Raw genomic sequence first — 115,343 nt, 5'->3', positions numbered from 1 at the left:
AACATTAACGATCTCGCAAAAATCAAATCGAACGGATCTAGTGACAAATGTCGACCGAAACATCCAGAATTTTCTAATCGAAAAAATCCATTCCTTTGATCCAGAGGCAAAAATATTGGCAGAAGAAGAAGGGTGTAATCAACTATCGGATCTCGATGGAAGAGTCTTTATCATCGATCCTATTGATGGCACATTGAATTTCGTGATTGAAGGGGAAAATTTTTGTATCATGCTTGCTGTTTATGAATCCGGCGTTGGAAAACTTGGTTTCATTTATGACGTCATGAAAAATGAGCTTTTTTGGGGTGGAAAAGGAATAGGTGTCTATAAAAATGACAAACCAATGCCTAGACCAACAAATAAATCTTTAGCAGAAGGCTTACTTGGTGTGAATAGCTATCTTTTCGGTCATAATAAATATGGAATCCGAGAGATTGCGGAAAGCAGCATGGGAACACGTATGTACGGGTGTGCAGGGCTTGAACTAGCCGCAATCTTGAAAGGAAACCATATTGCTTACATTTCGAACCTCAGCCCTTGGGATTATGCAGCGGGAAATGTTTTATTGGAAGAGTTTGGTATGGTGACAAGCGGTCTTTTTGGCACTCCTTTGACATTTGACAAAAGGGAATACTATTTAGCAGGGACTCCTTGTGCATATGCAGAAATCGCAGACCTTTTGAAAAAAGAAGGCTGAAAAAAGGTAGAAATCATTCACAAAAATGATAAAAACGGGCAAAAGATTAATTTTCTCGAAAAAATGAAAACATTTTACTATATTTCATGAAAAAAGTCTGCTATAATTAGCAGTCGAGTAAAATTTGCCCTGTCATAAAGAACCAATAAAAAAGGAGTTAGTTACATTGAATTATAGAAACGATATCCGTAACGTCGCAATTATTGCCCACGTTGACCACGGAAAAACAACATTAGTTGATGAACTATTAAAACAATCAGATACATTAGACGCACATACGCAATTGCAAGAACGTGCGATGGACTCAAATGCGCTAGAAAAAGAACGTGGTATCACGATTTTAGCCAAAAACACAGCTGTAGACTATAAAGGAATCCGCGTAAACATCATGGATACTCCAGGACACGCGGACTTCGGTGGCGAAGTAGAACGGATCATGAAAATGGTTGACGGCGTTGTGTTGGTCGTAGATGCGTATGAAGGAACAATGCCTCAAACACGTTTTGTATTGAAAAAAGCATTGGAACAACATATCACACCAATCGTTGTCGTAAACAAGATTGACAAACCTTCTGCTCGTCCTGAGCATGTCGTAGATGAAGTTCTTGAACTATTCATCGAATTGGGAGCAGATGATGATCAGTTAGACTTTCCTGTGATTTATGCGTCTGCACTGAATGGTACGTCAAGCTTATCAGATGACCCAGCAGATCAAGAACCAACAATGGCACCTATTTTTGACACGATCATTGAAAAAATTCCTGCTCCTGTCGATAATAGCGACGAACCATTACAATTCCAAGTTTCATTACTTGACTACAACGATTATGTAGGTCGTATCGGAATCGGACGTGTATTTAGAGGAACAATCAAAGTAGGCGACCAAGTAGCGTTAATTAAATTAGACGGAACAGTTAAGAAATTCCGTGTAACGAAATTATTTGGTTTCTTTGGACTAAAACGTCTAGAGATTCAAGAAGCAAAAGCTGGAGACTTGATTGCTGTCTCAGGTATGGAAGACATCTTTGTCGGTGAAACAGTTACTCCTGTGGATCATCAAGATGCGTTACCTATCCTTCACATTGACGAACCAACATTGCAAATGACTTTCTTAGTTAATAATTCACCATTTGCCGGTCGAGAAGGTAAATTCGTAACTGCTCGTAAAATTGAAGAACGTTTGATGGCAGAACTTCAAACAGATGTATCTTTACGAGTTGAACCAACAAACTCTCCAGATGCATGGACAGTTTCTGGTCGTGGAGAATTGCATTTGTCTATCTTGATTGAAAACATGCGCCGTGAGGGATATGAATTGCAAGTATCTCGTCCAGAAGTTATTGAAAAAGAAATCGACGGTGTAAAATGCGAACCGTTTGAACGCGTGCAAATCGATACACCAGAAGAATACATGGGTAGTGTCATCGAATCCTTGAGCTTACGTAAAGGTGAAATGCAAGATATGGTCCATACAGGAAACGGACAAATCCGTTTGACATTCTTGACACCTGCTCGCGGTTTGATCGGTTATTCAACTGAATTCCTTTCAATGACACGCGGTTACGGAATCATGAACCATACTTTTGATCAATATTTGCCAATGCTTCCTGGTCAAATCGGTGGACGTCACCAAGGTGCGCTGGTTTCGATCGATACAGGAAAAGCAACGACCTATTCTATCATGAGTATCGAAGAACGCGGTACAGTCTTCGTAGAACCAGGTACGGAAGTATATGAAGGAATGATTATCGGAGAAAACAGCCGTGATAATGATTTGACTGTCAACATCACAAAAGCAAAACAAATGACAAACGTACGGTCTGCTACTAAAGACCAAACATCTGTCATCAAAAAACCAAAACAATTGACGTTGGAAGAATCTTTGGAATTCTTGAATGATGATGAATATTGCGAAGTAACACCAGAAAGCATTCGCTTGAGAAAACAAATTTTAGAGAAAAATGCTCGTGAAAAAGCATCTAAAAAGAAAAAATAATCTGTAAAAGGATGAAGAGAGAAACCAGCTTGTTATAAAAAATAGCTGGTTTCTTTTTTTGTCCAACTCATTTCTGTGGAGAAGTCATCTTTGTCAATGGACATAAATTCAGAAAATACGCCAAAAGACATTTAAAAGACTTTTAAAGAACTTAATTATAGTCTGAATTTGTTTCATATTGTACGTATGTTTCACGAGAGGGCCAACTTGTTCTTCGGTGAAAACCGAAGTAAAATGGCAAGGGAAAGGAGCGGGAAGATGAACGACTTATTAAAACAATACTTTGGTTATGATGAGTTTAGACCTGGTCAAAAAGAAATTATCCAGAAAGTCATTGATCAGGAAAATGTATTAGGGATCATGCCTACCGGAAGTGGGAAATCAATCTGTTACCAGCTTCCATCTTTACTATTAGATGGGCTTACTGTGGTTGTATCCCCTTTGATCTCTCTGATGAAGGATCAGGTGGATGCAGCGAATCAATTAGGTATACCCGCCACTTTTATCAATAGCTCGTTAGATGGTTACGAAACAGCTAGGCGCTTCCAAGAAATCGATAGACAGCAGTATCGTTTACTTTATATTGCTCCAGAACGTTTTATCATGCCGGATTTCATTCAAGCGATGAATCGATGGAATGTCTGTATGATTGCCATTGACGAGGCGCATTGTATCTCTCAGTGGGGGCATGATTTCCGTCCAAGTTATTTACAAATGGCGAACCAGCTAGATCAACTGGCAAATCGACCTGTCATTGTTGCTCTGACGGCTACAGCAACTATACAAGTAGCCGCTGACATAAAAAGACTTTTAAAAATCCCTGACGGCAATCACATCCAGACTGGTTTTGAACGGGAAAATCTCCGCTTTCAAGTAGTGAAAGACCAAAAAAAAGAACAGTATCTAGTCGAGTATTTGAAAATCAACAAAAATCAATCTGGCATTATTTATGCAGCGACGAGAAAAGAAGTAGACCGAATCTATCATTTGCTTAAAAAATTTGGATTTTCTATAGGCAGATATCATGGTGGTCTAAATGAGAATGAACGAACGGCAATGCAAGAGGCCTTTTTATACGATCGCTTACAGCTAATCGTAGCGACCAATGCATTCGGCATGGGCATAAATAAAAGCAATGTCCGTTTTGTTATCCATTATCAAATTCCTGGCTCTCTAGAAGCATACTATCAGGAAGCTGGTCGTGCGGGAAGAGATGGTCTTTCCAGTGAAGCCATCCTGCTTTTCTCTCCTCAAGATATTCAGGTCCAAAAGTTTTTTATCCAGCAGTCTCAAAGAGAAGAGGGGCAAAAGCAAAAAGAATATGAAAAATTAAAAGCGATGACAGAATACGCGTATATAGAATCCTGTCTTCAGCAATACATCCTAAACTATTTTGGCGAGACAAGCAGTCCGTGCAATCGTTGTGGTAACTGTTTAGATGACAGAGAAATAGTAGAAGTAACGACACAAGCACAGATGGTCCTTTCTTGTTTGAAACGTATGGGGGAGAATTATGGCAAGCAGATGCTAATGAAAGTCTTAGCAGGATCGAAAGAACAAAAGCTGCGAGCCTTAGGGTTTGAACGTTTATCTACCTATGGACTGATGAAAAAACAATCGCAAAAAGAAACGATGCAATTGATTGAATATTTGATATCGAATGGCTATCTTCTGACCGTTAATGGAGAATATCCCATCTTGAAAGTAACAGAAAGAGGGATCCAAGTATTAAAAGGACAAGAAGCTGTTTATCGAAAGGAACCCAAGAAAGTCCAGCAGCTGTCGGATGAAGAGACCGATACACTATTTGAAGTGTTGCGGGAACTTCGAACGGATCTAGCATCAGAAGCAGGCGTTCCCCCGTATGTTGTATTTTCAGATTCCACCTTGAAAGAAATGAGCCGAATACGTCCATCAAGCAGACTGGAGATGCTTCAGATAAAGGGAGTTGGTCAAAGCAAGCTTGATAAATACGGAGAAGCCTTTTTATCTCGGATAAAAAATATGGATCCTAACGTTCTGGATAAGTAAGAAGGACCATTACGTAAAAACGAATAAAAACAACTGGTTAAATCTGTTTTTTTGCTCCCTATGAAAATCAAATATGTTATAATTAAGGAATTAGAACGGGAGGTAAGCACAGATGGATTCTTTGTCGAAAAAACTTGCGATCCAAGTATTAAATGATGAAGCAGAACGGATCAAACGATTAATCCGAAACCAAAATAACAGTCTCTGTATCTCGCAATGCAAAGCCTTCGAAGAAGTGGTAGATACACAGATGTACGGTTTCTCCCAGCAAGTCGGGTTTGCTGTTCGTATAGGAGTAATCGAAAAAAACGAGGGACAGCTGATGTTAAGTGAGCTGGAACGAGAATTGAATCAGTTATACAGTGAGGTTTACCAAGAAAATTATGATAAAAAAGAAGTTGGCAAGGAGGAATAGACTTGCCTAAGAAAGTAAAAAAAAGGCATCTATTAGACTATAGTATCTTGATTCCCTATTTGATTTTATGTGTTTTGGGGTTGATCATGGTATATAGTTCTACGTCGTATCTATTATTAGAAAACGGACAAAATCCGTCCGCATCAGTCATTAACCAAAGTATTTTTTGGGTGCTCAGCTTGATTGCTATCGCACTACTCTACAAAATGAAAACAGATGTTTTGAAAAACCAGCGTTTGATTATGGCAGCCATCGCAGTTTTGACGATTTTGCTGCTAGTCGTTGTGTTTTTCGGTAAGGAGATCAATGGAGCAAAAGGATGGCTTCAAATTGCAGGATTTTCGATCCAACCTGCCGAATACCTAAAAATCATTTCTATCTGGTATCTGTCTCTGACTTTATCTAAAAGACAAAACAGTGTACAAAAAGATTTCCTAGGGACTGTAAAACGTCCACTTGCAATGGTTATCGGACTGACTGCTTTGGTCGCTATCCTTCCCGATTTTGGGAATGCGGCAGTTATCTTTTTGATTATTTTGGTTCTGCTTTTAGCCAGCGGAGTCAATTATGTGTATACTTTGATTGTAGGAGTAGGTGGTTTTTGTTTAAGTACTTTTACGATTTGGCTAATCAATATTACAAACGGAAAAATCTTGCCTGGGCGTTTACAGTATATCTATAATCGCTTTGCTATTTACCAAAATCCTTTCTCGGATGAATTAAATAAAGGCCATCAATTAGTTAATGGCTACTATGCCATGTTCAATGGCGGGTTATTTGGCAGAGGATTAGGTAACAGTATTCAGAAAAAGGGATTTTTACAAGAAGCACAAACCGATTTTATCTATGCAATCGTAGTGGAAGAGCTCGGAGTGATTATGGGGATTTTGATATTAGCGTTGCTATTCTTTATGATCGTGCGCATTATTCTTGTAGGGATTCGTTCAAGAGATCCGTTCAATTCGCTTTTGTGCATTGGGATCGGCGCAATGTTTTTGATCCAAGTGTTTGTCAATCTGGGAGGAATCACTGGTGTCATTCCTTTGACAGGGATCACGTTCCCATTCTTAAGTCAAGGAGGATCCAGTTTGCTGATGCTTTCGATCTGTGTCGGCTTTGTCCTCAATATTAGTGCGGATGAAAAACGCAAGAGCTTAGGTTTATAATAAAAAAAGATGTAGGAGTGGTTCGATGAAAAAAGTTTTAGTTGCTAACAGGGGTGAAATCGCTGTACGTGTATTTCGTGCTTGTACAGAATTAGGAATTAAAACTGTTGGAATCTATGCAGAAGAAGATGAATATTCCGTACACCGTTTTAAAGCGGATGAAGCATATTTAGTAGGACAAGGGAAAAAACCGATTGATGCGTATCTAGATATTGAAGGGATCATTTCTATCGCGAAAGAATGCGGAGCTGATGCCATTCATCCTGGTTATGGTCTTTTATCGGAAAACTTGAATTTTGCGCAACGGTGCGAGGAAGAGGGCATCACTTTTGTTGGACCCAAACTGCATCATTTAGATATTTTTGGAGATAAAATCAAAGCAAAAGCTGCAGCCATCGAAGCAGGAATTGCTTCGATTCCAGGCACAGATGGTCCCATCGCTTCTGTAGACGATGCATTGGAATTTGCTGAACGATTCGGTTATCCGATTATGATCAAGGCAGCTCTAGGCGGCGGAGGTCGCGGAATGCGTGTGGCTCATGATGAAAAGAGTGCAAGAGAAGGTTACGAACGTGCAAAAAGCGAAGCAAAAGCTGCCTTTGGTAGCGATGAAGTGTATGTTGAAAAATACATCGCCAATCCTAAGCATATCGAAGTACAGATTCTTGGTGACACACATGGAAACGTCATCCATCTTTTCGAAAGAGACTGTTCTGTTCAGCGTCGCCACCAAAAAGTAGTAGAAGTAGCGCCTTGTGTCTCTATGAACGAACAGCAACGTCAAAAAATTTGTCAGGCAGCTGTCCAATTGATGAAACATGTTGGGTATGTCAATGCGGGTACGGTAGAATTTCTTGTTGAAGGAGATGATTTTTACTTTATCGAAGTCAATCCTCGCGTCCAAGTGGAACATACGATCACAGAAATGATTACAGATATTGATATCGTGACAACGCAACTATTGATTGCCCAAGGGTTAGATTTGCATAAAGAAATCGGATTGCCTCAGCAAGAAGGAATCAAATTGAATGGGTCAGCTATTCAATGCCGAATCACTACGGAAGACCCGTTGAATAACTTTTTACCAGACACAGGAAAAATCGATACGTATCGTTCACCTGGCGGTTTTGGCGTACGTCTGGATGTAGGGAATGCTTACGCTGGCTATGTGGTGACGCCGTATTTTGATTCATTGTTAGTAAAAGTATGTACGCATGGTGCTACTTTTGAAACAGCCATTCAGAAAATGGAACGTTGCTTGAAAGAATTCAGGATCCGTGGAGTAAAAACAAATATTCCATTTATGCTAAATGTCATCACACATCCTGAATTCCAATCAGGAAATGCAAAAACAACTTTTATCGATAGTACAGCAACATTATTTGAATTTCCTCGACTACGAGACCGCGGAAATAAAACGATGAAATATATCGGTGAAATTACTGTGAATGGTTTTCCAGGTATCGAAAGTGGCGAAAAACCATTTTATGAAGAACCACGTATGCCTAAAGATCTAATCACAAGAACTGATTACGTAACGGCTAAGAACGTATTAGATGCGAAGGGTGCCGATGCTTTGGTCGAATGGATCAAAGGACAGGAAAATTTATTGTTGACGGATACGACATTTAGAGACGCTCATCAAAGTTTGCTAGCAACTCGTGTTCGGACAAAGGATTTCAAGCAGATTGCACGCTTAACGGGAGAAGGTCTTCCTGAACTCTTTTCAAGTGAGATGTGGGGGGGAGCGACATTTGATGTGGCTTACCGCTTTTTGAATGAAGATCCTTGGCAACGATTGAGAAAAATCCGTTCTTTAATGCCTAATACCTTGCTGCAAATGCTTTTCAGAGGTTCAAATGCCGTTGGGTATTCTAATTATCCTGACAATGTATTGGTGGAATTTGTCAAAGAAGCAGCAGCACAAGGGATTGATGTTTTCCGAATTTTTGATAGTTTGAACTGGACTCCTCAAATGGAAAAAAGTATCCAAGCTGTACGGGATACTGGTAAAATCGCAGAGGCAGCTATCTGCTATACTGGCGATATCAACGATCCAAGCCGAGCAAAATACAATGTTCAGTATTATAAAGACATGGCAAAAGAACTAGAGCAACTGGGTGCGCATATCATTGCAATCAAGGATATGGCTGGATTACTTAAACCGCAAGCAGCTTATCGTTTGATTAGTGAATTGAAAGAAACGACGGATCTGCCAATCCATCTGCATACTCATGATACTAGTGGAAACGGGATTATCACTTATTCCGCTGCTTCAAAAGCAGGAGTAGACATCGTTGACGTAGCAATGAGTGCAATGAGTGGGAACACGAGTCAGCCTAGCATGAGCAGCTTGTATTATGCGCTGGTCAATGGCCCACGGCTGCCAGAAATCACAATTGAAAATGCACAGAAATTGAACCATTATTGGGAAGATGTGCGTATGTATTACAAACCATTTGAAAATGGCTTGAATGCTCCTGAAACAGAAGTATATATGCATGAGATGCCGGGAGGACAGTATTCAAATCTGCAACAGCAGGCAAAAGCTGTCGGACTAGGCCATCGCTGGGATGAAATCAAACAAATGTACCATACTGTCAATTTGATGTTTGGCGATATCGTGAAAGTAACTCCATCATCTAAAGTCGTAGGAGATATGGCGCTATTCATGGTCCAAAATGATCTCACAGAAGAAGACATCTATGAAAAAGGCGAAACATTAAGTTTCCCTGAATCTGTAGTAACTTTCTTCCAAGGAGAACTAGGACAACCAGTCGGCGGATTTCCTGAAAAACTGCAAAAGATCATTCTTAAGGGCAGACCCGCGTTGAGTGAACGTCCAGGTCTGTTGGCGAAATCAGTCGATTTCAACGAAGTGAAAAAAGAATTGGCAGAAAAAATCGGCTATGAACCAAAACAAGACGAAGTATTAAGTTATTTGATGTATCCGCAAGTCTTTTTGGACTATCAAAAAGCGTATAATCAATTTGGCGATGTTACATTACTGGATACACCAACATTCTTCCAAGGGATACGTTTAGGTGAAACGATCAATGTACAAATCGAACGTGGAAAAACGCTGATCATCCGTTTAGATGAAATCGGAGAACCCGATATCGAAGGAAATCGCGTACTGTTCTTCAATTTGAATGGGCAAAGACGTGAAATCACTATCAAAGATAATTCAATCATCAGTGCGGTCCAAACTCGATTGAAAGCTGAACCAACAAACCGAGAACAAATCGGAGCAACGATGTCTGGTTCTGTGCTTGATGTATTAGTGAAAAAAGGGGATAACGTCAAAAAAGGCGATACGTTGATGATTACTGAAGCAATGAAAATGGAAACAGCCATCGAAGCACGTTTTGACGGAGAAGTCGCACATGTATATGTATCTTCAGGCGACACGATTTCATCTGGCGACCTTTTGATTGAAGTGACTGAAAAATAATAAGTGAAAGGTGGGGAAACATGAAAAGACTGGGTTTGTTTTGGCTGATTCTGCTATTAGTTATTGCGGCATTCTATATGGAACCAGTCTTGTTCCCGCCAAAACTTGAAGTGAAGGAAAACTCTGATCAACAAATCTCAAATCAAATGACAACGTGGAAATACCAGGAGCTTAAAGCAACTGGTTTTTCTACTTATATTGGAAAACCGATCGAACAGCTAGAAAAAGATTTTGGACAATCCTATGATCGATTAACTAGTGGGTTTGGTTTTGAAACAAGATATTATGAAAACAAAGCCAGTCATCTCACGTTTGAAGTGAATGTCCAAGATAGCATGGTCGCAACTGTTAAAGTACTGCAAACAGGACCTGCTGATATCACGCCGTTTTATTTAGGGATGACGATGCAGGACCTAACAAAGCTCACGACTATCTATACTAATTTCACTTTTGAGTATCATGACACAGAAGTTGGAATCGAACTGATGGAAGAGGATATGAATTATCGTCCACTGATTGCTTTTGATAATGACACTTTTGCTATTTTGTTTTTTGATCAAACAACTAACGGTCTGTTTTCAGTTGTATATTTAGATAAAGATAGTCTTTTGAAACTTTTACCGTATCAAGTGTTTGGTGAAGGTCTCCCACATTATGAAGCAGATAAATCGGCTGACTGGGAATCGATCAATCGCGGCAAAGAACGAAAAAGTACGACTTTACTAAACATGCTTAGAAGAGAAGACGAACTTCCTATATACAACCAAACACTTGCCTTTCAAAACCACAGTCGGCTGCTGCTACATGATTTCTTGACAAAGCCTGAAGAAATCTTGTCAGACGAACGCATGGCTGATTGGCAAAAATCGCTAGGCAGTGGACAAACGACAACGAAATTCTCCTTGACGAATGATGAATTGGAGAAGTTAATCAGTAAACAGAAATTAGAAAATACTAGTGGACTGTTTATTCATCCAGCAATCGACGCTACTTTTTCGTTTTTATATTGGTACAGCGATCCATATAATCATGACCGCTTTATGGATCCGGGAACGGATTCATTAGGCATTGCTTTTTCTAAAGAAAATATGTTAGTCTTATTGCAAGAAGAAAACGGAGAAAGTAGTGATAGCAGTGATCGTTAACGAAGAGCTGTTTCAACTGGAGGATCAATGCCTCCGAGTCGCTGAAATGATAAAAAAGAGTAAAACGATGGCTTCTTATTTCAAACATAAACAATCAATGAAAGAATCTGCAGAAGTCTGCCAATTAAAAGAAGCGTTCCTGTCGCAGAAAAAGGCGTTTGAAAATGTAGCGGCATACGGTGAATATGCACCTGATTACCGTGAAAAAAAACGTGCTCTTCGAAAAGCAAAAAGACAGCTTGATCTGAATGAGCATGTCGCAGCTTTTAGGTATAGTGAAACACAGTTACAAAGTCTGTTGGATCAAATTGTCCAAGCGCTTGCCGAAGAAGTTTCTAATGAAATCAAGGTAGATGCAGGTAGTCCGTTCTTTGAAACGAAAAAACACTTTGGATGCGGAGGGAATTGTCATGCAAGTTGACAATAGTGAATTTGAAATAATAAAACGACGCGGGCTGATCGTATGGGTCTACAGCTTAAAACAATTAAAGAATCTAAAAAAGTTCGGCTTGTTGCATTATGTCTCAAGAAGAATGAAATATGTCGTTCTTTACTTGAATGAAGAGACATTTGAAGAGACAGAAGAACGAATCCGTAAATTACATTTTGTTCGAAACGTAGAACGTTCTTACCGACCAGATATCGAAATGAATTTTGCTGATAAGATAGGTAATAAAACGGTATTAAAAGAAGAAGGTTTCGAAATCGAAGAGCTGAATACAGAAATCCGATTAGCTGAACATCTTTAAAAATCTCTTATGAGCAGTTTTTTAATAGAAAAATAACTTGGACAACTATCAAAAATTGATCATTGTCCAAGTATTTTTTTGTCTTTTTTTTGGTATACTAGTACCAGTACCATTTCTAAGGAGTGAGTAGATGCGGATAATATCAGGAAATTATGGCGGACGCCGCTTAAAAAGTTTAGCAGGGGCGAACACCAGACCAACTACAGATAAAGTAAAAGAATCCATATTCAATATGATTGGACCATATTTTGATGGAGAGACAGTATTGGATCTGTTTGCAGGAAGCGGCGGTCTAGCTATCGAAGCCGTATCCAGAGGCTGTAGTCATGCAGTATGCGTAGACAAAAATTACCAAGCGCTAAAAATCATCAAAGAAAACATCGAGATTACGAAAGAACCAGAGAAGTTTACCACAATAAAACTTGATGCGGACAAAGCAATCGAACGGCTAGCAGCAGAGAAACAACAATTCGATTACTTGTTTCTTGATCCGCCGTATGCAAAACAAAAAATCATTGATCAAATCCATAAAATGGAAGAACTGGGACTTTTTTCTAAAACCGCAGTTATCGTATGCGAAACGGATAAAACAGTCGAATTGCCAGAATCTGTGGCTGGATTTCATCAAATAAGAAAACAAATTTATGGCATAACAGCTGTGACTATCTATAGAAAAGAGGGAAAACGATGAAACGTGCATTATTCCCAGGAAGTTTTGATCCTTTTACAAAAGGACACTTAGATACAGTGGAGCGTGCGGCTAAATTATTCGATGAGGTGGTAATTGGTGTTTTTATCAATACTTCAAAGAAAAGTTTGTTTCCTCCAGAAGAAAGAATGACATTGATCGCAAAAGCTGTGGCACATCTTCCTAATGTAAAAGTCATACATCAGGAAAATCAATTGACAGTGGAAACGGCAAAAGAAATCGGCGCGGATGCCTTGGTCAGAGGAATACGGAGTATCAAAGACTTCGAATATGAACGAGAAATCGCTCAGATGAACCATCATCTAAACGAGGAATTGGAAACGGTGTTCTTATTGGCAAAACCAGAATATAGCCATGTCAGTTCCAGTATTTTAAAAGAAGTACTGCACTTTGGTGGAGACGTGAGCAGTTATTTACCGCCAGTTATCAACGAAGCTTTAGCTGGAAAGCGTGAATCAAATGAAAGCTAAACAATGGTTGAAAACAGTACTGATTATCATATTTGGAATGTTGATCATCGGATTTGTAGTAGTTCCTCTGCCATATTATGTGGAATCACCAGGAGCAACGATTGATCTGAAAGAATTAATTACAGTCAATGACAAAGAAGACAAAGGTTCTGGCTCTTTCTCCCTTACATCCGTCGGTATCAGGCAAGCTACCGGATTTTTGGCGCTAAAGGCTAAAGTAGCTCCTTTTGAAGAATTGATCAGTAAAGAAGAATTGACTGGTGGGGCAACAAATGAAGAATATAATCAAATGCAACAATATTATATGGATTCTTCCCAAAACGCAGCAATCGAACAAGCGTTGAAACTTGCAGGCAAGCCTTATAAAATGGAATTCAAAGGCGTATATGTCATGAGCGTAGAGAAAACATCGAACTTCTTTGGCAAGCTTTCAGTAGGAGATACAGTAACAAAAGTAGACGGCAAAAGCTTTCAAAGTACAGAAGCATTTATGGATTATGTAAAAAGTCAAAAAGTTGGACAAACAATTGAAATCAGTTATTTGCATAATGGTGAAGAAAAAACAGCATCTGGTGATCTGATCGAGTTGCCAACAGATAAAAAGGCAGGAATAGGCATCACACTTACTGATCATACAGAGATCGAATCAGATACAGACGTTCGCATTAATTCTGGCTCTATTGGTGGGCCGTCAGCGGGATTGATGTTCACTTTAGAGATCTATGAACAAGTCACTGGTAAAAATTTGCGACATGGTAAGCAAATTGCCGGAACTGGAACGATCAACAGCGAAGGAGAAGTCGGCCGAATCGGAGGAATCGATAAAAAAGTAGCAAGCGCGGATAAAGCCGGTGTAGATATTTTCTTTGCACCAGATGATACGATCTCAGACGATGTTAAGAAAGAATATCCTGAAATAAAAACCAACTATGAAGAAGCAAAAGCCGCTGCCAAAAAATTGAATTCCTCCATGAAAATCGTACCAGTAAAAACAGTACAAGATGCGCTTGACTATCTAGAGAAAATGAAATGAACCAACTAAAAAAATTGTGAAAAAGCTGCTCTGTATCAAGTAATAAGAATAGCTACGCAAAAACAGCTTCTCCTCTTTTGTTTGGATTTATTTACCGCAGATGCAAGCTTTTGAGCTAATTGAATACTATTTATTTTGAATAAGGGATTGTGACATATTTTCTGTCACAATCCTTTTTTTCGTCAAAATATCTTTCTGCTAAAAAAAAAAGAAAAAATTGACGTAATTAGATGTTGAAGGGACGATTTTGCCAGAGCACACTGTTTCTTCGATTTCAAATGAAAGGAGTAATGAATGATTTTTACTGATCATTCTCTGTAAAAAGGAATAATGATAGAAAAAATCAGCAAGAAAATACTCACCTCCCCTAGGTTGATTATTTGTATGTCTACGGTAGTTCTTATCTTTTGTATAGCCAGTGGTTTTTTATTGTCAAATCTGTTATTTCATAGAGAACCAGAAGAAATCGCTGCAAAAGAAATGCTTTCTCCATTTAGTTCCAGTGAAGAAAATCAATTGCCTGAAGGAAACACTGTAGAAGAGGACGTTCGTCCAAAGGTTATGTACACCGATATCAAAGGAAGTGTGAAGGAGCCTGGTATCTATTCGTTTTCTTCAGAAGAACGGGTCTATGATGTACTAAAGCGCGCAGGAGGATTATTAGAAGAAGCGGATAGCGATCGAATCAACTTTTCTGCGAAGATAGAAGATCAGCAAGTCCTATATATCCCTGCTGTAGGTGAAGAGCTGCCAGAACATCTTGATCAGTTGGTATCCCCCGAAGGAAAACAATCTACAGCAGATTCCGAGCCTTCAAAAATAAATATCAATACAGCCAGTCCCTCAGAACTCCAGCAGATTCCTGGGATCGGATCAGTCAAGGCGCAAGAAATCATTCGATTTAGAGAAGAAAACGGATCATTCCAGAAAGTGGAAGACTTGCAGGAGATCTCTGGTATCGGTGAAAAGACAGTTGAAAAACTAAAAAACTTCGTTACAATTAAATAGAATGATTCAGAATCAACTGAAAAGAGCAATAAAATGGAGGCTAATGGATGACGGACTTCATTTCGGCAGTGAAGGATATGTTCTTTTGTCAGACATGATGATTCGGTATATTTAAAGAATAGTTTGTTTAAGCAATGGAGTGCTTTTTTGACCAACTTGAAAAAACGGAGGAATGTAAACCATGTTAGAAAAATCTTCAAAACCATGCGATACGAACAAAGAAAAAATTACTGATAAGACTCAAAACAAACGCATTCCCTGGGACCAGTACTTTATGGCTCAGGCAGTATTGTTATCTTTACGCAGTACGTGTACACGTTTAGAAGTAGGAGCGACACTCGTGAGGGAAAAACGAATCATTGCTGGTGGCTATAATGGAGCAGTCAGTGGAGATGTCCACTGCATAGATGAAGGCTGCTATGTTGTAGATGGACACTGTTTGCGAACGATCCATGCAGAGATGAACGCGCTGCTACAGTGCGCGAAACTCGGTATCCCGACGGAAGGTTCGGAAATCTATGTCACACATTTTCCATGTTTAGCTTGTACAAAAGCTTTGCTGCAAGCTGGTGTTAAAGGGATCAATTATCTCCATGACTATCGAAATGATCCGTATGCTCAAGCGTTGATTGAACAATTAGGCGTATCTGTACACCAAGTTGCTTTAGACTCGCAGCATTTTTCAAAACTTCAAAATGAATTAACAGGAAAACATGTCTAGCGTTTTAGAAAGGCATGTTCGAAATCGGTTGATTTTTCCGGCAGTTACGTCGATGATTATTTGTTTGTTGTATGATACGGACAATTGGATTTATCGTTTGTTTCTTGCCGGAATTTTTTTGTGGTTTTCGCTAAAAGAAGGACGTTTTATCGCGTACTTCTGTATTGTGGGTAGCATAATGGTATCCGTTTCTTATAAGCTACAAGAATATTCATTTTTAGAGGAAAAAGAAACATCTGCGCAAGTGACTTTATCTACAGATACGATTCGTGCAAATGGCAGTTTTTTGACAATGGAAGGAAGGTTGTCAGAGAGTAAACAGAAGATACAGCTTTCTTATCAAGTAAACACCGAAGCAGAGTTGAAAACTTGGCTTGGGTTCCGAGGGAAGGGGATAGAATTGACAGCTGAAGGCGAGTTTATTTCTCCCGAAAAAAAGCGAAATCCTTATACTTTTGACCAAGAAGCTTACTTCAGGAACCATAGAATCTCTGGTCGATTCCAAATTCAAAGGGTCGAAAAAATTACCATACAAAATCATTGGCGAAATTGGCTCCAGAGAAAAAGAGGCGCTCTTATTTCTTTTGTCCAATCTGAATTTCCGCAAAAAACAAGTATATATATCAATTCTTTATTATGGGGTTATAAAGATTCAGGATTCAGAGAATCAGAAGAAATTTTTAGGGCGAGTGGTTTGCTACATCTATTCAGCCTATCGGGATTACACATCCAATTTTATTTAGGGTGGCTGTATTATTTGTTTCGACGTATCGGATGGCCACTGCACGTCAGCATCATTCCGTTGAGTCTACTAACTATCTGTTATGTTTCTCTTGCAGGCAGTTCTATTTCTGTCTTGCGTGCTAGTCTGTTGTTTTTATTGCGGTTGCTAGTCAAATTATTGAATAAACGTTACTCCTCTATGGACTTATTTGCAGTTGTCTTTTGGCTTCTTTTGCTATTTGATCCTCGATTTCTTTTTCATGCGGGCGGGCAACTTAGTTTTTTCATGAGTTTTTTGTTTATCCTGATTTCTTTTGATGGAGATTGGATGAAAAAAACGGCTTCTCATGTCCTATTTACCATGATCACGATGCCATTGATTGTATGGCATTTTTATGAGTGGCCTCTTTTAGGCAGTCTTTTTACATTACTGATTGCACCGATATTCAAGTTTCTTTTTCTTCCTAGTGCGTTCTTTCTCACGCTTTTCAATCGCTGGTTGCCGAGAACCTTGCTTTTGCTGATAGAAGAGGGACTGATCTTGTTTGAACGAATAATCGATTTGTTTTCAGGATCGCCTCTTGTTATAGGGCGTCTACCTCTTGTGCTATCAGGGGTATATATTTTCGGATTGCTGATTTGTATGGATAGATTGAACGAGCAGCCGATGAAACTCTTGTTTTATGTTGGTCTGTTTTCTTTGATGCTATTGACTTTGACATTTTTACGTTTTTCTTCAACGATCGCTTTTATCGATGTTGGCCAAGGAGACAGTATCTTTTTGCAAAGTCCTTTTCGAAAGGAAACGATTTTGATTGATACGGGTGGTAAGTTGCGCTTTGAAAGGGAAAAGTGGGCGCAAGGTATCGTACGACCTCCTGCTGAAAGGAATATCGTTCCATATCTAAAAGGACAGGGAATAAGTGTGATCGATAAACTCATCTTGACACACGACGATACGGATCATGTGGGAGAATTGTCCACATTATCTCAGCATTTCACCATCAAAAAAATTTATATTGGCTGGGGTGCTGGACGAAATGAGCCGTTGCGAAGGCATTTAACAGAAGCTCAAAAAAATGGCACTAAAATCATTGAAGTCAAACATGGCGACAGGATCAAAGGCTATTATGATCTTTATGTATTGACCCCTTTTGAAAAGGGAGAAGGAAGAAATGAAGATTCGGTTGGTTTATGGCTGGACTATAATAATCAGCGTTTTTTGTTTTTAGGCGATTTGAATCAAGCGATGGAAGAACAGCTGCTTTCTATTTATCCTAATTTGAAAGCCGACGTAGTCAAATTAGGTCACCATGGTAGCCGCACATCAAGTAATACGGATTTTCTTTCCCGTATTGAAGCGAAACATGGAATTATATCCTGCGGAGTAAATAATCGTTATGGTCACCCTCACAGCGAAGTATTGGAGGCACTAGAAGAAAATCAGATAAGAACATGGCGAACCGATCAGCAAGGAATGATCACCTATCGCTGGCATCCAGTTTTTCATCCTCATGGTCTAGTGGAAATAATGATAGACTAGTAATTCTCATCTTCTCATGGTAGGATAATTTTGAAAGTGGTGAGTAATTTGAGTATACAAGCAGAGTTACAAAAAATACGTAAAGAAAAACTTGCATCTTGTTACTTGATCTTAGGAACAGAAAAGTTTCTCCAAGATCAAGTTCGGGCAGAAATAGTTAAAAAAATCAAATTAGAGGGCGAAGATGATTTAAATTTTTTAAGTTTTGACATGGAAAATGCAAGTTTAGAGGAGGTAGTGGCTGAAGCAGAGACATTGCCGTTTTTCGGAGATCAACGATTAGTATTTGTGGAGAACCCATATTTTTTAACAGGTGAGAAAGTAAACAATGGGATCGAACAAAATACTGATTTACTGACAGCTTATTTGAAAGAACCACTAGAATCGACTGTATTAGTATTTTTTGCACCATATGAAAAGTTGGATGAACGGAAAAAAGTAACGAAACAATTGAAAAAAACAGCAACCATCATCAACGTCCAACAGTTGAATGAAAAAGAAGTACGTCAATATCTGATGAATACCTTAGAGAACTCTTCCATCAAAATGGAACGAAACGCCATTGATTTATTCTTGCGGTTGACCGACTTAGATTTATCCAAAATGATGAGAGAGTTACAGAAATTAATTCTTTATGGACAAAATCAACAGCAGATCACTGTTCGAGAAGTAGAACAATTAGTTCCTAAAACATTGGAACATAATATTTTTGACATGACCCAATATATTTTAAAAGGGAAGACAGAACAAGCCTTGCGTTTATATGAAGATTTAGTCATGCAAGGGGAGGAAACAATTAAAATCAATGCGATTTTACTTTCTCAATTACGTTTGTTTTTACAGACAAAATTTCTTGTAAAGATTGGCTATCAGCAGGCCAATATTGCAGAAACATTAAAAATCCATCCCTACCGTGTAAAACTTGCCATGCAAGAAGTAAGGAAATTCGATGAACAGTTGCTGGTACAGTTATTTGATCAATTAGTCGAAATGGATTATCAAATCAAAACGGGACAAATCGAAAAAGAATTAAGTTTTCAACTTTTCGTTTTGCGCACAGGGCAGTTGTTGAGAAATAGATAGGAAGAAAGAAGAAGACAAAAGCATGCGGGAATACCGATTGCTTTTGTCTTTTTTTGACAAATAAAAAAACCGGCCGAAGCCGATTCTTTTACTTAGCGATTTTTTTGCTTAAACGAGATTTGTCGCGGTTAGCTTTGTTTTTGTGGATTAGACCTTTTGATTCAGCCATATCAATAGCTTTAACAGCTTCTTTATATAACGCATCTACGTTGTCAGCACCTGAAGCTACAGCATCTTCAAATTTTTTGATTGCAGTACGCATAGCGCTTGTTTGAGATGAATTTTTCACATTAGCGTTTTCGCTTGTACGAACACGTTTGATTGCAGATTCAATGTTTGGCATTAGTTTCACCTCCGATAACTTAAGTTCTTACGCGTGTGACCGCATAATTCAACATTCATTATTATACCTAAAGGCAGCGCGCTTTGCAATATGAACATGACAAGTTTTTTTCCTTAACAGTCTTTTATTTAAACTTTTTTATCAGTAAAAACAGATAAATCAAGCTGAAAAAATCAAAAAGACGCTATTGTGGGAGGCAATAGCGTCAAACCAAACTAGATTTTTATTTATCTATTTAAACAAAGATTGAATGGGAATGTTTGGTACTAAGTCATTATATAACAAAGAGAACCGTTTGCAAAGTTTTTTTTGAAAAGGGATACGATTCCCTGTTGTTCTTTGTTTTTCTATTAAGAAACTGCAGTTATTTTATAACCAGTCACCTTTGATCGGTAAAGGTTATTCTGGTGTACCGATTATTTTAATGTATTCATCAATATTTTTTATCAACATTTTTTTAATGACTAACTGATTCCGACGGTTCCATTTGCCACTTACTTCCAGTACATATTTATTTAGTGGCAAACGTAAGATGTACTTTGCCAAATAGCGATCTTTAAGCAGGCCATTGATCACACGGTCCTCAAGCTGCAAGTTGATTCCAGTCAGCATCATTGGCTGTTCTTGTAAAACATACGTATCAATTAAAAGACCTTCAAAAGTTTCCACAAGCGTCTTCCTTTCTTTCCAAAGTAACCTGAGAACAGGTACTATTTCTTCCATTTTGATATTCGTTAAAGTGGATGCAATCATTCCTTCTTTTGTCCACTGTAATCTAGTATAACAAAAAAGAGGAGAAGAGCCAAAAAGAAAAAAGAGCATCGATTTCAATAGGAAATCTCATTCGCTCGGTCATTGTTTAAAAAAGCTCCTGCATCGCAGGAGCTTCCCCTATATCATTCTAATAGGTCAATCAAAAAGCAGTATCTAACACATTTTGTATCAAATCAGGAAATAAAAGATAAGCTAAGCCCAGAATCAAAAGTACCGCTAAAAGAAACCAGCCAATTGTTCCTATGAAATACTTCAATTTTTCGAACATTGTATCACCTCGTTGTCAGTATATCACGGATCAGTAAATTGGGGGTGTTAAGAATCTCCTAAAAATAGGCAAAATTTGATCTATTTCCCTAAAGCAAATACTTGTAAGATACAGTAAGTAATGCCAGAAGCAATGACTGGTCCGGCGGCGATTCCTCTTAAGAAAACAACACCTAAAATCGTGCCAAACACAAGCGCAACAGTGATTTGCGGATCAGAAGCAATCAATCCTACGCCCTTGGAAGATAAGACAGCCACTAGCCCACCGCAAAAAACAGCTACCCAGCCGATAGGGGATTTAAAGGCTTCTAATAAATCACGTAGACCGATTTCTCCTGTTGCGATAGGGATCAGAATAGCTGCAGTGATGATCGTCACACCAATATTGATTCCTTTGCCTTGAAGCCAAGGGAAAAAGGAACGGGAGGCTGGTACGAGCTTCATAATCAGCACAAAAGCTGCCGCTATCATTAGACTTTGATTCTTAGCTAAAATTGCTACAAGTAAAATAATTCCTAAAAAAAGCCAACTTTCCATAAAATATATTCCTCACTTTCTTCGAAACAATCATAACATCTTTTTGGAAAGTTGCAAAAGCAGGAATTTATCCTTCGAAATCTATTCATACGCTGATTTTTTCATAAAATAAACAAAATCATAAAAAACTTCACTTATTTGGCAGAAGACAGCCGTGCTTGGTATAGTGGACAAGACTTACATTTTTTTGAAGAATCAGAAAGAGCAGGTAAAGGTCTTAGTAAGCGCAAGCCATTCAGAATAACCAATATCGTGCTTCCTTCGTGTCCTACTACTCCAAGAGGTAGATTTAAAAATTGCAAGAAGTTAGAAGCAATCAACAAGAGAATAACAAGAATCGAAAAAATGATATTTTGTTTGATGATCCGCCGCATTTTTAAAGATAGCCGATGACTGTAGACGAATTTATCTAAGTCATTTTTCATTAAGACGATGTCTGCGATATCCATTGCGGCGTCTGTTCCTTGTCCCATAGCGATACCTAATGAAGCAGCTGCTAAAGCGGGCGCATCATTGACTCCATCACCAACCATCGCATTTACTTGGTAAAGTTTATTTTCTTTTTTGACTAGTTGTGTTTTTTCTTCCGGAGTACAGCTTGCATAGTAATGTTCGATCCCTACTTGTTCAGCAATAGCCTTTGCTGTGCCAGAATGGTCGCCAGTTATCATACTTGTATGGATGTTTTGGGATTTAAAGTAGGAAATCACCTGTTGGGCATTTGCTTTTGGAATATCCAACAGACCTAAAACAGCGATTAACTGCTGATCTTTAGAAAGATAGATTACAGTTTTTCCTTGATTTTCTAAACGTTCGATCATTTCCTCAATCTCTTTGCTGATTATCATCGTCTCAGGATCATATGCGTGTTTGCCAACTTTCCATTGCGCCCCTAAATAGGTAGTTTGTAATCCAAAACCAGTAATTTCTTCTATTGATAGGCATTGGATTGCTTCGGGTATTGTGCAATCGAAATATTGTAAAATCGCATGAGCAAGAGGGTGTGTCGTTTTTTGTTCCATAGCAACAAGAAGTTGTTGTGCCAAATCCTTCTCAGCAAAGAAAAAGCTGTCAGTCACAACTGGTTTTCCTTTAGTGAGTGTTCCAGTTTTATCAAAGGCAATCGCTTTTAATTCAGATAGCTTCTCTAAATGGATCCCGCCTTTGATTAGAATCCCATTTTTTGCAGAATTTGAAAGAGCAGCTAGAGAAGCAGGAGTAGCAGATGCGACAAGCGCACAAGGAGAAGCCACGACTAATAGTACCATTCCTCGATAAAAGCTTTCATCCCAACTCCAACCTAAGAAAAAGTGGGGGAGAAGGATCATTAGAGGCACAGCAAGCAAAATCAATTTTACATAATTGTTTTCGATCCGTTCGATAAATGAAGCTGTTTGAGTTGGCGTATTCTGCGCTTCTTCCACTAACTGGATAATCTTAGCAAAGACAGTTTCGGCACTCGTTTTTGTTACTCGAATCGTAATGGGATTTCCTTGATTCAGCGTTCCTGCAAACATCTCATCTCCTAAATATTTTTCTACAGGTACAGATTCACCGCTTAATGCAGACTCATCGATCGTTGCCTGTGTGCTTTCTAAACAACCATCGATCGGAACAGCCGCTCCTTTAGCGACGAACACCAAGTCATCCACCTTTAATTGCGAAACATCTACTTCTTGCATTTGTCCGTTTTCTTTTAGTAACTGAGCTTTTTGTGGCTGAAGATTCATCAAAGCGGTAATTTCTTTTTGACTTTTATTGGTTGTGTATTCCTCTAATGCACCGCTTAAACAAAAGATGAATGTCAACATTGCTCCCTCAAAGTAATTACCAATCAAACAGGCACCGATAGCGGCTAAAGCCATCAATAAATCCACATTCAGTGTTCGGTCATTCCACAATTCTTTCAAGCCTTCCGATGTTTGTTTGTATCCACCGATGATAATAGCGCTGATATAAAAAAGCGGGGTGATGGTGAGAGAGAATCGGTCGAAAATAAAACCGGCAATCATAAATAAAAGACAGCCAATTGTTGCTGCAAAAGCTTTTTTCTGATTAGTCATCGTTATCAGTCCTCCTTGTCAAAACAAGGATAGCATAATAAAAATGTAATTGATAATAAAAACAGCTAAATGAGAACGATAATGGTTATCATTTGACTATGGAGCTCAATACGGTTTTTATTATTTATAATAATTATCATTAAATAGAATAAAAAACCAGAACATTTCTCATACAAGAGAAGTGTTCTGGTTTTTCTTACATTGCGATAAACCAATAACCAATTAAAATGATACCAAGGATAATACGATACCAGCCAAAAGCGGTAAAGTCGTTTTTCTTCAAATAACTTAATAAGAATTTAATAGCTAAGACAGAAACCACAAAAGAGACGAATGTTCCTACAAGAAGAACAACAGTTTCTTCCATTTTGAATGAATTCCCTTCAGCTAAATATTTGACGATCTTCAAGCCGCTTGCGCCAAACATGACAGGAATCCCTAAGAAAAATGAGAATTCTGTAGCGACAAAACGCGAAGCACCAATCAAGATAGCTCCTAGGATCGTTGCACCAGAACGGGATGTTCCGGGAACAAGTGCCAAGACTTGGAATAACCCAACAAGAAGAGCTGCTTGGTACGTAAAGTCATTCAGCGAAGTCCAACGAGGTGTTTTGTTTTTGTTGCGTTTTTCGACAATAATAAAGGCAATACCGTAAACGATCAAAACAATGGCAACGGGTAAGAACTTGTGGAAATTTGCTTCTAACCAATCATCCAAAGGCAAACCAATGATGATGGCTGGTATACAAGCAACGATCACTTTAAACCAAAGTGTCCAAGTATCTTTTTTTTCTATCGTTGATTTACTTGGAGAAAAGGGGTTTAATTTGTGAAAATAAAGAACGACGACAGCTAAGATCGCCCCTAATTGGATAACGACATTGAACATCGACATAAATTGTGAACTGGCATCCAGTTTGATGAATTCATCTGCTAGGATCAGATGACCAGTACTACTGATGGGCAGCCATTCCGTTATTCCTTCAATAATACCGAGAATCACTGCTTTAATAATATTTGCAAAAAACATAAATTCCTTCCTTCCCAATTAAGATACATCTTATAGTATACCGTTATTTTTTGATAAACCCAATCTGTTTTTTAATATTAAGAAAAACTTGAGAAATGAAGCAGATAAGAATACGAAGAGAAAAAAAGAAGACAAAGCCCTCGTTCAGACTTTGCCTTTTATGATTCTCTGTTAAAAATTAAAATATCCCATCATAAAAACGAGTCTCGACTATGTGCTTTCCCGTTTTCGATATAAGACGTATCGTTGATACCATGGATAGAAAATCGACCGTTTGCATAAGTAACCTTTGTTACGCTGCCATTTAAAAGACCAGCACGAACAGGCTGTTTAGGATCGATCAGATTAAGCAAGAAGGCAATCGTCAAACCATGTGATACGACTAAAACATTTCCGCCGCCGTTTTTTTCGCAGTGATGGGCGATATCTTCAAATCCTGTCCACACACGATCTCGCAATGTTTCATAAGTTTCTGCCCATCCAGCCGTATCCAAGTTGTATACAGCATTGGCAATTTGTTCAAAAGAAACTTCTGTGGTAAACATTTCATCATATGTTTTAAAATTCAATACGCGAGGGATCACACCCCACATTTCCATGTCATAGCCGCCTTCAAGAGACCCGAAGCACCATTCTCTGATCCGTTTCTCGATAAAATAAGGAATTTCTTTTCCCTTAGAATGTTCTCCTAGAATAATACGGGCAGTTTCGATCGCCCGACCACTGTCACTAGAATAAGCAAAAGAAAAGTCGACATCTTTTAACCCGCGCCCTAAATAATGGATGCCTTCTTGTCCTTGTTTTGTGAGTGGCGTATCACACCAGCCTTGTACGCGTTCGATTGTATTGAACATCGTTTTTCCATGCCGTACGATATAAAGTGTAGTTTCTGTCATTTTATTCTCCTCCTAAATCGTTTTTAACGATTGAAAAAAGGATTTGTCCTTTTTTCCTGTTCGATCGTTGTTGCATCACCATGTCCTGGATAGACTGCAAATTCATCAGGTAAAACAAACAGCTGGGTCCGAATACTGTGAAGTAATTGTTCTAAATTCCCTGAATACAAATCGGTTCTACCGATACTTCCTCTAAATAGGGCGTCGCCAGAAACGACAAAATCATCAAAAATAAAGCTAACGCTTCCGATGGAGTGCCCTGGAGTAGGGACTACACGAAAAGACATGTTCCCTAAAGTATAAGTTTTCATTTCAAATTCATATTCTGCAGGTGAGACAATAATATCAGCGATATCATCATGTCGTCCGAGTCCAGAAAGGTTCAAAATCGGATCACCTAGCCATTTTTGCTCTAGTGGGCTGACATACACTGGGATTTGATAATATGCGCGTAAGGGTTCTACTGCACCAATATGATCATAGTGGGTATGGGTAAGTAAAATCGCTACCGGTTGTTGGTTTGTTTTTTTGATTTCTTGTTTGATTTGTTCCGCATCTTCTCCAGGGTCAATGATCAAAAGTGCTTCTTCGTTGTGGACCAAATAACAGTTTTCTTCAATCATTCCTGTTTTTAATCTTTCGATATGCATGTGCATTCCTCCTTGATAGCCAAAACTTCTTTCATCCATTAGTATAACGCATTCATTGCTAGGAAACAAAAACAGGTACTTATTTCTCTTTACTTATCTGAATTATCAGACTATATGAAAAGTATTTGGATATTCTAAAGAGAAGGAAAGTAAGTTTTCATAGCATTTTAATATGTCCTTGTTACATTAGACTCATCCAAAAATCCAAATTCTATATCCTATATCCCTGCCTAATCAGCAGGGTGTTTTTTTATGCTTGAAAAGAGAGCTCTTTTTGCTAAACTAGGCTTTTTCAGGTAATCTTAGAGAGAAAGAGGTGGTGGAAATGATCAAACAGTCAAAAATATCTGTGCGGCACTTAGTAGAATTTATTTTGCGACGTGGAAGTATCGACAATCGTAAAAAAAGTAGCCATACTGCATTAGAAGGAGCAAGAATCCACCGCAAGCTCCAAAAAGATGCGGGAGAAGACTATGAAAAAGAAGTCTTTTTAAAAACAACAGTTCCATTAGATGAATATCACCTGATCGTTGAAGGCCGTGCAGATGGTATTTTCAAAAGAGACGGTATTTATTATATAGATGAAATCAAAACCTCCGAACCACGATTTGAAGATTTAGAACCAGAACAAGTGGAACTTTTCTTTCATCAAGCAAGGGTATATGCTTATATCTATAGTCAAGAACATGATTTACAAGAAATAAATCTACAATTGACTTACTTTCAGACGGCAGAAGAAGTGATTACGAGAAAGGTCGAACATCAGACAAGAGAGCAGTTAGAAACTTTTTTTAAAAAACTGACTGAAGATTATAAAGAATGGCTTGTTTTTCAAGAAAACTGGCGCACTGTACGCAATGCCTCTTTGATGGCTTTGAAATTCCCCCATGATGAGTATAGGAAAGGTCAGCGTGAACTAGCGGTAGCTGCTTATAAAACGATCCGTACGAAACAGAAATTGTTTGTAGAAGCACCTACCGGAACAGGAAAAACAATCTCTACGTTATTCCCCGCTTTGAAAGCTGTAGGGGAAGAAGAGGGAGAAAAGATCTTTTATCTAACGGCCAAAACAATAACTAGACAAGTAGCTGAAGATGCCATGACAGCTTTAAAAGATACTGGAGCTGAAGTAAAAAGTGTCACTTTGACGGCTAAAGATAAGATCTGCTTTTTAGATGAGACGACCTGTAATCCAGATCAGTGTCCGTATGCCAATGGTTATTACAATCGTATCAATGAAGGGTTATGGGATCTGTTGAATCATGAGAATCAGATTACTCGAGAAGTCATCGAAACTTATGCAAGAAAGCATACACTTTGTCCTTTCGAACTATCATTAGATGTCAGTATCTGGTGCGACGTGATCATTGGGGATTACAATTATCTGTTTGATCCCACTGTTTATTTAAGACGTTTTTTTGAAGATGAAAAAAACGAGGATTATCTGTTTTTGATTGATGAGGCACATAATTTGGTGAATCGTTCCCGAGAGATGTATTCGGCAGAACTATCTTATGAAAAAACGAAACGAAGTAAGGAAGCTATACCAAAGGAATTTAAAAAACTCCATCGTCGTTTCAACAAACTATTGAAAGAATTTGATTCGATCCGAGAAATTGCAAAAGAAGATCATTGGGATTATCATCATCAAAAAGCACCAGCTGAATCTTTAGTAAAGGCAGGTTATCAATTAAGCGAAAAAATCAAAGAATGGCTAGCAGAATTTCCTGAGCATCCATCACAAGAACAATTGCTTCCTTATTATTTTGATTTGCTTCATTTTTTGAAGGTCAGTGAATTTTATGATGATCACTATGAAACAACGGTCGAAAAAACGTATCGCGATCTGATAGTAAAAGAGTTTTGTATTGATCCAAGCTTGTTTCTTGAGCAGTCGTTGGATAAAGGAAGAAGCAGTATCCTTTTTTCTGCGAGTTTTTCACCCCTATCTTATTATCAGGAAACACTGGGCGGACAAAAAAGTCTAGCTTACAAACTGCCGAGTCCTTTCCCAGAAGGAAACCAGCAAGTTTTTATCGCAAATTACCTAGAGACGACTTATCGAAAAAGGGAACAAAGTCTGGCAGAATTAGTAGAGACGATCCATGCTTTTGCTGATGGAAAGGTCGGAAATTATTTCGTTTTCTTTCCTTCTTATCAATATTTAGACCTTGCGGCGGAAGCATTCAAACAGCAATATCCTGACAGCAATGTGCTGATCCAAGAAACGGACATGAATGAGGAAGAACGCGAACGATTTTTAGCAAAATTCCAAGCAGATCCCGATGAAACATTGATAGGATTTTGTGTACTTGGTGGGATTTTTTCAGAAGGAATCGATTTGAGAGGGAACCGATTGATCGGCAGTATGATCGTAGGTGTAGGCTTGCCGCAGATGAATCATGAGCAGGAACTGATCAAATCATATTATGATGAGAAGGAACACCTTGGATTTGCTTACGCTTATCAGCTTCCTGGAATGAACAAAGTCTTGCAAGCTGGTGGTCGAGTGATTCGTGGCATGGCGGATCAAGGAATCGTGGTATTGGCAGATCAACGATTTGCTCGTTTTTCTTATCGACGTTTATTCCCACAACATTGGCAAACAGCAAGAGAAGTACGAAGTGTTGGAGAATTGGAAGAAGGAATACAGCGTTTTTGGTCATCCAAAGAAGCAGTAAATCAAAAAAACGAGGGATGACAGATGTCAGCCTCGTTTTTTTCATTAACGATAGTTAGTGAATTGCAACTCGATTGGTAAGTCAAGTTTACGTAATAAAGCAATCACAGCTTGTAGATCATCACGGTTTTTACCTGTCACTCTAATCTGATCTTCTTGGATTTGTGCTTTTACTTTCAGTTTTTCATTTTTGATAGCTGTAGTGATTTTTTTCGCGTTTTCGCGATCGATTCCGTTTACCAGTTCGGCAGTTTGACGAGCTTTGCCACCTAGCGCGTGTTCCGATTCGGAAAAATGGATATTTTTGATTGGCACATTTCTTTTGATCAACTTACCAAATAATACATCTTTAATCTGTTCGATTTTGAAATCATCATTGCTCAAGACAACTAGATTGCTGTTCTCTAATTTGATTTCTACCGTAGAATCCTTGAAGTCAAATCGATTAGTCAATTCTTTTGTTGTTTGCTGAATCGCATTTTTTACTTCTTCTGTATTGACTTCTGATACAATGTCGAAGCTAGCATCTTTTGCCATAAGAAACCTCCTGATATACGTTATACATCTATCTTATCATAGGAATGGGGCAGATTCTTACTTGTTTGCTAAAATTCTTCTCATTTGAGTTCGAAGTATTTTATTTTAATAGATAAACTGTTATTCTTACATTTGGAATAACAAAGTAGAGGAGAGGTGCTTGTGAGCAAAATTATGACTGCGTATCATAAAAATGAAAGATTAAAGAAAATAGTGGTTATTTTGATAACCGGATTGACCGCTGCGGTCGCTTTAAATTATTTTTTGATTCCAGCCAATGTCTTTTCTGCAGGGATGAATGGGATCGCTCAAATCATATCCTCGCTTTTATATGAATGGTTTCATATCAAGGTAGACACAGGAACATTTATTTTTATTTTAAATATCCCTGTGTTTGTATTAGGGTTTCTCAAAGTAGGAAAACGAGCAACGATCCTTAGTTTTGTGAACGTTGTATGCGTATCAGTGATGACGATGCTACTTCCAGTCGGACAGATTACGGATAATATTTTGATGAATGCCTTAGTAGGCGGTGTCTTATTAGGTCTTGGCGTAGGCTTATCTTTAAAAATGGGCTTTACAACTGGTGGGATGGACATCATCTCTCTTGTGCTTTCACAAACAACTGGAAAAACAGTCGGAAATTACATGCTGATTCTAAATGGGATCATTGTAGTCATCGCAGGCTTCTTCTTTAACTGGGAAAGTGCCTTGTATACGATTATTTCCATTTATGCAATGACTCAAGTGATTGATGCCATCCATACGAGTCATCAAAAAGTAACAGCGATGATCGTGACCGTCAAACCTGAAGAGGTAACAGAAGAACTAGCGAAACGGATGGTACGTGGAATGACGTTGCTTCCGTCTGTCGGTGGCTATTCAAAAAAACAAGGAAATATGATCATGATGGTCATCACCCGCTATGAAATGTATGATCTTGATCAGATCGTTCATGAAATCGACGACGATGCATTTATCAATATTTTACCAACTCATTCAGTATTTGGCCGATTTGCAAATGAAAACGAACAAAAAATGTATCGAACAACAGGTGTATTGCCAGAAATAAAAAATCGTTCACAAAAAAAATGAGGAATCAGATTTATTTTAGAATGAATTTAATGTATTCCATCTAACAAGGACATTTTATAAATTTAAACGAGAATCTTCCTTCTAAATTCTCATTTACAAGTAGTTAAAAAAAGAGTATGATAAATAAAAATCGTGTTAAGGAGTGTCGTACGATGAGCGAAGCAAACCAAGAACGGTCTGCGCAAGAAATAGAACTGATCAAAGAACGTATTCTTGCTGCCTTGGAAATGGTGATCGATCCTGAATTAGGAATCGATATTGTCAACTTAGGCTTGATTTATGATATAGAATTCAATCCTGAAAACGGAGAAACAGTCATCAAAATGACGCTAACAACTATGGGCTGTCCACTAGCGGATATTTTAACAGAATCTATCCATGACGCATTGAAAGAAGTACCAGAAGTAACGAAAGCAGAAGTAAAACTTGTCTGGTATCCAGCATGGACGACCGATAAGATGAGCCGTTATGCACGGATTGCGTTGGGGATTCGATAGGAATCTTGACTGACTAGCTATGAGAAGCAAATAGGAAAAACAAAAGACCTTTTATCCTTTCTAGAAGAAAAGAGATAAGAGGTTTTTTTGTTTATAAAATTTTGTCTGCTATATTAGAAGTTAATCAAACAAATGTGTTCTATTGATAAAGGACATTCAAATCCCTTTTCTTTTGCCATCCCTCTTTTTTACATCAATTTGATTTTCGTATAGTATTCTTTTTCATCTTCACGATAAATCGTGGCCCCATTTTTTTGCTGTGCCTTAAGACTGCCAAGATTTTTTTTATTTACAGACAAAAGTGCTTCATCAATGCCGAATTTTTTTGCCTCTTGCAGTACTAATGCTAATCCTTGTGTTGCATATCCTTTTTTACGATAGTCAGGGGAGATGCCGTAACCGATATGTCCAGCGCCGTTTCTTAATGATTCGTTCAGTTTATGGCGCAGATTAAAAATTCCTACATACTCATGTCCATCATTTTCCAAAATAAAGACGGTTGCGGGTACGTAATTCTCAGGAAGATCAATCCCTAAAGAAGTGTTTTCGCATTTTTTTGCATAATCTAAAAATTCAGCAAGTGTATAGCCATAAGCATTGTTGATAAATCCATTCTCGTTTGGTCCAAAGCTAGTTTGCAGCCGATAAGCTTTCTCTAAATCTGCTTCCCATAATTTGATCAATTTCATCGAATCCGCCTCTTCCTAAGTAAACATATTTTTTTCTACTATAGCACTATTTTGGTGAATAGCCATTCTTATTTTTATTTTTTTGTGATGTATCGTATTAAGAATAATTTAACAAAATAAACGATTGCAGATTTTTGTTATTTATTGTATTGTTTTTATAATAGGTGAATGCTCGTTATCTGTTTTAAAAAATGATCTTATTGATTGGTATTGAAAGTTCAAGATAAATTGAATTTTTAATAAATGTGTTATTTAAAGCTTTTTCGTCCGTTGCTTATGATCACTAGAAAGGAGATCTCGTGAACTACTTTAGCGGTTATAAAAGAATTCCAGAAGGATGGCAACAAGCAGAAATAAAAAATGATCAGTATCAAAATGAAAGAAGACAGTTGTTGGAGAAAATGCAGCAAAAACAGCTGAATCGAGAGAAAAAGAAGAACAAAGAAACGAAGAAAAAGCAGCAAAATAAAATAGCTACCGATCCCCGAGTCGCTCGTTTAAACAATGAAATGAATCAATTGAAGCAAGAATTGAGTAAAGTAAAAAAACAAGTAGCTACTGTGAACAAGAAAAGAAGAGAGGACAAGAAACACATCAAAGAGCTGTCACAGCAACTCGAACAACAGCAACAGCAAGCAAAAGTAGAAAAAGAAGAGATGAGACAAAAAGTCATTGAACAGCAGAGAAAAACAGAACAATTGTATCAAAAATTAGAAGAAGTGGGCTGGAATCCAGATAACCACGCACTTCAGGAACTCCAAAAACGTAACCAGATCATCATTTATTTGCTGCAAAAAAATAGCCAAATCCAACATTATCTAGAAAGAATACATAGAGCGTCAGGTTTATTAAAGAAAAGAAATGATCGACTGAAACAGAAATTAGAAAAGCTTTCAAATAGAAATGCTACGTATCTGAAAATCATGGAGAAGAAAAAACAAGAACTGCAACAGGTGTATAAAGTCAACCAGCGACAATCAGAACAATTAGCAAAGAAAAAACAAAATTTCGTACAAGCAGCTCCTCAAGATCTGATCCATGCATTGATTCAGCAGTTAGACACCCAGTCATTTTATAAGTTCAATCAGCTGAACAAGCTGTTCAATAGGTATCAATGGATCTTTGAACAACAAGCGAATGATTTGCAGTATCAAGAAACAAATATTTTTTATGGTTTTGTAGAAATAGAAGAGAACAGCATTTATTTCCACGAGGTCAATACGGAGCAAAGAAGACCACTGATAGTAGAAGAGAGCTTTAAACGCAAAGATCTTTTAACAGATGGCATAGCGGTACGAGTACATCAAAAAACAGTAGACGGTCCAGTATATTTAAGGTACTGCTATCCTATCGTTGAACAGAATAAGTCAAAAAGAAGAAGCGACAAATATCTAAAGAGAACAAGTCAAAAATCTAAACAGCCAAGTAAAAAGCAATTGAGCATAGATGCTGAAAAGTGGGCATCATCACTCAAAATTGCTGTGATCGGGAACAAACAAATAAAAGAATTCGTAAAAGGATTGCAGAAATATGTAAAAACTGTCGAAAGAATCGACGCATATGAGTACGGGGAGAAAGCACTATTTGAAAGAATCCGTGCTGTTGACTATGTCTATGTTTGCATCGATAGCGTCCCGCATCATGTGACCAATTTTCTGAAAAGTGAAATTGAGCTTATGGAAAAAACAGAATTTTTTTATCGCCCTTCAATAGATGATGGAGTTACTCGGATGAACTATTTGTATTGGTTGCAAGAGGGGAAACGCGTAGAGATAAAAAAGAACAAAAAATATGTTCTTGACAAAAAACAAATGTAATCCTAAACTAGAACATGTGATGCGGCTATGGCGGAATTGGCAGACGCGCTAGCTTCAGGCGCTAGTGAGGGCGACCTCGTGGAAGTTCGAATCTTCTTAGCCGCATAATTTTTTATATACTGAGAGAAGATATCGATGGAGAGATCCCGTCGGTATTTTTTTATAAAATCTGAATTTACTACTAAGATATAGAGGCAAACGAAATGAGTGAACCGATTATAGAATAGGAGAATACGAGATGAGGATCTTGTTCATCATGGATATCACAAAAGAAGTTGGTTGGTACGCTAGAATTTACTATGAGCTAGCAGATTTAAAAAAAGAAGTTGAAGAATATTTTTCGAGAAGTTACAATGTATCCACGGATCCAACTAAAGTAGCGTTAGCGGATTTAGTGGTGCTTCCAGAAATCGTCGAACCTTTTTTCCAAGAAAAAAAGAACAAACATGTATTAGTTGTCCCGACCACTTTCTTCTTAACAAAAGACTTTGACCAAATAAAAAAACTGATTGACTTACAAACGAATGATATATCCTAAATAGCTATTATAAAAGATAAACAGTTATAAAATAGATAGATTTCGGTAAGAAAGTCATAGAAGTAGCAGATAAGCAAAAAACTCGCCCTACTGTTACAAAACAACTCAAAAAGAGGCCATGCGGTGTATTCTTTCGCATGGCCTCTTACTATTTTGAATGTGTTTAAACGTTCAAATAATGAATCTTAGTACCAACCGTTTGCTTCCCAGAATGCTTTCGCAGCTTCCCAAGAACCATAACGTGAAGCAACATATTGTTCTGCCACTTTTTCTTGGTTCGCAGCAGAGTAGTCACCATTTAAGTAAGAAGAATCTAGTTGGTAACGTCCGATGTAGCGTCCGTTCGTTGCTGTGTAAGAACCGCTTGATTCTTTTTGTGCGATCCATTCTTTTGCAGAACTTGTGCTTACTGGAGCCGCAGCTGTTTCTGTTGCAGCAGGAGCAGGTTGTGTTTCAGCAACAGGTGCTGCTTGTGTTTCCGTTTGAACCGTTTCTTGTACAACAGGTTGTTCAGCTTGAACAGGTTCAGCTTGGACTGGTGCTTCTTGAACGGCTGCTTGAGGTTCAGCAGCTGCTTGTGCAGAGCCTTCTGTTGGAATCGTTAATTGTTGTCCTGAGTAGATCAGGTTAATGTCAGAAATTGAATTTGATTCTGCAATGGCATTGACCAAGGAGTTGTCACCAACGTATTTTTGAGAAATCGTTGATAGAGTATCACCTGATTGAACGGTATAAGCTTCGTCCGCATGAGCAGTCGTTCCCATGAAGAATGCAGCACCGGCAGCCAAAGTTGTTCCAAAAAGTAAAGTTTTAAGTGATGTCATGAAAAATCTCCTTTATTCGTTAAAAAGTTTTATTTGTTGTGTTCAACGAGGAATACTTTAACACGTGAAAATATTTCATAGGTAAAAGAAGCATGACAATTTATGACAAATCCACGTTTTTTGTAACAGAATGATGTTCATCCCATGTGAAAAATGATGAGGAAATTCACATAATGCAGAAATAATGGGATTAGAACAGGTGTTCTGATGAGAATAGAAATGTATAAATAACTTGAAAAAAATTGCTTTTAATCATCATTTTATTTACATATTGCGTATATTTTTTGTATTTTTGCTTGAGATGTTACAATAAAAGAAAAAGGAGGCGGTTCCAATGAGTAAGAGATACCAGAACATCATGGTAGCAGTTGACGGATCAAGACAATCGATCAAAGCGTTCGCTGAAGCCCTTGACTTAGCAAAGGACAATGAAGCCCACTTATTTATCGTGTCAATCATCAACAAAGTTGAGCTGACCCATAGTGCCTATGCCTTTTCAAAAATCTATGCAGATGAAAAACAAAGAACAGAAGTAGCCATGCTGAAAAAAATCAATGATGCCAAAGAGTTCGGCATTGCTGAGATCCATGCAATAGTTGAAACTGGAGATCCAAGAAATTTGATTGCCAATGTCATCCCTGGACAAGAAAATATTGATTTAATCGTTATGGGAGCGACAGGAAAAGGAGCTATACAACAAGCACTAGTCGGATCGACCGCTTCTTATGTCGTTTCACATGCCCCTTGCAGTGTATTGGTCGTGAAGTAATTAGATAAGGGAGGAATAGAAAATGGTTCGTCCTCAAGAAGTTCGTGCACCAAAAGAAAAAATAGAAATTTTAGCAATTATTGAAGACGGCACACAAACCAAAAAAGGATACTCGATTGCTTTAATAAAGTGGAAAGGAAAAAAAGGCGTTGCTATAAGGTGGGATGGAGATAATCAACAAGATAAAGGATTCCCAATCACTGCGAACGGCTACCATCCAGCGTGGTTTGTTCTGCCTGATAAATTTACAGAATTATACAGCTATGATTATGCGAAAACTGTCACATCCCTCAAAGCATTAGACAAATTAGCAGAAGAGCAGAATAAAATGGATGAAAAATAAAAAAGACGAACCAATCAGTCTTTAGAAAACTGACTGGTTCGAGGAGTAAAAAATGAAAAAAGGTTATTTGGAATGAATATAGAATAATGCGTATAGCTTAAATCAAACTTAAAGCAATAAAAAAGGCAAGAGGGTGAGGTAAATGGAAGCAGGAAAAGTTTTACAGGAAGTAAAAGTATTATGTGCAGATAAAAAATATGAAGAAGCAAAAAGTCTGATTGAAAAGAACAAAGAAAATTTGGAAGAAAAATATCCGATTGCACAAGAATTTGTAGAATTAAAACAAGGAACACTTCTTCACCGATTCAAACATTTTTTTGGTATCACAGAATAGAAAAAAGCGATTAAAGATCAGCAGAGATTTGCTGTATCTTTAATCGTTTTCTTTTGAAACTGCTAGGATTCAATTCTGATTTTTATATAAAAAATAGATCCAAATGATTAGAAAAACTACTGCAAGCGTCAATTCGATGATGTGTATCACTAATACAGATGTTGTTTCCCAATGTCTAAAAGAAAAAATCTGATAAGTAAAATATACGGCAGGTAAAGAGGCCAGTAAAACTGAAAACTTCTTTTTCGTCCATTTTATGTAATAGAAAAGAATGCTTAGCATAATAAAAAAAGGAATATAAAAAACAAACTGACCGATCGCGATCATACTATTGCCTCCAATAAATAAAGTCCAAGATACAAAATAACACTTTGTGCGGGAAGGCGCAAGCAGTTCTATGGATTTATCCAGTAAAATATGTATTGATTTTGAATTTATAGGGAAAACTTGCTATAATCAAAGTGAAAGAAGGAGTGGAATTTTCATGGATCATGTAGTGTTAGAAATCGATTTGCATTTAATCAATAATATTCGGGTGATTTACTATGTTGTAAGCAATAGTGTCGAACAACGTGTACTGACGAATAAAATCAATGGTATTTTAGCAAAGAAAGACGTTCACCGATTCAATAACGGTGAAGGTAGTTATTATAGTATCCCAGTAGAAAAAATTATTTATACGACAGTCAAAGTCAGAGAAGATCTGGATACTAAAAAGGCATATGAACCTATTTTTACAACTTATTGATTAACAGCAAGTGGAGGAAAAAATGAATCCATATGAACAACTTATCCAAGATTTGATTGATGGAAAAATCGAAAAAATCGATGTAAAGAGAGAAGAATTGATGGCTTTTCGAGAAGCATGGCTGAAATTGGAGAATCGTAAATATGTGGTAGGAAAAGCATCGCTGAACGGCAATGTGACTTATCACTATGATCCAACACGCTTATTTTAACAAGAATGATTCAGAAAAAAGAAGGGACTGTGACACGATTTTTGTCACAGTCCCTTCTTCTGGACAAACGGTGTTCAAGAGACAGCCTATCGGCAATAAGGCTGAACGTCTCTTTCACAACTTCTGATTCACGGTGTTCCAGAAATGAAAAATCCTACTTATTAAATAGATTTTTGAATTTGTCTTTCACACTGTCGATATTTACGTCTTTTAGAAGATTTTGTGCTTTCTCTTTGTAAGGACCTAGTTGTTCTTTATGTTCTTCGATAAATCGTTTTGCGCCGTCGAAGTTGCCGCCTTTTATCATTTCCTTGACTTTTTGAAATAATTCTTCTTGATTCATTTTGAACACATCCTTTGCCATCAACTTGATTTTTTCCATGGATAAAGCGAGAAAATCTAAATTATCCACATCACCATAATATCAAATAACGATCATTTTTACTAAAAAAACACTTGTTTCTCGCTTCTAAAGTAGGAGAAAAATCTCCAACTTAGGTCGGATGGAATTTTTCTAATTGCCCCATATACTGAATATATAACAAGGAGGTAGAAAGATGAAAGTGATTAAATATTTGATAGGATTGGCGGCGATTAGTGGTATTTTGCTATTTGGACTGAAATACTATACTGAAGGAAGTTACGGGGAAATCCCTGGTATACTTGATCAACTAAATCCATTAGTTGAAAAAGGTGAGGTCTATGTAAAAACACAAAAACCAGAGGAAGTAAATGAATATGGAACGGCAAGGTATGTTCAAAAAGCTGCTAATGCCGATGGGGAAGAGCGTACAATTGAATTTAATGGACTTTCTGTGTTAAAAGAAAATCATTATTTGAAAATCAGCAATAAAGGAGCACACATAGAAACGTATGAAGAAGTTCCTAGAGAAAAAGTTCCGGAAAAAGCATTAGCAATTATTGGCTAAATCTACTGTATGAGTGCTACAGATTTAATTGTTAATTATAATAAAATTATGTAAACTGTACAATGAATAATAAAAATATTCCAAAAACCCCTGAAAAAAGAATGATCTTTTTTCAGGGGTTCATTTCTTATCAACAAGCTCATCAAATTGGGATGGCAGGGTTCGAACCTACAATTGCTTGATTCAGAGTCAAGTGCCTTACCAATTTGGCTACATCCCATTTATTCAACAAAATAATCATAGCACTTTTCTAAAAAAACGCAAGTTATTTTTCTTGATCAGATAGTTGTTGTTTTACTCGTAAAAGGCGGCGCACCAGCTTCTTTTCCAATCCAGCAGGAAGGGCAATCCGCTCTGCTATTGACAAGACGGAGTCAAGCAACTGATATTCTTTGACAGGTTCATTCAGGATATGGTAAATGTTTGCTAAACGCTCGATATATTCAAAATGGGTGTACTCCGTTCGAGCGATCAGAAATTTTAATAAATCGATTGCTTTTCCATACTCTTGGTCTCCATAATAGACAAGAGCTTGACGATACAGTTTGATTTCTAGTTCATTAAGGGTAGCAGGTCTGCGACGCTCGTTCCACTCATTAATAGAAACTTTACCTTGAACATTTCCTTTGCGGTCACGGACAAAAATAATCGGAATTTCATTTGGATCCATTTTTTTATGAGTGAATTTTTCCATTGTCTATGCTCCTTTCAAAGGTTCGGTATCTAGAGTATAAGGGATTTTTACTTTAATTACTAGCTTTTCTCCAAAGTTAGCATTTGTCCGCCCATTGCAGTGAAAATGGCCGAAAAATCATTGATCGGTACTGCTCGATTTTTTACGCCATAGGGGTCGTTGACGTAAATATTTTCTTTGTCGTATCCAGTGACTACACACGCATGAACAAGTGGAGTGACTCTTACTTCTCCGTTGTTTGTTGTCCAAGTCATGAAATCAGTTTCATCAGGAACTTCAAAATTGATAGTCACGGAAGTCCATACAGGATTCCCTTTAGATAGAGCTTTTTTGATATCATCTAGTTGAGCATCTGTTTTTGGTAAAGTATGATAATCCGTTTGGACGATCTGCTGAGCAAGAGAGGCAACAGGAGGGACATAAACGCCCATAGCCCAGTCTCCGCCACTGATATCTCCAACAAATCCTTCATTAGGATCGCCATGAGTCCCATCTGCATTGAAAACAGGGACGTAATCCAATTGTTCAGCTAACTGGTTTTTAGTCGTTTCATAACCATAAAAAGATAAAAGCATGGAAAGTGAAGTGACCTCGCAACCATTTTCTAGAGAAGGAGAGTCAAACTGGCTCTCTAATGGAACATCTAGCAAAACTTCTGCTTTCTCTTTTGTCTTTTTCGTTTTTTGTGTTGAACTTTTTTGTGTAGTATTCATTGTATGTTCTGGAGAATGGATATGTAGGTAATAACTTGTACCGCTTAATAAAAGAGTAGCTGTACCTCCTAGAAACAATAGTTTTTTAAATGTTTTTTTCTTCATTGGAAATCTCCCTTTTCAGCTGTTTATCTTTCCTATTATAAGTGTATTTTTATTGGGAAGGGAAGTATTTTATTTAAATATGTAAGAAATAATCAGTTTTTGAGGAATATTATTTATTATTCTAGAAAAAATTCTTCTAGATACAACGGCTGTTTTAATTGTGAAAACGAAAACAGTACGCTATAATGCCTGTAAGGTTGATTTTTGACTGTAAACAAAAAATCAAATAGTTAAATCTCCAAAAAATAGCAATTGTAATATGGAGAAAAGTTCCAGCAGTTTAGGAGGATTTTGATGACGGAAGAAATGATTAATTTAGGAGAACAATATGCATGCAAACCAATTGGCTTTACAAAAACGGTCGTTGGTGAAGTTGTATCAAAAATGACAAACTGTGCCGTGGTCAAAGTTGCCCAATGTGCTGCAGAGGATCAAGAGTTATTAGATGAAAAAGCAAGCATGGTTGTTGCAAAATATGATACATTTGAATAAAGAAAATAATTGGACGTGCGGCGTGCTGCAAGTCCAATTTCTTTGAGAAGGTAAATCAGTATTCTTTTCCTGTTTTCAGGAGAAGAAAAAGCGAGGCGAGTTGTCATGGTAACATTTTTTACGGTTCTATTGTTTTTATTCGTTGTTGTTATGTTCTTATTTCTTTGGCTGGTTCGAAAAGAAATTATTTATCGGACTGTTCGGAATCGATGGGTTTACTTGGTCATACCATTCTTAGTAGTACTAGTCATTTGGTACACACTCATCAGTCAGCCTACAGCAGATGAATTGGCAAAAGGGATTTTGTCAGCGATGATTTTTATTAGTTTTTTGTTGGATAGTCGAGGAATTACAGAAGAAGGGCTTGTCTTGAATAGCTTTGATAAAAAAGGTGTTCCTTTTTCTGAAATCAATAAAATCGTGTTGTACCAACCAAAAGGTTCTAAAATTGTAAAAATGAATTTTTTCCGAAACGGATGGCGGGGACCGATGCTGAAATTTTCTGCATCATTAGAAGAATTAGTTCCATTTTTGTCCCAACGCTTGAACGATGAGGCGGAGATTGATATTATGATCGATCCAGAATAAAAAACAGAGGTTGCGACAAGATGTTTGTCACAACCTCTGTTTTTTTCAAGTAAAATTATCCGAATACACGGAAGCGATCTGCATCGTTCATGTATTCTTTTTCCCCAGCTGGTGTTTCTGGTGAACCGAATACTAATTGTGAACGTAGTTTCCAGTTTGAAGGGATATTCCATTCTTTTGCAACTGCTTCGTCAATAACTGGGTTGTAATGTTGCAAGTTTGCGCCCAATCCTTTATCAACTAATGCTACCCAAGTGTTCGCTGTTGCGATTCCGTTTGATTGTTCTGACCAATCTGGGAAGTTGTCTGCATATAATTCAAATTGTTCTTGTAGACCTTTTACCACGTCAGTATCTTTGAAGAATAATACTGTACCATAACCATTTTTGAAACCAGCTAATTTGTTTTGTGTATTTGGGAAAGCTTCTGCTGGAGTCAATGGGCGAAGTGCTTCTTCAGTGATTTCCCAAAGTTTTTCATGTGCATCTCCGAAAAGAATAACTGCGCGTGTTGATTGAGCATTGAAAGCAGTTGGGCTTTCTTTAATTGCTTCTTTGATCAAAGCTGTCAATTCTTCATTAGAAAGTGAAACATTACGTCCTAGATGATAGATTGAACGGCGGTTTTTTAAAGTGTCAGTAAAAGTTGTCATAATAAAATTTCTCCTTTGATTTGCGTTTTGCATTTTTTTAATTGATTACGAAATGAAGTATAGCATCTTACAAAAAGTAAGTAAACAGATATGCTCACAAAAATAAGCGAAGTTCAAAAAACAATTTTAATAAGGGAAATCGTCAGAAAAGGATTTTCTTGGTTATCGCTTTCATTGCTGTGTTTTAGGAATTTTTGCTTATTTGAAAAAAACAGCTGATATATAATTATTAAATCTCTATCTTCTTTTTTTTATGATATTGCCATTAAAAATTACTTGTTTTTATAGAAAATTAGTTTATATTTCTTAAATAAGTTTTTTAGTTAAATTTTTCGGTAAAGATGTATAATATTTTCTGAAAATTTAAAGAATTGGGGTATAGATTATGGAAAAACAGCAAGACAAGGGCTTCTTCGGGCAGCCGAAGGGATTGTCAACTTTGTTCTTCACTGAGATGTGGGAACGATTTAGTTATTATGGTATGCGTGCATTACTTATCTATTATATGTACGATACAGTTGCCAACGGGGGACTTGGATTACCACGAGCAACAGCATTAGCTATCATGTCGATATACGGATCTCTGATCTACATGTCTAGTATCGTCGGCGGATGGGTATCTGACCGAGTGTTAGGAGCAAAACGCACTGTATTCTTTGGTGGAGTCTTCATTATGCTTGGACACATCGTCTTGGCTTTACCATTTGGTGTAAGTACATTATTTGTTTCAATGGCATTGATTATTATAGGAACCGCCTTTTTGAAACCAAACGTTTCTGGCATGGTCGGACATCTTTATTCAAAGACTGATTTGCGAAGAGATGCAGGATTTTCGATTTTTTACATGGGTGTCAACTTAGGGGCATTATTAGCACCACTAATCGTTGGGACAATCGGTCAAGAATATAACTACCATTTAGGGTTCTCTTTAGCTGCTATTGGGATGTTCTTTGGATTATTACAATACATCATCCAAGGACGCAAGACATTAGACGGAGTGGGTACAACACCACCGAATCCTTTGACAACTGAAGAACGTAAAGGATTCATCCGTAACTTGATCATCGCACTTGTTGTTATTGCTGCAGTATTCGGTGGGGCACAATTAACTGGTCATCTGACAATCGACTTTTTTGTCAATACAATCAGTGTATTGGGGATTATCTTACCGTTGTATTACTTTATCAAAATGTTGACTTCAAAAGATGTAACTGCTGAAGAAAAACCAAGAGTATGGGCGTATATCCCATTATTCCTTGCAGCAATCATTTTCTGGTCATTACAAGAACAAGGTTCATCTATCTTAGCTTTATTTGCTAGTGAACGTACACAATCTACACTATTTGGTGTGACGATCCAAGCAAGCTGGTATCAATCATTGAATCCGATTTTCATCTTTATTTTGACGCCGGTATTCGTAACGATGTGGACAAAACTTGGCAAACGCCAACCATCTACAGTAGTGAAATTCTCTCTTGGTCTTTTGTTTGCAGGATTATCATACTTACTATTGATGTTGCCAGGTATGCTTTATGGAACAAGTGGAAAAGTAAGTCCATTGTGGTTGTTAGGAAGTTTCTTCATCGTGGTTATTGCTGAATTGTGTCTTTCACCAGTTGGTTTGTCTGTGACAACAAAATTAGCACCACGAGCATTTGAGTCACAAACAATCGCTATTTGGTTCTTAGCCGATGCTTCTTCACAAGCAATCAATGCACAAATTGCACGCTTCTACACACCGGGAACAGAATCTGCCTACTTCGGTATTATCGGTGCAGTAGCAATCGTTGGTGGTATCTTGCTATTTACTGTGAAAGAACCAATCAAAAAACTAATGGGATCTATCCATTAATCAACTCACGAAAAGACAGGAATTGCTTATTTGTAGCGATTCCTGTCTTTTTGCGTATACTCAAAAAAGATAGAAATATCAGAACAATAAAAGTATATAATTTGAAGAATATAGAACAAATGTTCAGTATTTTTTGATATAATAAAGAAGCACCGTATCATGTGTTGAAGGAGGAAAAGCATGTCTTTACAATTTATTCTTGGAAACGGGAAAAAAGATCACCGTCAAGTCTTGATCGACGAAGCGTCAGCTTGGCTCGACCAAGATGCAAGCAACCAAGTATTTTTCCTTGTTCCCAATTACAGCAAATTCGAACAGGAACAAGAAATTTTAGCGGAGATGCGAAGAAGAAGCGGGAAAAAAGCTTTCAGCACAACAAATGTTCAAGTATTCAGTTTTTACCGTCTGGCTTGGTATTTGCTGCAACAGACAACCCTTCTTACAGGAAATGAATTATCAGAATCCGGATCTGCGATGATCTTGCGACAGATTTTAGAAAAACATGAGGAAGAATTAACGATCTTTCGCGGAGAAATCAATAAAAGAGGATTTATTCGCCAATTGCAAGAACTCTATAGTGAATTGCGCACAGGGAATATTCAACCAGAAGATTTGATGCTTTTATTTGGTGATTCACCGAATGCAGAAGACCAGCAACTTAAAATGAAAGACTTGAAGCTGATTTTTTCAGCTTATGACAGCGAATTGACCGAACGTACACTATCAAATGAAGATGCACTGGCTATACTAGCAAATTATATGCAGACACAAGATTTCACCAACGTCAAATTTATCGTCAGCGGTTTTTCCCGAATCAATGGGCAAGAGTATCAATTACTGCAGGCAATGATGGAAAAGGGGCAATTAGTTGTCGATTTATTGTTGGATCGTCCTTATACAGCGGATCTTCCAGAAGTACTTACGCTCTTTCATGAGACTGGAAAGCTTTATTTCCGTCTTTTTCAAAGTGCGAGAGAACGGAAAGTTCCTATATTAGTAGATCGTTTTGCGCCAGAGCAGAATCGTCCGACAGAGCTTCAGTTGCTGCAAACGATGTGGGAAGAGACTTCCAGCCAAAAGAAAGCAACCGTCCACAAATTAGGGGAACAAGAGGCTCTCCATTTGTGGGAAGCTGAAAATCCAACTGAGGAAGTCCGACAGTTAGCTGTTGAAATCAGACGGCTAGTCAGTGAAGAAAACTACCGTTATCGTGATATCCAAGTACTGACAAAAAATATGTCCTTATATGGAAATATTCTTCGACCAATCTTTCAAGAAATGGCGATTCCATTTTATATTGATGAAGAACAAATGATGGAAAATCATCCGCTGATTGAATGGATCAACAGTCTGTTCGCTCTTGACCGTTATTCTTATCGACTAAGTGATATTATGCGTTTTTTCAAGACGGAATTGTTCCTATCGATGGAAACAGAAACCGAACTGGATGAATGGAAACAAGAACGAGATGAATTCAGGAAAAAATTGGACATTACAGAAAATGTTGCACTTGCTTATAATTATCAAGGCACTTACTGGACGCGTGAAAAAGACTGGCAGTTTGTAGCGTATGATTTTGAAGCAGAACAGATTGAAGACGTACAGTATCTGGAAGAACAGTCAAATACGATTAGACGATTATTTCAGAAATCTGTACCTGCATTTTTTAAAAAAATAAAGAAAAGCAAAACAGGACAAGCGGCCGCAAATGTTTTTTATCAATTTTTGATTCAAAGTGGTGTACAGCAACAATTATTGTTTTGGCGTAATCAGGAAGTAGACAGAGGAAACTTAGAAGCGGCAAGAAACCATGAGCAGACATGGGGAGCGCTGATTGATCTGCTGGATGAATATGTAGTCATTTATGGTGAATCGGCTTTTGACTGGTCACTGTTCCAAGAAATCATTACGAGTGGTCTAGAAAATCTAAGTTATGGTAAAATCCCTACCGCAATCGACCAAGTGCGAATCAACCGTTTGGAATTAGTTCGACCGAATCAAGCTGCCGTCACTTTTGCATTAGGTTTGAATGATCAAGTGTTTCCAGACCGTAAAGAAACAAAAGGATTGTTGTCCAGTGAAGAACGAGAAGTATTAAATCAAGCTTTGCCAGATGGACAGTTTTTATTCGACCCATCAAAAGAAAGTATCTCTTTTGAGCCTTTCCAAGCCTACCTTGTTTTTCTTTCCGGAACGGATCGATTATATCTTAGCTATGCACAAAGCTATGACACAGATGGTTCACTGAAGATGTCTCCTTATTTGCGCAGAATCACAGAATATTTATCAGTTCCCGTCGAGAGAAAAGAGCATTTGACGATCGAAAGCGATCCTGATTGTTATGTAGGAACTTATAGAAGCGGAATCAATACAGTCAATAGGATTTATCGATTAGCTTTAGATGAAAAAAAACCTGTACCAAAACATTGGCAAAAGCTCAAAGAATTAGTACTGAATTCCTCATGGCGCAATTTTGCTTTACAAATCTTTGAAAGCCAGGAACATTTGAATGTGCCTGTTTCGATGCCAGAAAAAATGGCGGAAGAGCTTTATGGAAAAGAAATTTATACTTCGATTTCACGTATGGAGAATTTTTATAATTGTGAATACAAATACTTCATGCAATTTGGTTTGAAATTGAAAGAACGAACTGTTTATGGTCTGACTCCAGCAGCAACAGGTGATTTTTATCATGAATCATTGGATCGTTTCTTCAAGCTACTGTTTTCAAACCAATTATCCTTAGTGAATATGACCGATGCGCAGCGTAAAGACTTTACTGAAAAAGTGCTGCAAGAAGTGTTCGGAGAACTTCGGTTTGAGATATTGGATAGTTCCGCAAGAATGAACTATATCCGCTATCAGTTAGGACAGACGATCCAAAAAGTAGCATGGGCTTTGCAAAAACAGAGCAAAAATACGGGCATGCATCCTCTTCAGACGGAGATCTTATTTGGCCAGATTGCTGGAGCAAAAGGTATCACAGGTCTGGAATTACCATTGAGTAATGGTGGTAAACTCCACGTTCGAGGAAAAATCGATCGGATCGATGTAGCTTCTGAACAAGAAGATACTTGGTTAAGCGTCGTTGATTACAAATCTAGTGGACGTTCATTCGATGTCACAGAAGCTTATTATGGCATGGCTATGCAATTATTGACGTATCTGGACGTAGCATTGATGGATGCGGTACGTTTGACTGGAAAGGCGGCTGTTAAACCAGCAGGATCATATTATTTACATGTTCATAATCCTGTATTGACGGAGACAGATGATGTAGAGAAGAATACATTGAAAAAATTTAGTTATGATGGCGTTTTTGTCGATGATCCCGCTCTTTTAGAAGTACTAGATCATTCACTGGAAGCAAAAGAACAATCACTGATCTATCCAGTGAAAAAAAATGCGAAAGATGAATACCAAAAAGGTAGTTTCAGCAAAGACAAATTTTTCACGGAAGAAGAACTGCAACTGTTCATGTCGCATAATCGGGAAAATATGCGGTTAGCTGGAGATGCAATCACTTCCGGAGAAATCAAACTGAACCCAGCTTATAAAGATAAACAGCGAATTGCCTGCGAATTTTGTCCATTCAGAAGCATCTGTACGTTTGATGTGATGCTGAAAGAAAATAATTACCACCGTCTGGAGAAAATGGATAAGGAAGAAGCACTGCGCAGAATATTGAAAAGGAGTGAAGAAGAGTGAATCAAATTCCTTTAAAACCGCAAAACGAACGATTTACAGATGATCAGTGGCAGGCGATTTTCGATCAAGGAGATAATTTGTTAGTCTCTGCGTCTGCCGGATCAGGTAAAACTACAGTGCTTGTTCGAAGAGTGATTGAAAAATTAAAAATGGGTTTTGATATCGATGAATTACTGATTGTGACATTTACTGAAGCAGCCGCAAGAGAAATGAAAGAAAGAATTCAAGAGGCATTACAAGAAGCGGTCAACAGCGAAAGCGACCCTGTACGAAGACAGCATTTTACTAAGCAGTTAGTTTTATTGCCCACAGCGAATATCTCAACCTTACATGCTTTTTGTCTAACAGTTATTCGACGTTATTATTACTTAATTGATATCGATCCGGTCTTTCGCATGTTAACAGATGAAACAGAAACGATCTTGATGAAGGAGGATGTATGGGACGAGCTGAGAGAAGCACTTTATGCAGAAAATGATGAACGATTTTTCCAATTAACAATGAATTTTTCTAATGATCGTTCAGATGACGGCTTGACGAATCTGGTGTTTTCTCTTTATGAGTTTGCCCGTGCCAACCCTGACCCCCAAAAATGGCTAGAACAGTTAAGCGCTAATTATCGTTTGAATGAGGGGCTAGCGAAATCTCGATTATATCAAGAACAAATCCGTCCTTTAGTTTTGGCAGATATATACCAATGTGTACAATTATATGAACAGATGACTCAGTTAGCACAAGGTGAAGGGTTAGAAAAAATGCATGAGCAAGTGGCTGGAGAACAACAGCAGATCAAAAATGTCTATGAAGCTTTCTCGCAAGATCGGTTAGAAGAAGCTTATGCTAGTTTGGAACAACTGACTTTTTCAACTTTTAAGAGCAGTCGTAAAGCAGAATTGAAAGAAATCTCCAATGAAGTCAAGGGCATGAGGGATAAAGCAAAAAAACTGATTCAGCAGATAAGTAAAAGTTACTTTCCTGTTTCACCAAGCCAAATGGAAGAATTAACGGAAAAAGCACTACCGTTAGTCGAAGAAATGACAAAAGTCACGCAAAGCTTTATGGACGGTTTCAGTATGCGTAAACGGGAAAAAGGTGTGTTGGATTTCAATGATCTGGAACATCTAGCGTTGCAGATTCTCACAGAAAAAACGAAAGATGCATGGCTGCCAAGTGAAGCTTCAAAACATTATCGAAAAAAATTCAAAGAAGTAATGGTAGATGAATATCAAGACGTGAACCAATTACAAGAAGCCATTTTATACTGGCTAAGAGAACCTGATGATACAAAGGGAAATATGTTTATGGTTGGGGATGTCAAACAATCCATTTATTCTTTCCGTTTAGCAGATCCTAGTTTATTTATCGGGAAATACGAGAATTTTTCAAAGAAAGAAGGCGGACGTCGGATCGTTTTGGCTGAGAACTTCCGCTCTAGAAAAGAAGTCCTTTCTTTTACGAACCTTATCTTTGAACAACTAATGGATCCAGCAGTGGGTCAAATCAATTATGACGAAGCAGCCAAACTGATACAGGGATTTTCAGACTTTCCAGAGAATGAACAGTTTGAGCCAGAAATCATGATCTATGAAAAAGAACAGGAAGAATCAGAGATCGAGATTCCCACTGACGATATACTGGAAGACAAAACAGAAGGCGAGCTTTTTATGACAGGACTGAAGATTCGTCAATTGATTGATTCTTCCTTTATGATTTATGATAAAAAATCAAAGAAAAGTCGTCCGATAGAGTACAGAGACATTGTTCTCTTGACACCTACAAAGAAGAACAACTTAACGATTTTAGAGATTTTCAAAACATTGGATATTCCATTGGAGATGAATGATGCTCAAAATTATTTTCAAGCGACAGAAATTCGCACGATGATCTCGCTGCTACAATTAATTGACAATCCCTATCAAGATATTCCGCTTGCGGCTGTATTGCGTTCGCCAGTCGTGGGCTTGATTGAACCAGAATTAGCCAGCATCCGATTAGCCGACCGTGCACATACTTACTATGATGCTATGCTTGCTTATCAAGCATCAAACGAAGATGAATTAGCGGTTAAGCTGGAACATTTTGGCAAACAACTAGATCATTGGCGAGAACTTGCTCGCCGTTCTTCGATCACTGACTTGTTGTGGGATATCTATTATGAGACGGGATATCTAGAGTATGTGGTCGGTCTGCCAGCAGGGGCACAGAGACAAGCCAATCTTTATGCATTGGTCGATCGTGCCAAAGCTTACGAGCAAAGTTCTTTCAGAGGATTATATCAGTTCGTGCGTTTCATTGAAAAAATGCAAGAAAAAGATAAAGACTTAGCAGAACCAGTCATTTCAATAGAAGATAATGCTGTTCGCGTAATGACGATCCATGCAAGTAAAGGCTTGGAATTTTCAGTTGTATTTTTGTTAGATATGACGAAAGAATTCAACTTACAAGACTTGCGCAATCGGTATGCTTTTGAAGAAAAACTTGGAGCAGGTATTCGCTATATGGATCCTGAAACACGGGTATTGTATGATACGTTACCGTTTCAAGCCATCAAATTGGCAAAGCAAAACAAATTGTTATCGGAAGAAATGCGTAAATTGTATGTAGGATTGACTCGGGCAGAACAAAAGCTTTTCATTGTCGGTTCCTATAAAAATAAAGAGCAAATGATCCAAACGTGGTCTGAAGCAGCTGATCATGAGGAGTTGGTTTTTGATCCTGCGCTACGTTTGAAGGGCAGAAGCAGCTTAATGAATTGGATTGGTTACGGATTGATCCGTCATCCTGAAATGCAGAAATACTTAGAGGAAGAAGTTTCGACTTCTCTCTTTCAAGATTCAAATGCACAGTTTTCCATTTCATGGATGAATCAGCAATCAATCATTGAACAAAGACAGGTGCTTGCTGAAAAAGAACTGGTTGACTTAGATGAGCAGATGAAAGAAGAGGAAACTGTATTAGCAGATTTGTTACAAAAACGTCTAGCCTATGAATATCCTTATCAGGCTTCTTCGCAAACCACAAGTTATCAATCTGTATCTGAGATCAAACGATTATTCGAAGATCCAGATGATACACAAGAATCACGTTTGACTCTGGAAAGTAGTCAGACAAAGGCAGCATCTCGTCAATTCCGTTATACGCAAGAACAACTAGCAGAACCAAAATTTTTACAAAAAGATCGGCAAGTGTCGGCAGCTGCTGTTGGAACAGCTACCCATGCTTTACTGCAATTGCTGCCATTAGAGATGCCAACTACAGAGAGCATCAATCAAAAGTTGCAGGAATTAGTAAAGAAACGGTTAATAGACGAAAAGGTCGCAAAAAAAGTAGATGTTTCTTCTATTATATGGTTCTTTCAAACAGAACTTGGGCAACAATTGATTGCCAACAAAGAAAACGTAAAACGGGAACAACCTTTTTCCATGCTGCTTTCTGCTGATGAAGTATTTCAAGACTATCCAAATCAGGAAGATGAGCTATTGATCCACGGAATCGTCGATGGATACTTAGAAGAAAAAGATCATCTCCATATCTATGATTTTAAAACAGATTTCATTTTACATCCGGATGATCCAGCAGAAATAGACGCGATCGTCCAAAAATATCAAGGACAGCTAAGACTTTACCAACAAGCAATGACAGAAGCACTGAATAAACCTGTAGAAAATGTTTTCCTAATTTTACTTCGAGTGAAACGAATCATAAACATTAATAAATAATTATAATTGAGCAAACTTGACTTATGTTTTGTAAGGATTATGCTATACTCTGGGAAGAGGTGAGTATGATGGAGCTAACACAGACAGAATTCGTTTTGTGTCCTAAATTTGAAAAAACGTTCTCTATTTTAGGAAAAAAATGGAACGGATTGATTATCGATGTACTACTCGAAAATGGTCCGCAACGCTTTGTCGAGCTTGCGGCAAAAATCCCGATGGTTAGTGATCGGGTATTGGTCGAACGCTTGAAGGAATTAGAAAAAGAAGGAATAGTCACTCGAAACATTGCCTGTAGTGAAAAAAGCCGTTCAGAATATCTCTTGACTGAAAAAGGAGCAGACTTGCAAAAAGCAATGCGTCAAATACAAGTTTGGAGTGAAAAATGGGTCACAGAGGAAGAATGCGGTTGATTTTGTAAAAAAAATCTTGTAAACTATAGTCCATACGAATAAGTAAAAGAACGATGACGAAAAAGAGTAGTTTGGCTAAACCAGTTCAGGGAGATCTGTCACAGACTGAAAACAGGTCCTGTGTTTGAAAAATGAAGTTCACTTTCCGAGTTCGTCTGATCATTATCAGACCGGCATCTGTCGTTAACGAAGTAAGAGTGCGGTGTAAGTTTATTTATCCGCAAATTAGGATGGTAACGCGAAGACCTCGTTCCTTAACAGGAATGAGGTCTTTTTGTTTTGTATTTGGAATTATAAAGGAGGAACAAGCACATGTCTTTACAAGCACAATTAGAGAGCTTGAAAGAAGAAACAATCGTCAAAATCACGGCGGCACAAGATTTAAAAGAATTAAATCAAATACGTGTTGAAACGTTAGGAAAAAAAGGACCGATCACAGAAGTATTGCGTGGGATGAAAGATCTAAGTCCAGAAGAACGTCCAAAAGTCGGAAGTTTCGCAAATGAGATCCGAGACCTTTTGACAGAAGAAATAGAGCGAAAAAAACAAATATTAGAAGAAGAGGCGTTAAATGCAGCTTTGGCAAAAGAAACAGTAGACGTGACATTGCCTGGTAGAAAAGTAAAGCATGGTACACGTCATATCGTGACACAAATCATGGAAGAAATTGAAGATATTTTTGTAGGCATGGGGTATCAGATCGTAGAAGGTTACGAAGTGGAGTCTGACCATTACAATTTCGAACGGATGAACCTGCCAAAAGACCATCCGGCAAGGGACATGCAAGATACTTTCTATATTTCAGACGAGATATTGATTCGGACACATACTTCACCAGTCCAAGCACGGACAATGGAAAAGCATGATTTCTCTAAGGGTGCTCTACGAATGATCTCGCCAGGAAAAGTTTTCCGCAGAGATACAGATGATGCGACCCACAGCCATCAGTTCCATCAAATTGAAGGGCTAGTTGTTGATAAAAACATCACGATGGGCGACCTTAAAGGAACATTAGAAGTCGTAATGAAAAAAATGTTTGGGGAAGAACGTGAAATCCGTTTGCGTCCAAGTTATTTCCCATTTACGGAGCCATCAGTAGAAGTAGATGTCAGCTGTTTCAAATGTGGTGGTGCCGGTTGTAACGTATGTAAATACACTGGATGGATCGAGATTTTAGGAGCTGGCATGGTGCATCCGAATGTATTGAAGATGTCAGGAATCAATCCAGAAGAATATTCAGGCTTTGCTTTCGGCCTTGGACCAGACCGCGTAGCTATGTTGCGGTATGGAGTGAATGATATCCGTAATTTCTATCAAAATGACTTACGTTTCTTAAGTCAGTTCAAGGGGGAGTAAGAAGATGTTAGTTTCATATAAATGGCTTAATCGTTATGTGGATTTATCGAATGTAACACCAAAAGAATTAGCGGATAAAATGTCTGTAACAGGAATCGAAGTCGAGGGAATCACGGTTCCAGAAGAAGGCTTGAAAAAAATCGTTGTCGGTGAAGTCAAGGAATGTGTACCACATCCAGATTCTGATCACCTTTCTATTTGTCAAGTCGATATTGGTGAAGACGAATTGTCTCAAATCGTTTGTGGAGCGCCTAATGTGAAGGTCGGAATCAAAGTGATCGTTGCGCTTCCTAACTCACGGATTGCTGGAAATGTGAAGATCAAAAAAGGGAAAATGCGTGGTCAAGTATCAAATGGCATGATTTGCTCGTTACAAGAAATTGGCTATTCAGACAGTGTTATACCGAAAGAATACGCTGAAGGTATCTATTATATGCCAAAAGAAGCTGTAAATGGCGATCCAGTTTTTCCTTATTTAGATATGGATGATTCGATCATTGAATTGTCTATCACACCAAATCGTGCAGATGCATTGTCAATGCGTGGCGTAGCTTATGAAGTTGGGGCAATCTATCGTCAGACGCCTACATTTGATGACGAGAAATTAGTAGAATCATCACAACTTGCTAGCGATAAGATCCAAGTGACAGTTGAAGATAAAGAAGTCGTTCCTGCCTATCAAATCCGCATTATTGAAGGAGTAAACATCCAACCAAGTCCTCAATGGCTGCAAAATCTTTTGATGAATGAAGGCATCCGCCCAATCAACAATGTAGTAGATGTGACGAACTATATTTTGCTTTTATTCGGACAACCACTACATGCATTTGACTACGACAAATTGAAATCAAACGAGATCCTTGTCCGTCATGCAAAAGAAAATGAGACATTAGTAACGTTAGATGGAGAATCTCGGGAATTGACAACTGACAATCTTGTCATCACTAATGGCAAAGAACCAGTTGCTTTAGCTGGTGTCATGGGTGGATTAGATTCAGAAATTACGAATGAAACAACAACAGTGGCACTGGAATCTGCTTTGTTTGATCCGATTTCGATCCGTCGTACAGCAAAACAATTTAATTTGCGTAGCGAATCTTCTGCACGCTTTGAAAAAGGGATCAACCATGCAACTGTTGGAGAAGCCAGTGAGGTTGCTGCAGCAATGATCGTTTCTCTTGCGGGTGGGGAAGTTCTACAAGGCGCGGTCAAAGGTTCAGAGATCAAAGCAGAAGACGTATCAGTGAAGATTTCACTTGAACGCATCAATCAATATTTAGGAACATCTCTTGTCGTTAAAGAAGTAAATGAGATTTTTGAAGCACTTGGATTTAGCTATGAAGAAAAGGATCATGTTTATTCTGTAGTCGTACCACCAAGACGTTGGGATATCCAAATCGAAGCAGACATTATCGAAGAAGTTGCTCGTATTTATGGATACGACCAGTTGCCATCTACACTTCCAAGTGGAGAAACGGTTGCTGGAAGCTTGTCAAAAGAACAAGAAACTACTCGTAAAATTCGTACAATCTTTGAAGGAAGCGGATTGAGCGAAGCAATCAGTTATGCATTGACAACAGAAGAAAAATCAAGACAGTTTGTTATAAAAGAAAGTAATATTACACGTTTGGACTGGCCAATGAGCGAAGAACGTTCTGTATTACGAATGAATTTGATCAGCGGACTATTAGATGATATCAGTTATAACACTGCTCGAAAAAATACAGAGATTGCTTTATATGAAATTGGTCGGGTATTCTTCCAAGAAAATGATCCGCGCACACATCTGCCGCAAGAAGTAAAACATGCAGCAATCGCTATTTCTGGTGTTTGGGAAGAAAAAGATTGGCAGACGAAAACACAAAACGTAGACTTTTTCACCATCAAGGGTCTTTTAGAAAACTTATTTGAACAACTAGGTATCACTGAAGATATCCATTATCAAACAGTGACAGAAATAAAAGAAATGCATCCTGGTAGGACAGCTGCAATTTATCTTGGCGAACAATTTATCGGTTTTGTCGGTCAAGTGCATCCGACAACTGCCAAAAGTTATGATATTCCAGAAACATATGTAGCTGAGTTTGATTTATCTGCTGTAGTGGAAGCTGCCCAAAAAGGAATCGTTTTTGAAGCAGTGACAAAATTCCCAGCAGTCAGCCGGGATATCGCTTTGCTTGTAAAAGAAACTGTGACAAATCAGGAATTAACAGAAGTGATCCATTCTGCTGCTGGAAGATTTTTAACAGATATCCAATTATTTGATGTCTATCAAGGAGAAAACATCGAAAAAGGACATAAATCCATGGCTTATAGTCTGACATTCGTCAATCCTGAAGCAACATTGACAGATGAAGAAATCAATAAAGCAATGGAAAAAGTCGAAAAAGCGTTGATAGAAAACCTAGAGGCAAGTATTCGCTAAGAGGGAAAATATAGTAAGTAACGATCAAGTAGCTTTTGAAGACTATTCATTTGAAAAAGAGATGTGACACAAGTTTGTCACATCTCTTTTTTTGATTTTAAAAAAGGAATAGCACAGAGACGAGATAAAAAAACAGGCCTTTTCAGCCTGTTTTTTAGAGTAAATGAATTAATGGAAGTAATTGATCCCCATTGCTGATTTTACTTCAGAAAGTGTTTGTGCAGCTACTTTAGCAGCTTCTTCACTACCTTTACGTAAGATTTCCATAACAGCTGAAGGATCTTTTTCCAATTCTTCTCGGCGCGCGCGGATCGGTGCAAATTCAGCTTCCAATACATCAATGAGGTATCGTTTGATCTTTACATCGCCAAGTCCGCCGCGGCGGTAATGAGCTTTCATTTCTTCAATTGCTTCTTTATCTGTTCCGAATACATCCAAGTAGGTGAAGACCATATTCCCTTCTACTTGTCCAGGATCTTGTACATGGATGTGGTTTGGATCAGTATACATACTCATGACTTTTTTCTGTAAGACATCGGCAGGATCGGAGATATAAATACCGTTTCCTAACGATTTGCTCATTTTGCCATTTCCATCGATTCCAGGTAACCTACCCATTCCTTTTGGTGGGAATACGCCTTTTGGTTCCACCAAGACTTCACCATATGTATGATTGAAGCTTTGTACGATTTCCTGTGTCTGCTCTAACATTGGTTTTTGATCCTCGCCAACAGGTACGAGATTCGCTTTGAATGCAGTGATATCTGCTGCTTGAGAAACAGGATAGATAAAGAATCCTGTAGGCACGCTTTCACCGAATTTCTTTTGTTCGATTTCTGTTTTGACAGTCGGATTGCGTCGAACGCGTCCTACGCTGACTAAGTTCAAATAATACATGGTTAACTCAGCTAATTCCGGAATTTGTGATTGGATAAATAAAGTAGATTTTGCAGGATCTAATCCCACGGCTAAATAGTCTAAAGCAACTTGCAAGACATTTGATGAAACCTTCTCAGGATTTTTAGCATTATCGGTCAGGGCTTGCATGTCAGCAATCATGACAAACAGTTGGTTGTCTTCATCTGCTTGCATAGCCACTCGGGTTTTTAGAGAACCGACGTAATGCCCTAAATGCAGCTTCCCAGTTGGTCGATCTCCCGTTAAAATAATATTTTTCAAAAAAGACACCTCTTTACGATTTGTAAGTCTGAGCACTTAATATCTTACCGTTTTTCCTGACAAGAAACAACAGTTCCTAAGGAAAAAACAAGGAAAGAGGATAAAATAACTAATAGATTAGAAATGGAAGAAATATTTATGGGAGAATAAACGTTCTAAGAAACTTTACAAATTACTAAACTATCAGATATAATGTATTTTATTATACATCTTTAAAAGAAATCTTACTAAATAATAATGGGAGTGTAATTCTATGGCAATGATTAAATTTGATCACGTGGATAAATATTATGGCAAGTTCCACGCATTAAAAAATATCAATCTCGAATTCGAGAAAGGAGAAGTTGTCGTTGTCATTGGTCCTTCTGGTTCAGGAAAGAGCACGATGCTTCGCTGTATCAATGGATTAGAGACGATTTCTTCAGGCAAGCTACTAATTAATGATACTGACTTGCATGATAAAAAGACAAAATTGACAGAAGTCCGAAAGAATATCGGCATGGTTTTCCAGCATTTCAATTTGTATCCTAATAAAACCGTTCTGGAAAATATTACATTAGCACCAATCAAAGTGTTAAAGCAAGACCAGGCAACTGCAATCAAAAACGCGGAGAAATTTCTGAAAACTGTCAATATGTTAGATAAGAAAGATTCTTATCCTTCCATGTTATCCGGTGGACAACAGCAACGGGTGGCAATCGCCAGAGGTTTAGCGATGAATCCTGAGATGCTGCTGTTTGATGAACCTACTTCTGCTTTGGATCCGGAAATGATTGGTGATGTATTGGACGTCATGAAAAAATTGGCGCATGACGGCATGTCAATGATTGTCGTGACGCATGAAATGGGCTTTGCCAAAGAAGTTGCGGATCGTGTCATCTTCATGGCTGACGGAGAAGTATTGGAAGATAGCAGAAATGTGAGAGACTTTTTCGAAAATCCAAATGAAGTCCGAGCACAGCAATTTATCAGTAAAGTTATCAATCATTGATAGGAGGAAAAAGATGCGCAGGTTTAAAAAAATACGCCTGATTTTCCTTTTAGGCATTGCTTTTCTTGCACTAGCCGGATGTAAAGGAAATGGGTTGGCAAATGAAGATATTTTAGAGCGAAGCAAATCTACCAATGAAATCATCTGGGGTGTCAAATATGATACTCGATTATTTGGAATGATGGATATTGAGAGCAGAACCGTACAAGGATTTGATGTAGATATTGCAAAAGCGATCACTGAAAAGATCCTTGGTGAGAATGGAAAAGCGGAATTTGTTGAAGTCACTTCTAAAACACGGATCCCGTTATTGAAAAACGGAAACATCGATGCGATTATTGCGACGATGACGATCACAGATGAACGAAAAAAACAAGTCGATTTTTCAGATGTCTATTTCGATGCTGGCCAAGCTTTGTTGATAAAGAAGGGAAGCCAAATCAAAAGTGTAGATGATTTGAATGCTACTACAACAGTTCTAGCAGTCAAAGGTTCTACGTCGGCTGCGAATATCCGACAGCATGCACCAGATGCAAACATTCTGGAATTGGAAAATTATGCAGAAGCATTTACTGCCTTACAATCTGGCCAGGGAGACGCAATGACTACGGATAATGCGATCTTGTTAGGGATTGCAGATGAAAATCCAGAGTACGAATTAGTCGGCGGAACGTTTACTAATGAACCTTATGGAATTGCGATCAACAAAGGACAAGAAAACTTCTTGAAAGCTGTTAACCAAGCGCTAGAGGAAATGCATGCAGATGGCACATACGATAAAATCTATCAAAAATGGTTTCCAAACGAAACTGAAGGAAAAGTAGAGTAAGGGGGAGAGGCAATGAGCGAATTGATACAGACTTATGGACCAATCTTTGTCGACGGGTTCAAGATCACATTGTTTTCGAGTGTCTTAGCACTTGTGTTTAGTTTGATTATCGGAACGTTGATGGCAATCTTCCAATTATCAAAGAATAAAGTAGTAAGTGCCTTAGCAAAGGCATATGTAGAATTTTTTAGAAACATTCCATTATTGATTATCGTGATGTTTTTTTATGTTGTCGTACCGATTTATTGGTTTAATCTAGACGGATTCCAAGCAGGGACGATTGGCTTGACTATCTATACATCCGCTTTTATTGCTGAAACAGTACGTTCAGGGATTCAAACCGTACCAAAAGGCCAAACAGAAGCAGGATTGTCTTCTGGATTTACCTATTCAGAAATTATGCGTTATATTGTTTTGCCCCAAGCATTCAAAATCGTTATTCCGCCATTAGGCAACCAATTTATCAATCTTGTAAAAAACTCGTCTATTTTAGCAATCGTAGCTGGTTTGGATTTGATGTATCAAGGAGACTTGATTGCCAGTGAAACATTCAATACCTTCGATACGTATATCATCGTTGGGTTATTTTACTTAGTTATCACGCTGCCGTTATCTTACTTAATGGTTTATCTTGAGAAAAAATGGGCGGTTCGTTCATAGAAGGAGGGGAAATACATGGATTTTAGCGGTGCTTTTTCATGGATGAATGTCCGTTTTTTATTGGAAGGATTAAAGGTTACTGTTGAAGTTTCATTGTTTTCGATCATTTTCAGTTTCTTGATTGGTGGTCTGACAGGTGTGATTCGTTTTGCGAATATCCCTTTCTTGTCCAAAATCCTTGGTATTATGATCGATATCATACGAAATCTTCCATTATTATTGATCATTTTCTTCACTTATTTTGCTTTGCCTCAGATTGGCATCCAGATGAACATCTTCTGGTCTGCTGTTGCAGCATTGACGATCTTTGAATCAGCTATGCTGTCGGAAATTTTCCGAGCTGGACTTAATGCTGTTCCGAAAGGGCAGATGGAGGCAGGATTGTCAACAGGACTGACTTATGTAGAAACAATGCGGACGATCGTCTTGCCGCAAGCATTCAAATCAATGATCCCGGCAATTGTGAGCCAATTGATTTCACTGATCAAAGATACTTCATTAGCAGTAATCATTTCTTTACCTGAACTTTCTCATCAGGCACGTATTATTTATGGACAGAATACCAATTATGTGCTTCCGATGTTCATCATCATGACACTTATGTACTTCGTGGTGTGTTACGCGCTTTCGCTGCTTTCCGGTTACTTGGAAAAGAGACGGTACAGTTATTAATAGATGATTCTTTTAGCGGTTGTGGCAAACTAAAGTCACAACCGCTTTTCCTCTTTCCATTCGAAAAAAAGAGATTTTGATTGTTTTAAGCAAGTGAGAGCACTTGAAAATTCACGCTAAAAAGTACACAATAGGGAAGATAGAATTTATTGAAAAAAAGGATGATACGATTGACAGATAATCGCCCTATCGGATTTATTGATTCAGGTGTCGGCGGCTTGACTGTAGTGAAAGAAGCCCTGAAACAATTACCGAATGAAAATATTTTATTTGTAGGAGACACAGCACGCTGCCCGTATGGTCCTAGACCTGCGGAACAGGTAATCCAGTATACTTGGGAAATGACGGATTATCTGGTGGAGCAAGGAATCAAGATGCTAGTGATTGCCTGCAATACCGCAACTGCGGTTGCTTTAGAAGAAATCAAAGCTGCTCTTTCTATTCCAGTCATCGGTGTGATCCTTCCCGGTACAAGAGCGGCAGTAAAAAAAACACAAAATAAACAAGTTGGCATTATCGGTACGATTGGTACGGTAAAAAGTCAAGCTTATGAAAAAGCATTGAAAGAGAAAGTGCCAGAATTGACTGTGACAAGTCTTGCTTGTCCAAAATTTGTTTCAGTTGTCGAAAGTAATGAATACCATTCATCTGTGGCAAAAAAAATCGTGGCAGAAACATTAGCTCCGTTAACGACTAAAAAAATCGATACATTGATTTTGGGATGCACCCATTATCCGTTATTACGCCCCATCATTCAAAATGTAGTGGGGGAAAATGTTCAACTGATCGATTCTGGAGCAGAAACAGTAGGTGAAGTATCTATGCTACTCGATTATTTCAATTTGAGCAATTCACCGCAAAATGGACGGACATTATGTCAGTTTTATACAACAGGATCTGCTAAACTTTTCCAAGAAATAGCTGAAGACTGGCTTGGAATCGGACACCTAAATGTAGATCATATTGAATTGGGAGGAAAATAAGGATGCGTCATGACGGGAGAAAAGCCCAAGAGCTTCGTAAACTGGAGCTTCAAACAAATGTTTTCAAATATCCAGAGGGATCGGTTGTGATCCGTTTTGGTGATACAACAGTTATTTGTTCTGCAACAGTAGAGGATTCTGTACCTCCCTTTTTGAGAGAAACAGGAACAGGGTGGGTAACAGCTGAATACAGTATGCTACCTCGAGCAACGAGTACGAGAAATCGTAGAGAAAGCAGCAAAGGAAAACTTTCTGGTAGAACAATGGAAATCCAGCGTCTTATTGGTCGCTCCTTGCGTGCAGTAATAGACTTGGAAAAGCTGGGAGAGCGTAGTATCATCATAGACTGCGACGTGATCCAAGCAGATGGCGGAACTAGAACAGCTAGCATCACTGGGGCATTCGTCGCGTTGAAACTAGCAATTGAAAAGCTTTTAAGAGAAAAGGAATTGTCAGAAGATCCAATCAAAGAGCATCTTGCTGCAGTTAGCGTAGGGATCTTACCGGATGGGACTTGCGTGACAGATTTGGACTACCAAGAAGATTCCGCAGCACTTGTAGATATGAATCTCGTGATGACAGAATCAGGAAAGTTCGTGGAGATTCAAGGAACTGGAGAAGAAGCAACGTTTGATGGAGAACAGTTGAATGAAATGCTCTTTTTTGGAAAAAACGCGATTGAAGATTTGATCAAAGAGCAAAAACATGCTTTGCTAACAGAATTTGCTCAAAATGATGAGCGGATAGAAGAAACAAAAACAATCATCATTGCGACAAGAAATCCAGGAAAAGCAGAAGAGTTTCGAAATATGTTCAAAGAAGCGGGATATCATGTAAAAACATTACTTGACTATCCTGAATTGCCAGATGTGGAAGAAACTGGCAGCACATTTGAAGAAAATGCCCGATTAAAAGCAGAAACGATTGCACAATTGCTTGATCAACCAGTCTTAGCAGATGATTCAGGTTTGAAAGTGGATGCGTTAGGCGGTATGCCAGGAATCTATTCTGCACGTTTTGCAGGGGAACAAAAAAGTGATGCGGGGAATAACGCCAAATTATTATATGAATTGACAGATGTACCGGATGAAAAAAGAACAGCACAATTCCATTGTACATTAGTATTCGCGGCACCCAAAAAAGACAGCCTTGTAGTAGAAGCGGAATGGCCCGGTCGAGTAGCCCGTATACCATCTGGCGAAAATGGCTTTGGGTATGATCCTTTATTTATCCCAGAAGGTAAGAAACAAACAGCAGCAGAATTATCGAGCGAAGAAAAAAACAAGATCAGTCATCGGGCTCAAGCAATGAAAAAATTGAGTGCTGAATGGAAACAATGGCTGGAAGGAGAGAGATAGATGCGGTATTTAGTAGTAAGTGATAATCATGGAGACAGAGATATCCTCGTTGACTTAGTAAATCGCTATCGTTCTGAAGTGGATATCTCTTTCCATTGTGGCGATTCGGAATTAGAAGCTTCTGACCCATTATGGGATACATTCCAAGTGGTTCAAGGTAATTGTGATTATGGACCAGGATTCGAACAGAAAAAAGTAATCCAAACTGGTCAGGATACAGTATTCATGACTCATGGTCATTTATCGAATGTCCGATTTGGTTTGACACAGTTAGCAATCGAAGCTCGAGCTGCAAATGCCGATATGGTGTTTTTTGGTCATACCCATCAAATAGGCTGTGAGATGGATCAGAAAATCCTGTTTTTAAATCCTGGTAGCATTTCTCAGCCTAGAGGCCCGATCCAAATCCCATCATATGCTCTTATTGAAAGTTTAGATGACCAAATTTCTGTTCAATACTATAACCGTGCCCATCAGGCAGTTGAAGAGTTGGCCTTTTCTTTTTCAAGAGAGTGCTGAATAAAAAAACTCTAATTTTTAATAAAAATAAGCTTTATTTTATGAATTTTGCATCCGGTTTCGGTAAAATAGTAGTGTTGAATGAAATAGAAATGGAGGCCATCAGATGATTGGACCTATAGTAAGAGAAATGCTGCTGGAAAATCAGGAAACGTTTTTGATTCCTGCAGAAAATGTGGCAAATGTTATGTATCATCATCCATTATCCCATGGTTTACTTGTCTTATCGAAGGTCGGTTATTCCAAAATTCCTGTATTAGGAAAAGATGATCACTTTGTAGGATTAGTAAGTTTATCAGATGTGGTCAATAAAATGATTGACTTGCAAACAATCAGCATGGATCCGTTAGAAGGACTAACAGTTGCTGATGTAACAGAAACGGATGTTCCGACGATTGATGAAAATTGGGAACTAGAAGAAGTACTCCATTTGTTAGTTGATTCGCCTTTTTTACCGGTTGTCACAGAAGAACGGGTTTTCAAAGGAATCATCACAAGGAAAGAGCTGCTTAAAGCCGTAAACTTCATGGTGCATGAATTAGAACGTCGCAATATATTGTCTCCGAAAATCGAAGAATTAAAAGAACAAATCGATATCGTGAGCTAAAGAACGAGAAACTGAAAGATAATCAAAAAATAAGTAGAAACAAAAGCGTACCAGTTTTGACTTTATCTTGAAAAAGAGGCTGGGACAGAAGCGTTTAACTCCAAGAAATAAGAAGGAATTCACGAAAATTGCTTTTCAAATTTTTGTGAATTTCAGCTTATTTCCGAAGGAGTTGCTTCTGCTTCCGTCGTTTATACGTGTTTAGAGCGTGGGACAAAAGTGTTCTTTACTTTTGTCCCACGCTCTTTTTAGTGAGATTCGTTGCATCGTTTGACCAAATTATTTTCCGACAGCAATTGGACTGTTCGGAATCGTGAACCCAGAAGCTGTCAATTCTTTGACATAAGAGCTCAAGAACTCTTCTTTTAAGGCATATTGTTTTCCGTTCAATGCGTAGCAGACCGTACGAATAGCAAAATTACTATTACCAAGATCCACTAAACCAAAGATGGAAGGTTCAGTTTGAAGCTCTTCTTGGTATTTTTCAGCTAATGTATGATTTACTCGATCAATGATCTCATAGATTTTGTCATATCCTTCTTCAGGAACGATCCGGATATCTAAAAGTACTTGCATATTTGCACGAGAGAGATTGCTGATCGTGGTGATGTTTCGATTCGGGATGAAATGGACAGTACCATCCGTTGCTTTCAGCTGAAGGGTACGGATACCAACAGATACGACGGTTCCTTCAATCGTTAAGTTTGCTAGCTTGATGTAGTCCCCAACATCCATCTGTTGTTCCATGATAATAAAAAATCCGGTAATAACATCACTCATGAACCCTTGGGCACCAAGACCGATTGCCACACCTGCAATTCCGGCACCAGCCAAAAGTGATCCGATCGGCACACCGATAGCAGATAAAATTGCATAGATAAAGAAGAAACCAAGGGTATAATGAAAAATAGTATTTAAAAGACTATGTAAAGTCTTTAAGCGGCTCTCGTTTAGAATGGCTTTTTTAGAATACTGATTAAAAGACTTATCAATCAGATATTTTCCCACACGGTGAAGAATCCAAAAAAGGATGATCAAAAAAACCAGATATAAACTTTTTTGGATAAAGGCAGCCAAAATGGCGTCCCAATCAATCCCGTCCCAAAACCGCTGAAACGCATTTACTTTGCTGACAGCTTGATCTGTCAATGTCTCTCCAGAAGAGTCTGTCGTACCGGCAGTTGCTAATAATGAAAACATAAAATCCTCTTTTCTAAAATTTGATTCTTTCTGTATTGTACCAAGAAGTTTTCAAAAAAGGAAATAGCAAAAATAACTATAATGAAAGAAAAAAGCTGAAAATAAAATGACAAATAATATGGATAATGATAAAATGTGGGGAAAATAACGAAGGTGGTAAGTATATGCAAATCGATTGGAATAATTTAGGATTTTCTTATATCAAAACTCCTTGGCGTTTCATTGCCAAATGGAAAGACGGACAATGGGAAGAAGGGGAATTGACAGAAGATAATTACCTGACGATTCATGAAGGATCTCCAGCGCTTCATTATGGTCAGCAATGTTTTGAAGGTCTAAAAGCTTATCGTCGAAAAGACGGCAAGGTCAATCTCTTTCGACCTGATCAAAATAGTCGACGGATGAATCAAAGTGCTAGACGCTTGCTGATGCCGATGGTCCCTGAAAAAATGTTCGTGGATGCTGTTAAGCAAGTGGTAAAAGCAAATGAAGCTTTCGTGCCTCCGTATGGAACAGGCGCTACATTATACTTGCGTCCTTTACTGATTGGGGTCGGTGAAAACATTGGTGTCCATCCTGCTCCAGAATACTTATTTGTCGTCTTCTGTACGCCAGTAGGAGCGTATTTCAAAGGTGGGCTAAAACCAACGAACTTTATTGTATCTGATTACGATCGTGCTGCTCCTAAGGGAACAGGCGCAGCAAAAGTCGGCGGAAATTACGCAGCGAGTTTACTTCCAGGAACAGAAGCAAAAGAACTGGATTACTCAGATTGTGTTTATCTTGATCCAGCCACACACACGAAAATCGAAGAAGTAGGGGCAGCAAATTTCTTTGGGATTACGAAAGACGGAAAATTCATCACTCCACAATCGCCATCTATCTTACCAAGTATCACGAAATACTCTTTGCTGCAATTAGCCGAAGAGCGACTAGGACTTCAAGCAATAGAAGGAGATATTTTCATTGATGATCTAGATCAATTTGCAGAAGCTGGTGCATGTGGTACAGCGGCTGTTATTTCTCCGATCGGTGGGATCTACCATAATAACAATCTGCATGTATTTTATAGCGAAACGGAAGTAGGACCAGTAACAAAGCGGTTGTATGATGAATTGACAGGTATTCAATTCGGGGACATAGAAGCACCAGAAGGCTGGATTGAAGTCGTGGAGTAATTTCAAAGTAATAAGTTGAGAAAAACGTAAAAAAAGAAAAAATCAGGAAGAGACTTTAAAAAGTTTTTTCCTGATTTTTATATGTTTTACTCTAAAGAATGCGACAAAAGGATTATGAAAGATGGACACCTTTGTCAACGTAGATAATATCACCGATGATTCCGCTGGAAAGAGGACTGATCAAGAAAGCACAAGCATTACCGACTTCTTCGATCGTTACACCTTGCTGATCAGGCGTACGAGATTCAGATAACTGAATCAGTTTTTGATAGTCCTTAACCCCTGTGACAGCTAATGTTTTGATTGCTCCAGCTGAAATACCATTGACTCGGATGCCTTTAGGTGAAAACTCAGCTGCCAAATAACGGATAGCTGCTTCAAGAGAAGCTTTCGCGATACCCATCATGTTATAATTCGGGATTGCGCGCTCTGAACCTAGATAAGTCATGCTAACGATTCCGCTATTTGGTGCAAGAAACGGTTGTGCGTATTTTGATACAGCAATCAAAGAGTAGCTACTGATATCTTGAGCTAATTGATAGCCGTCTCTGGAAATATCAGACACATTTCCGGACAATTCTTCTTTGTTGGCGTAAGCAACTGCATGGACAAGGCCGTGGATCTCTCCAGCATATTCACCGATGGCATTCATTGCTTTTTCGATGCTTTCGTCGCTAGAAACATCACATTCTACAGTGAATGCTTCTTCGCCGACCAATTTGACTAATGATTTTTTCATTCGTTCATTTTGGTAAGTATAGATAATCTCTGCCCCTTGTTTCAACATTGCTTCAGCGCACCCCCAAGCAATGCTTTTTTTGTTAGCGACGCCCATGATGACGATTTTTTTTCCTTCTAGAAATGACATAATGACTCTCCTTTGTTTCTGATAAAAATTTGATAGTCGTAAAAAATAGAGAATAATAGCTAAAATAACTTCTTGATTTCTTAATTATTAGTCAAAATGTTTTGATTGTCAAACTATTTTTTCTTAAATTAAAAAAAGATTGCTAAATATTTAGGAATATGATACTTTGATAGTCAAAGTAATGAAAATGGCAATTGCCTGAAAGAAGGAGTTTAATTATGTCTTATGTATTATCTGCTACTGAAGTAATGGACTTGATCCCTAATCGTTATCCTATTTGTTATATTGATTATGTAGATACATTAGAACCAGGAAAAAAGATCGTTGCGACAAAAAATGTAACGATCAATGAAGATTTTTTTCAAGGTCACTTTCCTGACAATCCAGTGATGCCGGGTGCGTTGATTCTAGAAACACTGGCACAAGCAGGTTCGATCCTTATCCTAAAATCAGAAGAGTTCCTAGGAAAACGAGCTTATATCGGTGGGATCAATAAGGCCAAATTCCGTCAAAAAGTTGTTCCAGGAGATGTACTGAAATGTCATTTTGAAATCACCAAAATGAAGGGGTCAGTCGGTACAGCGTTATCTGCAGCATATGTAGATGATAAAAAAGTCTGTGAGTGTGAGTTCACGTTCATCGTCAACCAAAATGCTTGATCATAAAAAAGTTGTTATAGAAAAATAGAAGGATGCTTACTTGCTTTTTTATGTAAAAAGAAGACGTCTGAATCTAGCACATTTTGTCATATTTGCTAGATTCAGACGTTATTTTTATGTTCTGTTTATTTTGCTTCTTGCAGTATATTGATTTTATCAATTTTTACTTCTTCTTTTGGTTTGTCTGAACTATCTGTTTCGACATTTGCAATAGCATCCACGACATCCATTCCTTCAATCACTTGACCGAAGACAGTGTACTGACCATCAAGGGAAGGATAACCGCCGTTTTTATAAGCATCGATAATCGCTTGAGGGTAATCATCTTTTAAAAGACCATCATGCATGTCATCTGAATTTTGAACGATAAAGAACTGGCTGCCGTTACTGTTAGGATCTTGTGAGCGAGCCATAGATAACGCACCTCTTATATTGTAAAGGTGGTTGTTGATCTCTGTCTCAAATCCTTCTCCCCAAATGCTTTCGCCTCCAGTGCCATCGCCTTTAGGATCACCGCCTTGGATCATGAAATCTTTGATGACGCGGTGAAAAGTCAGACCATTATAGTAACCATCTTTTGCGTGTGTCATAAAGTTTTCAACTGCTTTAGGTGCATATTCAGGGAATAATTTGATTTTGATTGTGCCTTTATTTGTCACCATTTCGACCAAATCTTCATTTTCAGCTACATCTTTCGTCAATTGTGGCAATTCCAATGCATTCAAATCGACACTACTGGCAGTTGTACTTTCCGCAGTGGATGTACTCTTTGAACTTTCAGCGGATGAACTAGGAGAAGTCGTACTGTTTGCGGAACAACCAGCAGCAAACAATAATGCTGCAGCTAAACTAATACTTAAAATAACTTTATTTTTCTTCATAACTATTCCTTTCCAATTTACTATTTTGTTATCTTTAATGATAACAAAATAGAGGAGAAATACCTACTTAAATTATTGGAATTTATCATTTATTTTAAAAGAAAAAGAAAAGGTGTAGACCATTTATCTTGTCTTTGCTATAATGTAAGTGGATACAAAAACGAAAAGATGCAGGAGGAAATGGCAATATGGGAAAATTAGGAATCTCGATTTATCCAGAACGATCAACATTTGAAAAGGACAAAGCGTACTTGGATTTAGCTCATAAGTATGGGTATAAACGGGTTTTTACCAGTTTACTGCAAATCAACGACGACAAAGAAAAAGTTCTTTCAGAATTTAAAGAAGTAGTTGATTATGCGAATAGCCTAGGCATGGAAGTAATGGTAGATATCAATCCAGCGTTATTTGAACAGTTGGAGATTTCTTACGATGACTTATCCTTTTTCCATAAGATGGGTGCCTATGGAGTTCGCTTGGATATCGGGTTCACCGGAGCAGAAGAAGCAAAAATGACGCGTAATCCTTTCGGTATCAAAATCGAGATCAATATGAGTTCGGGCACGAATTATGTTGACAACATTATGAGTTATTCGCCAAACACGGATAATTTATTAGGTTCTCATAATTTTTATCCTCATCGATATTCTGGTTTAGGCTACGACCATTTTGTTTTTTGTTCAGAAAAATTTAGAAAATATAATTTGAATACGATGGCGTTCGTCAATTCGCAATCCGCTGAGTTTGGCCCTTGGCCTACACAAGATGGCTTGTGCACATTAGAAGACCACCGAGACCTTGAGATTGCTACACAAGTGAAGCATTTGATCCTTACAGGGCTGATTGATGATATTTCTATTGGAAATGCGTATGCAAGCGAAGAAGAATTGAAAGAAATGGCAGAAGCTTTTAATGCAGATTATCCAACATTGAAAGTAGATACGGAAGAAGGGATTACAGAAAACGAACGAATCTGCTTGTTTGACAACCTCCACAGTTATCGAGGAGATCGCTCAGAGTATATCCTTCGTTCGACGATGACTCGTGTATATTATAAAGAGAAAGATTTTCCACCTCACAATACGCGAGATATGCATCATGGTGATGTGCTGATTGATAATGAAGGGTATGGTCAATATAAAGGAGAAACACAAATCGCCTTGAAGGATATGAAAAATGACGGACGGGTCAATGTTGTAGGAAGAATTTCTGATGACGAATTGTTCCTCCTTGACTTTTTGAAACCTTGGTCAAGCTTTAAATTAACTGAAAATAAAAAATAGATAATGAGTTGCTGCAGAAATAATCCGCTAGAAATAGCCAGTTATTTCTGCTTTTTTATTTTGTTTTTTTATAGGTTATAAAAATGAACATTGCATAGTAGAGATTCTTTGATTATACTAATTCAAGGTTAGATGAAAAAAGAGAAATGAGATGGATAATTTATGAAACTTTGGATGAAAATCCTTTTAGGCATTGCCCTAGTTCTAATCGTTGCGCTATTGTTTGCAGGGAATTATTTTTATAATTATGCTGTCGTACCGTCTGAGAAAGACTTTTTAGATGAAGATACGCCAGGTACAACACAGACATCCAAAGAAACGGATGCACATAAGTGGTTTAGTTCAAAAGAGAACCGAAGCAATTGGACGATTACTTCAAAAGACGGTCTGAAATTATCAGCGATTTATCTTCCTGCTGAAACGAAAAGTGACAAAACAGCTCTGGTTGCTCATGGCTACATGGGAGATGCTGAAACGATGACCAATTATGCAAAGATGTTCCATGATATGGGCTACAATGTCCTTGTTCCAGATGCAAGAGGGCATGGAAAAAGCGAAGGGGATTATATTGGATTTGGATGGCCAGAGCGCAAAGACTATGTGCAGTGGATCAACAAAGTGTTAGAAGAAAATGGAAACTCGCAAGAAATCGTTCTATATGGTGTCAGCATGGGGGCAGCAACTGTCATGATGACTAGCGGAGAAAAATTACCAAATAACGTAAAAGCAATTATTGAAGATTGCGGTTATTCTTCTGTCCATGATGAGCTTGCGTATCAGCTAGACGATATGTTTAGTCTTCCAGCATTTCCGCTTATGCAAGTAACGAGTCTAGTGACAAAAGTCCGTGCCGGCTACTTTTTCGGTGAGGCAAGTGCAGTGGATCAATTGAAGAAAAACCAGCGTCCAATGCTATTTATACATGGAGACGCAGACACATTTGTACCATTTGAAATGTTGGATAAGGTTTATCGTGCAACGAAGGGGCCAAAAGAAAAGTATGTTGTAAAAGGAGCCGAGCATGCGGAAGCATACAAGACAGATCCTGAAAAGTATCAGCAAGTAGTCCGACAATTTTTAAGCCAATATGTTCATTGAACTAGTTTAAATGCAAGAGGATAAAAAGAAACAAGCCTTTGACTGGACCCAGTCAAAGGCTTGTTTTATTGTTTGATTTATTAAATTACAAGTTAGCGAATTTTTCTAGTAAGCGAATCATTTGGCAAGTGAATCCGTACTCATTGTCATACCATGCAACAGTTTTGACAAGTTGGAAATCGCCAGCAGTTGTTACTTCTGTTTGGGTTGGATCAAAGATCGAACCTTGAGTTGTGCCAATGACATCGCTAGAAACGATTTGACGGTCATCATACCCAAATGAAGGATTGTCAACTGTGTGTTTTTTGATTGCTTCATTTACTTGATCAGCAGTTACTTTGGTTTTCAATACTGAAACTAATTCAGTTAATGAACCATCAACGACTGGAACACGTTGCGCATGTCCTTGTAATTTTCCTTGTAACTCAGGGATAACTAAGCCGATTGCTTTTGCAGCACCAGTAGAATGTGGAATAGTGTTGTCAGCAGCTGAACGAGCAGCGCGTAAATTACCGCCTCTTACTGGTCCGTCTAACAGCATTTGGGTTGAAGTGTAGGCATGGACTGTTGTCATTGTACCAACTTCGATCCCAAATTCATTATTCAAGAAATAAGCCATAGGTGCTAAACAGTTTGTTGTACATGAACCTGCTGAGATGATTCGGTCGTTTTCATCTAATGTATCATCATTGACGTTATAGACGATGGTTTTCATTGCACCAGCTGGGGCAGAAATAACTACTCGTTTGACACCAGCATCTAAATGCGCTTTCGCTTTTTCTTCAGATGTATAAAAACCAGTACATTCTAGTACGATATCTACACCGTTTTCTTTTACCCAAGGGATTTTGCTTGCGTCGGGTTCTGCATAAACACGCGTTGCTTCGCCATCCACTACGATTGAGTCTTCTGTTGCAGTAACTGTGCCAGGATAAGTACCGTGAGTAGAGTCAAATTGCAATAATTGTGCCAACATAGTTGGACTTGTTAAGTCGTTGATTGCTACTACTTCAATATCATCTGATACTTCTTTGATGCGGCGGAAAGCCAGACGGCCGATACGCCCAAATCCGTTAATACCTACTTTTACTGTCATATCAAAAGTTCCTCCTTTATTAGGGGTGCTATGAAACGGCATCCTCAATTAATACAATTAATACACTGTTATTCTGCTACGCAAAGCATATTTTGTCAAAAAATTATACTCGATAGCAGAAAAATGGTTGGAAACCTTACCAAATAATAAAAAAAGAAGAAGGCAATCAATCTTTTTGCTGAAATGATAGACAAAAACAGATTTCACCGATAAAATAAGGAAGACTTTTGTTTATTGTGGAAATTCAGGCAGTCAAATAAATAAATTGAATAATAGGAGGACTTAATTATGTCCATGTTTTTAGATCAAGTAACGATCGATGTGAAAGCTGGCAAGGGCGGAGACGGAATGGTTGCATTTCGTCGCGAAAAATACGTTCCTGACGGCGGACCGGCTGGTGGAGACGGTGGTCGTGGCGGTGATGTCATCTTGGTCGTCGATGAAGGTTTGCGTACATTGATGGACTTTCGTTTTAATCGCCATTTCAAAGCGCAGCCAGGTGAAAATGGAATGAGTAAAGGGATGCACGGCCGTGGTTCAGAAGATACCTATGTGAAAGTACCGCAAGGAACCACTGTCCGAGATGCAGAGACTGGTGCTCTTTTAGGAGACTTGATTGAAAATGGTCAAACACTAGTTGTGGCGAAAGGGGGACGTGGCGGACGAGGAAATATCCGGTTTGCCTCTCCTCGGAACCCTGCACCGGAAATTGCTGAAAACGGGGAACCAGGACAAGAACGAAAAATCGAACTAGAATTGAAAGTATTGGCAGACGTTGGGCTTGTAGGCTTTCCATCTGTTGGGAAATCGACTTTGCTATCTGTGATTTCATCTGCTCGTCCAAAGATCGGCGCTTATCATTTCACGACACTCGTCCCTAACTTGGGAATGGTTACTACAAGTGATGGCAGAAGTTTTGCCGCAGCAGACTTGCCAGGGTTGATTGAAGGAGCTTCGCAAGGTGTTGGACTAGGTACACAATTCCTTCGTCATATCGAAAGAACGCGAGTTATTTTACATGTGATCGATATGAGTGGGATGGAAGGACGAGATCCTTATGAAGACTATCTTGCCATCAACAAAGAATTATCTACTTACAACTTACGCTTGTTAGAGCGTCCGCAAATCATCGTGGCAAACAAAATGGATATGCCGGATGCACAGGAAAACTTAGTGAAATTCAAAGAACAGCTGAACAAGGAAAAAGAAGACGAATTCGCTGATGATATCCCGGTATTTCCAATTTCTGGAGTGACTCGACAAGGATTGGATGCGTTATTGAATGCTACAGCAGACCTGTTAGAAGTAACGCCAGAATTCCCATTGTACGAGGAAGAACTGGAAGAAGAAACTGTACACTATGGATTCAATCCAGAAGGTCCTGAGTTCCAAATCGATCGTGATTCAGATGCAACGTGGATCTTATCCGGTGAGAAGATCGAAAAATTATTCCAAATGACGAATTTCGATCATGATGAAACGGTAATGCGTTTTGCTCGTCAATTACGTGGTATGGGTGTGGATGAGGCACTTCGGGCACGTGGGGCGAAAGATGGCGACCTCGTCCGTATCGGTGAATTTGAATTTGAATTTGTCGAATAGGCAAACAAATAAAAACAAATACCAAAAAATATAGTTTCAAATCTAAGGGGAGTATGGCTGAGGCCATTCTCCTTTTTTATTAGGTAGAAAAGAGTGCTTTTCTTTTCTTATTTTACAATTAAAGGTAAAATAAATAACAAGAAGGTATGAAAGGGGCGTTTTCAATGAGCAAGCGAGTAATCATTTTAAATTTTCAAGTAGAAAGCCAAGCATATCAGGCATTTTCAGAAATCAAAAAACTCCATGCTGTTCGTTCGATCAAAGGAGAACAGATGGCCGTTGTCAGCCATGATCCCAATGGAACCCATCAATTCAAAATAGAAGATTTTATCGACTTTACTGGTAATAACAAATCTTCTACTGGTGGGTTGATTGGTATGTTGGTTGGCGTATTAGGTGGGCCGCTAGGGATTCTATTAGGATGGTTTGCCGGAGGGATGATTGGTGCGACACAAGATGCAAAAGAAATAAAAGATGCTCAGACTGTGTTCGACTTTGTAGGAAATAAAATCGGTGAAGGAGCTACAGGACTGATTTTGATTGCGGATGAAGAAGACAATCGTCCATTGAATCAATTAGTGATGATGGAATTAGGCGGAGAAATTACCCGTTTGGATTATGAAGATGTCGAAAAAGATGTGCACGATGCGAAAGAAGCCGAAAAGCAGGCGAAAGAAGCTGCCCAAAAGACTTGGGAGGACAAACATCTGCAATCTTCCGATGACAATGAGAGTTCCGAATCTTCAAATTAATAAAAACAGCAGAGAATCTCAAAAGGGTTCGCTGCTGTTTTTACAATGGAGTTTAAAGAAAACGTTATCACAGAAGAACATCGTTTTTATTTGAAGCCTTTATCGACTTACGGTTGATTATCCTATCTTTTTCCCCTAAAATTAAAGAGGAACTTAAAGAAAGTCAGGTAGATTATGGAATTACAATTTTTAGGAACAGGCGCAGGTGTTCCTGCAAAACATAGAAATGTGACAAGTATAGCATTGAAACTTTTAGACGAACGTAATGAAGTTTGGTTATTCGACTGTGGTGAAGGCACGCAAATGCAGATTTTGCGAACGACTATCCGTCCGAGAAAAATCGGTAAAATTTTCATTACACATTTACACGGCGATCATATTTTCGGGCTTCCTGGACTCATCAGCAGCCGTTCATTTCAAGGTGGGGATACGCCATTAGAGATTTACGGGCCAAAAGGGATAGAGGAATACATAAAAGTCTCTTTAGGCATTTCGCAAACACGGTTAAGTTATCCGCTGAAATTCATCGAGTTAAATGAAACAGACCCGATTTTTACTGATCAGCAATTTTCTGTTTATGCAAAAAAACTAAATCATGGAATCGACAGTTTCGGTTATCGTGTGGTTGAACATGATCATAAAGGAGAATTGCAGGTGGATCGTCTGAAAGAATTAGGCATTCCGGCTGGACCACTGTACGGCAAGCTGAAGCAAGGGGAAACGATCCAACTAGAAGATGGTCGGACGATCAATGGAAAAGATTTCGTAGGCCCAAATAAAAAAGGGCGGATCGTGACTATTTTAGGCGACACGAGAAAAACACATAATTCTGTTGTGCTTGCGGAAAACAGTGATATTCTGGTACATGAAAGCACATTTAATAAAGATGAAGCAAGAATGGCGCATAACTATTTCCATTCCACGACTCATCAAGCTGCTGAAGTTGCAAAAGAAGCGCAGGCAAAACGGCTGTTGCTTACTCATATCAGTGCAAGATATTTAGGAAAAGCAGCTCTAGAGCTTGAAAAAGAAGCAAAAGAAGTGTTTGAAAACACGACGATCATGAAAGATTTTGATAGCATTGAGATACCATTTCGTGAGGAGGATGAGGCATGAATTTAGAAGATAAAGTTGTTTTAGTAACAGGTAGTTCAGGTGGTCTAGGCGCTCAAATCTGTTATGAAGCAGCAAAGCAAGGAGCAATCGTTATAAGTTGCGCACGAAGAATGGCATTTGTAGAAGGTGTCAGAGACGAGTGCAGACGCTTGAGCGGCAAAGAGGCTTATGCTTTCAAAGTAGATGTCAGCGATCCTTATAGTGTGGATGAACTATATGAAAAAGTAATGGAAGAAGTTGGACGTGTCGATATTCTGGTAAACAATGCTGGTTTTGGTATTTTTGAGGACTTCCTTACATTCGATCTTGGAAAAGCATACGATATGTTTGAAGTCAATATCTTAGGAATGATGGTTTTGACACAAAAATTTGCGATCGATATGGCAGAAAGAAGACAGGGACATATTATTAATATCGCCTCAATGGCTGGGAAAATGGCAACTGCAAAATCAACGGTTTATTCTGCCACGAAATTTGCGGTCCTTGGCTTCTCCAACGCTTTGCGATTAGAATTGAAACCACTTGGTGTAGCTGTTACGACAGTAAATCCAGGTCCAATCGAGACAGATTTCTTTGACAAGGCTGATCCAAGCGGAAGCTATTTGGAAAAAGTCGGGCAAATCGTTTTAGAACCTACTAAGTTGGCAAAAATGATCGTCCGCAATATGAGACATCCAAAACGAGAAATCAATCAACCGTTTATTTTAGAAGTTGCATCAAAATTTTATACGCTGTTTCCAACGATTGGTGATTATTTAGCCAGCGGAATTTTTAACAAAAAGTAGGTGGAGGAATTGAAAAAGCAAAGCAATGTGATTCTTGGATTTATCTTAGTTTTGATTATTGTTCTTTTTGCTGTATTGAACAATAAAAATGTCCCTGTAAGTTTTGGCTTCACTTCCTTTTCTGCACCGTTGATCTTAGTGATTATCGGTTCTGCGCTGATTGGTGCACTGATTGTATTCTTGACTGCTTCGGCAACACTGTGGCAGCAAAAAAAGCAAATCAAGCAGCTGACTCAGGAAATATCAGAATACCAAACAGATCTGCAAAAGAAAATTGAAGAAGCAAAAGAAGAACAGCAACGCGAGTTTAGAAACGAACGCGCGGAGTTAGAAGCTGCTTATCAGGCGGAATTACAAGCGAAAACAGCACAAATCAGTCAATTGAAAGCACCGGAAGAACAAAAAACGCAAGCGCCAAAACAAAGCTTCAATTATTTTGACTAATAGGGATATTTCATAAATGGTCGTATAAAAGATCGGGTCCTGCTGAACATCAGTCTAGCGGATCTGATCTATTTTTATTCTTTCTTTCTGCTTTTTTTTGCTGATTTCCTTTGCTATAATAACTAAGTTAGGAGTGAGAAAGTGAGACAAGCAAATTTTGATTGGAAGTTAAGCGAGACAGAGCCTTCTGAATCCTTTCTCCAAATGATCCGTGAACTGAAATTATCTCCATTTGTCGGTAAGTTACTGTGGCAAAGAGGTTACCATGAGGAAGAGGATATCAACCGATTTTTACATCCAAAGGAACAAGAACTACATGATCCGTATCTGATGCACGATATGGATAAAGCAATCAGTCGAATACAAGAAGCTGTAATCAGTGGAGAAAAAATCCTTGTTTACGGTGATTATGATGCAGACGGAATCACCAGTGCAACGGTAATGAAAGAAACACTGGAATTACTTGGTGCAGAAGTAGAAGTATTTTTGCCAAATCGATTTGAACACGGGTATGGACCAAATCGATCGGTATACCAAGAAAAGATCGAAAAAGGCGTCCAGTTGATCATCACTGTTGATAACGGGGTAGCAGGACATGAGGCAGTAGCATATGCTCAGCAAGCTGGTGTAGACGTGATCATTACAGACCATCACGAACTACCTGAGAAATTACCAGATGCCTATGCGATTGTTCATCCTCGTCATCCAGCGGGGCAATATCCATTTCCAGATCTGGCAGGAGTCGGAGTAGCATTCAAAGTAGCTTCTGCACTGTTGGAAGAACCACCTGCAGAATTTTTGGATTTAGTAGCAATAGGAACGATCGCCGATTTAGTTTCATTGACTGATGAGAATCGAATCCTTGTTTCATTAGGAATCGATGCCATCCATCATTCAGAACGGATAGGACTTCAGGCGCTGTTTGAAGAAAGTGGCGTAAAAATGAGGGATGCAGACGAAACAACGATCGGCTTTTCGATTGCGCCCAGACTAAATGCCATTGGTCGGATGGGTGACCCGCGACCTGCCGTTTCATTGCTTGCAACGTTTGACGAAGAAGAGGCATCCATTCAAGCAAAAAAATTGAATGAAATCAATGAAGAAAGAAAAGCAATCGTAGAGCAGATAACAGAAGAAGCATTAGCAATGGTCAATAAGGAGAATCATATCCATCTATTGGTAAACCGAGGATGGCATGAAGGTGTTTTGGGTATTGTTGCAGGAAAAATAATGAACGAAACTGGTAAACCAACGCTTGTTCTTACTTTAAAAGAAGACGGATCAGCTAAAGGATCTGGACGTAGTGTTGAAGCCTTGAACCTTTTTGAAATGCTTGACCAGATGCGGGATTTATTTACTTACTTCGGGGGACATCATGTAGCAGTCGGGTTAACGATGCCAAGTGAAAATGTCACAATACTACAGGAGAAGATGAACCAATATATAGTCGATCGTCAAATCGATTTGACAAGAGGACCTGAATTAAGAATTGATGAAGTGCTATTTCCGGATGAAGTAACAGTAGAGCGTATTGATGAACTAAAATTATTAGCGCCATTTGGTACAGATAATCCTTTACCTCAATTTTTATTTCGGCAAGTCCAAGCAGCGAATGTCAAAAGAATCGGAGCAAACCAACAGCATCTGAAATTTGTCCTTTCCGATGAATCTAGTCAGCTTGATGCGGTCGCTTTTGGTTTTGGAACTCAAGAAGAAGAACTGCTGAATAATCTAGTAGATGTAGTAGGAAAGCTTTCAATCAATGAATGGAATGGACGTAAGAAACCGCAATTGATGGTATCTGATTTTGCAGTAGGGGGTCTGCAAGTATTTGATTGGCGGGCAAAACGTTTCCGTGAACAGAGCCGAACATCTGAAGACAGTCTTTATTTAGCTTTTGATTCTTCGACGTTGAAATTCGTGCCGGAGAGTATCCAAGAAACGGCGATTGTTTTCGAAGGAATGGATTCTATACAGGCGGTAATTGAAAAAAGAAAACCGAAATCTCTGGTTATTATGGACTGTCCAGATGATTTAGCAGAGCTGAAAGAAGTCTTTCGGTCTTATTCATTCAATCGTGTTTATCTGATGGGGATTTCACCTGATGAGGCTTATTTGAATGGGGTAGGCACAAGAGAACAGTACGCAAAATTGTTTAAATTGATCCATTCTCAAGAACGAATAGATATACGTCATAAAATAAAAGCAGTAGCTCAATATTTGCGTATCCCTGAAAAATTATTAATTTTTATGATACAGGTGTTTTTTGAATTGAAATTTGTTACAATAGAGAACGGTGTTTTACAAAAAGTCGCCAACCCAGAAAGTCATCCTTTGACTGAGAGCAAATTATACCAGCGGCGGCTAAATAAAATCAAAGTTGAGGAATTTTTGCTTTTGAGCGATATTCCTACCATAAAGAAATGGTTAACAACCTAGGAGGAAACAAAGAGTGGATTTAAAAGATTATATTGCCAGTATTCCCGACTATCCGTCAAAAGGAATTGTGTTCCGAGATATTTCCCCGCTGATGGCAGATGGTGACGCTTATCGGGAAGCTACGAAGCAAATCGTAAATTATGCAAAAGAAAAACGAATTGATATGGTAGTTGGACCAGAAGCACGTGGGTTCATCGTAGGATGTCCTGTTGCTTATGAGTTAGGAGTTGGTTTTGCACCAGTCCGCAAAAAAGGAAAATTACCTCGAGAAACCATCGAAGTGACTTATGGATTAGAATATGGAACAGATACATTGACATTGCATAAGGATGCCATTAAACCAGGTCAGCGTGTGCTGATTTGTGACGATTTGCTGGCTACAGGTGGAACGATCAAAGCGACAATCGAACTGATCGAACAATTAGGCGGTGTAGTCGTAGGCTGCGCATTTTTAATCGAATTGATGGATCTCCATGGACGCGACAAAATCAAAGGATACGACATTATTACATTAATGGAATATTAAGCAGAAAAAGCGATTTATGATTTATAATTTATAAAGAAGTGATTTTGAAGCGACCCTCAAAAGTCAGATAGGCACTCTGACGCTTGAGGGTCGCTATTTTTTTATAAATGGAACCAGTCAAAGTCCAGTAAAGGTTCGAAAAAAAGGATGTGACCGATTTTTGTCACACCCTCGTAAAAGTTTAACTTTTTGTCTTTTAAACAATTAGCAGTCAATCCTCATTATGATTGCCTGGATCTGTAGTAGGGTTCATGATAGAAATGATCTTCATGAATTCTGCGCCGCTCAGATTGACGGTACTTCTTTTCATCCCACAACATGAACCACAAAGTAAATAACGGAACAAACACAAGTAAAGCTGGACGTATGCCGAAATTACCAATAATAATACCTAAAAACAAAACAGTTAATACTAAGCCAAGACGTCTCATTGATTTCATGAATTCTCACCTCGTTAATTTATGCGAACAATTGTTCGTATATTTAGTATACGAATATTTGTTCGGTTTGTAAAGAGGGAAGTGATAAAAATTTGAAAGAAGAAGAACTTGGGCGAAAAAAGAGTTTGAGACAATGGTCTCAAACTCGGTTTTAAACAATTTTCTTTTTTAGTACTAATTAATAGATATGACTACGATAGAGCCCTACTACTCGTCCTAATATAGATACTTGATCTAAAATGATTGGTTCGAGTAAGTCGTTTTCAGGTTGAAGACGGAAGTAGTTTTTTTCTTTATAGAATCGTTTGCAAGTCGCTTCATCCTCTGCAGTCATTGCAATGACGATATCACCGTTTTGTGCAGTTTCCTGCTTCCGAACGATCACGTTGTCGCCATCCAAAATTCCAGCATTGATCATACTATCTCCACGAATCGTCAGCATAAAGAGACTGCCTTCTTCAGAAGAAAGATTAGGAGGGATCGGAAAGAAGTCCGAAGCATCTTCTACTGCTAAAATTGGTTCTCCAGCTGTTACTACGCCAAGTACTGGAATAGTTGTTGGACGAATCCCAATCTTTTCTAAACCTTGTTTTGTCAACTCGATTGCACGAGGTTTCGTCGGATCTCTTTGGATAAACCCTTTTTTTTCAAGCCGTGCAAGATGACCGTGAACAGTAGAAGTAGAAGAAAGCTGAACAGCTTCCCCGATTTCACGGACAGTTGGCGGGTATCCTTTTTGGGTTACTTGTTCATGGATATAACGTAAGACTTCAATTTGTCTTGATTCAGTTTGTCGGGCCACAAGGTACACCTTCTTTCACTTGATAAATAAATAGTACCATATAAAAAGCGCTAAATCAAACGAATGTTCGTATTTTATTTAGTTTATCTAGTTGTTTTTTTTTCAGTTTTTATATAATATGAAGGAGAGTAAAAGGAGGGCTGAGCATGCTGTCACCTGAAAAAATAGAGCGGATCAATGAACTTGCACGTAAAAAGAAGGAAAATGGTCTCTCGAAAGCCGAAGAACAAGAACAAATCAACTTACGCAAAGAGTATTTGGAAGCTTTTCGTTCCGGTATGCGTCATCATATCGAAGGAATGAAAATCGTCGATCCTGAGGGCAATGACGTGACCCCGGAAAAATTAAAAGAAATCCAAAAGAAAAAAGGCTTACACAACCGAAATGACAACTTTTAGTAAAAAATACTGAAAATGATTGCTTTTTCGTGTGACATCTTATAGAATGAAAGTGTAAGAAATAAAGGTAAAAAAAACCTAAATTAATAGGAGGGGTTATTTTGTTTGACAAAATTGACCAACTTGGCGTTAACACAATTCGTACATTAAGTATTGAAGCAGTCCAAAAAGCAAACTCAGGACATCCTGGATTGCCGATGGGCGCAGCACCTATGGCATATGCGTTATGGACAAAACACCTGAAAGTAAATCCAACGACATCGAAAAATTGGGCTGATCGCGACCGTTTCATTCTTTCAGCAGGACATGGGTCAGCAATGTTATATAGTTTACTTCATTTAGCTGGCTATCAAGTGACAATTGATGATTTGAAACAATTCCGTCAATGGGATTCTAAGACACCGGGACATCCTGAAGTCCATCATACAGATGGTGTAGAAGCTACTACAGGCCCATTAGGCCAAGGGATTGCAATGGCTGTTGGTATGGCGATGGCTGAAGCACACCTTGCAGCAACTTATAACAAAGAAAACTTCAACGTAATGGATCACTATACGTATGCAATCTGTGGGGATGGAGACTTGATGGAAGGAGTCTCTCAAGAAGCAAGTTCGATGGCAGGTCATATGAAGTTAGGTAAATTAATCGTTTTATATGATTCAAACGATATTTCATTAGATGGTCCAACTTCAAAAGCGTTCACAGAAAATGTTGGTGCTCGTTATGAAGCATATGGCTGGCAACATATCTTAGTGAAAGACGGAAATGACTTAGAAGCAATCTCTAAAGCGATTGAAGAAGCAAAAGCTGAAACAGATAAACCAACGTTGATTGAAGTAAAAACAGTCATCGGCTACGGTGCTCCTAAAGAAGGAACATCGGCTGTTCATGGTGCTCCTCTTGGCGAAGATGGTATCAAGATGGCTAAAGAAGTTTACGGATGGGATTATCCAGACTTCACTGTTCCCGAAGAAGTAGCTGCCCGCTTCCATCAAACAATGATAGAAGAAGGACAAAAAGCTGAAGATGCGTGGAATGAAATGTTTGCCAATTATAAAAAAGCTTATCCTGAATTAGCACAACAATTTGAAGATGCCTTTGATGGAAAACTGCCAGAAAACTGGGATGCAGAATTGCCGACTTATGAAGTAGGAAGCAGTCAAGCAAGCCGTGTTTCAAGTAAAGAAGTTATCCAAGAATTATCGAAAGCTATACCAAGTTTCTGGGGCGGTTCAGCAGATTTATCAGGTTCCAATAATACAATGGTAGCTGCTGATAAAGATTTTACTCCTGAACATTATGAAGGACGTAACATCTGGTTTGGCGTTCGCGAATTTGCGATGGCTTCGGCTATGAATGGTATCCAACTTCATGGCGGAACTCGTATCTATGGCGGAACATTCTTTGTCTTTGTCGATTACCTAAGACCAGCTGTTCGTTTAGCAGCGATTCAACATACGCCTGTTGTTTACGTTTTGACACATGACTCCGTTGCTGTCGGAGAAGACGGACCAACACACGAACCGATTGAACAATTAGCTTCTGTTCGTTGCATGCCTGGTGTCCAAGTGATTCGTCCAGCAGACGGAAATGAAACACGTGCTGCTTGGAAAGTGGCGATGGAGACTACTGATGCGCCTACTATCCTTGTATTGAGCCGTCAAAACCTTCCTGTATTGCCTTCTACAAAAGAAGTAGCAGATGAAATGGTCAAAAAAGGCGCGTACGTTCTTTCTCCAGCTAAAGGAGAAACACCAGAAGGTATTTTGATTGCAACTGGTTCTGAAGTTGATTTAGCCGTGAAAGCTCAAAAAGAATTGGCAGAAAACGGGAAAGATGTTTCTGTTGTCTCTATGCCAAGCTTCGACCTGTTTGAAAAACAATCTTCTGAATACAAAGAAAGCGTACTTCCTAAAGCAGTGAAGAAACGCGTGGCGATCGAAGCTGCTGCATCATTCGGATGGGAACGCTATGTGGGGACAGAAGGAACAACGATTACCATCGATCATTTCGGTGCATCTGCTCCTGGTGCTAAAATTTTAGAAGAGTTTGGATTTACAGTAGAAAATGTTGTGAATACGTACAATCAATTATCATAGACACCAATCATTGTTTGAATGATAAAGACAGCTGTCTGCAAGTTGGAGGCAGCTGTTTTTTATGTGGTGGAAAGAATGGATCAATGTTACTTTTCGTTTTCTGTTATATTACATTTAAATGACAAAACAAAGAATTCTTCGGATTAGTTTGTGTTTCTTGAGAATTAAAAGTATAATTTAATTAATTAAGTTTGTTTTAAGAAGAGAACTTTTTATTAAGTTTTTTTATTTTGAGGAGGAATTTGAATGCAAGAGCTGAAGACCCGCAGTGCCCGACACCATAGACCTAAAAGAAACATGGTGATCAATAAAAAAGCGATTGCTCCTTTAATTGGAACGAGTCTTTTAGTTGGGCCGATGATGGTTACAGCGGTACCGCAAAGTGTTCATGCAGATGAACAAGGATCTCAAACAGTCGCTGATCCTCAAGCGTTTATCGATCAAATCGGCTGGTCTGCATCAGAAGTTGCTGCAAGTAATGACTTGTATGCTTCAGTCATGATCGCTCAAGCGTTGTTGGAAAGTGCATATGGTACTTCCGGATTAGCTAGTGCGCCCAATTATAATTTGTTCGGTGTAAAAGGAAGCTATAACGGACAGGTCGTTTATATGGCAACCAAAGAATATGTAAACGGACAATGGGTAACGATGAATGAACCATTCCGAAAATATTCTTCTTATTGGGAATCCTTCCAAGACCATGCAAATGTTCTTCGTTCAACCAGTTTTTCAACAGGCGATTATCATTATGCTGGTGTATGGAAAAGCAATACAACAAGTTTTTATGATGCAACAGCGTACTTGACAGGTCGTTATGCTACCGATCCAGATTATGGGACCAAATTGAACTCATTGATTAATACTTATAATTTAACCCGTTTTGATACACCATCAACTGGTTCGGCGACCACAACTACCACAAGTACAACAACAACTACTACGACGACTTCAACGTCATCATCATCTTCGACAACAGGTGCGGATACAAATAGTAGTCAAACATATACAGTTGTATCAGGAGATACGCTATGGGATATTGCACAAAAATTTGGCATGTCTGTTGATGATCTAATGGCGAAAAACGGCATGTCCATGTCCAGTTATTCTTTATTAGTCGGACAAGAACTAAACGTTTGATTTAGATAAAAAGGCAAAGAAACTACCATATCTGGTATATCTTTGCCTTTTTTTGCTAGTCAAAGACGAATCACTCGCCAGAAATGAACAGATTGTATTATGATAAGTAGGAAAGAGCAAAGACAAGGGGGAATTGAAGATGACAGCTATCTATAACTCAGTCACCGAATTGATTGGTAAAACGCCAATCGTCAAATTAAATAAAGTCGTACCAGAAGATTCAGCAGATGTATTTGTGAAACTTGAGTTTTTTAATCCAGGAGGAAGTGTAAAGGACCGGATTGCTCTAAGTATGATAGAAAAAGCGGAACATGATGGATTACTGAAACCAGGAGATACCATCATTGAACCTACTTCTGGAAATACAGGAATCGGATTGTCGATGGTAGGAGTCGCGAAAGGATATAAAGTCATTATCGTGATGCCTGAGACGATGAGTATCGAAAGACGTTTATTGATGAAAGGATACGGCGCAGAGTTGATTCTGACGCCTGGTGTGGATGGTATTTCTGGATCCATTAGAGAAGCAGAACGTTTGGCAAAAGAAAATGGCTACTTTTTACCATTACAATTTGAAAATGAAGCAAATCCTCTTGTACATGAAAAAACGACTGGTCCAGAGATTCATCAAGCCTTTGGAGTAAATGGATTGGACGCTTTTGTCGCAGGTATCGGGACAGGCGGGACAATCACTGGCGCTGGCCGAGAATTAAAACGTGTGTATCCAAAGATCGAATTAGTTGGGGTAGAACCGGCAGAATCTGCCATTTTAGAAGGAAAAGAAGCAGGTCCTCACAAAATCCAAGGAATCGGTACAGGATTTGTTCCTAAAACACTGGATACCTCTGTATATGATAAAGTCCTTTCCGTGACTGGAGACGAAGCGATGGAAACAGCTAGAGAAGTCGGACGAAAAGAAGGAATTTTAGTTGGTATCTCATCTGGCGCTGCAATTGCTGCTGCATTAAAAGTCGCAAAAGAGCTAGGGAAAGGCAAAAAGGTATTAGCAGTCGTTCCCGACAATGGTGAACGTTATTTATCTACAGCCCTTTACCAAGAAATGTAAGTAAACTTGTTTCTCTATAAATAGGTTTATGTGGAAGGCTTTTACAGATGAAAAGAAAACACAAAAATCTATGATAAGAAAAGAGTTAGTTGAATAGAGACGTAGAATGGTGAACATGACTGTTTTACGTCTTTTTTTCATTAAAATACAATAAAATTGAATTTTCTTTTCATGTTAAGTGGATTTTAAAATGTAAAAATAGTATGATAAGACGAGAATAACAACGTGGGGTGTTTACATGGAAAATAAGTTAGTCGAAGAGGTTATCGAAAAGTTAAAAAAAGAGAACATTCGAATCACACCTCAACGGTACGCGGTTTTAGAATATTTGATTGAACATCATTCCCATCCAACAGCTGATGAGATTTATAAAGCACTTGAACATCGTTTCCCAAACATGAGTGTTGCGACCGTTTACAACAATCTTCGTCTGTTTACTTCGATTGGATTTGTTCAAGAAATGAAGTACGGCGATGCTTCTAGCCGTTTTGATTTCAGCTCAAAGCGTCACTATCATGTGATTTGCGAAAACTGCGGTAAGATCGTTGATTTTCATTACCCAGGGTTAGAAGATATAGAAATGGCTGCGAGTAGGCTGACTGATTTTGAGATTAACGAACATCGGCTGGAATTGTATGGACTTTGTCCAGACTGTAAAGAATCAGCAAAAAAGGCACAAATGTAAAAACAGTTTCTACAAGTGTTACACCTAAAAAAGCTGGCTGCGTAAAAAAACGCTAGCTTTTTTTATTTTTTTGTCTTTTGTTCACAAACACAAACGTTAAAGTGAATGTTATCACAATTATAACCTTGCTAACAATGGATTTCTATGATTGTAAATGAGTAAAACTACAAATAAACCTTTGTGAATTCACAAGCATTAAACTGTTGTATCCGTTTTATTTCTGTTATAGTAATTTTGTCGAAGGACAAAATGTTAATCGGAGGGACCATAAATGAAAGTAGTAGTAATTGGCTGTACTCATGCAGGTACTGCAGCTGTAAAAAGTATTTTAAAAAATCATCCAGAAGCAGAAGTGACAGTATATGAAAGAAATGACAATATTTCTTTCTTATCTTGCGGTATCGCGCTTTATGTCGGCGGAGTAGTAAAAGACCCAGCAGGCTTGTTCTACTCAAACCCTGAAGAATTATCTTCATTAGGAGCAACAGTTAAAATGGAACACGATGTAACAGACGTCGATACAGAAAACAAAACAGTGACGGCAAAAGATCTGAAAACAGGAGAAACAGAAACGGTTTCTTATGATAAATTAGTAATGACAACTGGTTCATGGCCTATCATCCCACCGATTAGTGGAATTGATGCAAAAAATGTACTCCTATGCAAAAACTACAACCAAGCAAATGAAATCATTGCACAAGCAAAAGAAGCAAAACGTGTAGTAATCGTTGGTGGTGGGTATATCGGTATTGAATTAGTCGAAGCTTTTGTCGAATCTGGAAAACAAGTAACATTGATTGATGGGTTAGATCGCATCTTGAACAAATATCTAGATAAACCATTCACAGATATCTTAGAAAAAGAATTGACAGACCGCGGTGTCACTCTTGCATTAGGTGAAAATGTTACTGAATTCATCACAGATGAAGAAGGAAAAGTGAAACAAGTAGCTACACCAACAGATACATTTGATACAGATATGGTCATTTTATGTGTGGGCTTCCGTCCAAATACAAAACTGATCGAAGGAAAAGTAGAGACACTGCCAAACGGGGCAATCAAAGTAAATGAATACATGCAAACAAGTGATCCAGACATTTTTGCTGCTGGAGATTCAGCAGTAGTCAACTACAATCCAAGTGGCACACAAAATTATATTCCTCTGGCAACAAATGCCGTGCGCCAAGGATTGCTTGTAGGAAATAACTTGACAGAGCATAAAATGGCGTATCGTGGGACTCAAGGAACTTCAGGACTTTATCTATTTGGCTGGACGATTGGCTCGACAGGAGTGACCAAAGAAAGCGCAACATTGAACGATCTAGAAGTCCAAGCAACGGTATTTGAAGACAATTATCGTCCAGAGTTCATGCCGACTACTGAAAAAGTAATGATGGAGTTAGTTTATGAAAAAGGCACAAATCGTATCGTTGGTGCTCAGTTCATGTCTAAATACGACATTACGCAATCAGCAAATACTATGTCTTTAGCTGTTCAAAATAAAATGACTGTAGAAGATCTTGCTCTTTCAGACTTCTTCTTCCAACCACATTTTGACCGTCCTTGGAATTACTTGAACCTACTTGCACAAGCAGCGCTAGGCGAAATCGAAACAGCACAATAAAGAAAGACAGACGAGAGCGGTTATGAAAAAGCTGTTTAGCTTTGACTGAATACCGTTTATTTTGCAAAAAGGGTTGTGACGCGTTTTTTGTCACGACCCTCTGTCTTTTTGTGAAAAGTGCAATTAGTTGTCTTTCTTCGCATTTTTTGTCACAATAAGCAACAAAGATAAAGCTGTTACATAAAAGAACAAGCAGTTTTACTTGAACTTGAAAAGAAAGGTGAGAAAGAAGATGAATAAAGAATATTTTGTCCAACAAGATGCATTTTTAGAAGATTATAAAAATGTTGCGAAGGAGTCGACGATCAATATAGATGAATTGGCGGACCAAGTGCTCTCTCAATTGAATGAAACACAAGAGGAATATTATACGATGCCAGCAGAAGATGCGAAAGATAATGCTTCTCATCGTTTTCCTTTCAGTCGACGCATCTACTCAGATGAAAATGACGGCACATTGAATACGGAGTACACATATGAAGGACAGCCGTATGAACTAGAAACAGAAGATGATGTTTAAACACCGTTTATTCGGAAAAAAGGGTTGTGACATTTTTGTCAACACCCTTTTTTCTTGATTTCATTCTTATTTTTACTATAAAATCCTTTTAGCTTTGTTGTTTAGGAAACAAAAAAATAATATAATGAAAGAAAAAGAAGGTGTAGAAATGGATAAAAGACAGCTGCTAATAGAAGAATATCTGGATTTAGCTAATGAGATTATTCATCGTAATAAACCAGAAATGGAAAAAGAATTTGTAGGATTTACGCTAAATGAACTAGAAGTGATTGAACATATCGGGAAAATCCCTGATCCTAATGTGACAAAATTAGCGAATGCTAGTTATATGACTAGAGGAGCCATCAGTAAGCTAACAAAAAAACTGATAGCCAGAGGGATCATAAACACTTATCAAAGCGAAGAGAATAAAAAAGAAATCTATTTTCAATTGACGCCAATCGGACAAAAAATAAGGAATAGACATGAGCAGCTCCATCAAAAATGGGTACAGCGAGATGCTGCTGTATTTGAAAATATGTCAAAAGAAGAATTTGACACAGTATTTCGTTTTATCGGTCGATACAGAGAATTTATACGAAGAAGCAAATGAAACTAATGTTTTATATTGTAATAATAATAGGCAAAGATCATAAGTAAAGACCCGAATATCGTCGGAAGAAATGGTGCTGCAGCATAAAGTTGCCCTGCGATTAGCGGGCCGATGACGCGCGATAGAGATTGTATACTTTGGGTACCGCCCATTACAAGACCTTGCTGGTTATCTGAGACAGAATTGGATAGTTGTCCATTGAATACAGGAGTAAAAATAGAATCGCCGAAACCATAACAGATAATCCCAAATAAAAACAAAATCGGCAGTAGAAGAATTCCAGATAATGTGATGAATAGATAGGCGAGGATTTCACTGAACATCCCTATTCTTGTGATCTGCTGTTCTGAAAATTTTTTGAGCAATCGAGGCATAATGAACAATTGCGAGACAATATCCAAGATTCCAATCAAAGAGAAGCTTAAACCAACCAACCCAGCCTTCCACTGAAAGGCGTCAATCGAAAATTGAGAAAAGATAGATTGAAGAGAGCCAGCTGCTAACCAAACAGCAAAACCTGCTGTCAATAAAGGAATAACGGATGAAATCTTGAATAATTGTTGTAATTGGTGAAAAGGTCTTACATGGGAGAAACTTAAATCTACTGAACGTTTTTTTATTGGAAGGCTTTCTTGCAAAAATGTGTAGCCATAAACGGCATTTAAGAAAGTAAAGAGAGCTCCAATAAATATAGGAACAAAATTCCCCAACTCAGTTAATAGGCCCCCTATAATAGGACCAAGCGTTGTTCCTATACCGACTAAAGCACCCATCCATCCAAAAACTTTGGTTCTTTCATTAGGTTCCGTAATGTCGGCAAAGTAAGCATATAAGGTGGAGATTTCTCCTGCCGTCAATCCTTCAATGATACGACCAAGGAACAACATCCATATCGAATTTCCTAAACCAAAAATCAAATATCCGATACTTGATCCTAATAAACTGATAATAAGGATCGGGCGACGCCCAAAATGATCACTTAAGCTACCGAGAATGGGGGCAGATAAGAAGGCAGCTAGAGCATAAACAGACATGAGCAAAGTGATATAGAAAGCTTGCTGATGTACGGAGTGGGAATAAGGCAGCGCTAAAAACGGAAGTACAGGACTGACGATAGTAAATCCTAATCCAGTGAATAAGACAGAGACGTATCCAAAAACTTTAGAATGTTTATTTGTGAAACTGTACATTAAAAAAACTCCTTTATGAAATAATGTTAACTTGGAAACAAAAATAGTGTATAGCAATTTTGTTTCCTTGTCAACATTCTAAGGGGCAGCAAAATCTACTTAATTTATTTATTCCGAAAAGTGAAGATGCGCATCAAAAACATGAACAAACAAAAATCAAGTAGACGACACTGTAAATCTGACCGATCAATGAAGTAATAGAAAAGAAACCTGTTCTTGCTTCCCATGTTTTTTTTACGTATACTGTGATTGAGCGGAGGAGAAATCATGTTGAATTTAGAAAATTACTTAAGCGCTGGACAAACAGTCATATCTAATCTTTTACTTAAAAATTATCATAGGATCGGTCTACAATCTGAAGAATTTTTATTTGTTCTACAGTTGCACATGGCACAGCTTGAAGGAGATACTTTCCCTGATTTGCAGATGATTGCTATGGATATGGGAATCAAACAAGATCAGATTTTTAAAATACTGGATCGTCTCGTAACAAATGGATTTATCAAGATAGAAACGACGATTGTCAACGGTAAAAAAGCAGATCGATATAATCTTTACCCCATCTATGATCAATTAGGTGAGTATTTAAAAACACAAGAAAAAAAATACGAAGAAAAAACACAAGAAAAAGAAATCCAGTCAGTGTATCAATTATTTGAACAAGAATTTGGACGCCCGCTTTCTTCGATCGAGTTCCAGCGGATTGGACAATGGCTAGAAGAAGACCATTATCAGCCGGAAATTTTGAAGCTAGCACTGCGGGAAGCCGTATTGAATCAGGCTTATAGTTTTAATTACGTTGACCGTATTTTGCTATCGTGGGAAAGAAAAAATCTACGTACAAAACAGCAAGTAGAAGAAGACCAAAAACGAAGAAAACAGCAACTTCTTCAAAAAGAAGTAGAGCAGCCAACTCAACAAGAAGAATTGCCAAAAGTTTCGCTGAAAAATTGGTTGGAGGAGTAGCAGAATATGTTAAGCAAACAAAAGACAATGGAAGCTCTAAAAACGATGTATGAAATGTTCCCAGAAGCACACGGAGAACTGAAACACAATAATCCATTTGAGTTATTGATTGCAGTGATCTTAAGTGCCCAAGCGACAGATGTATCAGTAAATAAAGCAACGCCAGATTTGTTTGCCTCCTTCCCAACACCTGATGCATTAGCAGATGCTTCAATCGATGAAATCATCCTCAAAATAAAAACGATTGGTTTGTATCGTAACAAAGCAAAAAATATCAAAGCGTGTGCACAGCAGCTGATTGAACGTTTCGACGGACAAGTACCAACGACAAGAGAAGAATTGATGTCTCTTCCCGGCGTGGGCAGAAAAACGGCAAATGTCGTATTAGGAGATGCATTCGGGATACCAGCAATCGCAGTAGATACCCATGTTGAGCGTGTTTCAAAACGACTGAGGATCTGCAAACTAGATGCCTCGGTCATGGAAGTAGAAGAAACACTGATGCGGAAAGTGCCACAAGAATTATGGGTAAAGACACATCATACACTGATTTTTTTCGGTAGATATCATTGTACAGCAAGAAACCCTAAGTGTGAGGTGTGTCCTTTGCTATCAATATGTCAAGATGGGAAAAATCGGATGCGCCTAAAAGAAAAGACGCTAAAAAAGAAACCACGCCTGTAGACGTGGTTTCTTTTTTCTATCTGTTTCCAGAAGCTGAGGTGCTACTGGATGGTGTATGGTCATTTGCAGCATCCGCTCCGCTAGTTGCTGGCTCACTGGAAGAAGCAGGAGGAGCAGATGAAGACGGCGTCGAGCTTTCTTCAGATGAAGAAGAAGGAACCGTCGTTGATGACTCTGGTTCACTTGTCTCTGCTGTCGTGCTTTCTGTTGAGGACTCAGCGGTTGATTCACTTTGACTAGTAGTGCTAGTTTGAGTCGTCGTCTCTGTTGTTGAACTTCCAGGAGTCTGGACGTAGCTGGAAGAAGGAATAGTTGTTGATGGCGCAACTGTGCTTGATCTCACTGTATATTGATCCTTATAGTACAGTTCACCGCCCACACGAATCAAGCCACTTGGCATCTCCCAGTCTGTATTTGTCACGTTAGCTGAAACATACTGCATAAGCTCGCGATAAACATCAGAGGCCACGTGTGACGATTCTGAAGTGACAGGTGTCATTTTCTTGTTGTAACCTGTCCACACGGAAATCGAATAATTTGGTGTATAGCCCGCAAATAGGATATCTGGATATACACCAGAAGAAATACCAAGTTTCGCATACTCGTCATCTGTATAATTTGATGTTCCGGTCTTACCGGCTTGATATAACCCAGCGATTTGCGCATTCGTACCAGTACCTTCAGTGATTGTATCTTTTAAAATATCTGTGATCATATAAGCTGTTTCTGGAGACATGGCTGTTTTTCCATCTGGTTCATAAGTTTCTTCTGTACCGTCTTGGAAGACGATTTTATTAACATATTGAGGTTTGTAATAGGTTCCTCCATTGGCGAAAGCCGCATAGGCTGCTGCCATTTTTAAGGAAGAAGCTCCGTATTTTGTCCCATCTTGTTCTTCCGTATTACTAGAGATCGCATTCGATTGATGGATCGTACTGTATTCGATCCCAAGATTTTTTAAGAAAGAAGCCACTTTATCTGAACCAACTTCATTGAATAATTTGACTGCTGGAACATTACGGGATAAGTAAAGTGCTTGGCGTAAAGTAATGGTGCCCATATATTGATTATCCCAGTTTCCTACAGGTGTAGAAGTACCTTCATAGTTATACGGTGCGTCAGTAATAGTTTTTCCAGTAGAATATTTCAAATATTCAAAAGCTGGTCCGTAATCTGTGACAGGTTTCATCGTAGAACCAAAATCACGGGAAGTATTCACTGCTAAGTTGTTGCCTAAAGTCACGTCTTCTGCGATGTGACGCCCGCCAATCTGGGCTTTGACTTTCCCAGTATTTGTGTCGATAAGCGTGGAGGCAACTTGCATCTCGTCGTCTGGATAAGAGACATACTGATCCGTATTGACGATATCATATAGTTTCTTTTGAGCATCCAGATCCAAATTCGTATAGATCTCTAAACCGTCTGTGTAGACATTCTTATCTGTTTTTTCTTGTACTTCATTGATGACTTCTTTGACATAATTATCGACGATCTTAGTGTTGTCATCAGATTGAGTCAGCTCTTGCAAACCATCCGTTACCGGTACATTAACAGCTTGATCATATTCTGTTTGAGAGATTTTTTCGTTTTGAAGCATCGTATACAAAACAGTATCTCGTCTTTTCTTCGCCTGATCGGGATAAACATAAGGATCATAGGCAGAAGGGGCTTGCGGCATTCCAGCAAGCAATGCTGTTTGTGGTAAAGAAAGTTCTGATAGTTTCTTGCCAAAGTACATCTCAGAAGCTGTCTCCATCCCGTACAAACCATTTGACATGTACACTTTATTTACGTAGTAGGTCAAAATTTCTTGTTTCGATTTTTTCTGTTCCAATCTTACAGCCATCCACGCTTCTTGAGCCTTACGTTTCAGAGTCTGATCCTCGGCGCTGGTGGAGAAGAAGGACAGTTTGATCAATTGCTGCGTCAAAGTACTTCCGCCTTGTAGACCGCCAGAGGTGAAATTAGAAAGGGCAGAACCGATGATCCGAATAGGGTCAACCCCGATATGTTTATAAAAACGACGATCTTCTACTGACACGATCGCATCTTCCAATGTTTTCGGTAATTCATTTGCAGAAATCTTTTCTCGCTTTTCCGCACCTAGATCTTCGAATAATTCACCATCTTGTGTATATAATTTGGAAGATACGGTAGCGTCTAATTTTTTATCTGTCAATTCGGGTGCATCTTTTGCGTAATACCAGAACAGTCCTACACCTGCTAAAAAGAGGATACAGAAAAACGAGAGGATGCCTAAAAGGATCTTGATAAACAATCCTTTTTTATGTGGTCCAGAAGACTTCCCAGAACCTTTGCCAGAATTCTTCTTCACACTCTTTTTAGGAGTAGGCTGTTTCTGTCGTCTAGAGCTTCTAGTTTGTTCATTTGCCATTCTTGCTTTCTCCTTCAATAGATAATGTTGATAAATAGAAGTCAACCGCGTCCAAATAAGGAATCCGCGGAGAAATACCAGTTTTGATCTCTATTCCTAGTTCTTCGATCAAAGATAAAGGCAGTGATTTGCGCCCTTTTTCCTTTTGGGCATCCCAGTAAGCAATCAAATGAACACTATTCAAATAAAAACAGCGTTTCAAAGTCGAAAACCATAATAAGACAAAGCAGACTCCTTTTTGTTCGAGGCATGCTTTCATGTGTTCGATTTGATGGGCATGGAAGTTTTTAAAGGGAAACGATGTTTTGTTCTTGGTTTCTTTTGCTTCAAAGTCCAAGTAAAAGCCTCGATAGACGCCATTATAGTCTGTGGTTGAGGCTTGGGTAAAGTAGGCTTCTTTGATCACAGCAGCGCTTCTCTTAGGATAGTCTACTTTCACGATTTGGATAGGGGTAGGCTTTTTATGGATAACTGCCAACCCGCGGGAAAGATAATACTCATTACTTTCATTGATTGCTTCTTCAAAGCGCATCCCCCGATTGCCGAATTCGGTGATTTGTTTTCTTTTTTCTTGAATTTTTTCGACGGGAGAGGCATTCTTATAATAAGGTTGGCCGTTTGGATAGCGCAATACCATCTTTAATCACACTCCTAGGCCACATTATAGCAAAAAAGCAGATAGAAAGAAAAGGAATCTGAGATGGATAAGTCAAAAGTAATCTATGTGTCTGGGTATCGAAGTTTCGAACTCGGTGTTTTTAAAGAAAATGACCCTAAAATCCAAGTTGTTAAAAATGTTTTAAAAAGGGAACTCCGTCAGTTAGCAGAAGAAGGGTTGGAATGGGTACTTGTCAGTGGGAATTTGGGCGTTGAACTATGGACCGTGCAAACGGTAGCGGAATTAAAAGAAGAATATCCGGAACTTTCCCTTGGTATTTTGTATCCTTTTGCTGATTTTGGTAATAACTGGAATGAAGGGAACCAAGAGAAAAAACAATTAGCAGAACAATTAGCAGATTATGTCGAAGCTGTTAGCCATCAACCCTACCAATCACCTAGTCAGCTAAAGAATCATACTCGTTTTATACTTGAACATACAGTAGGCTGTCTGCTGATCTATGATGAAGAATTCCCTGGGAAAACGAAGTATTTTTTTGAAGATGCACAGAATTACCAAGCAGATCATCCCTACGAAATTCGGCTGATCAGTATGGACGATCTTCAAAATTTTAGTGAATAATCGATATTGTGTTTGATTTATCAACTTTTTTCCTATACAATGAAAAAGGTAGAAATGTTATTACGTAAATGAAAACTAGAGGTGTAAATATGGCGAATTTGGTTTATAGTCCTAAAGACATTTTACAACAAGAATTCAAAACAAAAATGCGCGGCTATGATCCCGTTGAAGTTGATGAATTCTTAGACAATATCATCAAAGATTATGAAACTTACAGCAAAGAACTCCTTGCTTTACAAGAAGAAAACGATCGATTGAGTGCGAAAGTAGCTCAATTATCTAAAACTCAAGGAGCAGCTCAAACACGTGTGCAACAAACAGAAGCACCGAAGAGCGCAGCAGTAACCAATTTCGATATCTTAAAACGCTTGTCAAACCTTGAACGTGAAGTATTCGGTAAAAAGCTTGATCAACAAGCAAGTGCAGTCAAACCAGCACAACCTAATCCAAATAACTACACAAATGCAGATACAAGCTTAGATGATAATGAAAAAACACGTCAATTTTAATTTTTGACTAATGAATTTGCGGTTTTCGGGTAATCGCGGTCTGACTTGATCAGGCTGAGGAAAGTCCATGCTCGCACAGGCTGTGATGCCTGTAGTGTTCGTGCTTAGCGAAACCATAAGCTAAGGTACTCTTTGGAGTAACGGCAGGAAAACAAGCTAAGGCTTCGGCTATGCTTAAGTATCCTTGAAAGTGCCACAGTGACGAAGCGGCTGGGGAAACCCATCCGGTGGAACGCGGTAAACCCCTCGAGCGAGCAACCCAAACAATGGTAGGGGCGCTTTTTGTCTGGAAGAAGAACAAGACAAAAAGGCAGTACAACTGCAGATAGATGGTTACCGCTTTGCTTTTTCTCCCTGGAAAAGCAAAGTACAGAACATGGCTTATAGAAAACCGCAAACATCAGGGAATAAGGTCGTGACAAAAGTATTTTGTTCTTATTACAAAACAGACTTTTGTGTCACCGGTTATTCGGAGTTTGAGTAAAAGCGTGGGGTAGGACTGACTGATGTCCCACCCCCCTTTTTTTATAAATAAGGAGATTATGTATGGAAAAAAACAGGAAGTTCAACCTCGTCGCAACTGCGGCAAGCGGTCTCGAAGCGCTGGTTGGTAAAGAATTAAGAGATCTTGGAATTGAATGCCAAGTTGAGAACGGACGTGCACGATTTGAAGGAACAATGGAAACGATCGCTACAGCTAATTTATGGTTACGTACAGCAGATCGAGTAAAAATCGTGGTTGGGGAATTCGATGCGTATACGTTTGATGAATTGTTTGAAAACGTAAAAGCATTGCCTTGGGAAGATTTTCTTCCACTAGATGCAGCTTTCCCTGTAGCTGGAAAATCAATCAAGTCGAAACTATATAGTACACCTGATTGCCAGGCAATCACAAAAAAAGCAATTGTTGAACGTCTTCGTACGTATTATCATCGTCCAGCTTCTGTTCCGCTGACGGAAACAGGCGCACATTTCCAATTGGAAGTAGCTTTGCTGAAAGACCATGTGATGGTAACTTTGGATACGACAGGACCAAGTTTATTCAAACGTGGTTATCGCTTAGAAAAAGGTGGTGCACCATTGAAAGAAAACATGGCGGCCGCGCTTGTGATGCTGACAAATTGGCGGAAAGATCGTCCATTTTATGATCCTGTATGTGGTTCAGGTACGCTTTGTATTGAAGCAGCCTTAATAGGTCATAATATCGCACCAGGATTCAATCGCGAGTTTGCTTGCGAATCTTGGGACTGGTTCAGTCAGGAAATCATGGAAAATGTTCGATCAGCTGCAGAAGAAAAAGCAGATTATGATATTGAATTAGATATTACTGGTTCAGATATCAATGGACGGATGATTGAAATTGCCAAAGCCAATGCAGAAGAAATCGGGCTAGGCTCTTCGATTGTCTTTAAACAACAAGCAGTGAAAGACTTCAAGACAGATAAAGAATATGGGGTCATCGTTGCTAATCCGCCATACGGAGAACGACTAGGAGAAGAAGAAACCGTTCGAAAATTATATAAAGAAATGGGCGATGTATTCCGTCCATTAAAAACATGGAGTAAATATATCTTGACTAGCGACTTAGCGTTTGAGGAATTTTACGGACAAAAAGCAACCAAAAAAAGAAAATTGTATAATGGTGCTTTGCGTACGGATCTGTTCCAGTATTGGGGAACTCGTCCGCCTAGAAAAAAAGAGAAAGACGAATAATCTGACTAATTGATTCATTCAATTGGATGTTTGGAGGAATAGGGAATGAAAGAAAAAGAGTTTTTACAAGAAGTAAAAGAAATCAATCTTCTACAACAAGCTTTAGGAATCCTCGATTGGGATACACAAACAGGTATGCCAGAAAAAGCTAGTGCATACCGGAGTGAAGTAGATAGCTATCTTTACAGTATTTATTTTTCAAAAAAGATCGGTCCAAAAATTAAAGAAGCCATTCGCTATTTTTCTGAACATCCGGAAGAATTATCGGAAGTCGGAACGTCCGTTTTTGACAAAGTAAAAGAAGAGTATGATTTAGAATATCGCGTACCGGAAGATCTCATGAGAAAATATACAGCTGCTGTTTCTTCCGCTCATGGTCAATGGCAAAAAGCTAGAGAAACACAACAGTTTTCTGATTTTCAAGAAGCATTGGACCAAAATATCGAATTGACAAAACAATTGATACCTTATTGGAAAAAAGAAGAAAAGACAGATTATGATGTTTTGCTGAACCAATATGAACCTGGGATGACTGTTGAAATCCTCGATAAGGTATTTGATCAACTCAAAGAAGGAATTCTTACGATCCGCCGTACGCTCCAAGAAAAAGGGACGGAACCTGAAACAGACTTCTTAAATCGGAGAATGACAAAGGAACAACAGAAGAGATTTGTAGTAAAAGTGATCGAACAACTTGGTTATGATTTTAGTCGTGGTCGTCTAGATGACACTGTCCACCCATTCATGACTGGAATCAATCCAAATGATGCACGGATCACGACACGCTGGAACGAAACAGATTTCAAAATGGCTGTTTTTGGAGTGATCCACGAGGCTGGTCATGGAATGTATGAACAAGACATCGATGATAAATATGCTTATACACCGGTTTATCAAGGTACATCAATGGGTATTCATGAATCACAATCGTTGTTTAATGAGATCATTGTGGGAAGTAGTCGCAGCTTCTGGAAAAAGCAATATCCTTTCTTCCAGGAATGTGCAGAAGGAACATTCGATGATATTCCTTTTGACAAGTTTTATCGTTCATTGAAACATACACAATCAAGTTTGGTTCGTATCGAGGCAGACAGCTTGACTTACCCTCTCCATGTCATCATTCGTTATGAAATCGAAAAAATGATTTTCAATGAAGGGGTAGATGTTGCTGAATTACCTGAAATATGGAATAAAAAATATGAAGAGTATCTGGGAATACGACCAACAAATGATGTGGAAGGGATCTTACAAGACGTTCATTGGTCAGGTGCAAGCTTTGGTTATTTTCCATCTTATGCATTGGGGTACATGTATGCGGCACAATTACTTCATTCATTGCAGCAAGAAATAGATGTGGAAAATGTTCTAGCGTCAGATGATTACTCTCCAATCAAAAATTGGATGTCAGAGCATATCCATCAATATGGTGCATCTAGAAAGCCAAATCAATTGATTATGGATGCAACGCATGAATCACTTAATCCACAATATCTGATCGATTACATGAGAGAGCTATATTTCAATGTATATCAGGTAAAATAAAACCTATTTATAAAGATAGCTGGAATTCATCTAATCGATTAGATGTTTTCAGCTATTTACTTAAGAAAGAAGTGGACTGGATGGATAAATTACAAGTAATCGCTGATTATAGCATGGAACAATTAGCACATGATCAAACGGGACATGGAAGCGACCATACCAAAAGAGTCGTCAAGCTAGCAGAGAGAATTTTGGATACGGAACCGCAGGCAGACCGTTTTGTGACGCTTGCAGCAGCTTACCTACATGATACGATTGATGATAAAGTCGTTAAAGATGAGAACGAAGCAAAGCAACAGCTTCGTGTATTTCTTCGCACTTTGCCAATCACAGAGGAACAGATTTCAATGATTTTTGCCATTATCGAAAATATGTCCTTTTCTAAAAATCTCTCTGAAGCAGTCGAACTATCTTTGGAAGGGAAGATCGTTCAAGATGCTGATCGTATCGAAGCGTTAGGAGCAATCGGCATTTTGCGAACTGCTTATTTCGGTGGAGGACATGGACACCCGATTTTTGATTCTGAACTGTATCCACAAACATTCAAGGACAAAAAAAATTACCGAAAAGGCACGACAGTGATCAATCATTTTTATGAAAAACTGTTCTTGTTGCCTGATAAAATGAACACTGATTACGGATACAAAGAAGCCAAACGTAGAGAAGGCTTTATGCGTGAATTTTTAGAAGAATTTTTTCTAGAGTGGTCTATTGACGATCCATCTTTCACACCAGACAATTGGATCAAAAATAACAAAAAATGATGGAGCTTGTGACCGAGGAGTTGGTGGGAGAACACCGTTTATTCGGAAGAAGGGATTGTGATAAGATATTTGTCACAGTCCTTTTTTCAAATTCTACATGGATATTTTGTGAAAAAATGATCAGATAATAAGATTAAAAATTGCTGATAAACAAAGATGAAAGCTTTTTGCTTATTTTTTTATTTTTTATTGGTCTATGCGATAAATAGTTTAAAAAATCAGAATATACTTGATTTTGTCTAGCTAGCTTCTATCAATGGTTTTGCTGTGTTTTTCTTTCTATGTAAATCAAAATATCGCCATTATTTAAAAGTTAATTCTTCATACTATACAAGTTCTTCTAAAATAAAAAGATGCAGTAAATAAAAAATATGGTTAAATAACTCTCATAATTGATGTAAGCGTTATCAAAAATGTGGCATACTTGCTTCGTAGATGAATGACACGATATATGTTTGGTATGTTCTGCAAGACAGATGAATATGGAGGTGGAGGTCATGTCTTCCAAAGAGTTAACGATGTATTTGGAGAAAGAATTGGAGCAACTGAAAGAAAAGGGATTGTACAACACGATCGATGTACTAGAAAGTGAAAACGGTGCTTGTATCATCGTAGACGGAAAAAAGATGATCAATCTGGCATCCAACAATTACCTCGGGTTTGCCAATCGCAAAGAATTGAAAAAAGCATGTATTGAAGCAACTGAAACTTATGGCGTAGGAGCAGGTGCAGTCCGAACGATCAATGGTTCGCTGAAGATCCATCAACAATTAGAAGAAAAAATCGCAGAATTCAAAGGGACAGAAGCTGCAATCGCCTTTCAATCTGGATTCAACTGTAATATGGGCGCTATCTCTGCAGTAATGACAAAAGAAGATGCTATCTTATCGGATGAATTAAACCATGCATCTATCATTGATGGCTGCCGTTTATCCGGAGCAACAATCATCCGAGTTAAACATCAAGATATGGAAGACCTTGAGAATAAAGCGAAGGAAGCCGTAGAAAGTAAGAAATATAAAAAAATCATGTATATCACAGATGGGGTTTTCTCCATGGATGGAGACATTGCACGATTGCCGGAAATCATCCCAATCGCCGAAAAATATGGACTCATCACTTATGTAGATGATGCGCACGGCTCAGGTGTAACTGGAAAAGGTGCAGGAACCGTCAAACATTTTGGATTAAGCGATAAAATTGATATGCAAATGGGTACGTTATCGAAAGCTGTAGGTGTTGTTGGGGGCTATGTTGCTGGTTCAAAAACACTGATTGACTGGTTGAAAGCTAGAAGCCGGCCATTTCTATTTTCTACCTCGCTAACTCCTGGAGCAGCTGCATCTGCATTGGCTTCAATCTCTTTGATGCAGGAACATCCGGAACTTGTCGAAAAAGTTTGGGAAAATGCTAATTATTTTAAAGAAGAATTGAAAAAAGTCGGCTATAACATCGGTGTGTCTGAAACACCTATCACTCCAGTTATTTTAGGAGATGAAAAAGTGACTCAGACTTTCTCTAAGAAACTGATCGAACATGGGATTTATGCTAAACCAATCGTTTATCCAACTGTTCCTCTGGGGACAGGCAGAATCAGAAATATGCCGACTGCGGAACATACAAAGGAAATGCTTGATGAAGCAGTAGCGGTTTATCAAAAAATAGGAAAAGAAATGGAAATTATTTAACTAAATTTAGTTTTTTCGCCTATTTAAAATTAGAGAACATGTTCACGCATATATTGTTAATCATCTGAAGATAGTAGTAAAAAAGATCAGGGAGGATCATCATGAAAAAAGTATTGGTGACAGGATGTTTAGGACAAATTGGTTCAGAGTTGATCACACGGCTACGTCAAGAACTAGGCAGTGAAAATGTCATTGCGACAGATATACGCATGCCTGAAGTCATTGAGAAAAACGATATTTTTGAGATCCTAGATGTAATGGATTACGAAAAAATGCGCAGCATAGCAGAACAATATCAAGTGGACACATTGATTCATTTGGCTGCTCTTTTGTCAGCTGTTGCAGAAGCAAAACCACAATTAGCCTGGGATTTGAACATGACTGGGCTGGTCAATGCATTGGAAGTCGCTAGAGAATTCCAGCTGAAATTTTTTACGCCAAGTTCAATCGGCGCGTTTGGTCCAAATACTCCAAAAGATCATACCCCACAAGATACTCTTCAGCGTCCTACAACCATGTATGGGGTAACGAAGGTAGCTGGAGAACTACTATGTGATTATTATTATGTGAAGTATGGCGTAGATACTCGTGGTGTCCGTTTCCCTGGATTGATTTCTTATGCAACCTTGCCAGGAGGCGGTACGACAGACTACGCAGTCGATATTTATTATTCAGCAATCAAAGAAGGAAAGTACACTAGTTTCATTGATCAAGGTACATCAATGGATATGATGTATATGCCAGATGCAATCGATGCCATTATAAAGCTCATGAACGCAGACCCTAATCGACTAGTTCATCGAAATGCTTTTAATATATCGGCAATGTCTTTTGAGCCTGAAGAAATTAAAGCATCTATTCAAAAAATCATACCAGATTTTGAAATGGATTACGATGTGGATCCTGTGCGTCAATCGATAGCAGAATCTTGGCCAAACTCACTAGATGTTTCTTGTGCGCAAGAGGAATGGGACTTTTCGCCAAAATACGATTTAGATGCAATGACAAAGGATATGTTGGAAAAACTGAGAGAAAAATTAGCAGAGACGGTATAAAGCAAGAACCATAGCCAAAAAGGTTTCTATACTTTTTGGCTATGGTATGGAAGGAGGTAAGTAATGGAAGAATATCAAGCCACGCCAGTAAAGGAAGTAAAAACGGAAAATGAATTGAAGCGTACGATGGGTTTTTTCACTGCTTTATCGACTGTTATGGGTACAGTAATCGGTGCAGGGGTGTTTTTCAAAGCCGCAAGCGTAGCAGAAGTAACAGGTACCGTCAGTTTGCATATGTTTTCCTGGTTTCTAGGTGGTGTGATCTCTGTTTGTGCAGGACTGACAGGAGCTGAATTGGCAGCGGCTATTCCTGAAACAGGCGGGATGATCAAATATATCGAACGGATTTACGGAAATACAGCAGCATTTTTACTTGGCTGGGCTCAAGTCGTGATTTATTTTCCAGCAAATGTAGCAGCCTTGTCGATCATTTTCGGTACACAGTTCGTCAATTTATTCGATCTTTCCCAATCGATGATTGTTCCTGTAGCTGTTACAGCTGCTGTATCGATCATGCTGATCAATTTTTTAGGTTCTAAAGCTGGAGGAGCTTTTCAGTCGATTACGCTTGTCTGCAAACTCATTCCTTTGTTTGTGATCGTTATTTTCGGTTTATTCCGACAAGAAGGAGTAGACTTCCAACTGTTTCCGATCCAAGAAGGAGAAAACCTTTCATTTTTCTCTGCCTTGGGAGCTGGCTTGCTAGCAACGATGTTCGCATACGACGGTTGGATACACGTAGGAAATATTTCGGGAGAATTGAAAAAGCCGGCGAAAGATTTGCCAAAAGCAATTTCTTTAGGAATCATCGGAATCATGATCGTTTATTTATTAGTAAATGCGGTGTTCTTAAGAACCGCATCTATCGACGGAGTCGTAGGAAACAGCAATGCGGCAAGTGATGTTGCAAAAATGATTTTTGGCGGCTTTGGTGGAAGACTGGTCACAATTGGTATCTTGATTTCTGTTTATGGAACTATCAATGGCTATACCCTTACTGGAATGCGTCTCCCTTATGTTATGGCAAAAGAAAACAACCTGCCTTTTAGCAAGCTCTTTGCTAAACTTCATGATAAAACTAAAGTTCCTGTAGCCGCAGGTATCTTAGAGCTAGTCATCGCTATTGGCATGATGATGATCGGTGGTTTTGATACACTAACGGATATGCTGATCTTTGTCATTTGGATTTTTTATACGATGGTCTTTGTAGGTGTCATTCTTCTTCGTAAAAAAGAACCTGATCTGATTCGACCATATAAAGTTCCAATGTATCCGTTTATCCCATTAGTAGCAATCATTGGAGGAACCTTTATTGTATCAAGCACACTTATCACTCAAACTTTTTTAGCTTCGATGGGGATCGCATTGACACTTGCCGGTATCCCGTTTTACCTTTATTTGAAACGTAGATAGCTAAAAATGATTCGAAATACATTGGAAACAAATTTTCTGCTAAACAAACTATTTTATGGGAATGAGTAATACACGGAAGAAATAACAGAAGCACTCATTCATTTAGATTACGTTCTGTCTACGACGAAATAGCAAAATAACAGGCAGAAATCGGTTGAACCCGATTTCTGCCTGTTATTTTGTTTTGCGTAAGAGAAATATTCGGCGTACACCGCGATAAATATTCAATAAAACCAAGCAACCAGAAATGAAAATGGGAAGCCAAATCAGATAGACAGGGTAGCCAATCATTTTAGACAAAGCATGTGGAGTCATTTTATCCATTTCAAGAAGCGCTTGCTGCCAAGTCTGAAGATTGAAGACTAGCATGAAACCCGAAATAATCAGGAGAATAAATCCTAAATAATGAATGGTAGTTCTTTTTCTTACATAAGCGATCGTAGCATAAAGGAACAGTAAAAAAATAGGTACGCCAAAAACAAAGTACATATTCAGCATCTCGACACCCCCTTTGAGTTTATCTTACTTTACTTTGAAAGAAATGAGAAATAATAGCCTCGTTACTTGCTTGAAACAGCAAAGGACTGCTAAGATAAGGGAGATACAAAGAATCAAGGAGGAGTCATATGGCAAGTTATATCGAACCGATTCGTTTTGCGCTGATTGTTTTTCCATTTTTAGCCTTAGCGATTTCATCTGTTTTTTTTATTTATGAATATCGAAAGTATGGAACATTTCTAGTAACAAGGGCAGTTATTTTGTATTCCTTTGTTTTTTATTTACTGTGTGCATACTTTCTGGTGATCTTACCACTTCCGGCAAAGGAGACGGTTGCCCAAATGACAGGGCCAAAGATGGAGCTGCATTTATTTGCTTCATGGCAACATTTCAGAGACAACACGGTATTGGTCTTGTCTGAACCTAGTACCTATCTGCCGGCGATGAAGCAGAGTGTATTTTTGGAACCAGCTTTTAATGTTTTATTACTCATACCATTTGGCATTTATTTAAGATATTATTTCCGGCTTTCTTTTATGAAAACGATGATTGCTAGTTTCTGTCTATCGCTATTTTTTGAGCTGACACAGTTAAGTGGACTTTATTTTATCTACCCAAGACCATACCGTTTATTTGATGTGAATGATTTAGTGACAAATACATTGGGTGGGATCATTGGTTTTGTCGTTACGCCGTTATTTACATTTATGCTTCCTACGAGAAGACGGATGGATGAACTTTCTTATGAAAAAGGGAAGAGTGTCTCGTTGACACGACGTTTAGTCGCTTATTTGATCGACTGGACATTTTTATCTATTGTCAATTTTATCGCAGCGATTTTCTTTAAACTTGCGTTTGATTCAGGGACAGTTACTTCTCATATCTGGTGGCTTTTATTGGAAGTAGGGCTATACTTTATGATTGTACCGTTTATAACCAATGGATGGACACTTGGGAAAAAAATTGTACGCATCCGCTTGGTGGAGCAAGACCGCGAGCGAATTTCTTTGAAAGCATTGATCATCCGCTACGGGTATCTATATTTTCTTTTTTATGGTTTAAGCTGGTTGGGGCAGTTGCTTCAGCAAATCATGAATTCGACAACGAATACGGTGTTGCAGATGAGTGCAGTATTCATTTCTCTCGGTGTCTTGTTACTGCAAGGTATTTTTATTTTAAATATCTTGCTATCATTTTTGAGAAAAAAACGGATTCTGTTTTATGAAAAAGCTAGTCACACGTATACTGTTAGCACGATTGCTCAAACAAAGGATGATGATTCTCGAAATTAGCTGAGCAAAAATACTTTGTCTATGTTATAATGCCAAAGTCGTGATAATTTAAAGAGAAGAGGTGCACGAATGAATAATTTTGATATGTTCCGCTTCAAACCATTTATCAATGAAGCGTTAGCCGCAAAGGGCTTCAAACAGCCCACAGAGGTCCAGGAACGTTTGATTCCTTTAATTAAAAAAGGAAAAAATATCATTGGGCAATCTCAAACTGGTACAGGAAAAACACATACGTTTTTGTTGCCGTTGTTTGAAAAAATTAATGCAGATAAAGAGGAAGTACAAGTTGTTATTACAGCTCCAAGTAGAGAACTGGCTGCACAAATTTATGAAGCAGCTACACAAATCGCTAAATTTTCTACACCGGAGATCCGTGTTTCGAATTTTGTCGGGGGGACAGACAAACAGCGTCAGTTAAACCGTCTGCACCATCAGCAGCCGCAGGTCGTAGTAGGCACGCCTGGTAGAATATTAGACATGATGAATGAACAAGCGCTGAAGATTCACACAGCATTTGCATTTGTTGTTGATGAAGCGGATATGACATTAGATATGGGTTTTTTAAATGAAGTAGACCAAATTGCAAGTCGGTTACCAGAAAAATTGCAGTTCTTAGTCTTTTCTGCCACTATTCCAGAAAAACTGCGTCCATTCTTGCGAAAATATATGGAGAATCCAATCATTGAAGAAATCAAGCCGAAAGCAGTTATCTCTGAAGATATCGAAAATTGGCTGATCTCAACAAAAGGTAAAGATGAGAATCAAATGATTTATCAACTGCTGACGATTGGTCATCCTTATTTAGCAATCGTATTTGCCAATACAAAACAGCATGTGGATGAAATTGCTGATTATTTGAAAAACCAAGGATTGAAAGTAGCAAAGATTCACGGGGACATCACACCAAGAGAGAGAAAACGAGTGATGCGACAAGTACAGAATCTGGAGTATCAATATGTTGTAGCGACTGATTTAGCTGCTAGAGGAATTGATATTGAAGGTGTTTCTCATGTTATCAATGCTGAAATCCCAGAAGATCTGGACTTCTTTATCCATCGTGTCGGACGTACTGGACGTAATGGTTTAAAAGGAACGGCCATTACGTTGTATTCACCAAACGATGAACAAGCCATTGATGCGATCGAGAAATTAGGCGTCTCGTTTGAACCAAAAGAAATCAAAAATGGTGAAATCGTTAAAACATATGATCGTAATAGACGTACCAAACGAGAAAAATCAAAGGATGTATTAGACCCAACTCTGATTGGACTTGTGAAGAAGAAAAAGAAAAAGATCAAGCCTGGTTATAAGAAAAAAATCGATTGGGCAATTGCAGAAAAAAATAAAAAAGAACGTAAAATCGAACGCAGACAGCAAAGTCGTACTGCTCGTAAAAATAAGAAAAATTCGCATAAATAAAAAACAAGAGGTTGTGACAGAAGGCGTGTCACAATCTCTTGTTTTTAAGCTAGACTTTTTTCCATTCCGATACAAAGTACTTCATCTTCAATAAAAGGTTCTGTGCAAGTATGATACCCTTGTTTTTCATAGAAATCTACAGCCGTCATTTCAGCTACTACATAACTAGTCTGACAACCTTCTGAAACCGCCCGTTTTTCCGCAGCTTCAAGCAACTGACCGCCTAACCCTTTTCCTCGGTATTCTTTTGCTACGCAAAAGCGTTCTGGCTTGAAGCAAGTAGGTGTTTTCTTTTCATAACGCAATGTGGCTACTGGTCTTTTTTGATCAAGAAATAGATAATAGTTTTGTTGCGGGATATCTTTTCCGTCGAATTCTAGTTCTGCAGGAATCCCTTGTTCTAATACAAAAACTTGATATCTCAAAAAGCAGCTAGCTGCGCGGATCCATTCATCTGCGCCAACTATTTTTTTCATTATATTCCTCCTCATCATGAATAACTGAGATGTATTGATTTCTTTATCCTTATCGTACCAAAAAATATGGAATATGACCAAAGGAAATAAAAATAGGCAATTGAGATATTGACAGTGATTGACAGAATGCGTATACTTATTAAAGTACGAAAAGGACATGATTTGTTTTTTTAAGACTCACAGAAAATTCTTTCTTGGCTGAAAAAAGAATAGTCACTAATCAAATTGCTCCCTTTTTCTATTTTGGTAGAAATACCGACGCAGCTCAGCGTTATCGAGTTTAAGAGGTAATGATTACACATCATTGCAATCAAGGTGGTACCGCGAGTTTTCGTCCTTGGCTGTGATGGTGTTTTTTTGTATTTAATTTATAGAAAGCAGGTAATGACATGAAACAATTAAGTAGTGCACAAGTTCGACAAATGTTTCTTGATTTCTTCCAATCTAAAGGACATACAATTGAACCTAGTGCGTCTTTGATCCCCGTGAACGATCCAACCTTATTGTGGATCAACTCTGGTGTTGCAACATTGAAAAAATATTTTGATGGTTCAGTTGTACCAGAAAATCCAAGAATCACGAATGCCCAAAAATCTATTCGAACAAATGATATCGAAAATGTCGGTAAAACAGCACGTCACCATACGATGTTTGAGATGCTGGGTAATTTTTCTATTGGTGACTATTTCAAAAATGAAGCCATCCACTGGGCATGGGAATTTTTGACTGATCCAAAATGGATGGCATTCGATCCGGAAAAACTTTATGTAACAGTTTATCCAAAAGATACAGAAGCAAAACGTATCTGGCATGAAGAAGTCGGTCTGCCGTTAGATCACATTATTGATGTAGAAGACAACTTCTGGGATATCGGTGCAGGCCCATGTGGACCGGATACAGAAATTTTCTATGATCGAGGAGAAGCTTATAACGATTTAGCAGAAGATGATCCTGAAAACTATCCAGGAGGAGAAAATGAACGTTATTTAGAAATCTGGAACTTGGTATTTTCAGAATTCAACCATAAACCTGATAATACATTTGAACCACTTCCTCATAAAAACATTGATACGGGCATGGGATTAGAACGTATGGTCTCAATCGTTCAAGATGCGCCAACGAACTTTGAGACAGATTTGTTTATGCCTATTATCCACGCCGTAGAAAAGCTAAGCAAACAAGTAAAATATGGTGAAAACCCAGTAACAGATATTTCTTACAAAGTAATCGCAGATCATATTCGCGCTCTTTCATTTGCTATTGGCGACGGTGCATTACCATCGAATGAAGGAAGAGGGTATGTCTTACGCCGTTTGCTTCGTCGTGCGGTCATGCATGGGAAAAAATTAGGTATTGAACAAGCATTCTTATATCGTTTAGTCCCTGTCGTTGGGGAAATCATGGTAAGTTATTATCCTGAAGTACTTCAACAAAAAGAATTTATTGAAAAAGTTATCCGTACAGAAGAAGAACGTTTCAATGAAACGATCAATGAAGGTTTGGAAATCTTGAATCAAGTGATCCAAGAAGTGAAAAACGAAAACGGTACGACTCTAGCAGGAAAAGACATCTTCAAACTATACGACACATATGGCTTCCCAGTAGAATTAACGGAAGAGGTGGCAGAAGATGAAGGACTGAAAGTTGATCATGCTGGTTTTGAAAAAGAAATGGACGCACAACGTGAACGTGCTCGTTCTGCCCGTAGCACAGAAAAATCAATGGGTGTACAATCTGCTTTATTGACAGATATCAAAGTAGAAAGTAAATTCATCGGATATACGGAGCAAGAATCAGATAGTCAATTATTGGTCATCGTAAAAGGCGAATCTCTTCTGAATGAAATCGCAGAAGGTGAAGCCCAAATGATCTTTGACCAAACACCTTTTTATGCAGAAATGGGTGGGCAAGTAGCAGACCAAGGTTGGATCATGGATGAAGCAGGAGAAATCGTTGCAGTTGTTACAGATGTTCAAAAAGCGCCTAATGGTCAATTTATGCACACAGTAGAAGTAAAAGCACCAATGAGCGAAGGACAAACCTATCATCTATTGATCGATCAATCGATGCGCAATCGTATCATCAAAAACCATACAGCAACCCATCTACTGCACAAAGCATTGAAAGAAGTACTTGGCGAGCATGCAAATCAAGCTGGTTCTTTAGTCGCTCCTGGACATTTACGATTCGACTTTACCCACTTTGGTCAAATCACTTCAGATGAATTAGCTGAAATGGAAAGAATCGTCAACGAAAAAATCTGGGAAGCTATCCCAGTTGAAACAATTGAAACAGATATCGATACAGCCAAAAATATGGGTGCAATGGCTTTGTTTGGTGAAAAATACGGACATGACGTTCGCGTAGTAAATATTGGCGGTTGGTCAATCGAACTGTGCGGAGGCACACATGTAGCAAACACAGAAAATATCGGAATCTTCAAAATCGTTTCTGAATCAGGAATTGGTGCAGGCGTGCGACGAATCGAGGCTGTAACAAGCAAAGAAGCGTACGAACTACTTGAAGAAGAAGAAAAACAACTAAAACAAGTAGCAACAATTGTTAAATCACCTCAATTGAAGGAAGTTGTTTCAAAAACGGAACAATTGCAACAGCAAGTAAGAGAGCTACAAAAGGAAAATGAACAATTAGCTAGCAAGTTAGCGAATCAACAAGCCGGTGATGTATTCAAGGATCCAGAAACGATCAATGGAAAAACAATTATTGCAGCACAAGTAAAAGTGAAAGACATGAATCAGCTGCGTCAATTAGCTGACCAATGGAAACAAAAAAATATCTCAGACATTCTTGTTTTAGCAAACGAACAAGAAGGAAAAGTCAGTCTGCTAGCGGCAATGACGAAAGAATCAAATGAAGCTGGACTAAAAGCTGGCGACTTGATTAAAGCAATCGCACCGAAAGTAGGCGGTGGCGGTGGTGGACGTCCAGATATGGCACAAGCTGGTGGGAAAAATCCTGCTGGTATTCCAGATGCACTTAAAGCTGCGAAAGAATGGCTTGCGCAACAATAGACCGTTTATGTTTGATAGAAAAAACCAACTGTTCAATCATTGAACGAAACACGATCATGGGGGCGAAGACAAATAGTCTTGCCCTCATACTTTTTTCGATGGAATAGAAGAGCGCATCTAATCAAATGGTCGATTTCGGATGGTCTTTAGTTGACGAAAGTGACAGAAATTTTTACGATTAGTATAAATAAAAAGGGGTGAAAAAAATGAATAGCAGAAATAAAACCTTTCGACTAGTCTTACGTGCTATCTTATTAGCAATCATCATCGTACAAGCTATGGTACCTTGGCTTGGCTTTATTCCATTAGGGTTCATCAGTTTAACGATTATTCATATTACAGTAATTATTGCCGCAGTAGTATTGGGTCCAAAAGATGGTATGGTAATTGGCCTGTTTTGGGGAATTGCTACAATTGTCCGTGCCTACGCCATGCCGACAACGCCATTTGATACATTGGTATTCACGAACCCGATTATTTCGGTAGTTCCCAGAGTGCTTGTTGGCTTAGTAGCTGGTTTGGTTTTCCACTGGATTTATCAAAAAAATAAATCAATAATGATCAGCTCGGTCTTTGCAGGGGTATTAGGTTCATTGGTCAATACAGTCTTAGTGTTAGGATTCATGGGATTATTTTATACAGGTGCAACGGCAGATGCCTATGGTGTAGATTCTGCTCTTTTATTTAAAACCTTAGCTGGAGTTGCAGCAATCAATGGGATACCCGAAGCAATAGGTGCGGGAATCATAACACCATTACTAGCAAAAGCCTTATTTGCAGCAACACCATTAAAACCAGATTAATGGCCATCTTTGAGTGAATAATAGGACGCATGATAGATAGAAAAAGGAAGAGAGGAGAGGAAAAGAATTGTCCTCTCCATCTTTTTACCTGAGCAACAAGCAAACTAGAAGGGGTAAAAAACTTGGTTAAGAAACAAGAAGAAAAAAAGAAACAAATACTGCAACAGCGGACAAAAAAAGGAGTACTAGCTGGCATATTAGGATTGGTTACGAATCTGATCTTGTTTGTCTCTAAGCTAATGATCGGGCTTTTTTCAGGGAGTGTCTCCATTATGGCTGATGCAGTGAATAGTCTATCAGACACTGCTTCATCCATATTGACTTTGATTGGATTTAAAATTGCTGCAAAGCCAGCGGATCAGGAACATCCTTATGGACATGAACGTTTCGAATATATCAGTGGGTTATTTGTTTCAATCATCATTACTTATGTAGGATTTCAATTTTTAGAGTCATCCGTTGAAAAAATCATCCATCCAGAAAATGTCTCTTTAGCACCCATCGTCTTTTTTGTCCTGATCATTTCCATCTTTTTGAAATTTGCACAAGGAAAAATGTATCAGGTTATTGCACGATCCATTGATTCTGAAACATTGAGAGCTACAGCAACAGATAGTTATAATGATGTCTTTACTACACTGGCTGTATTGCTTTCAGCAGCAATCGAATGGGTAACTGGATGGCGTATCGATGGATATATCGGTTTTGCTTTAGCATTATATATCCTTTATAGTGGATTGACGATGCTTCGGAATTTTGTATATGAACTATTAGGTAGTCGTCCAACGTCAGCAGAGATTGAAGAAATGGAAGAGCACTTGAATGCCTGCGACGATATACTTGGCTATCATGATTTGCTGGTGCATAACTATGGACCCAATAAACGCTTTGCATCAGTCCACATCGAAGTAGATGAATCAATGAATTTGAATGAAGCACATAAGATTATTGATCTGATAGAAAAAGACTTTAAAAAGTCTTTGGACGTGGAACTTGTCTGTCACTTGGACCCAATGCCTGTTGATAACGAAAAATACTATAATATCTTGCATCAATTAAAGCAAATTCTTCTTGAAACAGGTAGAGGGCTCGATATACATGATTTTAGAGTCATCCATCAAGGGAAAACGCTGCAGTTTGATGTAGTTGTTCCTGAAAAATTCCAATTTGATGATACAGAACTCGAAAGAATCTTACGTATTCAAATAGAAGAGAAAATCGGAGATTATCATTTGGAAATCACGTTTGATCACAATTATCTTTTGTATTAAAGATAAGATACTAAAAAGACTCTTTAAAGTTTTCTCTTCAAAGAGTCTATCTTTCTTTTAATTGTTTTTGTAGGGCTTGTCGTGCGAGGTTATCTGCCCCTTTGTTTTTGTTTTCGGGCAACCATTGCAGGATCAATAAGGAAAATTCAGGCAGAAGTTCTTTGATTTTTTGGAGATAGGGAAGGAAAAGCTCGTTCTTCGTTGTGTTTTTATCGACTGTAGAAACCAGTGTTTTGCTGTCTGAAAAACAGAAAATCGTTTCATTCTGTAAATCTTTATTCTTTAGAAATTCTAAAGTTTTTAAAAAGACTTCGAACTCTGCTTGATGGTTTGTCCCTACGGAAAGGGGAATAGATAGCTGTTCTTGTTTACCTTGATAGACAATCAAAATCCCTCCTCCGCTAGGTCCAGGGTTGCCTTTTGTAGAGGCATCAATGTATACTTTTAACATAAAAAGAGATTCTCCTTTTTGTTCAAATTAATGTTATGGTAAGATTATATCATTACTGAATCGGTGAGAGGTTAGAGAATGAAAAAAAATATTCGATGGCAGCCTGAACTGGCACATACGATCATCTATTGGTCATTGACCTTGATCATTCTGTTTTTTAGTCTGATTCTTTCTTTAGAAAACACAGGTCCTTATTGGAAAAGCAATATTGTTTTAGGTGTTTTTCTTGTTTTTCTATTTCTAGGATGGCGGCGTTCTTTTATTTTAAAATCCAACTCGGTCATCATACGCTATGCTGCTTTTTGGAAAGACCGAGAAATAACTGTCGGTCAGATTCGGTCTTTGACACCGACTAATACAGGAGTACAAATGACATTGCAAAATGAGAAAGACCCATCTGTTTTTATGATGCGAAAAAAAGATCAAGTGGTTCTTTTTGATCATCTTGAAAAAAACGGGCCTAAAGTAGGACCATCTTCTCAACAGCAAAGAAATAATACCCCATATACGAAAAATAGAAAAAGTTAATTTTAAAAAATAGGCCCTGAAGAAATGAATCTTTGTAGGAAAAGAAAAGAGTGAGACGTACGGATAACCCGTTAAGCGTCTCACTCTATTTGATTATCTAAATCAATGTATACTGGATTCGGAAGTCTGAACTCTGCCTTTCTTGACATGGGCAGCTTGTGTTCCTCGATTCCCCTCGATGATCTCAAATTCGACCACTTGATTTTCTTCCAAAGTTTTGAATCCCTCTTCTTCAATCGCAGTAAAATGTACAAAAATTTCTTCTGTGTCATCATAACTGATAAAGCCGTATCCTTTTTTGTTGTCAAACCATTTTACAATTCCTGTGGTCAAAGCACTCACGACCTTTCTAAAGTCTGATCATAGCCTTCATTATAAAGAGTATTTATAAGTACGTCAAATAAATTAAAAACCTGTAATTTAATGTTTTTTTTCTGAATAAAAAAAGGTATAATTGGCATATCTTAACAAAGAAGATATTTTGTTGAATAAAGTTCGTGAAAAGGGGTAATCAAATGAAGAGTGATCTGCAAATTTCACAAGAAACAGAGCTAGAACCGATTGTTGAAGTAGCTAGTAAATTAGATCTTAAGGAAGAAGATTTGGAACTGTATGGGAAATATAAGGCGAAAATCAATTTTTCTGGAATCAATCGATCAAAGGATAACGCTGAGGGGCATTTGATCTTAGTTACTTCCATCAATCCAACACCAGCTGGCGAAGGAAAGTCAACGATCACTGTAGGGTTAGGAGACGCGCTCAATAAAATCAATAAAAAATCTGTTATTGCATTGCGAGAACCCTCACTTGGTCCTGTGATGGGAATCAAAGGTGGTGCTGCAGGCGGAGGATATGCACAGGTATTGCCTATGGAAGATATCAACTTGCATTTTACTGGTGACATGCATGCTATCACAACAGCTAATAATGCATTATCTGCTCTTTTAGATAATCATATTCATCAAGGAAATGAATTGAACATCGATGCCCGCCGAGTGATTTGGAAACGGGTAGTCGATCTCAATGATCGTGAACTGCGTAAAGTAATTGTTGGCTTGGGTGGGCCAATCCAAGGTGTCCCAAGAGAAGATGGGTTTGATATCACAGTTGCCAGCGAAATCATGGCTATCTTGTGTCTTGCGGCAGACCTTGAAGATTTAAAGGCTCGTCTTGCAAGGATCGTTGTCGGCTATACATTTGACCGTCAGCCTGTGACTGCTGGAGACTTGAAAGCAGAAGGCGCTCTGGCATTACTGCTGAAAGATGCAATCAAGCCGAATCTTGTACAAACAATTTACGGAACACCAGCTTTTGTCCACGGGGGACCGTTTGCCAATATCGCCCATGGCTGCAATAGTATTTTAGCTACCAAGACAGCATTGAGATTAGCAGATTACGTTGTCACAGAGGCAGGATTTGGTGCAGATCTTGGCGGAGAGAAATTTTTAGATATCAAAGTACCTAACTTGAAAAAAACGCCGGATGCAGTGGTGATCGTCGCAACTATCCGCGCATTGAAAATGCATGGCGGAATGAAAAAAGATGAACTTAAAAATGAGAATCTTGACGCTTTGAAAATAGGTTTTGCAAATCTAAAACGTCATATACGTAACATGGAACAATACCAACTCCCTGTGATCGTCGCAATCAATGAATTCGTAACAGATACAGATAGTGAGCTTACACTGCTAGAGCACTTGTGCGAAGATCAGGGAATCCTTGCTAAAAGAGCAAGTGTATGGGCAAATGGAGCAGAAGGTGGCGTTGATTTAGCAGAAGCTGTGGTACGATTGATTGATAGAAAAGAAGCTGATTACAAGCCATTGTATCGCCTAGAAGAAACGATACAAGAAAAGACTGAAACAATCGTCAAGAAAATCTACGGAGGAAATGGTGTTGTTTTTAGTAAAAAGGCGCAAAAACAAATAGAAGAATTTACGAAAAATGGATGGGATAATTTGCCGATTTGTATGGCGAAAACACAATATTCATTCTCTGATGATCCTTCATTGCTAGGCGCACCTGAAGATTTCACTATCACGATACGTGAGATCATTCCAAAATTAGGGGCAGGATTTTTAGTAGCCTTAACTGGGGATGTTATGACGATGCCTGGTTTGCCTAAAAAACCTGCTGCATTAAATATGGACGTGACAAACGACGGAGAAGTATTGGGATTGTTTTAAGCTTGATTATAATCTACCGTATACTAAATAACTTTCATTAAACATAAGAGGAGCTGTATTTTGACTACAGCTTCTTTTTTTTGAAGGTATCAAGAGATTAATTGTGTTTGCGCTAGGATCATTCTTTTTCTTTATTGTATTTTGAGCTATACTAAAGCATAATAGGAGGGTACGATGAAAACGACATTTATAAGAAAAACCGGTTTTTACGGTATGGGCAGCTCGATTCAATTAAGAATCAATAATGAAAAACGCAGTGTTCTCAATCATGAACAAAAGATAACGCTTGATCTGGAAGTGCCCTTTACGATGCAGGCCACCTTTTATTGGCTAAAAAGCCCCGTTTATACAGTGAAAGAAGCAAAGCCTGTTTATGTGATCACAATGAATAGTTTGATTCTTCAAATCTACCCGTTCTTATTTCTGGCAACTGGGTTGGGGACCGTTTTCCTACAAAATCTATTTTTCAGTTTTTTTGCAGTTATCGTGTTGTTTGCGTTCTTTTTCTATATAAAAAACCGGGCATATTTGATCAAGGAGGAAAATTATGGCAAACTCTGATCTTTTTTTAATCAGTTTCAATCGAATCGAAAAATGGATGAGAGACGAGATGGGAAATGCACGAAACATGGGATTTACCGAACTTGTCAGACGCCTAGCTCAAAGAAAACAATTGATGATCAGAAAATATGAAGATGATCTTTTACAGCTTGCTCAGTTGAGGAATGCGATCGTCCATGACCGAATCGCCGTCGATTTTGTCATTGCCGAACCAAATGATTGGACAGTCAAGCGAATCCAGCTGATCGAACAAGAACTAATACGCCCAGAAACCGTACTACCTCGATTTGCGAAACGTGTAACAGGTTTTGAGCAAGATCTTCCGCTACTTGAACTGTTAAAGATAGTAGC

The 115,343-nt window shown here is 38.4% G+C and carries 111 protein-coding genes, 2 tRNA genes and 1 other RNA gene (2 of these 114 cut by a window edge); 83 read left to right on the top strand and 31 right to left on the bottom strand.

The window, feature by feature from the left end; translation table 11 throughout:
* The 16 genes from A5816_RS06130 to holA all read left to right on the top strand — a co-directional run.
* Nucleotides 1-697 carry the 3' portion of an inositol monophosphatase family protein gene (locus tag A5816_RS06130; protein ID WP_086310952.1) on the top strand. It extends 71 nt beyond the left edge of the window, so the window shows 697 of its 768 coding nt (coding positions 72-768); its start codon lies off the left edge, out of view; it ends in the stop codon at nucleotides 695-697.
* Nucleotides 698-863: 166 nt separating this feature from the next.
* Nucleotides 864-2,693, top strand: coding sequence for a translational GTPase TypA (typA, locus tag A5816_RS06125; protein WP_002288735.1), 1,830 nt, complete (start codon nucleotides 864-866; stop codon nucleotides 2,691-2,693).
* 258 nt (nucleotides 2,694-2,951) lie between these two features.
* Nucleotides 2,952-4,724, top strand: a complete 1,773-nt coding sequence (gene recQ, locus A5816_RS06120; protein ID WP_086310951.1) for a DNA helicase RecQ — start codon at nucleotides 2,952-2,954, stop codon at nucleotides 4,722-4,724.
* Nucleotides 4,725-4,836: 112 nt separating this feature from the next.
* Entirely contained in the window at nucleotides 4,837-5,139 is a 303-nt protein-coding gene (locus A5816_RS06115) for a YlaN family protein (RefSeq protein ID WP_002292202.1), read from the top strand.
* Between the two features lie 2 nt (nucleotides 5,140-5,141).
* Nucleotides 5,142-6,305 carry an FtsW/RodA/SpoVE family cell cycle protein gene (locus tag A5816_RS06110; RefSeq protein WP_025478495.1) on the top strand — a complete coding sequence of 388 codons (1,164 nt, stop codon included), beginning with the start codon at nucleotides 5,142-5,144 and terminating at the stop codon, nucleotides 6,303-6,305.
* A gap of 25 nt (nucleotides 6,306-6,330) precedes the next feature.
* Nucleotides 6,331-9,759 carry a pyruvate carboxylase gene (locus A5816_RS06105; RefSeq protein ID WP_086310950.1) on the top strand — a complete coding sequence of 1,143 codons (3,429 nt, stop codon included), beginning with the start codon at nucleotides 6,331-6,333 and terminating at the stop codon, nucleotides 9,757-9,759.
* A 20-nt stretch (nucleotides 9,760-9,779) separates the two neighbouring features.
* Complete coding sequence (locus A5816_RS06100) at nucleotides 9,780-10,904, top strand: CAP-associated domain-containing protein (RefSeq protein ID WP_002374460.1); 1,125 nt, start codon at nucleotides 9,780-9,782, stop codon at nucleotides 10,902-10,904.
* Nucleotides 10,885-11,325, top strand: coding sequence for a YlbF family regulator (locus A5816_RS06095; protein WP_025478496.1), 441 nt, complete (start codon nucleotides 10,885-10,887; stop codon nucleotides 11,323-11,325). Before A5816_RS06100 ends, A5816_RS06095 begins: the two co-directional genes overlap by 20 nt.
* Complete coding sequence (locus tag A5816_RS06090; RefSeq protein WP_002292197.1) at nucleotides 11,315-11,653, top strand: YlbG family protein; 339 nt, start codon at nucleotides 11,315-11,317, stop codon at nucleotides 11,651-11,653. Before A5816_RS06095 ends, A5816_RS06090 begins: the two co-directional genes overlap by 11 nt.
* A gap of 130 nt (nucleotides 11,654-11,783) precedes the next feature.
* Nucleotides 11,784-12,344, top strand: coding sequence for a 16S rRNA (guanine(966)-N(2))-methyltransferase RsmD (rsmD, locus tag A5816_RS06085; protein ID WP_086310949.1), 561 nt, complete (start codon nucleotides 11,784-11,786; stop codon nucleotides 12,342-12,344).
* Complete coding sequence (gene coaD, locus A5816_RS06080) at nucleotides 12,341-12,832, top strand: pantetheine-phosphate adenylyltransferase (protein ID WP_002374472.1); 492 nt, start codon at nucleotides 12,341-12,343, stop codon at nucleotides 12,830-12,832. The genes rsmD and coaD overlap by 4 nt, the downstream gene beginning before the upstream one ends.
* Nucleotides 12,822-13,865: a SepM family pheromone-processing serine protease gene (locus A5816_RS06075; RefSeq protein ID WP_086310948.1), complete on the top strand. Its 1,044-nt coding sequence runs from the start codon at nucleotides 12,822-12,824 to the stop codon at nucleotides 13,863-13,865. Before coaD ends, A5816_RS06075 begins: the two co-directional genes overlap by 11 nt.
* A 330-nt stretch (nucleotides 13,866-14,195) precedes the next feature.
* Complete coding sequence (locus A5816_RS06070; RefSeq protein ID WP_086310947.1) at nucleotides 14,196-14,873, top strand: helix-hairpin-helix domain-containing protein; 678 nt, start codon at nucleotides 14,196-14,198, stop codon at nucleotides 14,871-14,873.
* 181 nt (nucleotides 14,874-15,054) lie between these two features.
* Nucleotides 15,055-15,594 carry a ComE operon protein 2 gene (locus A5816_RS06065; RefSeq protein WP_002292191.1) on the top strand — a complete coding sequence of 180 codons (540 nt, stop codon included), beginning with the start codon at nucleotides 15,055-15,057 and terminating at the stop codon, nucleotides 15,592-15,594.
* Complete coding sequence (locus A5816_RS06060) at nucleotides 15,587-17,860, top strand: DNA internalization-related competence protein ComEC/Rec2 (RefSeq protein WP_086310946.1); 2,274 nt, start codon at nucleotides 15,587-15,589, stop codon at nucleotides 17,858-17,860. Before A5816_RS06065 ends, A5816_RS06060 begins: the two co-directional genes overlap by 8 nt.
* A 36-nt stretch (nucleotides 17,861-17,896) precedes the next feature.
* A complete protein-coding gene (holA, locus tag A5816_RS06055) occupies nucleotides 17,897-18,943 on the top strand; it encodes a DNA polymerase III subunit delta (protein ID WP_002335668.1) in 1,047 nt (348 codons plus the stop codon).
* Between the two features lie 88 nt (nucleotides 18,944-19,031).
* On the opposite strand, the gene rpsT is transcribed toward holA, so the two are convergent.
* From rpsT to A5816_RS06020, 8 genes are all read right to left on the bottom strand, one after another.
* The gene (gene rpsT, locus A5816_RS06050; RefSeq protein WP_002292188.1) at nucleotides 19,032-19,286 is read right to left on the bottom strand and encodes a 30S ribosomal protein S20; all 255 of its coding nucleotides are present in this window, start codon (nucleotides 19,284-19,286) and stop codon (nucleotides 19,032-19,034) included.
* 399 nt (nucleotides 19,287-19,685) lie between these two features.
* Complete coding sequence (locus A5816_RS06045; RefSeq protein ID WP_002289125.1) at nucleotides 19,686-19,955, bottom strand: hypothetical protein; 270 nt, start codon at nucleotides 19,953-19,955, stop codon at nucleotides 19,686-19,688.
* 244 nt (nucleotides 19,956-20,199) lie between these two features.
* Nucleotides 20,200-20,328 carry a hypothetical protein gene (locus A5816_RS16540; protein WP_002292186.1) on the bottom strand — a complete coding sequence of 43 codons (129 nt, stop codon included), beginning with the start codon at nucleotides 20,326-20,328 and terminating at the stop codon, nucleotides 20,200-20,202.
* Between the two features lie 80 nt (nucleotides 20,329-20,408).
* Nucleotides 20,409-20,864: a DUF441 domain-containing protein gene (locus A5816_RS06040; RefSeq protein ID WP_002315133.1), complete on the bottom strand. Its 456-nt coding sequence runs from the start codon at nucleotides 20,862-20,864 to the stop codon at nucleotides 20,409-20,411.
* Between the two features lie 134 nt (nucleotides 20,865-20,998).
* Nucleotides 20,999-22,927, bottom strand: a complete 1,929-nt coding sequence (locus A5816_RS06035) for a heavy metal translocating P-type ATPase (protein WP_086310945.1) — start codon at nucleotides 22,925-22,927, stop codon at nucleotides 20,999-21,001.
* A gap of 196 nt (nucleotides 22,928-23,123) precedes the next feature.
* Nucleotides 23,124-23,957 (bottom strand): undecaprenyl-diphosphate phosphatase, encoded by an 834-nt coding sequence (locus A5816_RS06030; protein WP_002309434.1) that lies wholly within the window; start codon nucleotides 23,955-23,957, stop codon nucleotides 23,124-23,126.
* Between the two features lie 191 nt (nucleotides 23,958-24,148).
* Nucleotides 24,149-24,853 (bottom strand): histidine phosphatase family protein, encoded by a 705-nt coding sequence (locus tag A5816_RS06025; RefSeq protein WP_002329133.1) that lies wholly within the window; start codon nucleotides 24,851-24,853, stop codon nucleotides 24,149-24,151.
* 23 nt (nucleotides 24,854-24,876) lie between these two features.
* Complete coding sequence (locus tag A5816_RS06020) at nucleotides 24,877-25,503, bottom strand: MBL fold metallo-hydrolase (RefSeq protein WP_086310944.1); 627 nt, start codon at nucleotides 25,501-25,503, stop codon at nucleotides 24,877-24,879.
* Nucleotides 25,504-25,828: 325 nt separating this feature from the next.
* Between A5816_RS06020 and A5816_RS06015 the strand changes: the two genes are divergently transcribed.
* Nucleotides 25,829-28,204, top strand: coding sequence for an ATP-dependent DNA helicase (locus A5816_RS06015; RefSeq protein ID WP_086310943.1), 2,376 nt, complete (start codon nucleotides 25,829-25,831; stop codon nucleotides 28,202-28,204).
* A gap of 24 nt (nucleotides 28,205-28,228) precedes the next feature.
* Here A5816_RS06015 and A5816_RS06010 read toward each other — a convergent pair whose 3' ends face one another.
* Nucleotides 28,229-28,720 carry a YajQ family cyclic di-GMP-binding protein gene (locus A5816_RS06010; RefSeq protein ID WP_086310942.1) on the bottom strand — a complete coding sequence of 164 codons (492 nt, stop codon included), beginning with the start codon at nucleotides 28,718-28,720 and terminating at the stop codon, nucleotides 28,229-28,231.
* Between the two features lie 174 nt (nucleotides 28,721-28,894).
* On the opposite strand from A5816_RS06010, the gene A5816_RS06005 reads away from it, so the two are divergent.
* Both A5816_RS06005 and A5816_RS06000 read left to right on the top strand, forming a co-directional pair.
* Nucleotides 28,895-29,815 carry a YitT family protein gene (locus A5816_RS06005; RefSeq protein ID WP_002316215.1) on the top strand — a complete coding sequence of 307 codons (921 nt, stop codon included), beginning with the start codon at nucleotides 28,895-28,897 and terminating at the stop codon, nucleotides 29,813-29,815.
* Between the two features lie 152 nt (nucleotides 29,816-29,967).
* On the top strand, nucleotides 29,968-30,312 hold the full coding sequence (locus tag A5816_RS06000; RefSeq protein WP_002292174.1) for a metal-sulfur cluster assembly factor: 345 nt from the start codon (nucleotides 29,968-29,970) through the stop codon (nucleotides 30,310-30,312).
* A gap of 188 nt (nucleotides 30,313-30,500) precedes the next feature.
* Here A5816_RS06000 and A5816_RS05995 read toward each other — a convergent pair whose 3' ends face one another.
* Nucleotides 30,501-31,001 carry a GNAT family N-acetyltransferase gene (locus tag A5816_RS05995; protein ID WP_086310941.1) on the bottom strand — a complete coding sequence of 167 codons (501 nt, stop codon included), beginning with the start codon at nucleotides 30,999-31,001 and terminating at the stop codon, nucleotides 30,501-30,503.
* 299 nt (nucleotides 31,002-31,300) lie between these two features.
* On the opposite strand from A5816_RS05995, the gene A5816_RS05990 reads away from it, so the two are divergent.
* The 3 genes from A5816_RS05990 to A5816_RS05980 all read left to right on the top strand — a co-directional run bounded on the left by A5816_RS05990 (nucleotide 31,301) and on the right by A5816_RS05980 (nucleotide 33,356).
* Nucleotides 31,301-32,818, top strand: a complete 1,518-nt coding sequence (locus A5816_RS05990) for a hypothetical protein (RefSeq protein WP_086310940.1) — start codon at nucleotides 31,301-31,303, stop codon at nucleotides 32,816-32,818.
* Nucleotides 32,819-32,839: 21 nt separating this feature from the next.
* Nucleotides 32,840-32,923: transfer RNA gene (locus A5816_RS05985), tRNA-Leu, on the top strand.
* A 133-nt stretch (nucleotides 32,924-33,056) separates the two neighbouring features.
* Entirely contained in the window at nucleotides 33,057-33,356 is a 300-nt protein-coding gene (locus A5816_RS05980) for a hypothetical protein (RefSeq protein ID WP_038398866.1), read from the top strand.
* A 185-nt stretch (nucleotides 33,357-33,541) separates the two neighbouring features.
* On the opposite strand, the gene A5816_RS05975 is transcribed toward A5816_RS05980, so the two are convergent.
* Nucleotides 33,542-34,180: a LysM peptidoglycan-binding domain-containing protein gene (locus A5816_RS05975; protein WP_086310939.1), complete on the bottom strand. Its 639-nt coding sequence runs from the start codon at nucleotides 34,178-34,180 to the stop codon at nucleotides 33,542-33,544.
* A gap of 334 nt (nucleotides 34,181-34,514) precedes the next feature.
* On the opposite strand from A5816_RS05975, the gene A5816_RS05970 reads away from it, so the two are divergent.
* From A5816_RS05970 to A5816_RS05960, 3 genes are all read left to right on the top strand, one after another.
* Complete coding sequence (locus A5816_RS05970; RefSeq protein WP_002292929.1) at nucleotides 34,515-34,949, top strand: universal stress protein; 435 nt, start codon at nucleotides 34,515-34,517, stop codon at nucleotides 34,947-34,949.
* 22 nt (nucleotides 34,950-34,971) lie between these two features.
* Nucleotides 34,972-35,292: a hypothetical protein gene (locus A5816_RS05965; protein ID WP_086310938.1), complete on the top strand. Its 321-nt coding sequence runs from the start codon at nucleotides 34,972-34,974 to the stop codon at nucleotides 35,290-35,292.
* A gap of 142 nt (nucleotides 35,293-35,434) precedes the next feature.
* Nucleotides 35,435-35,626: a hypothetical protein gene (locus tag A5816_RS05960; protein WP_002292933.1), complete on the top strand. Its 192-nt coding sequence runs from the start codon at nucleotides 35,435-35,437 to the stop codon at nucleotides 35,624-35,626.
* A 69-nt stretch (nucleotides 35,627-35,695) separates the two neighbouring features.
* On the opposite strand, the gene A5816_RS05955 is transcribed toward A5816_RS05960, so the two are convergent.
* Nucleotides 35,696-35,953 (bottom strand): hypothetical protein, encoded by a 258-nt coding sequence (locus A5816_RS05955; RefSeq protein ID WP_002292934.1) that lies wholly within the window; start codon nucleotides 35,951-35,953, stop codon nucleotides 35,696-35,698.
* Nucleotides 35,954-36,110: 157 nt separating this feature from the next.
* On the opposite strand from A5816_RS05955, the gene A5816_RS05950 reads away from it, so the two are divergent.
* Together A5816_RS05950 and A5816_RS05945 are read left to right on the top strand one after the other, a co-directional pair.
* Entirely contained in the window at nucleotides 36,111-36,374 is a 264-nt protein-coding gene (locus tag A5816_RS05950; protein WP_002292935.1) for a hypothetical protein, read from the top strand.
* A 22-nt stretch (nucleotides 36,375-36,396) separates the two neighbouring features.
* Entirely contained in the window at nucleotides 36,397-36,585 is a 189-nt protein-coding gene (locus tag A5816_RS05945) for a hypothetical protein (RefSeq protein ID WP_002288067.1), read from the top strand.
* Nucleotides 36,586-36,739: 154 nt separating this feature from the next.
* On the opposite strand, the gene A5816_RS05940 is transcribed toward A5816_RS05945, so the two are convergent.
* Nucleotides 36,740-36,928: a hypothetical protein gene (locus A5816_RS05940; RefSeq protein ID WP_002292937.1), complete on the bottom strand. Its 189-nt coding sequence runs from the start codon at nucleotides 36,926-36,928 to the stop codon at nucleotides 36,740-36,742.
* A 214-nt stretch (nucleotides 36,929-37,142) separates the two neighbouring features.
* Between A5816_RS05940 and A5816_RS05935 the strand changes: the two genes are divergently transcribed.
* Nucleotides 37,143-37,514 carry a YxeA family protein gene (locus A5816_RS05935; protein ID WP_086310937.1) on the top strand — a complete coding sequence of 124 codons (372 nt, stop codon included), beginning with the start codon at nucleotides 37,143-37,145 and terminating at the stop codon, nucleotides 37,512-37,514.
* 147 nt (nucleotides 37,515-37,661) lie between these two features.
* Here A5816_RS05935 and A5816_RS05930 read toward each other — a convergent pair.
* The 3 genes from A5816_RS05930 to A5816_RS05920 form a co-directional block, all read right to left on the bottom strand.
* Nucleotides 37,662-37,734 (bottom strand) — tRNA-Gln (locus tag A5816_RS05930).
* Nucleotides 37,735-37,779: 45 nt separating this feature from the next.
* Entirely contained in the window at nucleotides 37,780-38,208 is a 429-nt protein-coding gene (locus A5816_RS05925; protein ID WP_010732691.1) for a hypothetical protein, read from the bottom strand.
* Between the two features lie 59 nt (nucleotides 38,209-38,267).
* On the bottom strand, nucleotides 38,268-39,026 hold the full coding sequence (locus tag A5816_RS05920; RefSeq protein ID WP_086310936.1) for a C39 family peptidase: 759 nt from the start codon (nucleotides 39,024-39,026) through the stop codon (nucleotides 38,268-38,270).
* A gap of 294 nt (nucleotides 39,027-39,320) precedes the next feature.
* On the opposite strand from A5816_RS05920, the gene A5816_RS05915 reads away from it, so the two are divergent.
* Both A5816_RS05915 and A5816_RS05910 read left to right on the top strand, forming a co-directional pair.
* Nucleotides 39,321-39,518, top strand: a complete 198-nt coding sequence (locus A5816_RS05915; protein ID WP_002315110.1) for a hypothetical protein — start codon at nucleotides 39,321-39,323, stop codon at nucleotides 39,516-39,518.
* A 105-nt stretch (nucleotides 39,519-39,623) separates the two neighbouring features.
* Nucleotides 39,624-40,106: a hypothetical protein gene (locus A5816_RS05910; protein WP_002315109.1), complete on the top strand. Its 483-nt coding sequence runs from the start codon at nucleotides 39,624-39,626 to the stop codon at nucleotides 40,104-40,106.
* Between the two features lie 55 nt (nucleotides 40,107-40,161).
* Here A5816_RS05910 and A5816_RS05905 read toward each other — a convergent pair whose 3' ends face one another.
* Nucleotides 40,162-40,758, bottom strand: a complete 597-nt coding sequence (locus A5816_RS05905) for a nitroreductase family protein (RefSeq protein WP_002309425.1) — start codon at nucleotides 40,756-40,758, stop codon at nucleotides 40,162-40,164.
* A gap of 385 nt (nucleotides 40,759-41,143) precedes the next feature.
* On the opposite strand from A5816_RS05905, the gene A5816_RS05900 reads away from it, so the two are divergent.
* The 6 genes from A5816_RS05900 to pheT all read left to right on the top strand — a co-directional run bounded on the left by A5816_RS05900 (nucleotide 41,144) and on the right by pheT (nucleotide 54,228).
* Nucleotides 41,144-42,610, top strand: a complete 1,467-nt coding sequence (locus tag A5816_RS05900; RefSeq protein WP_002315107.1) for a peptide MFS transporter — start codon at nucleotides 41,144-41,146, stop codon at nucleotides 42,608-42,610.
* A 180-nt stretch (nucleotides 42,611-42,790) separates the two neighbouring features.
* Nucleotides 42,791-46,318, top strand: a complete 3,528-nt coding sequence (locus A5816_RS05895) for a PD-(D/E)XK nuclease family protein (RefSeq protein WP_038398875.1) — start codon at nucleotides 42,791-42,793, stop codon at nucleotides 46,316-46,318.
* Nucleotides 46,315-50,037 carry a helicase-exonuclease AddAB subunit AddA gene (addA, locus tag A5816_RS05890; RefSeq protein WP_086310935.1) on the top strand — a complete coding sequence of 1,241 codons (3,723 nt, stop codon included), beginning with the start codon at nucleotides 46,315-46,317 and terminating at the stop codon, nucleotides 50,035-50,037. The genes A5816_RS05895 and addA overlap by 4 nt, the downstream gene beginning before the upstream one ends.
* 68 nt (nucleotides 50,038-50,105) lie before the next feature.
* Nucleotides 50,106-50,447 carry a helix-turn-helix domain-containing protein gene (locus tag A5816_RS05885; protein ID WP_002292948.1) on the top strand — a complete coding sequence of 114 codons (342 nt, stop codon included), beginning with the start codon at nucleotides 50,106-50,108 and terminating at the stop codon, nucleotides 50,445-50,447.
* Nucleotides 50,448-50,759: 312 nt separating this feature from the next.
* Entirely contained in the window at nucleotides 50,760-51,803 is a 1,044-nt protein-coding gene (gene pheS, locus A5816_RS05880) for a phenylalanine--tRNA ligase subunit alpha (RefSeq protein ID WP_038398877.1), read from the top strand.
* Nucleotides 51,804-51,807: 4 nt separating this feature from the next.
* A complete protein-coding gene (gene pheT / locus A5816_RS05875) occupies nucleotides 51,808-54,228 on the top strand; it encodes a phenylalanine--tRNA ligase subunit beta (RefSeq protein ID WP_038398878.1) in 2,421 nt (806 codons plus the stop codon).
* A 168-nt stretch (nucleotides 54,229-54,396) separates the two neighbouring features.
* Here the strand turns inward: pheT and trpS are convergent, their stop codons facing one another.
* On the bottom strand, nucleotides 54,397-55,407 hold the full coding sequence (gene trpS, locus A5816_RS05870; RefSeq protein ID WP_002288045.1) for a tryptophan--tRNA ligase: 1,011 nt from the start codon (nucleotides 55,405-55,407) through the stop codon (nucleotides 54,397-54,399).
* Between the two features lie 253 nt (nucleotides 55,408-55,660).
* Between trpS and A5816_RS05865 the strand changes: the two genes are divergently transcribed.
* From A5816_RS05865 to cbpB, 8 genes are all read left to right on the top strand, one after another.
* Nucleotides 55,661-56,398 carry an amino acid ABC transporter ATP-binding protein gene (locus tag A5816_RS05865; RefSeq protein WP_038398879.1) on the top strand — a complete coding sequence of 246 codons (738 nt, stop codon included), beginning with the start codon at nucleotides 55,661-55,663 and terminating at the stop codon, nucleotides 56,396-56,398.
* A 13-nt stretch (nucleotides 56,399-56,411) separates the two neighbouring features.
* Nucleotides 56,412-57,227: a transporter substrate-binding domain-containing protein gene (locus tag A5816_RS05860; protein ID WP_086310934.1), complete on the top strand. Its 816-nt coding sequence runs from the start codon at nucleotides 56,412-56,414 to the stop codon at nucleotides 57,225-57,227.
* A gap of 12 nt (nucleotides 57,228-57,239) precedes the next feature.
* Nucleotides 57,240-57,887, top strand: a complete 648-nt coding sequence (locus A5816_RS05855) for an amino acid ABC transporter permease (RefSeq protein ID WP_002288038.1) — start codon at nucleotides 57,240-57,242, stop codon at nucleotides 57,885-57,887.
* Nucleotides 57,888-57,902: 15 nt separating this feature from the next.
* On the top strand, nucleotides 57,903-58,559 hold the full coding sequence (locus tag A5816_RS05850; protein WP_038398881.1) for an amino acid ABC transporter permease: 657 nt from the start codon (nucleotides 57,903-57,905) through the stop codon (nucleotides 58,557-58,559).
* 161 nt (nucleotides 58,560-58,720) lie between these two features.
* A complete protein-coding gene (gene racE / locus A5816_RS05845) occupies nucleotides 58,721-59,542 on the top strand; it encodes a glutamate racemase (protein WP_002315102.1) in 822 nt (273 codons plus the stop codon).
* Between the two features lie 2 nt (nucleotides 59,543-59,544).
* Nucleotides 59,545-60,900: a ribonuclease PH gene (gene rph, locus A5816_RS05840; protein WP_086310933.1), complete on the top strand. Its 1,356-nt coding sequence runs from the start codon at nucleotides 59,545-59,547 to the stop codon at nucleotides 60,898-60,900.
* Nucleotides 60,901-61,419 (top strand): metallophosphoesterase, encoded by a 519-nt coding sequence (locus A5816_RS05835; RefSeq protein WP_086310932.1) that lies wholly within the window; start codon nucleotides 60,901-60,903, stop codon nucleotides 61,417-61,419.
* A gap of 106 nt (nucleotides 61,420-61,525) precedes the next feature.
* Complete coding sequence (gene cbpB, locus A5816_RS05830; protein ID WP_002309404.1) at nucleotides 61,526-62,026, top strand: cyclic-di-AMP-binding protein CbpB; 501 nt, start codon at nucleotides 61,526-61,528, stop codon at nucleotides 62,024-62,026.
* A 279-nt stretch (nucleotides 62,027-62,305) separates the two neighbouring features.
* Here the strand turns inward: cbpB and A5816_RS05825 are convergent, their stop codons facing one another.
* Complete coding sequence (locus A5816_RS05825; protein ID WP_002313813.1) at nucleotides 62,306-63,226, bottom strand: mechanosensitive ion channel family protein; 921 nt, start codon at nucleotides 63,224-63,226, stop codon at nucleotides 62,306-62,308.
* 125 nt (nucleotides 63,227-63,351) lie between these two features.
* On the opposite strand from A5816_RS05825, the gene A5816_RS05815 reads away from it, so the two are divergent.
* Nucleotides 63,352-64,404 (top strand): branched-chain amino acid aminotransferase, encoded by a 1,053-nt coding sequence (locus tag A5816_RS05815; RefSeq protein WP_073994710.1) that lies wholly within the window; start codon nucleotides 63,352-63,354, stop codon nucleotides 64,402-64,404.
* A 112-nt stretch (nucleotides 64,405-64,516) separates the two neighbouring features.
* Here A5816_RS05815 and fabI read toward each other — a convergent pair whose 3' ends face one another.
* Nucleotides 64,517-65,272, bottom strand: coding sequence for an enoyl-ACP reductase FabI (gene fabI, locus A5816_RS05810; RefSeq protein WP_002295795.1), 756 nt, complete (start codon nucleotides 65,270-65,272; stop codon nucleotides 64,517-64,519).
* Between the two features lie 218 nt (nucleotides 65,273-65,490).
* Between fabI and fabZ the strand changes: the two genes are divergently transcribed.
* Nucleotides 65,491-65,931, top strand: coding sequence for a 3-hydroxyacyl-ACP dehydratase FabZ (fabZ, locus tag A5816_RS05805; RefSeq protein ID WP_002309395.1), 441 nt, complete (start codon nucleotides 65,491-65,493; stop codon nucleotides 65,929-65,931).
* Between the two features lie 125 nt (nucleotides 65,932-66,056).
* On the opposite strand, the gene A5816_RS05800 is transcribed toward fabZ, so the two are convergent.
* Complete coding sequence (locus A5816_RS05800) at nucleotides 66,057-66,812, bottom strand: peptidylprolyl isomerase (protein WP_070769876.1); 756 nt, start codon at nucleotides 66,810-66,812, stop codon at nucleotides 66,057-66,059.
* 188 nt (nucleotides 66,813-67,000) lie between these two features.
* Here A5816_RS05800 and A5816_RS05795 point away from each other — a divergent pair, with 188 nt between their 5' ends.
* Entirely contained in the window at nucleotides 67,001-68,095 is a 1,095-nt protein-coding gene (locus A5816_RS05795; RefSeq protein ID WP_010732676.1) for a DUF871 domain-containing protein, read from the top strand.
* Between the two features lie 162 nt (nucleotides 68,096-68,257).
* The gene (locus A5816_RS05790; RefSeq protein WP_038398891.1) at nucleotides 68,258-69,193 is read left to right on the top strand and encodes an alpha/beta hydrolase; all 936 of its coding nucleotides are present in this window, start codon (nucleotides 68,258-68,260) and stop codon (nucleotides 69,191-69,193) included.
* Nucleotides 69,194-69,278: 85 nt separating this feature from the next.
* On the opposite strand, the gene gap is transcribed toward A5816_RS05790, so the two are convergent.
* Entirely contained in the window at nucleotides 69,279-70,289 is a 1,011-nt protein-coding gene (gene gap / locus A5816_RS05785; RefSeq protein WP_002309387.1) for a type I glyceraldehyde-3-phosphate dehydrogenase, read from the bottom strand.
* Between the two features lie 288 nt (nucleotides 70,290-70,577).
* On the opposite strand from gap, the gene obgE reads away from it, so the two are divergent.
* From obgE to A5816_RS05750, 7 genes are all read left to right on the top strand, one after another.
* Nucleotides 70,578-71,891 (top strand): GTPase ObgE, encoded by a 1,314-nt coding sequence (obgE, locus tag A5816_RS05780; protein ID WP_002309385.1) that lies wholly within the window; start codon nucleotides 70,578-70,580, stop codon nucleotides 71,889-71,891.
* A 164-nt stretch (nucleotides 71,892-72,055) separates the two neighbouring features.
* The gene (locus A5816_RS05775; protein ID WP_010732673.1) at nucleotides 72,056-72,643 is read left to right on the top strand and encodes a hypothetical protein; all 588 of its coding nucleotides are present in this window, start codon (nucleotides 72,056-72,058) and stop codon (nucleotides 72,641-72,643) included.
* A gap of 174 nt (nucleotides 72,644-72,817) precedes the next feature.
* A complete protein-coding gene (gene rnz / locus A5816_RS05770; RefSeq protein WP_002313806.1) occupies nucleotides 72,818-73,759 on the top strand; it encodes a ribonuclease Z in 942 nt (313 codons plus the stop codon).
* The gene (locus tag A5816_RS05765) at nucleotides 73,756-74,544 is read left to right on the top strand and encodes an SDR family oxidoreductase (RefSeq protein WP_002329154.1); all 789 of its coding nucleotides are present in this window, start codon (nucleotides 73,756-73,758) and stop codon (nucleotides 74,542-74,544) included. Before rnz ends, A5816_RS05765 begins: the two co-directional genes overlap by 4 nt.
* Nucleotides 74,545-74,988: a lipopolysaccharide assembly LapA domain-containing protein gene (locus A5816_RS05760; RefSeq protein WP_002390566.1), complete on the top strand. Its 444-nt coding sequence runs from the start codon at nucleotides 74,545-74,547 to the stop codon at nucleotides 74,986-74,988. It abuts the gene before it with no gap.
* Nucleotides 74,989-75,129: 141 nt separating this feature from the next.
* Nucleotides 75,130-77,427: a single-stranded-DNA-specific exonuclease RecJ gene (recJ, locus tag A5816_RS05755; protein ID WP_086310930.1), complete on the top strand. Its 2,298-nt coding sequence runs from the start codon at nucleotides 75,130-75,132 to the stop codon at nucleotides 77,425-77,427.
* Between the two features lie 13 nt (nucleotides 77,428-77,440).
* Nucleotides 77,441-77,953: an adenine phosphoribosyltransferase gene (locus tag A5816_RS05750; RefSeq protein ID WP_002295813.1), complete on the top strand. Its 513-nt coding sequence runs from the start codon at nucleotides 77,441-77,443 to the stop codon at nucleotides 77,951-77,953.
* Nucleotides 77,954-78,174: 221 nt separating this feature from the next.
* On the opposite strand, the gene A5816_RS05745 is transcribed toward A5816_RS05750, so the two are convergent.
* Both A5816_RS05745 and lexA read right to left on the bottom strand, forming a co-directional pair.
* Nucleotides 78,175-78,393, bottom strand: coding sequence for a hypothetical protein (locus A5816_RS05745; protein ID WP_002297436.1), 219 nt, complete (start codon nucleotides 78,391-78,393; stop codon nucleotides 78,175-78,177).
* A gap of 178 nt (nucleotides 78,394-78,571) precedes the next feature.
* Nucleotides 78,572-79,195 carry a transcriptional repressor LexA gene (gene lexA, locus A5816_RS05740; protein WP_002309378.1) on the bottom strand — a complete coding sequence of 208 codons (624 nt, stop codon included), beginning with the start codon at nucleotides 79,193-79,195 and terminating at the stop codon, nucleotides 78,572-78,574.
* A 146-nt stretch (nucleotides 79,196-79,341) separates the two neighbouring features.
* Here lexA and A5816_RS05735 point away from each other — a divergent pair, with 146 nt between their 5' ends.
* The 8 genes from A5816_RS05735 (at nucleotide 79,342) to A5816_RS05700 (ending at nucleotide 87,316) form a co-directional block, all read left to right on the top strand.
* Nucleotides 79,342-79,593 carry a DUF896 family protein gene (locus A5816_RS05735; RefSeq protein WP_002309377.1) on the top strand — a complete coding sequence of 84 codons (252 nt, stop codon included), beginning with the start codon at nucleotides 79,342-79,344 and terminating at the stop codon, nucleotides 79,591-79,593.
* A gap of 101 nt (nucleotides 79,594-79,694) precedes the next feature.
* Nucleotides 79,695-81,692, top strand: coding sequence for a transketolase (tkt, locus tag A5816_RS05730; RefSeq protein WP_002309376.1), 1,998 nt, complete (start codon nucleotides 79,695-79,697; stop codon nucleotides 81,690-81,692).
* 246 nt (nucleotides 81,693-81,938) lie between these two features.
* On the top strand, nucleotides 81,939-82,829 hold the full coding sequence (locus A5816_RS05725; protein WP_010732669.1) for a glucosaminidase domain-containing protein: 891 nt from the start codon (nucleotides 81,939-81,941) through the stop codon (nucleotides 82,827-82,829).
* 139 nt (nucleotides 82,830-82,968) lie between these two features.
* Nucleotides 82,969-83,895: a cysteine synthase A gene (gene cysK, locus A5816_RS05720; RefSeq protein ID WP_010732668.1), complete on the top strand. Its 927-nt coding sequence runs from the start codon at nucleotides 82,969-82,971 to the stop codon at nucleotides 83,893-83,895.
* Nucleotides 83,896-84,133: 238 nt separating this feature from the next.
* Nucleotides 84,134-84,580, top strand: a complete 447-nt coding sequence (locus A5816_RS05715; protein WP_002289542.1) for a Fur family transcriptional regulator — start codon at nucleotides 84,134-84,136, stop codon at nucleotides 84,578-84,580.
* A 271-nt stretch (nucleotides 84,581-84,851) separates the two neighbouring features.
* Complete coding sequence (locus A5816_RS05710) at nucleotides 84,852-86,204, top strand: NADH oxidase (protein ID WP_002309372.1); 1,353 nt, start codon at nucleotides 84,852-84,854, stop codon at nucleotides 86,202-86,204.
* Nucleotides 86,205-86,436: 232 nt separating this feature from the next.
* Nucleotides 86,437-86,724, top strand: a complete 288-nt coding sequence (locus tag A5816_RS05705) for a DUF5960 family protein (RefSeq protein WP_086310929.1) — start codon at nucleotides 86,437-86,439, stop codon at nucleotides 86,722-86,724.
* 148 nt (nucleotides 86,725-86,872) lie between these two features.
* Nucleotides 86,873-87,316 carry a MarR family winged helix-turn-helix transcriptional regulator gene (locus A5816_RS05700; protein WP_025478245.1) on the top strand — a complete coding sequence of 148 codons (444 nt, stop codon included), beginning with the start codon at nucleotides 86,873-86,875 and terminating at the stop codon, nucleotides 87,314-87,316.
* Between the two features lie 2 nt (nucleotides 87,317-87,318).
* Here A5816_RS05700 and A5816_RS05695 read toward each other — a convergent pair whose 3' ends face one another.
* Complete coding sequence (locus A5816_RS05695; RefSeq protein WP_086310928.1) at nucleotides 87,319-88,506, bottom strand: MFS transporter; 1,188 nt, start codon at nucleotides 88,504-88,506, stop codon at nucleotides 87,319-87,321.
* Between the two features lie 267 nt (nucleotides 88,507-88,773).
* On the opposite strand from A5816_RS05695, the gene A5816_RS05690 reads away from it, so the two are divergent.
* Both A5816_RS05690 and nth read left to right on the top strand, forming a co-directional pair.
* Nucleotides 88,774-89,472 (top strand): DnaD domain protein, encoded by a 699-nt coding sequence (locus A5816_RS05690; RefSeq protein WP_010732664.1) that lies wholly within the window; start codon nucleotides 88,774-88,776, stop codon nucleotides 89,470-89,472.
* 6 nt (nucleotides 89,473-89,478) lie between these two features.
* Complete coding sequence (gene nth / locus A5816_RS05685) at nucleotides 89,479-90,156, top strand: endonuclease III (protein WP_065773154.1); 678 nt, start codon at nucleotides 89,479-89,481, stop codon at nucleotides 90,154-90,156.
* A gap of 16 nt (nucleotides 90,157-90,172) precedes the next feature.
* On the opposite strand, the gene A5816_RS05680 is transcribed toward nth, so the two are convergent.
* Together A5816_RS05680 and recU are read right to left on the bottom strand one after the other, a co-directional pair.
* Nucleotides 90,173-92,551, bottom strand: a complete 2,379-nt coding sequence (locus A5816_RS05680; RefSeq protein WP_086310927.1) for a PBP1A family penicillin-binding protein — start codon at nucleotides 92,549-92,551, stop codon at nucleotides 90,173-90,175.
* The gene (gene recU / locus A5816_RS05675; RefSeq protein ID WP_002309362.1) at nucleotides 92,541-93,188 is read right to left on the bottom strand and encodes a Holliday junction resolvase RecU; all 648 of its coding nucleotides are present in this window, start codon (nucleotides 93,186-93,188) and stop codon (nucleotides 92,541-92,543) included. The genes A5816_RS05680 and recU overlap by 11 nt, the downstream gene beginning before the upstream one ends.
* Before the next feature lie 63 nt (nucleotides 93,189-93,251).
* Between recU and A5816_RS05670 the strand changes: the two genes are divergently transcribed.
* The 9 genes from A5816_RS05670 (at nucleotide 93,252) to A5816_RS05630 (ending at nucleotide 102,475) form a co-directional block, all read left to right on the top strand.
* Nucleotides 93,252-93,791 (top strand): DUF1273 domain-containing protein, encoded by a 540-nt coding sequence (locus tag A5816_RS05670; RefSeq protein WP_002372392.1) that lies wholly within the window; start codon nucleotides 93,252-93,254, stop codon nucleotides 93,789-93,791.
* 89 nt (nucleotides 93,792-93,880) lie between these two features.
* Nucleotides 93,881-94,300: a cell division regulator GpsB gene (gene gpsB / locus A5816_RS05665; protein WP_002295835.1), complete on the top strand. Its 420-nt coding sequence runs from the start codon at nucleotides 93,881-93,883 to the stop codon at nucleotides 94,298-94,300.
* A gap of 21 nt (nucleotides 94,301-94,321) precedes the next feature.
* An RNA gene (rnpB, locus tag A5816_RS05660) (RNase P RNA component class B) lies at nucleotides 94,322-94,689 on the top strand.
* Nucleotides 94,690-94,846: 157 nt separating this feature from the next.
* Nucleotides 94,847-96,013, top strand: coding sequence for a class I SAM-dependent RNA methyltransferase (locus A5816_RS05655; RefSeq protein ID WP_002372394.1), 1,167 nt, complete (start codon nucleotides 94,847-94,849; stop codon nucleotides 96,011-96,013).
* Nucleotides 96,014-96,058: 45 nt separating this feature from the next.
* Nucleotides 96,059-97,555 (top strand): carboxypeptidase M32, encoded by a 1,497-nt coding sequence (locus A5816_RS05650; protein ID WP_086310926.1) that lies wholly within the window; start codon nucleotides 96,059-96,061, stop codon nucleotides 97,553-97,555.
* Nucleotides 97,556-97,635: 80 nt separating this feature from the next.
* Nucleotides 97,636-98,319 (top strand): HD domain-containing protein, encoded by a 684-nt coding sequence (locus A5816_RS05645; protein ID WP_002372396.1) that lies wholly within the window; start codon nucleotides 97,636-97,638, stop codon nucleotides 98,317-98,319.
* Between the two features lie 497 nt (nucleotides 98,320-98,816).
* The gene (locus A5816_RS05640; RefSeq protein WP_025478246.1) at nucleotides 98,817-100,007 is read left to right on the top strand and encodes a glycine C-acetyltransferase; all 1,191 of its coding nucleotides are present in this window, start codon (nucleotides 98,817-98,819) and stop codon (nucleotides 100,005-100,007) included.
* 101 nt (nucleotides 100,008-100,108) lie between these two features.
* Entirely contained in the window at nucleotides 100,109-101,062 is a 954-nt protein-coding gene (locus A5816_RS05635) for an L-threonine 3-dehydrogenase (protein ID WP_002372400.1), read from the top strand.
* Nucleotides 101,063-101,125: 63 nt separating this feature from the next.
* Nucleotides 101,126-102,475 carry an APC family permease gene (locus tag A5816_RS05630; RefSeq protein WP_086310925.1) on the top strand — a complete coding sequence of 450 codons (1,350 nt, stop codon included), beginning with the start codon at nucleotides 101,126-101,128 and terminating at the stop codon, nucleotides 102,473-102,475.
* Nucleotides 102,476-102,649: 174 nt separating this feature from the next.
* On the opposite strand, the gene A5816_RS05625 is transcribed toward A5816_RS05630, so the two are convergent.
* Nucleotides 102,650-102,973, bottom strand: a complete 324-nt coding sequence (locus A5816_RS05625; RefSeq protein WP_002329178.1) for a hypothetical protein — start codon at nucleotides 102,971-102,973, stop codon at nucleotides 102,650-102,652.
* Nucleotides 102,974-103,101: 128 nt separating this feature from the next.
* Here A5816_RS05625 and A5816_RS05620 point away from each other — a divergent pair, with 128 nt between their 5' ends.
* Together A5816_RS05620 and A5816_RS05615 are read left to right on the top strand one after the other, a co-directional pair.
* Nucleotides 103,102-104,265, top strand: a complete 1,164-nt coding sequence (locus tag A5816_RS05620) for a VanZ family protein (protein ID WP_086310924.1) — start codon at nucleotides 103,102-103,104, stop codon at nucleotides 104,263-104,265.
* Nucleotides 104,266-104,334: 69 nt separating this feature from the next.
* Complete coding sequence (locus tag A5816_RS05615) at nucleotides 104,335-105,684, top strand: DEAD/DEAH box helicase (protein ID WP_086310923.1); 1,350 nt, start codon at nucleotides 104,335-104,337, stop codon at nucleotides 105,682-105,684.
* A gap of 44 nt (nucleotides 105,685-105,728) precedes the next feature.
* Here the strand turns inward: A5816_RS05615 and A5816_RS05610 are convergent, their stop codons facing one another.
* A complete protein-coding gene (locus A5816_RS05610; protein ID WP_010732656.1) occupies nucleotides 105,729-106,160 on the bottom strand; it encodes a GNAT family N-acetyltransferase in 432 nt (143 codons plus the stop codon).
* A gap of 389 nt (nucleotides 106,161-106,549) precedes the next feature.
* On the opposite strand from A5816_RS05610, the gene alaS reads away from it, so the two are divergent.
* From alaS to A5816_RS05595, 3 genes are all read left to right on the top strand, one after another.
* Nucleotides 106,550-109,192, top strand: a complete 2,643-nt coding sequence (gene alaS, locus A5816_RS05605; RefSeq protein ID WP_086310922.1) for an alanine--tRNA ligase — start codon at nucleotides 106,550-106,552, stop codon at nucleotides 109,190-109,192.
* A gap of 206 nt (nucleotides 109,193-109,398) precedes the next feature.
* Nucleotides 109,399-109,995, top strand: coding sequence for an ECF transporter S component (locus A5816_RS05600; RefSeq protein WP_086310921.1), 597 nt, complete (start codon nucleotides 109,399-109,401; stop codon nucleotides 109,993-109,995).
* Nucleotides 109,996-110,117: 122 nt separating this feature from the next.
* A complete protein-coding gene (locus A5816_RS05595) occupies nucleotides 110,118-111,266 on the top strand; it encodes a cation diffusion facilitator family transporter (RefSeq protein ID WP_002372416.1) in 1,149 nt (382 codons plus the stop codon).
* Between the two features lie 46 nt (nucleotides 111,267-111,312).
* On the opposite strand, the gene A5816_RS05590 is transcribed toward A5816_RS05595, so the two are convergent.
* Complete coding sequence (locus tag A5816_RS05590) at nucleotides 111,313-111,717, bottom strand: ribonuclease HI family protein (RefSeq protein ID WP_002372420.1); 405 nt, start codon at nucleotides 111,715-111,717, stop codon at nucleotides 111,313-111,315.
* 78 nt (nucleotides 111,718-111,795) lie between these two features.
* On the opposite strand from A5816_RS05590, the gene A5816_RS05585 reads away from it, so the two are divergent.
* Nucleotides 111,796-112,245 (top strand): EbsA family protein, encoded by a 450-nt coding sequence (locus A5816_RS05585; protein WP_002372422.1) that lies wholly within the window; start codon nucleotides 111,796-111,798, stop codon nucleotides 112,243-112,245.
* Between the two features lie 102 nt (nucleotides 112,246-112,347).
* Here A5816_RS05585 and A5816_RS05580 read toward each other — a convergent pair whose 3' ends face one another.
* Nucleotides 112,348-112,578, bottom strand: a complete 231-nt coding sequence (locus tag A5816_RS05580) for a cold-shock protein (RefSeq protein WP_086311174.1) — start codon at nucleotides 112,576-112,578, stop codon at nucleotides 112,348-112,350.
* 182 nt (nucleotides 112,579-112,760) lie between these two features.
* Between A5816_RS05580 and A5816_RS05575 the strand changes: the two genes are divergently transcribed.
* From A5816_RS05575 to A5816_RS05565, 3 genes are all read left to right on the top strand, one after another.
* Entirely contained in the window at nucleotides 112,761-114,431 is a 1,671-nt protein-coding gene (locus A5816_RS05575; RefSeq protein WP_086310920.1) for a formate--tetrahydrofolate ligase, read from the top strand.
* 174 nt (nucleotides 114,432-114,605) lie between these two features.
* Nucleotides 114,606-114,992: a hypothetical protein gene (locus A5816_RS05570; protein WP_086310919.1), complete on the top strand. Its 387-nt coding sequence runs from the start codon at nucleotides 114,606-114,608 to the stop codon at nucleotides 114,990-114,992.
* Nucleotides 114,979-115,343, top strand: the 5' portion of a protein-coding gene (locus tag A5816_RS05565; RefSeq protein ID WP_002309327.1) for a CBS domain-containing protein. 334 nt of this gene lie beyond the right edge of the window; only the first 365 of its 699 coding nucleotides appear in the window; its start codon is at nucleotides 114,979-114,981; its stop codon lies beyond the right edge, outside the window. The genes A5816_RS05570 and A5816_RS05565 overlap by 14 nt, the downstream gene beginning before the upstream one ends.

The organism is Enterococcus sp. 3G1_DIV0629 (genome assembly GCF_002141285.1).
In the GTDB taxonomy this organism is placed as follows: Bacteria; Bacillota; Bacilli; order Lactobacillales; family Enterococcaceae; genus Enterococcus_B; species Enterococcus_B lactis.
This window is presented reverse-complemented; position numbering and strand designations above follow the sequence as displayed.

Excerpts from the sequence above, each read along its gene's own strand:
- A5816_RS06020 (WP_086310944.1), bottom strand. The coding sequence starts at position 25,503 with ATGCATATCGAAAGATTAAAAACAGGAATGATTGAAGAAAACTGTTAT.
- rnz (WP_002313806.1), top strand. The coding sequence starts at position 72,818 with ATGGAATTACAATTTTTAGGAACAGGCGCAGGTGTTCCTGCAAAACAT.
- A5816_RS05980 (WP_038398866.1), top strand. The coding sequence starts at position 33,057 with ATGAGGATCTTGTTCATCATGGATATCACAAAAGAAGTTGGTTGGTAC.
- A5816_RS05800 (WP_070769876.1), bottom strand. The coding sequence starts at position 66,812 with ATGAAGAAAAATAAAGTTATTTTAAGTATTAGTTTAGCTGCAGCATTA.
- A5816_RS05940 (WP_002292937.1), bottom strand. The coding sequence starts at position 36,928 with ATGAATCAAGAAGAATTATTTCAAAAAGTCAAGGAAATGATAAAAGGC.
- A5816_RS05955 (WP_002292934.1), bottom strand. The coding sequence starts at position 35,953 with ATGATCGCGATCGGTCAGTTTGTTTTTTATATTCCTTTTTTTATTATG.
- A5816_RS05690 (WP_010732664.1), top strand. The coding sequence starts at position 88,774 with ATGTTGAATTTAGAAAATTACTTAAGCGCTGGACAAACAGTCATATCT.
- gap (WP_002309387.1), bottom strand. The coding sequence starts at position 70,289 with ATGACAGTAAAAGTAGGTATTAACGGATTTGGGCGTATCGGCCGTCTG.
- A5816_RS05960 (WP_002292933.1), top strand. The coding sequence starts at position 35,435 with ATGGAAGCAGGAAAAGTTTTACAGGAAGTAAAAGTATTATGTGCAGAT.
- A5816_RS05860 (WP_086310934.1), top strand. The coding sequence starts at position 56,412 with ATGCGCAGGTTTAAAAAAATACGCCTGATTTTCCTTTTAGGCATTGCT.
- A5816_RS05900 (WP_002315107.1), top strand. The coding sequence starts at position 41,144 with ATGGAAAAACAGCAAGACAAGGGCTTCTTCGGGCAGCCGAAGGGATTG.
- A5816_RS05970 (WP_002292929.1), top strand. The coding sequence starts at position 34,515 with ATGAGTAAGAGATACCAGAACATCATGGTAGCAGTTGACGGATCAAGA.
- A5816_RS06060 (WP_086310946.1), top strand. The coding sequence starts at position 15,587 with ATGTCTAGCGTTTTAGAAAGGCATGTTCGAAATCGGTTGATTTTTCCG.
- coaD (WP_002374472.1), top strand. The coding sequence starts at position 12,341 with ATGAAACGTGCATTATTCCCAGGAAGTTTTGATCCTTTTACAAAAGGA.
- A5816_RS05935 (WP_086310937.1), top strand. The coding sequence starts at position 37,143 with ATGAAAGTGATTAAATATTTGATAGGATTGGCGGCGATTAGTGGTATT.
- A5816_RS05680 (WP_086310927.1), bottom strand. The coding sequence starts at position 92,551 with ATGGCAAATGAACAAACTAGAAGCTCTAGACGACAGAAACAGCCTACT.
- A5816_RS05825 (WP_002313813.1), bottom strand. The coding sequence starts at position 63,226 with ATGTTTTCATTATTAGCAACTGCCGGTACGACAGACTCTTCTGGAGAG.
- A5816_RS05575 (WP_086310920.1), top strand. The coding sequence starts at position 112,761 with ATGAAGAGTGATCTGCAAATTTCACAAGAAACAGAGCTAGAACCGATT.
- A5816_RS05620 (WP_086310924.1), top strand. The coding sequence starts at position 103,102 with ATGGCAAGTTATATCGAACCGATTCGTTTTGCGCTGATTGTTTTTCCA.
- A5816_RS05765 (WP_002329154.1), top strand. The coding sequence starts at position 73,756 with ATGAATTTAGAAGATAAAGTTGTTTTAGTAACAGGTAGTTCAGGTGGT.
- A5816_RS06100 (WP_002374460.1), top strand. The coding sequence starts at position 9,780 with ATGAAAAGACTGGGTTTGTTTTGGCTGATTCTGCTATTAGTTATTGCG.
- A5816_RS05905 (WP_002309425.1), bottom strand. The coding sequence starts at position 40,758 with ATGACAACTTTTACTGACACTTTAAAAAACCGCCGTTCAATCTATCAT.
- A5816_RS05895 (WP_038398875.1), top strand. The coding sequence starts at position 42,791 with ATGTCTTTACAATTTATTCTTGGAAACGGGAAAAAAGATCACCGTCAA.
- A5816_RS06115 (WP_002292202.1), top strand. The coding sequence starts at position 4,837 with ATGGATTCTTTGTCGAAAAAACTTGCGATCCAAGTATTAAATGATGAA.
- A5816_RS06105 (WP_086310950.1), top strand. The coding sequence starts at position 6,331 with ATGAAAAAAGTTTTAGTTGCTAACAGGGGTGAAATCGCTGTACGTGTA.
- A5816_RS05570 (WP_086310919.1), top strand. The coding sequence starts at position 114,606 with ATGAAAACGACATTTATAAGAAAAACCGGTTTTTACGGTATGGGCAGC.
- A5816_RS06065 (WP_002292191.1), top strand. The coding sequence starts at position 15,055 with ATGTTAGAAAAATCTTCAAAACCATGCGATACGAACAAAGAAAAAATT.
- A5816_RS05925 (WP_010732691.1), bottom strand. The coding sequence starts at position 38,208 with ATGGAAAAATTCACTCATAAAAAAATGGATCCAAATGAAATTCCGATT.
- A5816_RS05610 (WP_010732656.1), bottom strand. The coding sequence starts at position 106,160 with ATGAAAAAAATAGTTGGCGCAGATGAATGGATCCGCGCAGCTAGCTGC.
- gpsB (WP_002295835.1), top strand. The coding sequence starts at position 93,881 with ATGGCGAATTTGGTTTATAGTCCTAAAGACATTTTACAACAAGAATTC.
- A5816_RS05965 (WP_086310938.1), top strand. The coding sequence starts at position 34,972 with ATGGTTCGTCCTCAAGAAGTTCGTGCACCAAAAGAAAAAATAGAAATT.
- rpsT (WP_002292188.1), bottom strand. The coding sequence starts at position 19,286 with ATGCCAAACATTGAATCTGCAATCAAACGTGTTCGTACAAGCGAAAAC.
- A5816_RS06000 (WP_002292174.1), top strand. The coding sequence starts at position 29,968 with ATGAGCGAAGCAAACCAAGAACGGTCTGCGCAAGAAATAGAACTGATC.
- A5816_RS05950 (WP_002292935.1), top strand. The coding sequence starts at position 36,111 with ATGGATCATGTAGTGTTAGAAATCGATTTGCATTTAATCAATAATATT.
- A5816_RS05865 (WP_038398879.1), top strand. The coding sequence starts at position 55,661 with ATGGCAATGATTAAATTTGATCACGTGGATAAATATTATGGCAAGTTC.
- pheT (WP_038398878.1), top strand. The coding sequence starts at position 51,808 with ATGTTAGTTTCATATAAATGGCTTAATCGTTATGTGGATTTATCGAAT.
- A5816_RS05975 (WP_086310939.1), bottom strand. The coding sequence starts at position 34,180 with ATGACATCACTTAAAACTTTACTTTTTGGAACAACTTTGGCTGCCGGT.
- fabZ (WP_002309395.1), top strand. The coding sequence starts at position 65,491 with ATGTCTTATGTATTATCTGCTACTGAAGTAATGGACTTGATCCCTAAT.
- cbpB (WP_002309404.1), top strand. The coding sequence starts at position 61,526 with ATGATTGGACCTATAGTAAGAGAAATGCTGCTGGAAAATCAGGAAACG.
- rsmD (WP_086310949.1), top strand. The coding sequence starts at position 11,784 with ATGCGGATAATATCAGGAAATTATGGCGGACGCCGCTTAAAAAGTTTA.
- A5816_RS05585 (WP_002372422.1), top strand. The coding sequence starts at position 111,796 with ATGAAAAAAAATATTCGATGGCAGCCTGAACTGGCACATACGATCATC.
- A5816_RS05855 (WP_002288038.1), top strand. The coding sequence starts at position 57,240 with ATGAGCGAATTGATACAGACTTATGGACCAATCTTTGTCGACGGGTTC.
- A5816_RS05885 (WP_002292948.1), top strand. The coding sequence starts at position 50,106 with ATGGAGCTAACACAGACAGAATTCGTTTTGTGTCCTAAATTTGAAAAA.
- A5816_RS05850 (WP_038398881.1), top strand. The coding sequence starts at position 57,903 with ATGGATTTTAGCGGTGCTTTTTCATGGATGAATGTCCGTTTTTTATTG.
- cysK (WP_010732668.1), top strand. The coding sequence starts at position 82,969 with ATGACAGCTATCTATAACTCAGTCACCGAATTGATTGGTAAAACGCCA.
- A5816_RS05670 (WP_002372392.1), top strand. The coding sequence starts at position 93,252 with ATGGATAAGTCAAAAGTAATCTATGTGTCTGGGTATCGAAGTTTCGAA.
- A5816_RS05725 (WP_010732669.1), top strand. The coding sequence starts at position 81,939 with ATGCAAGAGCTGAAGACCCGCAGTGCCCGACACCATAGACCTAAAAGA.
- A5816_RS05910 (WP_002315109.1), top strand. The coding sequence starts at position 39,624 with ATGGTAACATTTTTTACGGTTCTATTGTTTTTATTCGTTGTTGTTATG.
- A5816_RS05655 (WP_002372394.1), top strand. The coding sequence starts at position 94,847 with ATGGAAAAAAACAGGAAGTTCAACCTCGTCGCAACTGCGGCAAGCGGT.
- pheS (WP_038398877.1), top strand. The coding sequence starts at position 50,760 with ATGTCTTTACAAGCACAATTAGAGAGCTTGAAAGAAGAAACAATCGTC.
- A5816_RS05635 (WP_002372400.1), top strand. The coding sequence starts at position 100,109 with ATGAAAAAAGTATTGGTGACAGGATGTTTAGGACAAATTGGTTCAGAG.
- A5816_RS06030 (WP_002309434.1), bottom strand. The coding sequence starts at position 23,957 with ATGTTTTTTGCAAATATTATTAAAGCAGTGATTCTCGGTATTATTGAA.
- A5816_RS05650 (WP_086310926.1), top strand. The coding sequence starts at position 96,059 with ATGAAAGAAAAAGAGTTTTTACAAGAAGTAAAAGAAATCAATCTTCTA.
- recU (WP_002309362.1), bottom strand. The coding sequence starts at position 93,188 with ATGGTATTGCGCTATCCAAACGGCCAACCTTATTATAAGAATGCCTCT.
- A5816_RS05590 (WP_002372420.1), bottom strand. The coding sequence starts at position 111,717 with ATGTTAAAAGTATACATTGATGCCTCTACAAAAGGCAACCCTGGACCT.
- racE (WP_002315102.1), top strand. The coding sequence starts at position 58,721 with ATGATACGATTGACAGATAATCGCCCTATCGGATTTATTGATTCAGGT.
- A5816_RS06005 (WP_002316215.1), top strand. The coding sequence starts at position 28,895 with ATGACTGCGTATCATAAAAATGAAAGATTAAAGAAAATAGTGGTTATT.
- A5816_RS06025 (WP_002329133.1), bottom strand. The coding sequence starts at position 24,853 with ATGACAGAAACTACACTTTATATCGTACGGCATGGAAAAACGATGTTC.
- A5816_RS06090 (WP_002292197.1), top strand. The coding sequence starts at position 11,315 with ATGCAAGTTGACAATAGTGAATTTGAAATAATAAAACGACGCGGGCTG.
- A5816_RS06040 (WP_002315133.1), bottom strand. The coding sequence starts at position 20,864 with ATGGAAAGTTGGCTTTTTTTAGGAATTATTTTACTTGTAGCAATTTTA.
- A5816_RS16540 (WP_002292186.1), bottom strand. The coding sequence starts at position 20,328 with ATGTTCGAAAAATTGAAGTATTTCATAGGAACAATTGGCTGGTTTCTT.
- A5816_RS05625 (WP_002329178.1), bottom strand. The coding sequence starts at position 102,973 with ATGCTGAATATGTACTTTGTTTTTGGCGTACCTATTTTTTTACTGTTC.
- nth (WP_065773154.1), top strand. The coding sequence starts at position 89,479 with ATGTTAAGCAAACAAAAGACAATGGAAGCTCTAAAAACGATGTATGAA.
- A5816_RS05705 (WP_086310929.1), top strand. The coding sequence starts at position 86,437 with ATGAATAAAGAATATTTTGTCCAACAAGATGCATTTTTAGAAGATTAT.
- A5816_RS05645 (WP_002372396.1), top strand. The coding sequence starts at position 97,636 with ATGGATAAATTACAAGTAATCGCTGATTATAGCATGGAACAATTAGCA.
- alaS (WP_086310922.1), top strand. The coding sequence starts at position 106,550 with ATGAAACAATTAAGTAGTGCACAAGTTCGACAAATGTTTCTTGATTTC.
- A5816_RS05920 (WP_086310936.1), bottom strand. The coding sequence starts at position 39,026 with ATGAAGAAAAAAACATTTAAAAAACTATTGTTTCTAGGAGGTACAGCT.
- A5816_RS05775 (WP_010732673.1), top strand. The coding sequence starts at position 72,056 with ATGAGCAAGCGAGTAATCATTTTAAATTTTCAAGTAGAAAGCCAAGCA.
- A5816_RS05640 (WP_025478246.1), top strand. The coding sequence starts at position 98,817 with ATGTCTTCCAAAGAGTTAACGATGTATTTGGAGAAAGAATTGGAGCAA.
- A5816_RS05600 (WP_086310921.1), top strand. The coding sequence starts at position 109,399 with ATGAATAGCAGAAATAAAACCTTTCGACTAGTCTTACGTGCTATCTTA.
- A5816_RS06015 (WP_086310943.1), top strand. The coding sequence starts at position 25,829 with ATGATCAAACAGTCAAAAATATCTGTGCGGCACTTAGTAGAATTTATT.
- A5816_RS06010 (WP_086310942.1), bottom strand. The coding sequence starts at position 28,720 with ATGGCAAAAGATGCTAGCTTCGACATTGTATCAGAAGTCAATACAGAA.
- A5816_RS05710 (WP_002309372.1), top strand. The coding sequence starts at position 84,852 with ATGAAAGTAGTAGTAATTGGCTGTACTCATGCAGGTACTGCAGCTGTA.
- A5816_RS06070 (WP_086310947.1), top strand. The coding sequence starts at position 14,196 with ATGATAGAAAAAATCAGCAAGAAAATACTCACCTCCCCTAGGTTGATT.
- rph (WP_086310933.1), top strand. The coding sequence starts at position 59,545 with ATGCGTCATGACGGGAGAAAAGCCCAAGAGCTTCGTAAACTGGAGCTT.
- A5816_RS05630 (WP_086310925.1), top strand. The coding sequence starts at position 101,126 with ATGGAAGAATATCAAGCCACGCCAGTAAAGGAAGTAAAAACGGAAAAT.
- A5816_RS05700 (WP_025478245.1), top strand. The coding sequence starts at position 86,873 with ATGGATAAAAGACAGCTGCTAATAGAAGAATATCTGGATTTAGCTAAT.
- A5816_RS06075 (WP_086310948.1), top strand. The coding sequence starts at position 12,822 with ATGAAAGCTAAACAATGGTTGAAAACAGTACTGATTATCATATTTGGA.
- A5816_RS05790 (WP_038398891.1), top strand. The coding sequence starts at position 68,258 with ATGAAACTTTGGATGAAAATCCTTTTAGGCATTGCCCTAGTTCTAATC.
- obgE (WP_002309385.1), top strand. The coding sequence starts at position 70,578 with ATGTCCATGTTTTTAGATCAAGTAACGATCGATGTGAAAGCTGGCAAG.
- A5816_RS06035 (WP_086310945.1), bottom strand. The coding sequence starts at position 22,927 with ATGACTAATCAGAAAAAAGCTTTTGCAGCAACAATTGGCTGTCTTTTA.
- A5816_RS05915 (WP_002315110.1), top strand. The coding sequence starts at position 39,321 with ATGACGGAAGAAATGATTAATTTAGGAGAACAATATGCATGCAAACCA.
- A5816_RS05745 (WP_002297436.1), bottom strand. The coding sequence starts at position 78,393 with ATGAAATCAATGAGACGTCTTGGCTTAGTATTAACTGTTTTGTTTTTA.
- A5816_RS05615 (WP_086310923.1), top strand. The coding sequence starts at position 104,335 with ATGAATAATTTTGATATGTTCCGCTTCAAACCATTTATCAATGAAGCG.
- recQ (WP_086310951.1), top strand. The coding sequence starts at position 2,952 with ATGAACGACTTATTAAAACAATACTTTGGTTATGATGAGTTTAGACCT.
- fabI (WP_002295795.1), bottom strand. The coding sequence starts at position 65,272 with ATGTCATTTCTAGAAGGAAAAAAAATCGTCATCATGGGCGTCGCTAAC.
- A5816_RS05735 (WP_002309377.1), top strand. The coding sequence starts at position 79,342 with ATGCTGTCACCTGAAAAAATAGAGCGGATCAATGAACTTGCACGTAAA.
- A5816_RS05695 (WP_086310928.1), bottom strand. The coding sequence starts at position 88,506 with ATGTACAGTTTCACAAATAAACATTCTAAAGTTTTTGGATACGTCTCT.
- A5816_RS05835 (WP_086310932.1), top strand. The coding sequence starts at position 60,901 with ATGCGGTATTTAGTAGTAAGTGATAATCATGGAGACAGAGATATCCTC.
- A5816_RS05995 (WP_086310941.1), bottom strand. The coding sequence starts at position 31,001 with ATGAAATTGATCAAATTATGGGAAGCAGATTTAGAGAAAGCTTATCGG.
- A5816_RS05795 (WP_010732676.1), top strand. The coding sequence starts at position 67,001 with ATGGGAAAATTAGGAATCTCGATTTATCCAGAACGATCAACATTTGAA.
- A5816_RS05815 (WP_073994710.1), top strand. The coding sequence starts at position 63,352 with ATGATAAAATGTGGGGAAAATAACGAAGGTGGTAAGTATATGCAAATC.
- A5816_RS05945 (WP_002288067.1), top strand. The coding sequence starts at position 36,397 with ATGAATCCATATGAACAACTTATCCAAGATTTGATTGATGGAAAAATC.
- A5816_RS05715 (WP_002289542.1), top strand. The coding sequence starts at position 84,134 with ATGGAAAATAAGTTAGTCGAAGAGGTTATCGAAAAGTTAAAAAAAGAG.